At 52.0% G+C, this 115,343-nt stretch carries 108 protein-coding genes and 1 pseudogene (1 of these 109 only partly in view); 93 read left to right on the top strand and 16 right to left on the bottom strand.

What is annotated here, in order from left to right; translation table 11 throughout:
• The first annotated feature begins 11 nt into the window (after nt 1–11).
• The 9 genes from EDD67_RS02300 (at nt 12) to EDD67_RS02260 (ending at nt 11,583) form a co-directional block, all read left to right on the top strand.
• On the top strand, nt 12–1,190 hold the full coding sequence (locus EDD67_RS02300; protein WP_121440405.1) for an acetyl-CoA C-acetyltransferase: 1,179 nt from the start codon (nt 12–14) through the stop codon (nt 1,188–1,190).
• A gap of 50 nt (nt 1,191–1,240) precedes the next feature.
• Entirely contained in the window at nt 1,241–2,095 is an 855-nt protein-coding gene (locus EDD67_RS02295) for a 3-hydroxybutyryl-CoA dehydrogenase (protein WP_121440404.1), read from the top strand.
• 15 nt (nt 2,096–2,110) lie between these two features.
• Nucleotides 2,111–3,253: an acyl-CoA dehydrogenase gene (locus tag EDD67_RS02290; protein WP_121440403.1), complete on the top strand. Its 1,143-nt coding sequence runs from the start codon at nt 2,111–2,113 to the stop codon at nt 3,251–3,253.
• A gap of 36 nt (nt 3,254–3,289) precedes the next feature.
• On the top strand, nt 3,290–4,435 hold the full coding sequence (locus EDD67_RS02285; RefSeq protein ID WP_121440402.1) for an acyl-CoA dehydrogenase: 1,146 nt from the start codon (nt 3,290–3,292) through the stop codon (nt 4,433–4,435).
• A 23-nt stretch (nt 4,436–4,458) separates the two neighbouring features.
• On the top strand, nt 4,459–5,433 hold the full coding sequence (gene meaB, locus EDD67_RS02280; protein WP_121440401.1) for a methylmalonyl Co-A mutase-associated GTPase MeaB: 975 nt from the start codon (nt 4,459–4,461) through the stop codon (nt 5,431–5,433).
• Entirely contained in the window at nt 5,430–8,675 is a 3,246-nt protein-coding gene (gene icmF / locus EDD67_RS02275; protein ID WP_121440400.1) for a fused isobutyryl-CoA mutase/GTPase IcmF, read from the top strand. Before meaB ends, icmF begins: the two co-directional genes overlap by 4 nt.
• 161 nt (nt 8,676–8,836) lie before the next feature.
• Nucleotides 8,837–9,403 (top strand): DNA-directed RNA polymerase subunit delta, encoded by a 567-nt coding sequence (gene rpoE / locus EDD67_RS02270; RefSeq protein WP_121440399.1) that lies wholly within the window; start codon nt 8,837–8,839, stop codon nt 9,401–9,403.
• A 161-nt stretch (nt 9,404–9,564) separates the two neighbouring features.
• Nucleotides 9,565–11,166 carry a CTP synthase gene (locus tag EDD67_RS02265; RefSeq protein ID WP_121440398.1) on the top strand — a complete coding sequence of 534 codons (1,602 nt, stop codon included), beginning with the start codon at nt 9,565–9,567 and terminating at the stop codon, nt 11,164–11,166.
• 48 nt (nt 11,167–11,214) lie between these two features.
• Complete coding sequence (locus EDD67_RS02260; RefSeq protein ID WP_123875793.1) at nt 11,215–11,583, top strand: hypothetical protein; 369 nt, start codon at nt 11,215–11,217, stop codon at nt 11,581–11,583.
• A 124-nt stretch (nt 11,584–11,707) separates the two neighbouring features.
• On the opposite strand, the gene EDD67_RS02255 is transcribed toward EDD67_RS02260, so the two are convergent.
• Nucleotides 11,708–12,247, bottom strand: coding sequence for a DUF2529 family protein (locus EDD67_RS02255; RefSeq protein ID WP_121439521.1), 540 nt, complete (start codon nt 12,245–12,247; stop codon nt 11,708–11,710).
• A gap of 98 nt (nt 12,248–12,345) precedes the next feature.
• On the opposite strand from EDD67_RS02255, the gene EDD67_RS02250 reads away from it, so the two are divergent.
• From EDD67_RS02250 to EDD67_RS02215, 8 genes are all read left to right on the top strand, one after another.
• Complete coding sequence (locus EDD67_RS02250; RefSeq protein WP_121439520.1) at nt 12,346–12,717, top strand: response regulator; 372 nt, start codon at nt 12,346–12,348, stop codon at nt 12,715–12,717.
• A 247-nt stretch (nt 12,718–12,964) separates the two neighbouring features.
• On the top strand, nt 12,965–13,828 hold the full coding sequence (fba, locus tag EDD67_RS02245; RefSeq protein WP_093071991.1) for a class II fructose-1,6-bisphosphate aldolase: 864 nt from the start codon (nt 12,965–12,967) through the stop codon (nt 13,826–13,828).
• A 134-nt stretch (nt 13,829–13,962) separates the two neighbouring features.
• A complete protein-coding gene (gene fsa / locus EDD67_RS02240) occupies nt 13,963–14,610 on the top strand; it encodes a fructose-6-phosphate aldolase (protein WP_093071990.1) in 648 nt (215 codons plus the stop codon).
• Nucleotides 14,611–14,708: 98 nt separating this feature from the next.
• Entirely contained in the window at nt 14,709–16,004 is a 1,296-nt protein-coding gene (locus tag EDD67_RS02235) for a UDP-N-acetylglucosamine 1-carboxyvinyltransferase (protein ID WP_121439519.1), read from the top strand.
• An 82-nt stretch (nt 16,005–16,086) separates the two neighbouring features.
• Complete coding sequence (gene glpX, locus EDD67_RS02230) at nt 16,087–17,055, top strand: class II fructose-bisphosphatase (protein WP_093071988.1); 969 nt, start codon at nt 16,087–16,089, stop codon at nt 17,053–17,055.
• 262 nt (nt 17,056–17,317) lie between these two features.
• Nucleotides 17,318–18,595, top strand: a complete 1,278-nt coding sequence (gene rho, locus EDD67_RS02225; protein WP_093071987.1) for a transcription termination factor Rho — start codon at nt 17,318–17,320, stop codon at nt 18,593–18,595.
• 119 nt (nt 18,596–18,714) lie between these two features.
• On the top strand, nt 18,715–18,960 hold the full coding sequence (locus EDD67_RS02220) for a type B 50S ribosomal protein L31 (protein ID WP_093071986.1): 246 nt from the start codon (nt 18,715–18,717) through the stop codon (nt 18,958–18,960).
• Between the two features lie 265 nt (nt 18,961–19,225).
• The gene (locus EDD67_RS02215; RefSeq protein WP_121439518.1) at nt 19,226–19,855 is read left to right on the top strand and encodes a thymidine kinase; all 630 of its coding nucleotides are present in this window, start codon (nt 19,226–19,228) and stop codon (nt 19,853–19,855) included.
• Between the two features lie 57 nt (nt 19,856–19,912).
• Here EDD67_RS02215 and EDD67_RS02210 read toward each other — a convergent pair whose 3' ends face one another.
• On the bottom strand, nt 19,913–21,244 hold the full coding sequence (locus EDD67_RS02210; RefSeq protein WP_121439517.1) for an FAD-dependent oxidoreductase: 1,332 nt from the start codon (nt 21,242–21,244) through the stop codon (nt 19,913–19,915).
• A 194-nt stretch (nt 21,245–21,438) separates the two neighbouring features.
• Between EDD67_RS02210 and prfA the strand changes: the two genes are divergently transcribed.
• The 7 genes from prfA (at nt 21,439) to EDD67_RS02175 (ending at nt 28,163) form a co-directional block, all read left to right on the top strand.
• Nucleotides 21,439–22,512, top strand: coding sequence for a peptide chain release factor 1 (gene prfA / locus EDD67_RS02205; protein ID WP_121439516.1), 1,074 nt, complete (start codon nt 21,439–21,441; stop codon nt 22,510–22,512).
• Nucleotides 22,509–23,408, top strand: coding sequence for a peptide chain release factor N(5)-glutamine methyltransferase (gene prmC / locus EDD67_RS02200; RefSeq protein ID WP_121439515.1), 900 nt, complete (start codon nt 22,509–22,511; stop codon nt 23,406–23,408). Before prfA ends, prmC begins: the two co-directional genes overlap by 4 nt.
• A 400-nt stretch (nt 23,409–23,808) precedes the next feature.
• On the top strand, nt 23,809–24,873 hold the full coding sequence (locus EDD67_RS02195) for an L-threonylcarbamoyladenylate synthase (protein ID WP_121439514.1): 1,065 nt from the start codon (nt 23,809–23,811) through the stop codon (nt 24,871–24,873).
• 154 nt (nt 24,874–25,027) lie between these two features.
• Nucleotides 25,028–25,699: an arsenate reductase/protein-tyrosine-phosphatase family protein gene (locus EDD67_RS02190; RefSeq protein WP_121439513.1), complete on the top strand. Its 672-nt coding sequence runs from the start codon at nt 25,028–25,030 to the stop codon at nt 25,697–25,699.
• An 80-nt stretch (nt 25,700–25,779) separates the two neighbouring features.
• The gene (locus tag EDD67_RS02185) at nt 25,780–27,069 is read left to right on the top strand and encodes a methyl-accepting chemotaxis protein (protein WP_121439512.1); all 1,290 of its coding nucleotides are present in this window, start codon (nt 25,780–25,782) and stop codon (nt 27,067–27,069) included.
• 27 nt (nt 27,070–27,096) lie between these two features.
• On the top strand, nt 27,097–27,543 hold the full coding sequence (rpiB, locus tag EDD67_RS02180) for a ribose 5-phosphate isomerase B (protein ID WP_121439511.1): 447 nt from the start codon (nt 27,097–27,099) through the stop codon (nt 27,541–27,543).
• A 68-nt stretch (nt 27,544–27,611) separates the two neighbouring features.
• Nucleotides 27,612–28,163, top strand: coding sequence for a TIGR01440 family protein (locus EDD67_RS02175; protein WP_121439510.1), 552 nt, complete (start codon nt 27,612–27,614; stop codon nt 28,161–28,163).
• Here EDD67_RS02175 and EDD67_RS02170 read toward each other — a convergent pair.
• Complete coding sequence (locus tag EDD67_RS02170; protein WP_121439509.1) at nt 28,160–29,611, bottom strand: alanine/glycine:cation symporter family protein; 1,452 nt, start codon at nt 29,609–29,611, stop codon at nt 28,160–28,162. The two genes, EDD67_RS02175 and EDD67_RS02170, sit on opposite strands and share 4 nt — an antisense overlap.
• A 260-nt stretch (nt 29,612–29,871) precedes the next feature.
• On the opposite strand from EDD67_RS02170, the gene glyA reads away from it, so the two are divergent.
• The gene (glyA, locus tag EDD67_RS02165) at nt 29,872–31,137 is read left to right on the top strand and encodes a serine hydroxymethyltransferase (RefSeq protein ID WP_318272017.1); all 1,266 of its coding nucleotides are present in this window, start codon (nt 29,872–29,874) and stop codon (nt 31,135–31,137) included.
• Nucleotides 31,138–31,736: 599 nt separating this feature from the next.
• Here the strand turns inward: glyA and EDD67_RS02160 are convergent.
• The gene (locus tag EDD67_RS02160; RefSeq protein WP_093071975.1) at nt 31,737–33,050 is read right to left on the bottom strand and encodes an acetamidase/formamidase family protein; all 1,314 of its coding nucleotides are present in this window, start codon (nt 33,048–33,050) and stop codon (nt 31,737–31,739) included.
• Between the two features lie 221 nt (nt 33,051–33,271).
• Between EDD67_RS02160 and upp the strand changes: the two genes are divergently transcribed.
• The 30 genes and pseudogenes from upp to fabZ all read left to right on the top strand — a co-directional run bounded on the left by upp (nt 33,272) and on the right by fabZ (nt 58,711).
• Nucleotides 33,272–33,901 carry a uracil phosphoribosyltransferase gene (upp, locus tag EDD67_RS02155; RefSeq protein WP_093071974.1) on the top strand — a complete coding sequence of 210 codons (630 nt, stop codon included), beginning with the start codon at nt 33,272–33,274 and terminating at the stop codon, nt 33,899–33,901.
• A 452-nt stretch (nt 33,902–34,353) separates the two neighbouring features.
• A complete protein-coding gene (locus tag EDD67_RS02150; RefSeq protein WP_121439508.1) occupies nt 34,354–34,593 on the top strand; it encodes an AtpZ/AtpI family protein in 240 nt (79 codons plus the stop codon).
• Nucleotides 34,590–34,994: an ATP synthase subunit I gene (locus tag EDD67_RS02145; protein WP_121439507.1), complete on the top strand. Its 405-nt coding sequence runs from the start codon at nt 34,590–34,592 to the stop codon at nt 34,992–34,994. The genes EDD67_RS02150 and EDD67_RS02145 overlap by 4 nt, the downstream gene beginning before the upstream one ends.
• Nucleotides 34,995–35,034: 40 nt before the next feature.
• Nucleotides 35,035–35,757, top strand: coding sequence for a F0F1 ATP synthase subunit A (atpB, locus tag EDD67_RS02140; RefSeq protein WP_121439506.1), 723 nt, complete (start codon nt 35,035–35,037; stop codon nt 35,755–35,757).
• A gap of 72 nt (nt 35,758–35,829) precedes the next feature.
• A complete protein-coding gene (atpE, locus tag EDD67_RS02135; RefSeq protein ID WP_093071970.1) occupies nt 35,830–36,045 on the top strand; it encodes a F0F1 ATP synthase subunit C in 216 nt (71 codons plus the stop codon).
• Nucleotides 36,046–36,206: 161 nt separating this feature from the next.
• Entirely contained in the window at nt 36,207–36,704 is a 498-nt protein-coding gene (gene atpF, locus EDD67_RS02130) for a F0F1 ATP synthase subunit B (protein ID WP_121439505.1), read from the top strand.
• On the top strand, nt 36,701–37,246 hold the full coding sequence (locus EDD67_RS02125; RefSeq protein ID WP_121439504.1) for a F0F1 ATP synthase subunit delta: 546 nt from the start codon (nt 36,701–36,703) through the stop codon (nt 37,244–37,246). Before atpF ends, EDD67_RS02125 begins: the two co-directional genes overlap by 4 nt.
• Nucleotides 37,247–37,267: 21 nt before the next feature.
• Nucleotides 37,268–38,773, top strand: coding sequence for a F0F1 ATP synthase subunit alpha (gene atpA, locus EDD67_RS02120; protein ID WP_093071967.1), 1,506 nt, complete (start codon nt 37,268–37,270; stop codon nt 38,771–38,773).
• Between the two features lie 40 nt (nt 38,774–38,813).
• A complete protein-coding gene (gene atpG, locus EDD67_RS02115; RefSeq protein ID WP_093071966.1) occupies nt 38,814–39,695 on the top strand; it encodes an ATP synthase F1 subunit gamma in 882 nt (293 codons plus the stop codon).
• Nucleotides 39,696–39,761: 66 nt separating this feature from the next.
• On the top strand, nt 39,762–41,171 hold the full coding sequence (atpD, locus tag EDD67_RS02110; RefSeq protein WP_121439503.1) for a F0F1 ATP synthase subunit beta: 1,410 nt from the start codon (nt 39,762–39,764) through the stop codon (nt 41,169–41,171).
• 65 nt (nt 41,172–41,236) lie between these two features.
• Nucleotides 41,237–41,641, top strand: a complete 405-nt coding sequence (locus EDD67_RS02105; protein ID WP_121439502.1) for a F0F1 ATP synthase subunit epsilon — start codon at nt 41,237–41,239, stop codon at nt 41,639–41,641.
• Between the two features lie 60 nt (nt 41,642–41,701).
• Nucleotides 41,702–41,890 (top strand): hypothetical protein, encoded by a 189-nt coding sequence (locus EDD67_RS02100; protein ID WP_093071963.1) that lies wholly within the window; start codon nt 41,702–41,704, stop codon nt 41,888–41,890.
• A gap of 761 nt (nt 41,891–42,651) precedes the next feature.
• Nucleotides 42,652–43,023, top strand: a complete 372-nt coding sequence (locus EDD67_RS02095; RefSeq protein WP_093071962.1) for an NADH-quinone oxidoreductase subunit A — start codon at nt 42,652–42,654, stop codon at nt 43,021–43,023.
• On the top strand, nt 43,014–43,541 hold the full coding sequence (locus EDD67_RS02090; RefSeq protein ID WP_093071961.1) for a NuoB/complex I 20 kDa subunit family protein: 528 nt from the start codon (nt 43,014–43,016) through the stop codon (nt 43,539–43,541). The genes EDD67_RS02095 and EDD67_RS02090 overlap by 10 nt, the downstream gene beginning before the upstream one ends.
• Entirely contained in the window at nt 43,538–44,017 is a 480-nt protein-coding gene (locus EDD67_RS02085) for an NADH-quinone oxidoreductase subunit C (RefSeq protein ID WP_093071960.1), read from the top strand. Before EDD67_RS02090 ends, EDD67_RS02085 begins: the two co-directional genes overlap by 4 nt.
• A gap of 18 nt (nt 44,018–44,035) precedes the next feature.
• Nucleotides 44,036–45,148, top strand: coding sequence for an NADH-quinone oxidoreductase subunit D (locus tag EDD67_RS02080; protein ID WP_093071959.1), 1,113 nt, complete (start codon nt 44,036–44,038; stop codon nt 45,146–45,148).
• Nucleotides 45,148–46,107, top strand: a complete 960-nt coding sequence (nuoH, locus tag EDD67_RS02075; protein ID WP_121439501.1) for an NADH-quinone oxidoreductase subunit NuoH — start codon at nt 45,148–45,150, stop codon at nt 46,105–46,107. The genes EDD67_RS02080 and nuoH overlap by 1 nt, the downstream gene beginning before the upstream one ends.
• Before the next feature lie 4 nt (nt 46,108–46,111).
• Nucleotides 46,112–46,498: pseudogene (locus EDD67_RS14080) on the top strand (NuoI/complex I 23 kDa subunit family protein); the annotation flags it as partial.
• A 335-nt stretch (nt 46,499–46,833) separates the two neighbouring features.
• The gene (locus EDD67_RS02065; RefSeq protein ID WP_121439500.1) at nt 46,834–47,328 is read left to right on the top strand and encodes an NADH-quinone oxidoreductase subunit J; all 495 of its coding nucleotides are present in this window, start codon (nt 46,834–46,836) and stop codon (nt 47,326–47,328) included.
• 1 nt (nt 47,329) lies between these two features.
• Nucleotides 47,330–47,671, top strand: a complete 342-nt coding sequence (gene nuoK, locus EDD67_RS02060) for an NADH-quinone oxidoreductase subunit NuoK (protein ID WP_093071955.1) — start codon at nt 47,330–47,332, stop codon at nt 47,669–47,671.
• A 28-nt stretch (nt 47,672–47,699) separates the two neighbouring features.
• A complete protein-coding gene (gene nuoL / locus EDD67_RS02055; RefSeq protein ID WP_162843774.1) occupies nt 47,700–49,610 on the top strand; it encodes an NADH-quinone oxidoreductase subunit L in 1,911 nt (636 codons plus the stop codon).
• On the top strand, nt 49,610–51,139 hold the full coding sequence (locus tag EDD67_RS02050; RefSeq protein ID WP_121439544.1) for a complex I subunit 4 family protein: 1,530 nt from the start codon (nt 49,610–49,612) through the stop codon (nt 51,137–51,139). Before nuoL ends, EDD67_RS02050 begins: the two co-directional genes overlap by 1 nt.
• Nucleotides 51,140–51,143: 4 nt before the next feature.
• On the top strand, nt 51,144–52,595 hold the full coding sequence (locus tag EDD67_RS02045) for an NADH-quinone oxidoreductase subunit N (protein ID WP_121439498.1): 1,452 nt from the start codon (nt 51,144–51,146) through the stop codon (nt 52,593–52,595).
• A gap of 409 nt (nt 52,596–53,004) precedes the next feature.
• Complete coding sequence (locus tag EDD67_RS02040) at nt 53,005–53,238, top strand: DUF1146 family protein (RefSeq protein ID WP_093071952.1); 234 nt, start codon at nt 53,005–53,007, stop codon at nt 53,236–53,238.
• A gap of 244 nt (nt 53,239–53,482) precedes the next feature.
• Nucleotides 53,483–54,838 (top strand): UDP-N-acetylglucosamine 1-carboxyvinyltransferase, encoded by a 1,356-nt coding sequence (gene murA / locus EDD67_RS02035; RefSeq protein WP_121439497.1) that lies wholly within the window; start codon nt 53,483–53,485, stop codon nt 54,836–54,838.
• A 187-nt stretch (nt 54,839–55,025) separates the two neighbouring features.
• The gene (mreB, locus tag EDD67_RS02030; protein WP_121439496.1) at nt 55,026–56,030 is read left to right on the top strand and encodes a rod shape-determining protein; all 1,005 of its coding nucleotides are present in this window, start codon (nt 55,026–55,028) and stop codon (nt 56,028–56,030) included.
• A 30-nt stretch (nt 56,031–56,060) separates the two neighbouring features.
• The gene (locus EDD67_RS02025; protein ID WP_121439495.1) at nt 56,061–56,885 is read left to right on the top strand and encodes a flagellar hook-basal body protein; all 825 of its coding nucleotides are present in this window, start codon (nt 56,061–56,063) and stop codon (nt 56,883–56,885) included.
• A gap of 41 nt (nt 56,886–56,926) precedes the next feature.
• The gene (locus tag EDD67_RS02020) at nt 56,927–57,757 is read left to right on the top strand and encodes a flagellar hook-basal body protein (RefSeq protein WP_093071948.1); all 831 of its coding nucleotides are present in this window, start codon (nt 56,927–56,929) and stop codon (nt 57,755–57,757) included.
• Nucleotides 57,758–57,840: 83 nt separating this feature from the next.
• On the top strand, nt 57,841–58,167 hold the full coding sequence (locus EDD67_RS02015) for a DNA-directed RNA polymerase subunit beta (RefSeq protein WP_093071947.1): 327 nt from the start codon (nt 57,841–57,843) through the stop codon (nt 58,165–58,167).
• Between the two features lie 109 nt (nt 58,168–58,276).
• Nucleotides 58,277–58,711, top strand: coding sequence for a 3-hydroxyacyl-ACP dehydratase FabZ (fabZ, locus tag EDD67_RS02010; RefSeq protein ID WP_093071946.1), 435 nt, complete (start codon nt 58,277–58,279; stop codon nt 58,709–58,711).
• A gap of 37 nt (nt 58,712–58,748) precedes the next feature.
• On the opposite strand, the gene EDD67_RS02005 is transcribed toward fabZ, so the two are convergent.
• From EDD67_RS02005 to EDD67_RS01995, 3 genes are all read right to left on the bottom strand, one after another.
• Nucleotides 58,749–59,315, bottom strand: a complete 567-nt coding sequence (locus EDD67_RS02005; protein ID WP_244922832.1) for a class I SAM-dependent methyltransferase — start codon at nt 59,313–59,315, stop codon at nt 58,749–58,751.
• 176 nt (nt 59,316–59,491) lie between these two features.
• On the bottom strand, nt 59,492–60,799 hold the full coding sequence (gene melA, locus EDD67_RS02000) for an alpha-glucosidase/alpha-galactosidase (protein ID WP_121439494.1): 1,308 nt from the start codon (nt 60,797–60,799) through the stop codon (nt 59,492–59,494).
• Nucleotides 60,800–60,832: 33 nt separating this feature from the next.
• A complete protein-coding gene (locus EDD67_RS01995; RefSeq protein WP_121439493.1) occupies nt 60,833–61,894 on the bottom strand; it encodes a LacI family DNA-binding transcriptional regulator in 1,062 nt (353 codons plus the stop codon).
• A gap of 271 nt (nt 61,895–62,165) precedes the next feature.
• Here EDD67_RS01995 and EDD67_RS01990 point away from each other — a divergent pair, with 271 nt between their 5' ends.
• From EDD67_RS01990 to EDD67_RS01975, 4 genes are all read left to right on the top strand, one after another.
• Complete coding sequence (locus tag EDD67_RS01990; protein WP_121439492.1) at nt 62,166–63,551, top strand: ABC transporter substrate-binding protein; 1,386 nt, start codon at nt 62,166–62,168, stop codon at nt 63,549–63,551.
• A 131-nt stretch (nt 63,552–63,682) separates the two neighbouring features.
• Nucleotides 63,683–64,600 carry a carbohydrate ABC transporter permease gene (locus EDD67_RS01985; RefSeq protein WP_093071942.1) on the top strand — a complete coding sequence of 306 codons (918 nt, stop codon included), beginning with the start codon at nt 63,683–63,685 and terminating at the stop codon, nt 64,598–64,600.
• Nucleotides 64,600–65,424, top strand: a complete 825-nt coding sequence (locus EDD67_RS01980) for a carbohydrate ABC transporter permease (protein WP_093071941.1) — start codon at nt 64,600–64,602, stop codon at nt 65,422–65,424. The genes EDD67_RS01985 and EDD67_RS01980 overlap by 1 nt, the downstream gene beginning before the upstream one ends.
• Before the next feature lie 40 nt (nt 65,425–65,464).
• Entirely contained in the window at nt 65,465–67,699 is a 2,235-nt protein-coding gene (locus tag EDD67_RS01975) for an alpha-galactosidase (RefSeq protein WP_121439491.1), read from the top strand.
• Between the two features lie 41 nt (nt 67,700–67,740).
• Here the strand turns inward: EDD67_RS01975 and EDD67_RS01970 are convergent, their stop codons facing one another.
• Nucleotides 67,741–68,754, bottom strand: coding sequence for a LacI family DNA-binding transcriptional regulator (locus tag EDD67_RS01970; protein WP_121439490.1), 1,014 nt, complete (start codon nt 68,752–68,754; stop codon nt 67,741–67,743).
• A 228-nt stretch (nt 68,755–68,982) separates the two neighbouring features.
• Here EDD67_RS01970 and EDD67_RS01965 point away from each other — a divergent pair, with 228 nt between their 5' ends.
• The 8 genes from EDD67_RS01965 to EDD67_RS01930 all read left to right on the top strand — a co-directional run bounded on the left by EDD67_RS01965 (nt 68,983) and on the right by EDD67_RS01930 (nt 81,692).
• The gene (locus tag EDD67_RS01965; protein WP_121439489.1) at nt 68,983–70,155 is read left to right on the top strand and encodes a galactokinase; all 1,173 of its coding nucleotides are present in this window, start codon (nt 68,983–68,985) and stop codon (nt 70,153–70,155) included.
• Nucleotides 70,156–70,168: 13 nt separating this feature from the next.
• Complete coding sequence (galE, locus tag EDD67_RS01960) at nt 70,169–71,185, top strand: UDP-glucose 4-epimerase GalE (RefSeq protein ID WP_121439488.1); 1,017 nt, start codon at nt 70,169–70,171, stop codon at nt 71,183–71,185.
• A complete protein-coding gene (locus EDD67_RS01955; RefSeq protein ID WP_121439487.1) occupies nt 71,185–72,714 on the top strand; it encodes a UDP-glucose--hexose-1-phosphate uridylyltransferase in 1,530 nt (509 codons plus the stop codon). Before galE ends, EDD67_RS01955 begins: the two co-directional genes overlap by 1 nt.
• Before the next feature lie 76 nt (nt 72,715–72,790).
• The gene (locus EDD67_RS01950) at nt 72,791–74,011 is read left to right on the top strand and encodes an ROK family transcriptional regulator (protein ID WP_121439486.1); all 1,221 of its coding nucleotides are present in this window, start codon (nt 72,791–72,793) and stop codon (nt 74,009–74,011) included.
• A 64-nt stretch (nt 74,012–74,075) separates the two neighbouring features.
• Nucleotides 74,076–77,198, top strand: coding sequence for a glycoside hydrolase family 2 TIM barrel-domain containing protein (locus tag EDD67_RS01945; protein WP_121439485.1), 3,123 nt, complete (start codon nt 74,076–74,078; stop codon nt 77,196–77,198).
• Between the two features lie 24 nt (nt 77,199–77,222).
• Complete coding sequence (locus EDD67_RS01940; protein ID WP_121439484.1) at nt 77,223–78,251, top strand: aldose epimerase family protein; 1,029 nt, start codon at nt 77,223–77,225, stop codon at nt 78,249–78,251.
• Between the two features lie 958 nt (nt 78,252–79,209).
• Nucleotides 79,210–80,652 carry an N-acetylglucosamine-specific PTS transporter subunit IIBC gene (gene nagE, locus EDD67_RS01935; RefSeq protein WP_121439482.1) on the top strand — a complete coding sequence of 481 codons (1,443 nt, stop codon included), beginning with the start codon at nt 79,210–79,212 and terminating at the stop codon, nt 80,650–80,652.
• A 110-nt stretch (nt 80,653–80,762) separates the two neighbouring features.
• The gene (locus EDD67_RS01930; protein WP_121439481.1) at nt 80,763–81,692 is read left to right on the top strand and encodes a DUF7916 family protein; all 930 of its coding nucleotides are present in this window, start codon (nt 80,763–80,765) and stop codon (nt 81,690–81,692) included.
• A gap of 31 nt (nt 81,693–81,723) precedes the next feature.
• Here EDD67_RS01930 and EDD67_RS13775 read toward each other — a convergent pair whose 3' ends face one another.
• The gene (locus EDD67_RS13775; protein WP_154718749.1) at nt 81,724–81,894 is read right to left on the bottom strand and encodes a hypothetical protein; all 171 of its coding nucleotides are present in this window, start codon (nt 81,892–81,894) and stop codon (nt 81,724–81,726) included.
• Between the two features lie 468 nt (nt 81,895–82,362).
• On the opposite strand from EDD67_RS13775, the gene EDD67_RS01925 reads away from it, so the two are divergent.
• The 10 genes from EDD67_RS01925 to EDD67_RS01880 all read left to right on the top strand — a co-directional run bounded on the left by EDD67_RS01925 (nt 82,363) and on the right by EDD67_RS01880 (nt 93,678).
• Nucleotides 82,363–83,484, top strand: a complete 1,122-nt coding sequence (locus EDD67_RS01925; protein WP_242005963.1) for a TRAP transporter substrate-binding protein — start codon at nt 82,363–82,365, stop codon at nt 83,482–83,484.
• Between the two features lie 115 nt (nt 83,485–83,599).
• Complete coding sequence (locus EDD67_RS01920; protein ID WP_093071928.1) at nt 83,600–84,115, top strand: TRAP transporter small permease; 516 nt, start codon at nt 83,600–83,602, stop codon at nt 84,113–84,115.
• 28 nt (nt 84,116–84,143) lie between these two features.
• Complete coding sequence (locus EDD67_RS01915; RefSeq protein ID WP_121439480.1) at nt 84,144–85,421, top strand: TRAP transporter large permease; 1,278 nt, start codon at nt 84,144–84,146, stop codon at nt 85,419–85,421.
• Between the two features lie 50 nt (nt 85,422–85,471).
• Complete coding sequence (locus EDD67_RS01910) at nt 85,472–87,076, top strand: PucR family transcriptional regulator (RefSeq protein ID WP_121439479.1); 1,605 nt, start codon at nt 85,472–85,474, stop codon at nt 87,074–87,076.
• Nucleotides 87,077–87,191: 115 nt separating this feature from the next.
• The gene (locus tag EDD67_RS01905) at nt 87,192–88,451 is read left to right on the top strand and encodes a Zn-dependent hydrolase (RefSeq protein WP_158638187.1); all 1,260 of its coding nucleotides are present in this window, start codon (nt 87,192–87,194) and stop codon (nt 88,449–88,451) included.
• A complete protein-coding gene (locus EDD67_RS01900) occupies nt 88,451–89,236 on the top strand; it encodes a dihydroorotate dehydrogenase electron transfer subunit (RefSeq protein ID WP_121439477.1) in 786 nt (261 codons plus the stop codon). Before EDD67_RS01905 ends, EDD67_RS01900 begins: the two co-directional genes overlap by 1 nt.
• Complete coding sequence (locus tag EDD67_RS01895) at nt 89,233–90,189, top strand: dihydroorotate dehydrogenase (protein ID WP_199739586.1); 957 nt, start codon at nt 89,233–89,235, stop codon at nt 90,187–90,189. Before EDD67_RS01900 ends, EDD67_RS01895 begins: the two co-directional genes overlap by 4 nt.
• Nucleotides 90,168–91,586, top strand: a complete 1,419-nt coding sequence (allB, locus tag EDD67_RS01890) for an allantoinase AllB (protein WP_121439476.1) — start codon at nt 90,168–90,170, stop codon at nt 91,584–91,586. Before EDD67_RS01895 ends, allB begins: the two co-directional genes overlap by 22 nt.
• Nucleotides 91,576–92,325 carry an oxygen-insensitive NADPH nitroreductase gene (gene nfsA / locus EDD67_RS01885; RefSeq protein ID WP_121439475.1) on the top strand — a complete coding sequence of 250 codons (750 nt, stop codon included), beginning with the start codon at nt 91,576–91,578 and terminating at the stop codon, nt 92,323–92,325. Before allB ends, nfsA begins: the two co-directional genes overlap by 11 nt.
• Before the next feature lie 51 nt (nt 92,326–92,376).
• On the top strand, nt 92,377–93,678 hold the full coding sequence (locus EDD67_RS01880; RefSeq protein ID WP_121439474.1) for a CapA family protein: 1,302 nt from the start codon (nt 92,377–92,379) through the stop codon (nt 93,676–93,678).
• A 404-nt stretch (nt 93,679–94,082) separates the two neighbouring features.
• Here EDD67_RS01880 and EDD67_RS01875 read toward each other — a convergent pair whose 3' ends face one another.
• Both EDD67_RS01875 and EDD67_RS01870 read right to left on the bottom strand, forming a co-directional pair.
• Complete coding sequence (locus EDD67_RS01875; protein ID WP_093071920.1) at nt 94,083–94,274, bottom strand: hypothetical protein; 192 nt, start codon at nt 94,272–94,274, stop codon at nt 94,083–94,085.
• A gap of 98 nt (nt 94,275–94,372) precedes the next feature.
• Entirely contained in the window at nt 94,373–94,708 is a 336-nt protein-coding gene (locus EDD67_RS01870; RefSeq protein WP_093071919.1) for a helix-turn-helix domain-containing protein, read from the bottom strand.
• Nucleotides 94,709–94,985: 277 nt separating this feature from the next.
• Here EDD67_RS01870 and EDD67_RS13770 point away from each other — a divergent pair, with 277 nt between their 5' ends.
• From EDD67_RS13770 to EDD67_RS01860, 4 genes are all read left to right on the top strand, one after another.
• A complete protein-coding gene (locus EDD67_RS13770; RefSeq protein ID WP_162843773.1) occupies nt 94,986–95,129 on the top strand; it encodes a hypothetical protein in 144 nt (47 codons plus the stop codon).
• Between the two features lie 48 nt (nt 95,130–95,177).
• A complete protein-coding gene (locus tag EDD67_RS13765) occupies nt 95,178–95,321 on the top strand; it encodes a hypothetical protein (protein ID WP_162843772.1) in 144 nt (47 codons plus the stop codon).
• Between the two features lie 218 nt (nt 95,322–95,539).
• The gene (locus tag EDD67_RS01865; protein ID WP_121439472.1) at nt 95,540–95,890 is read left to right on the top strand and encodes a hypothetical protein; all 351 of its coding nucleotides are present in this window, start codon (nt 95,540–95,542) and stop codon (nt 95,888–95,890) included.
• A 210-nt stretch (nt 95,891–96,100) separates the two neighbouring features.
• Entirely contained in the window at nt 96,101–98,245 is a 2,145-nt protein-coding gene (locus EDD67_RS01860) for a glycoside hydrolase family 3 protein (RefSeq protein WP_242005961.1), read from the top strand.
• A gap of 337 nt (nt 98,246–98,582) precedes the next feature.
• Here the strand turns inward: EDD67_RS01860 and EDD67_RS01855 are convergent, their stop codons facing one another.
• Entirely contained in the window at nt 98,583–99,569 is a 987-nt protein-coding gene (locus EDD67_RS01855; protein WP_158638186.1) for a nuclease-related domain-containing protein, read from the bottom strand.
• 425 nt (nt 99,570–99,994) lie between these two features.
• Here EDD67_RS01855 and rpiA point away from each other — a divergent pair, with 425 nt between their 5' ends.
• Both rpiA and EDD67_RS01845 read left to right on the top strand, forming a co-directional pair.
• Nucleotides 99,995–100,702 (top strand): ribose-5-phosphate isomerase RpiA, encoded by a 708-nt coding sequence (gene rpiA, locus EDD67_RS01850; RefSeq protein WP_121439470.1) that lies wholly within the window; start codon nt 99,995–99,997, stop codon nt 100,700–100,702.
• A gap of 52 nt (nt 100,703–100,754) precedes the next feature.
• Nucleotides 100,755–100,937, top strand: a complete 183-nt coding sequence (locus EDD67_RS01845) for a hypothetical protein (protein ID WP_121439469.1) — start codon at nt 100,755–100,757, stop codon at nt 100,935–100,937.
• Nucleotides 100,938–101,125: 188 nt separating this feature from the next.
• Here EDD67_RS01845 and EDD67_RS01840 read toward each other — a convergent pair whose 3' ends face one another.
• Both EDD67_RS01840 and EDD67_RS01835 read right to left on the bottom strand, forming a co-directional pair.
• Entirely contained in the window at nt 101,126–101,659 is a 534-nt protein-coding gene (locus tag EDD67_RS01840; RefSeq protein ID WP_121439468.1) for a permease, read from the bottom strand.
• Complete coding sequence (locus tag EDD67_RS01835) at nt 101,660–102,127, bottom strand: hypothetical protein (RefSeq protein WP_242005970.1); 468 nt, start codon at nt 102,125–102,127, stop codon at nt 101,660–101,662.
• 256 nt (nt 102,128–102,383) lie between these two features.
• On the opposite strand from EDD67_RS01835, the gene EDD67_RS01830 reads away from it, so the two are divergent.
• From EDD67_RS01830 to EDD67_RS01820, 3 genes are read left to right on the top strand one after another with little or no spacing between them, the layout of a single operon-like run.
• A complete protein-coding gene (locus EDD67_RS01830; RefSeq protein ID WP_121439467.1) occupies nt 102,384–103,580 on the top strand; it encodes a PucR family transcriptional regulator in 1,197 nt (398 codons plus the stop codon).
• 27 nt (nt 103,581–103,607) lie between these two features.
• Nucleotides 103,608–105,626, top strand: a complete 2,019-nt coding sequence (locus tag EDD67_RS01825; protein ID WP_121439466.1) for a molybdopterin-dependent oxidoreductase — start codon at nt 103,608–103,610, stop codon at nt 105,624–105,626.
• On the top strand, nt 105,623–106,186 hold the full coding sequence (locus EDD67_RS01820) for a 4Fe-4S dicluster domain-containing protein (protein ID WP_121439465.1): 564 nt from the start codon (nt 105,623–105,625) through the stop codon (nt 106,184–106,186). Before EDD67_RS01825 ends, EDD67_RS01820 begins: the two co-directional genes overlap by 4 nt.
• Nucleotides 106,187–106,480: 294 nt before the next feature.
• Here the strand turns inward: EDD67_RS01820 and EDD67_RS14135 are convergent, their stop codons facing one another.
• On the bottom strand, nt 106,481–106,612 hold the full coding sequence (locus tag EDD67_RS14135) for a hypothetical protein (RefSeq protein ID WP_277872119.1): 132 nt from the start codon (nt 106,610–106,612) through the stop codon (nt 106,481–106,483).
• A gap of 205 nt (nt 106,613–106,817) precedes the next feature.
• On the opposite strand from EDD67_RS14135, the gene EDD67_RS01815 reads away from it, so the two are divergent.
• Genes EDD67_RS01815 through EDD67_RS01800 form a run of 4 tightly spaced genes read left to right on the top strand, consistent with a single transcriptional unit; the run spans nt 106,818 to nt 111,628 of the window.
• A complete protein-coding gene (locus EDD67_RS01815; RefSeq protein WP_121439464.1) occupies nt 106,818–107,582 on the top strand; it encodes a TorD/DmsD family molecular chaperone in 765 nt (254 codons plus the stop codon).
• Nucleotides 107,575–110,151: a molybdopterin-dependent oxidoreductase gene (locus EDD67_RS01810; RefSeq protein WP_121439463.1), complete on the top strand. Its 2,577-nt coding sequence runs from the start codon at nt 107,575–107,577 to the stop codon at nt 110,149–110,151. The genes EDD67_RS01815 and EDD67_RS01810 overlap by 8 nt, the downstream gene beginning before the upstream one ends.
• A gap of 25 nt (nt 110,152–110,176) precedes the next feature.
• Entirely contained in the window at nt 110,177–110,719 is a 543-nt protein-coding gene (locus tag EDD67_RS01805) for a DMSO/selenate family reductase complex B subunit (protein WP_121439462.1), read from the top strand.
• Between the two features lie 30 nt (nt 110,720–110,749).
• On the top strand, nt 110,750–111,628 hold the full coding sequence (locus EDD67_RS01800) for a dimethyl sulfoxide reductase anchor subunit family protein (protein ID WP_121439461.1): 879 nt from the start codon (nt 110,750–110,752) through the stop codon (nt 111,626–111,628).
• A gap of 275 nt (nt 111,629–111,903) precedes the next feature.
• Here EDD67_RS01800 and EDD67_RS01795 read toward each other — a convergent pair whose 3' ends face one another.
• Complete coding sequence (locus EDD67_RS01795) at nt 111,904–112,809, bottom strand: LCP family glycopolymer transferase (RefSeq protein WP_121439460.1); 906 nt, start codon at nt 112,807–112,809, stop codon at nt 111,904–111,906.
• 137 nt (nt 112,810–112,946) lie between these two features.
• On the opposite strand from EDD67_RS01795, the gene EDD67_RS01790 reads away from it, so the two are divergent.
• The 3 genes from EDD67_RS01790 to EDD67_RS01780 all read left to right on the top strand — a co-directional run.
• A complete protein-coding gene (locus EDD67_RS01790) occupies nt 112,947–113,699 on the top strand; it encodes a YveK family protein (protein ID WP_121439459.1) in 753 nt (250 codons plus the stop codon).
• Entirely contained in the window at nt 113,689–114,399 is a 711-nt protein-coding gene (locus EDD67_RS01785) for a CpsD/CapB family tyrosine-protein kinase (protein ID WP_121439458.1), read from the top strand. Before EDD67_RS01790 ends, EDD67_RS01785 begins: the two co-directional genes overlap by 11 nt.
• Before the next feature lie 210 nt (nt 114,400–114,609).
• Nucleotides 114,610–115,343, top strand: partial view of a tyrosine-protein phosphatase gene (locus EDD67_RS01780; RefSeq protein WP_186805956.1) — the 5' portion only. 55 nt of this gene lie beyond the right edge of the window; only the first 734 of its 789 coding nucleotides appear in the window; it begins with the start codon at nt 114,610–114,612; the stop codon falls past the right edge of the window.

Raw genomic sequence — 115,343 nt, 5'->3', positions numbered from 1 at the left:
GGAGGGGTACAATGAGTCGGACAGTTATCGTAAGCGGTGCACGGACACCGTTCGGCAAGCTCGGCGGCGTCTTGTCGGACTTTACCGCGGCACAGCTTGGCGGCAAGGTAATCCGCGCGGCCTTGGAGCGCGGAAAAACAGATCCGGGAGAAATCGGTCACGTACTGATGGGCAGTGTCCTGCAAGGCGGACAAGGCCAGCTTCCGTCCCGGCAGGCGATGCATGAAGCCGGGTTGCCGTGGCAGGTGGAAACAGAAACGGTGAATAAAGTGTGCGCTTCCGGGATGAGAAGTGTGACGCTAGGCGACTTGTTGATTCGCAGCGGTGAACAAAATGCAGTCATAGCCGGGGGGATGGAATCGATGAGCCAAGCTCCCTTTTTCGTTAACGGCGCCCGCTTCGGTTTTAAGATGGGGGAACAAAAATTTCATGACATGATGATTCACGACGGACTGACGTGTACATTTACGGGCGTTCATATGGGCAATTACGGCAATAACGTTGCGGAGGAACTGGCGATCTCTCGGCACAGGCAGGACGAATGGGCGCTGCGCAGTCATGAACGTGCCGGAGAGGCGGCGGAAAACGGGATCTTTTTCGAAGAAATTGTTCCGATCGACAGTCCTCAGCATAAAGGCGAACCGAAAGTCATCAGTCAAGATGAGACGCCGCGAAAAGACACGTCGCTTGAGAAGCTGAAAAGCTTAAAGCCGGTTTTCGGCAGCGGCGGAACGATTACTGCCGGCAATGCGCCCGGCGTTAATGACGGCGCGGCGGCGATGCTCTTAATGAGCGAAGATTATGCAGCGGAACGCGACATCGTCCCGCTCGCTGCTGTCATCGGCCATGCTGAACTGGCGATGGAACCGGAAAACTTCCCGAAAACGCCGGGATTTGTGATCGAAAAGCTCCTTAAAAAAACCGGAAAAAAAGCCGGCGATATCGATTTATTTGAAATAAATGAAGCGTTTGCGGCTGTGTCATTAGCAAGCGGTCAAATCGCCGGCATTGCTGAAGAGAGAATAAACGTCAACGGCGGCGCGGTAGCGCTCGGCCATCCGATCGGCGCGAGCGGAACGCGGATTATCTTGACGCTTGCTTACGAATTAAAACGCCGCGGCGGCGGACTCGGGATCGCAGCCATATGCAGCGGCGGCGGCCAAGGCGATGCTGTCATGATCGAGGTGTGATTCGTCCGGCCGATAGCTGACGTTCGATACCGGAAAGAAAGGGTGAGAAGATGAAGATCAAACAAATCATGGTCGTCGGAGCAGGACAAATGGGCGCAGGTATAGCACAAGTGTGTGCGTATTCCGGCTATGAAGTGATCTTGCATGATACGAAAGAAAAAGTTGTTGAAGACGGGATTCAAACGATCCGCAAACGGCTGAAGCGCGACGTAGAAAAAGACCGGCTGTCTGATTCGGACGTAGACCGGATTCTCCGCAGAGTCTATGCCTCGTCAACGATCAGCAATGCCGAACATGCCGATTTGATTATTGAAGCAGCGGTGGAAAATCTCGACGTGAAAAAGACGATCTTTTCGCAGCTGGACAGTTTTGCCCCGGAGCACGCCGTTCTTGCTACGAACACCTCGTCGCTGCCGATTACCGAAATCGCCGCCGAAACAAGCCGGGCGGAAAAAGTAATCGGCATGCACTTTATGAACCCGGTTCCGGTGATGACATTGATTGAAATCATCCGCGGGCTGCAGACAGACGACAGCACGTTTGAAACCGTCAAAAACGTTTCTGAATCATTAGGAAAAACGCCTGTGGAAGTCAACGACTTTCCCGGATTTGTCTCCAACCGGGTGCTGATGCCGATGATCAACGAAGCGATATTCACCGTTTATGAAGGTGTCGCCACACCGAAAGATATCGATGAAGTCATGAAACTCGGGATGAATCACCCGATGGGGCCGTTAACGCTCGCTGATTTCATCGGTCTCGACACGTGTTTGTATATTATGGAAGTACTTCACGACGGCTTCGGCGATGATAAATACCGGCCTTGTCCGCTATTGCGCCAGTATGTGCAGGCAGGCTGGCTCGGCAAAAAAACGGGCCGCGGATTTTATACCTATAACAGCTGACCCGGGAGGGGTGTTATGAATCTTAATTGGAGCGACGAACAGGATATGATGCGGCGGATGGTCCGCCAGTTTGCCGAAGAACAAGTGCGGCCGGCAACAGAACATATGGAAACGACAGATGAGTTCCCGGAAGACCTGATCCGGCAGATGGGATCGCTCGGCTTGATGGGGATTCCGCTTCCGGAAGAATACAGCGGAGCGGGGATGGATTTTCCTTCTTATATCGCAGCAATTCATGAACTGTCCAAAGTGAACGCTTCGGTCGGGCTGATTTTGTCTGTGCACACCTCTGTCGGAACGAACCCGATTTGGCTTTTCGGCACAGATGAACAGAAGCAGCGGTTTATCCCGCGCCTCGCTTCCGGCGGGATGATCGGCGCGTTCGCTTTGTCAGAACCGGGAGCAGGCAGCGATGCGGCAGCGATGAAAACAACCGCTGTCCGTGACGGAGACGACTATGTTTTAAACGGTTCGAAAGCGTGGGTGACAAACGGCGGACAGGCGGGAACGTACATCGTGTTTGCCAAAACGGATCCTGAAGCCGGCTATAAAGGAGTGAGCGCGTTTATAGTCGAAGACGGAACGCCGGGATTTTCCGTCTTGGCGAAAGAGAACAAAATGGGGATGCGCGGCTCGAATACGACGGGGCTGGCGTTTGAAGACTGCCGGGTTGCGGCGGCGAATCGGCTCGGAACTGAAGGCGAAGGGTTCCGTATTGCGATGGCAAACTTGAATGCCGGCCGGATCGGAATTGCAGCGCAAGCTTTGGGCATCGCCGAAGGAGCATTGCACGAGGCGCAAACGTACGCAAAACAGCGCCGCCAGTTCGACAAACCGATCGGCATGCACCAAGGTGTCGGCTTCAAGCTCGCGGAAATGGCGACGGCGGTTGAAGCCGCAAAACTGTTAACGTATCAGGCGGCGGACTTATATGAGCGAGGAGTGCACGTCGGACAGCAAGCGGCGATGGCGAAAATGTATGCGTCCGATACGGCGATGAATACAGCGATTGACGCGGTGCAAATTTTCGGCGGATACGGCTACACGAAAGATTATCCTGTCGAGCGGTTTTTCCGCGATGCAAAGGTGACCCAAATTTACGAAGGCACAAACGAAATCCAGCGCATCGTGATCAGCAACGCGCTGTTACGATCATAAAGGTGCAAGGCTTATTCAACGGAAGGAGTGGGTGTCATGCAATTTCAATTAACCGATGAACAGGAAATGATCCGTAAAATGGTGCGGGACTTTGCGAAAAACGAGGTGGAACCGACGGCTGCTGAACGCGATGAAGAAGAGCGGTTTGACCGGGAGATTTTCGATCAGATGGCCGAGCTCGGTTTGACCGGAATTCCCTGGCCGGAAGAATACGGCGGAATCGGTGCCGACTACTTAAGTTATGTGATCGCGGTAGAAGAACTATCCCGCGTATGCGGCTCGACCGGGGTGACGCTATCCGCGCACATTTCACTGGCGGGCTGGCCGCTGTATACATTCGGAACAGAAGAACAGAAGCAAACGTACTTAACCCCGCTCGCACAAGGCACAAAAATGGGCGCTTACGGTCTGACCGAACCCGGTTCCGGCAGTGACGCAGCCTCGATGAAGACGACAGCGAAAAAAGACGGCGACGATTACATTTTGGACGGTTCAAAAATATACATCACAAACGGCGGCGAAGCGGACATTTACATCGTGTTTGCGATGACCGCGCCGGAAGAAAAACATAAAGGAGCAACGGCGTTCATCGTCGAAAAAGGCATGCCCGGGTTTTCAATGGGCAAAAAAGAAAAAAAGCTCGGCATCCGCTCGTCGCCGACGCTAGAGATCATCTTCGACGGTGTCCGGGTGCCGAAAGAAAATCGGCTCGGCGAAGAGGGAGAAGGGTTTAAAATCGCGATGATGACGCTCGACGGCGGCCGCAACGGTATTGCCGCGCAAGCGGTCGGAATTGCCCAAGGCGCGCTCGATGCGGCGGCGGACTATGCAAAAGAACGTAAACAGTTCGGCAAGCCGATCGGCTCGCAGCAAGGCGTGGCGTTTAAGCTCGCCGATATGGCAACGAAAATCGAAGCGTCGCGTCTCTTGACATATCAAGCGGCTTGGCTTGAAAGCGAAGGCAAACCTTACGGCAAAGCGTCAGCGATGTCAAAATTAATGGCGGGCGATTCGGCGATGGAAGTAACAACGGAAGCTGTGCAAGTCTTTGGCGGTTACGGGTATACGAAAGATTACCCCGTCGAGCGTTATATGCGCGATGCAAAAATCACGCAGATTTATGAAGGGACCAATGAGATTCAGCGCCTCGTTATTTCGAAAATGCTGATGCAGGAAAGCTGAAGTCAAGAAAGGACGGAGCGGCGATGAAACCAACAGAGGTTCAAGCGCTGTTAAACGGCGAACAGCGCCCCCTCGCCCGGGCGATTTCCGCCGCGGAAAACCGGACAGCGGAACACCGCGCTTGGATGAAGGCGGTTTATTCGTCGACGGGCCGGGCGCACATTACCGGAATGACCGGCTCGCCGGGATCCGGCAAAAGTTCGCTCGTGAGCGGACTGGTCAAACAGTTCCGCGCTGCCGACAAAACGGTCGGCGTGATCGCGATTGACCCGACGAGTCCGTTTTCCGGCGGGGCGCTGCTTGGCGACCGAGTACGTTTGCGCGATCACGAAGGCGACAGCGGAGTGTTTGTCCGAAGTATGGGCACGCGCGGAAGTTTAGGGGGATTGAGCGAAGCGTGTCTGGATGCCGTCCGGCTCATGGACGCGGCGGGCTACGATGAAATTGTGATCGAAACCGTCGGCGTCGGTCAATCCGAACTGGATATTATGCAGGCAGCCGACACGATTGCGCTCGTGTTATACCCCTCGGGAGGCGATGTCATTCAGGCGTTTAAAGCCGGGATTATGGAGATCGCCGATTTATTTGTGATTAATAAAGCTGACCTTCCCGGTGTGCCGCAGCTGAAAAGCGAGCTGGAAGATCTCCTTCATTTGACGAAATCAAACAGCCCGTGGCAGCCGCCGGTCATTGAAGCGGTGGCAACCGAGCAAAAAGGAATCGAAGCATTAGCCGAAGCGATCGGCCGTCACCGCCTGCATCTGGCAGAGAGCGGTGAAAAACAGACCCGCCGCAAAGGCCGGCTCGAAGCAGAAGTCACCCGGCGAGTGACGGAACGGGCAGAAGCCGAATGGCGGCCGTTCATTGCCGAAGCTGTCAAAGGCAGCGAAGAGAACGAAGCGGATCCGTATGACTTGGCCGATGAAATTTACCGTTCTTGGCGAAAGAAGATCACCGCGACATCAGATCATCACGAGGAAACGGAGGGGACTCGATGAGTGTATATAAAGCCGCTCACCCGGTACGGTTTGTGACGGCGTCGAGTTTATTTGACGGTCACGATGCATCGATCAATATTATGCGCAGAATGCTCCAGGCATCAGGAGCTGAAGTGATTCATTTAGGCCATAACCGCTCAGTTGAAGAAGTTGTCCGCGCAGCGCTGCAGGAAGATGTTCAAGGCATTGCGATTTCGTCTTATCAAGGCGGACATATGGAATACTTCAAATATTTGTACGATGAACTGCAAAAAAAGGGGGCCGGTCACATTCATATTTTTGGCGGCGGAGGCGGCGTGATCATCCCGAAAGAAATTGCCGAACTGCATAATTACGGCATCAGCTGGATTTTTTCGCCGGAAGACGGGCGAACTTACGGCTTGCAAGGGATGATTGACAAGATGGTGCAAACGTGTGATTTCGACCCGGCGGAAAAAGCGGGGCGTCTGCCGGAGTTAGCGGATGCCGATGCTTATACTGTCGCGCGTTACGTGACACTCGCTGAAAAGAACGCTTTTGGCGAAAAACTCGCAAAAGAACATCGCAGCCGGCTCGATCAAGCATTGGAACAAGCGTCGGCAGCTGATAAAGAGCCGCCCGTTTTAGGCATTACCGGCACGGGAGGAGCGGGGAAGAGTTCGTTGACCGACGAACTTGTCCGCCGCTTTCTCATCGAGTTTCCCGAGAAAAAAACGGCGATTTTGTCTGTTGATCCGACAAAGAAAAAAACCGGCGGCGCTTTGCTGGGAGACCGGATTCGCATGAATGCGATCGCGACAGACAGCGTGTACATGCGCTCGATGGCGACGCGCGACAGCCGCCAGGAGCTGTCAAAAGCGATTGAAGAAGCGCTTCCGGTTGTGAAACGGGCGGGCTACGATTTGATCATCGTCGAAACGAGCGGCATCGGCCAAGGCGATGCCGCGATTGCCGATGTTGCCGACGTGTCGCTCTATGTAATGACGAGCGAGTTTGGCGCGCCGTCGCAGCTGGAAAAAATCGATATGATCGACTTTGCCGATCTCATTGCGATCAACAAGTTTGACCGAAAGGGATCGGAAGATGCGCTCAGGGAAGTACGTAAACAGTTTCAGCGCAGTCGTTTGCGTTTTTCGGAAAAGCCGGAAGACATGCCGGTATTCGGCACGATGGCCAGCCAATTTCATGATTCCGGGACGAACCGGCTGTTCTATGAGCTGGTCAGAACGATCAATGAGACGGCGGGCACAAGCTGGGAATCAGCGCTCGGCAAAGGCGAACACATTGCCGAGCGAAATGCGGTGATTCCGCCGGAGCAAATTCAATATTTGCGGGAAATTGCGAGAACGGTCCGTTCGTATCACAGCCGGACAGAAGCATTAGCGGAACTGGCGAGGCGCTGGTATCAGCTGGACGGCGCAGCAGAAGTGCTGGCAGATGCGCCGGAACAAGAAGCGCTCTTAAGCTGGCGCGATTATTATCGCGATCAATTGGACGCTGAAGCGATCACGGCGCTCGCAGACTGGGAGGATAAAAAAGCGCGCTATCAACAAGATACCTACACAGTAACCGTCCGGGACGAAGAGGTCGTCACCGAACTGAATACCGTTACCCTGTCAGGCACGGTGATTCCTAAAGTCGCGCTTCCTTCGTACAAAGATTACGGCGAGGTTTTAGCTTGGATTCGCAAGGAAAACGTGCCCGGGGAATTTCCCTATACAGCAGGTGTATTTCCGTTTAAGCGAAAAGGCGAAGATCCGAAACGCCAATTTGCCGGTGAAGGCGGTCCGGCCAAAACGAATCGGCGCTTTCATTATTTATCGAAAGATGATAACGCCAAGCGGCTGTCAACAGCGTTTGATTCCGTGACGCTTTACGGCGAAGATCCCGGCCGCCGTCCTGATATTTACGGCAAAGTCGGCGAAAGCGGTGTGAGCATCTGCACGCTCGATGATATGAAAGTGCTCTATGACGGGTTTGATTTAACGTCGCCGCTGACGTCGGTGTCGATGACAATTAACGGGCCGGCGCCGATGATTTTGGCGATGTTTATGAATACTGCGATTGATCAGCAGCTGGAAACATTCCAAACTGAACACGAACGCGAACCGACAGCTGACGAAGCGGCGCAAATCGCCGGCGAGACAATGTCTGTTGTGCGCGGAACGGTACAGGCGGATATTTTAAAAGAAGACCAAGGTCAAAACACGTGCATCTTTTCCACCGAGTTCGCGCTCAGGATGATGGGCGATATTCAGCAGTTTTTTATCGACAATAAGGTAAGAAATTACTATTCTGTTTCAATCAGCGGTTATCATATCGCCGAAGCGGGCGCGAATCCGATCAGTCAATTGGCATTTACGCTCGCAAACGGTTTTACGTACGTCGAGTATTATTTAAGCCGGGGAATGGACATCGATGAGTTTGCCGGCAATCTTTCTTATTTTTTCTCCAACGGACTCGACCCGGAATATTCGGTGATTGGACGCGTGGCGCGGCGTATTTGGGCGGTCACAATGAAGGATAAATACGGCGCGAACGATCGCAGTCAAAAACTGAAATATCATATTCAGACATCGGGCCGGTCGCTGCATGCGATGGAAGTGGATTTCAATGATATCCGCACAACACTCCAGGCGCTGATGGCGATCTATGACAATTGCAACTCGCTTCATACGAACGCTTACGACGAGGCGGTGACAACGCCGACGGAAGAGAGCGTCCGCCGGGCAATGGCGATTCAGATGATTATTACAAAAGAAATGGGCCTTGCGAAAAATGAAAACCCTTTGCAAGGGGCGTTCATTATCGAAGAGCTGACCGATTTAGTCGAAGAGGCAGTGCTTGCTGAACTTGAGCGGATTTCTGATCGCGGCGGGGTTCTCGGTGCAATGGAGACACAATATCAGCGGGGAAAAATTCAGCAAGAATCGCACTTGTATGAAACGAAAAAACACAGCGGCGAGCTTCCGATCATCGGTGTCAACACGTATTTGAACCCGCGCGAAGACCCGGATGTGAATGCCGGCATGGAGCTGGCGCGTGCTTCGATTGAAGAAAAGGAAAATCAGATTAAAAGACTGCGTGATTTTCAAGAACGTCATGCAGAAGAAGCGCCGCAAGCGCTGGCGCAGCTGCAGCAGACCGCTTTAACCGGCGGAAATGTTTTTGCCGAACTGTTAAACACTGTCCGGGTTGCGAGTCTCGGTCAAATCACCTCAGCGCTGTATGAAGTCGGCGGGCAATATCGGCGCAATATTTAATGTTTACGGCGGAAGAGAAATTCTCTTTCCGCCGTAATTTTTTGCTGGAAAACGATCCGGTTTTGTGTTTATAATGGAGGGTATGAAAAACAGGAAGCGTAGCCAAGGTGCTGCTGACCTTGATGATAAAGCAGGATGAATGAGAGAAAGGAAGTGGAACGATGAAATACGCCGATTACACGGACGAACAACTACGTGAAGTCGCGATGCTCGACATCGCGCACGAAACGCTCCGCGAGCAGGGGAGCACATTGAACTATCACGATTTGTTAAAAAAGGTTGCAGAAGTGAAGGGTTTGACAGAAGAACAAACGACGAAGCGGATCGCGCATTTATACACGGAGATGTCGCTCGACGGCCGCTTTGTAAACCTCGGGAACAGCAACTGGGGGCTTCGCACGTGGTATCCGATTGACCAGACCGAAGAAGATATGTCCCACGACGCGATGAAAGAACGCAAGCAGCGTGCGAAAGATAAAGCTGAGGACGAAGATGTTTTTGAAGATGATGACCTCGGCGATTTTGATGAATTCGAAAATCTCGAAGATGAACTCGACAGTCTTGCTACTGAAGAAGATACCGATTTCGACGAACTCGATGACGAGACAGAATCATTCCCGGATGAAGTTTCTGAGGAAGACGACGAAGCGGACAGCGGTGAAGAAACCGAGGAAACTGCTGAATCGGATTCGCAAGATCCGGTAAATAATGAAGACGACGAATTATAATGTTTGCTTGACTTTTAGCACCGTCCGGGCTAGAATCGTTTTTGGGCTAAACTGAACGAAGAAAGAACACGCGCCCCCTCTATGTAAGATGATGGAGGGGGCGCGTTTTTTATTTTTATGTGTTTAACAGGCAAGCAAATTTTATAAAGCGAGGGATTAAGATGAAGAACACGAAATTTATCTTTGTTACCGGCGGCGTTGTGTCGTCGCTCGGAAAAGGGATTACGGCGGCATCGCTGGGACGGCTGTTGAAAAACCGCGGGCTGAAAGTAACGATTCAGAAATTCGATCCGTATTTAAACGTCGATCCGGGGACGATGAGCCCGTATCAGCACGGCGAAGTCTTCGTTACCGACGACGGGGCGGAGACCGACCTGGACCTTGGACACTACGAACGGTTCATCGACATTAACTTAAGCCGGTTCAGCAATATCACAACCGGAAAAGTGTATTCGTCCGTCATTAAAAAAGAGCGCCGCGGCGATTACTTAGGCGGGACGGTGCAAGTCATCCCGCACATTACAAACGAAATTAAAGACCGTGTCTTTCAGGCGGCGAAAGAAGGCGAGCCGGACGTGGTGATTACTGAAATCGGCGGGACTGTAGGCGATATTGAGAGTTTGCCGTTTTTAGAAGCGATCCGGCAAATTAAAAGCGATGTCGGCGGCGACAATGTCATGTACATTCACTGCACATTGATCCCGTTTTTAGGCGCTGCCGCCGAAATGAAATCGAAACCGACACAGCACAGCGTCAAAGAGCTGAGAAGCCTCGGCATTCAGCCGAATGTGATTGTGGTAAGGACTGAACGGGACGTTCCGGAAGATATGAAAGATAAGATCGCGCTCTTTTGCGACATCGATAAAAATGCTGTGATCGAGGCGCGCGACGCGGATACGCTCTATGAAGTGCCGCTGCACTTGCAAGAGCAAAAACTCGACCGTTACGTCTGCGATTACTTGAACATGCAGTGTAACGAAGCCGATATGACTGAATGGCTCGGGCTCGTAGACAGAGTCAAAAACCTCTCAAAATCGATTACCATCGGCCTCGTCGGCAAATACGTCGCGCTTCCGGATGCTTATCTTTCCGTTGCCGAAGCTTTGAAACACGCCGGCTTTGAGTTTGATGCGGATGTGTCGATAGAGTGGATTAACTCCGAAGAGCTCAGCGACGAAAATGCGGCAGAGCGGCTCGCCGATGTCGACGGCGTCCTTGTGCCGGGCGGATTCGGCGACCGGGGCATTGAAGGGAAAATCAGCGCGATTCGCTATGCACGTGAAAACAGCGTTCCTTACCTCGGCATCTGCCTCGGAATGCAATTAGCATCCGTCGAGTTTGCCCGCAACGTGCTCGGTTTAACCGATGCTCATTCGGCCGAATTGCATCCTGACACGCCTTATCCGGTAATCGATTTGCTTCCGGAACAAAAAGAGGTCGAAGATATGGGCGGCACGCTGCGGCTCGGTTTGTATCCGTGTAAGCTGAAACCCGGCACGCATGCGTATGACGCTTATACAGAACCGGTTATTTACGAACGCCACCGCCACCGGTATGAATTCAACAATGAATACCGCGAGCGGATGGAAGATAACGGGTTTGTCTTCTCCGGGGTAAGCCCGGACGGCCGTCTCGTTGAAGTTATTGAGCTGACGGATCATCCGTTTTTCATGGCTTCGCAATTTCATCCGGAATTTGCTTCGCGTCCGACACGCCCGCAGCCGCTGTTCCGTGAATTCATTCGCGCAGCATCCGAAAAATAACGACCAGCCCGCCCGGATAAGGCGGGCTGTTAGAGTATAGACAAAGTCATGACATCGTTAGATGTCCTATTAAAAGGAACGGATGACTACGCATCGTCCGGCTTCTTTCACCTGAAGGTATCACTGCGACATCGGCTCAATAAGACTTCGCCGTGTCTTACTAGTCCGCGGGCGAGCGCCGAGCCGCTTCGGGCTGACGCCCTGCAGGGTCTCGTCTATCTCGCTATCTACCACAGGCACCTGAGCAACATCGGCTCGACAAGACCTCGCCGTGTTTCCATCGCCGCTTGGAGAAAGCCGGGATGCTGGGTCATCCTCTTTTTTGAAGCGAGTGTATTGATAAAAAAGAAGCCATGCATCCACTCCTCCGACGCCTCCGGGAAAGCAAGAGACGAAGATCCGGATTCGGCGGTCTGAGGCCGCCGAATACTAGCTGAGTCCTTGCCCGGGGCAAGCGGAGGGTAGTGGATTCATGGCTGACACCAAAATAATCGTTTGTCGACAGATTAGAACAGCCCGCCCGGATAAGGCAGGCTGTTTTTTAATCGGTCTCGTCAATGTCTTCGAGAATTTCTGTCACGGCGAAATAAAGCGGATAGTAGAGATAGAGAGCGGCTAAAAGATGCGGCGTTCCGATCCGGCTTCCGTCGTCTTGCGGAATCAGCCCTTGTTTCACACCGTTGGATAATATAACATCCGCCTTATCCGTCCACGGAGCGCCGTGGTTTTCATCGAGCGGCGAGTCCGACGTGATCCCGATCAGGCGGGTTCCGGCATGATTCGCTGCCTGTACGAGGTTTTTCCCGGCCGGGCTTTGGCGGTCTGCACTGGCAAGGATGAGGGTGTCGAGCGGGCTGAGATGCGGGAGGTGATCGCTTGTCAGTTCCCGGCAATCTTTTAACGGATCGCTCCCGGATAGGGCTTGGACGCTCAGTCCGGCGAGATCGCCTTCGCTCCAAATATACAGGTCTCCATCGCTTGTGATCGCCTGGCAGATGATGCGGGCGGCGTCTTCAAGCGTGTCTTCGTCCGGTTCATTTTTCGCAAGCAGTCCTTGGAGTTGGGTGGTGAATATCTTCATGCTTTTCCCCCTTTCAAGTGAGTTGTTTTCGATTGTATTTGTTTCGGAAATTGTTTACAATGGTAAAAAATAGGTAAATAAAGGAGCGTTTGACTGCCATGAGTAAAACAGTGTTGGTTGTCGATGATCAGTTCGGGATCAGAGCGCTGTTGCGCCGGGTGTTTGAAAGTGAAGGCTATACGGTCCTCGAAGCTGCAAACGGCAACGAGACACTTCGCCTTCTGAATAATCAAACGATTGACCTTGTGATGCTGGACTTAAAGATACCCGGGATGAACGGCGTGGAAATTCTCCGGGAGATGCGTGAAGGCAAGCTGATGACGGATGTATTAATGATGACGGCATACGGCGAGCACGAGCTTATTCAAGAAGCGATGGCGCTCGGGGCGCGGACGTATTTAGCGAAACCGTTTGATATCAATGATGTGCGCGAACAAGTGCGCGAGCTGTTCGGCAAACATCCGCAATGATGAAACGACGGCAACTGTTTGAATTTTGTCGCCAAATCTACACGAAATTCTCATAATTCTCCGTGAAAAATCTGTTCAATATGCTATAATATTTTTGTGAGTCTGTGCGGCCGATGTTTTCTGCGTAAACGTCCGATGCATACGAAGTGCCGGATCCTGCGGGATTTGCCGTTTCGTATGCGTTTTTCGCGGGCCATTGACGTACAGATACATTCAGTTCGATAATTTTGAAGGAGGATTTTACACAATGCCTTTAGTATCCATGAGAGAGATGCTTAACACAGCAAAAGAACAGAGCTATGCAGTAGGTCAGTTCAACTTAAACAACCTGGAGTTTACGCAAGCAATTTTGCAAGCTGCCGAAGAAGAAAAGTCACCGGTTATTCTCGGTGTTTCCGAAGGCGCAGCAAAATACATGGGCGGCTTCTATGCCGTTGTTGACCTTGTAAAATCTTTGATGAACGCGTACAAAGTCACGGTTCCTGTTGCGATTCACCTTGACCACGGTTCTTCATTTGAAAAGTGTGTTGAAGCGATCCATGCCGGTTTTACATCCGTGATGATTGACGGTTCGCATCACCCGCTCGAAGAAAATATCGCGTTGACGAAAAAAGTTGTCGACGTTGCTCATACAGTCGGCGTTTCTGTCGAAGCAGAGCTTGGCCGCATCGGCGGACAGGAAGACGACATCGTTGTTGAAGACGCTGAAGCTGCTTATGCAATCCCGTCCGAGTGCGATGAGCTCGTGCGCGAAACAAAAGTTGACTGCTTTGCACCGGCGCTCGGTTCCGTACACGGCGCGTATAAAGGCGAGCCGAACCTCGGTTTCGACCGCATGGAAGAAGTGTCTCACTTGACAGGTGTACCGCTCGTTCTTCACGGCGGAACAGGCATCCCGACGCATGACATTAAGCGTGCGATCAGCCTCGGGACAGCTAAAATCAACGTTAACACGGAAAACCAATTTTCCGCTGCCAACACAGTGCGTAAAGTATTGGACGAAAATCCGGATCTTTATGACCCGCGTAAATACCTCGGGCCGGCGCGCGAAGCGATTAAAGCAACAGTGGTTGACAAGATGCGTGAATTCGGTTCTTCCAATAAAGCGTAACGCCGTAACAGCTGAAACACGGCAAAACAGTGTTTCACCGCCGTTTCGCTATGAAACACCGGTCTCCCCGGTGTTTCATTCTTAAAAAACTAGAAAGCGCTGTCACGTAATTTGAATCAAAGTGGAGGGGTAAGATGAAATTTTTCATTGATACGGCAAATATAGCGGAGATTAAAGAAGCACACGCACTCGGTGTGCTCGACGGTGTGACAACGAACCCTTCTCTTGTCAGCAAAGAAGGCGTTGACTTTCACGACCGGCTGAAAGAAATTACTTCGCAAGTCAGTGTTGAGTCGGTCAGCGCGGAAGTCATTGCCGCCGATGCAGAAGGGATGATCCGTGAAGGAAAAGAACTCGCTGCGATTGCGCCGAATATTACGGTGAAAGTTCCGCTTACGATGGATGGATTGAAAGCTGTTCGGACGTTCAGTGAATCAGGCATCAAAACGAACGTGACGCTGATTTTTTCCGCGAATCAGGCGCTCTTGGCCGCCCGCGCAGGCGCGACGTACGTCTCGCCGTTTGTCGGCCGGCTCGATGATATCGGCCACGATGGCATGGAAGTCGTTGAAACGATTTCGCAAATGTTTATCACTCACGGGATTGAGACAGAAATCATCGCTGCCTCTGTCCGCCACCCGCAGCATGTAACAGACGCCGCTCTCCGCGGCGCGCATATTGCTACGGTGCCGTTTAAAGTAATTGAGCAATTAACGAAACACCCGCTTACAGATATCGGCATCGAAAAATTCCTCGCGGACTGGAATAAGACGAACAGCTGATCAACACAGAAATAACGGGAGCGTGAAGACACCTTTTGTGATGCAAAGAGGTGTCTTATCGCGTTTTATAAATGCTAAAGGATGAGGATGGGAATGCAATGAATACATTAGTGATTGAAGGCGGGCGCCGTCTTGAGGGGACAGTCGAAATCAGCGGCGCGAAAAACAGTGCGGTCGCACTGATTCCCGCGACGATTCTTGCCGACGGGCCGGTGACGATTGATAATTTGCCGGAAATATCCGATGTCGGTATTCTCGCTGAACTCCTGCGTGATATCGGCGGCGGCGTAAGTCTCGGAGACGATACGTTGGCCGTTGACCCGAGAGAAATGTTTGCCATGCCGCTTCCGAACGGCCGGGTCAAACAATTGCGCGCTTCGTATTATTTTATGGGCGCGATGCTCGGTAAATTCGGCAAAGCGGTGATCGGCCTGCCTGGCGGGTGCGATCTCGGGCCGCGCCCGATCGATCAGCACATTAAAGGTTTTGAAGCGATGGGGGCGAAAGTCACCAATGAGCACGGCGCGATGTATTTACAGGCCGATGAACTGACCGGCGCGAAAATCTATCTCGATGTTGCCAGCGTCGGAGCAACGATCAATATTATGCTTGCCGCCTCAAAGGCAAAAGGCCAGACAACTATTGAAAATGCGGCGAAAGAACCGGAAATCATTGATGTGGCGACGCTGTTAAACAGCATGGGAGCGAAAATTAAAGGCGCCGGTACGAATGAAATCCGTATCGAAGGCCGAGAGGTGTTGAGCGGCTGCCGGCATTCAATCATTCCCGACCGGATCGAAGCGGGTACATACATGATTGCCGGCGCCGCTGCCGGCGGACGTGTGAAGGTAGATAACGTCATTCCGCTTCACTTAGAAGCCTTGAGTTCGAAGCTTCGCGAGATGGGCGTCACTGTGACAGAGTACGATGACGCTGTCGTCGTTGAAAAAAACAACGCCCTGTCGCCTGTCGATATAAAGACGCTTGTGCATCCAGGTTTTCCGACTGATCTCCAGCAGCCGGCAACCGCGCTGTTAACACAGGCAGCCGGTCCGAGTATGGTGACAGATACGGTGTACGGCGCGCGGTTTAAGCACATTGACGAACTTCGGCGGATGGGGGCAAAAATCAAAGTCGACGGCCGTACCGCGATGATAAATGGCGCCTCAACTTTACAGGGGGTCGCCGTCCGTGCAACCGATTTGCGCGCAGGAGCTGCGCTCGTCGTAGCCGGGCTGATTGCTGAAGGGAAAACGATTATTCACGATACGTATCATATTGATCGCGGCTACATGTATATGGAAGAAAAACTGCGAAAACTCGGGGCGTTCGTTTGGCGTGAAGAAACAGAAGCTCAATCTGAACAAACGGAAGCGACAGACAGAAAATCCTAATGATTCTTTAAGTAAATAAAAGGCTTTCAGCTGCAGGGGTCACTGCTTTTTCGTACAGATATCATAAAAGGGGGATTTTACGATGGAAAGAAGTTTATCCATGGAACTCGTTCGAGTGACAGAAGCGGCAGCGCTTGCTTGCGGCCGCTGGATGGGCCGCGGGCAAAAAGAAGAAGCCGACCAGGCGGCGACCGAAGCAATGCGCGATGTGTTCGATACGATCCCGATGAAGGGAACGGTCGTGATCGGCGAGGGCGAAATGGACGAAGCACCGATGCTATATATCGGCGAGACACTCGGCAACGGTTTCGGCCCGCGTGTCGATGTCGCTGTCGATCCGGTCGAAGGAACGAACATTGTCGCAAAAGGAACGTGGAATGCGCTTGCTGTTCTCGGTGTGGCGGATAACGGCCACTTGCTCCACGCGCCGGATATGTATATGGATAAAATTGCTGTCGGTCCGGAATCCGTCGGACTGGTCGATATCGATGCCCCCGTGAAAGCGAATATTGCCGCTGTGGCAAAAGCGCGCGGTAAAGATCCGGAAGATATCGTCGTTGCGATCTTGAACCGCCAGCGGCATGAAAAATTGATTGACGATGTCCGCGAGGCCGGCTCGCGAATCAAGCTGATGGATGACGGCGATGTTGCAGCAGCGATCAACACAGCGTTTGAAGATACCGGTATTGATATGATGATCGGCTCAGGCGGCGCTCCGGAAGGTGTGCTGGCCGCGATCGGTCTGAAATGCCTCGGCGGAGACTTTCAAGGCAAGCTGCTCCCGGAAGATGACGCACAGCTTAAGCGCTGTCAAGAGATGGGTATTGAAGATGTGAATAACGTTTTGCGGATGTCTGATCTCGTCAGCGGCGATGACGCAATTTTTGCTGCGACCGGGATTACAGACGGGGAACTGTTGCGCGGCATTCAATATAAAGGGACGAGCGGAACGACGCAATCGCTCGTTATGCGCGCCAAATCCGGCACCGTCCGGTTTGTTGACGGCAAACACGAACTAAAGAAAAAACCCGATTTTGTCATTCGCCCCTGATCTTTTCTGCATAACAGCGTCCGCCTGACATCAATGATCTTGGGCGGACGCTTGTGTTTCGCTGAAAAATATGCTTAGATGGAGGATGCAACCGCAGGATGCCGCAAATGCGTCCGTTTCTTCGCGGCTGGATCCGCCGTCATCACCACGCGTCTCTTCCGGAACCTCAACGTCTGATATTTCAATCAAACATGGTAAAATCGATAAGTAACGCGCGCTGCTGGATGGATCTGAATTTATTAATAAAAGGTGGTCTTACGCTATGGGTGTCTCGCTGCAGGAGATGGAGAAACTCACGCTTAAAGAATTATACAAACTCGCAAGCGAACACAAAGTTTCTTACTACAGCCAGCTCTCCAAAAAAGAGCTGATGTTTGCGATTTTTAAAAAGCAGGCGGAAAACGAAGATTTAATGTTTATGGAAGGTATTTTAGATATCGTATCGAGCGAAGGGTTCGGGTTTTTACGGTCGAATACGTATAAACCGAGTTCGCAGGATATTTATATTTCCGCTTCGCAAATCCGCCGTTTTCAGCTGAGAAACGGCGATAAAGTTTCCGGTAAAGTCCGCAAACCGAAAGAAAACGAACGGTATTACGGCCTTTTGCAAGTGGCGGCTGTCAACGGCGAAGATCCGGAAAACGCAAAACTTCGCCCGCACTTTCCTCAGCTGACACCGCTGTATCCCGATCAAAAACTGACGCTCGAACATTCGCCGAACATGGTCGCATCAAGAGTCGTCGATATGATTTCACCGATCGGTTACGGTCAGCGCGGACTTGTCGTTGCGCCGCCGAAAGCAGGCAAGACGCTATTGTTAAAAGAAATGGCAAACAGCATTTCGAAAAATCATCCGGAAATGGAGATTATCGTTCTGCTCATTGATGAACGGCCGGAAGAAGTGACCGATATGGAACGGTCTGTTGACGGAGAAGTCGTCAGCTCAACGTTCGATGAAGTGCCGGAAAACCATGTTAAGACGGCTGAGCTCGTATTGGACCGTGCGATGCGTCTCGTTGAAGCAAACAAAGACGTCGTCATTTTATTGGACTCGATTACGAGACTTGCCCGCGCTTATAACCTCGTGATTCCGCCGAGCGGACGAACGCTCTCCGGCGGGATCGATCCGGCAAGTTTTCACCGCCCGAAGCGCTTTTTCGGAGCGGCGCGAAACATCGAAGAAGGCGGAAGCATGACGATTTTAGCGACTGCGCTCGTTGAAACCGGTTCGCGCATGGATGATGTGATTTATGAAGAGTTTAAAGGAACCGGCAACATGGAGCTTCACCTCGACCGCAAATTGGCCGAACGGCGCATTTATCCGGCGATCGATATCCGCCGCTCGTCAACCCGGCGCGAAGAGCTCCTGCTTCCAGACGAGCAGATCGAAAACCTTTGGTCAATTCGCCGGACGATGAACGATCAGCCTGACTTTCTTGAACGTTTCTTGAAAAAAGTGCGCGATACAAAAACGAACGCCGAATTTTTTGCGGAATTCGCCAAGGAAAAGTCAGGAAAAGCCGGTCCGCGGCAAAAGTAACCGGGTCCGACAGAAAAAAGCTTGCAATCATCCGCGTCTGTTGATATAATTCTGCTATGTGTGAAAGGACACGACTATACTCTGTTTCGAAAGATTCAGGGCGGAAGGAGATGAAAGACATGAAAGAAGCAATTCACCCAACGTATCATTCCGTTGTATTCCGTGACACAAGCACGGGTTTCATGTTCTTGTCCGGCTCCACAAAAAGCTCCAACGAAACTGTTGAATGGGAAGACGGCAATACTTATCCTGTCCTCAATGTTGAGGTCAGCTCTGATTCCCACCCATTCTACACAGGCAAGCAAAAGTTTGCCGACGCTGGCGGCCGTGTGGACAAGTTCAAGAAGAAATACGGCATGGAATAAAACGATGTCAAAAGCAGGCGGAGATCTCTCCGGCTGCTTTTTTATGTTCTGTCTTAAGAAGAGCAAGCGTTCTGATTAAAAAATTTTGCCTCCCTTCTGTGAACGTCATAACACGCGTCACTCGCGTGATAACGCGTTTTTTCAGCCGGTTTGCACGATCGGAGAGAGGTGGCATCCGGCGATTGTTCGCACTATAATAGACAAGCGGCAATAAAATTTTTACCGGCCTGCGGGCTGATCAAATACAGATACGGGAGAGTCGTCTATGCAATTGACACGGAAAGAAGGATGGATCGAAGTTGTTTGCGGAAGTATGTTTTCAGGTAAATCAGAAGAACTGATCCGCCGGGTGAGACGGGCGAGTTTCGGCCGGCAGAAAATTCAAGTGTTCAAGCCGGAAATAGACAACCGTTATGCCAATGAAGAAATCGTCTCGCATAACGGCGCGAAAGTGTACGCTGAACCGGTAGCAGATGCTGTGGCGGTGCTGGAACGGGTGGAAAGCAACACGCAAGTTGTCGCAATCGATGAGGTGCAGTTTTTCGACCCGAACGTTATTGATTTGGCGACAAAGCTTGCCGATGACGGGGTGCGTGTCATCGTTGCCGGGCTCGACCAGGATTTTCGCGGCGAACCGTTCGGCGTCGTGCCTCATTTAATGGCTTTGGCGGAAACGATCACGAAGCTGCAGGCGATTTGTCTGTCGTGCGGATCGCCGGCAAGCCGGACCCAGCGTCTGATCGACGGCCGGCCCGCTTCGTATGATGATCCGATTATTCTCGTCGGCGCTTCCGAAGCTTACGAACCGCGGTGCCGTCATTGTCACGAAGTGCCGAACAAGCCGGATAACGAAGCGATTCGCAATGTCGGTTACACAACGAAGCCGCTGATATGACAGAAAACCCCGCCCTGAAAAATGTTCAGCGGCGGGGTTTTGCGGTTCGAGCGACGGCTAAAGCCGGCGCGCGCCTTGCTGGATCGGATCCCACGCTGTGTTGTACGGGGGAGCGTAACTGATGTCGAGGTTTTCCATGTCGTGCGTTGTCATGCCGTGATAAAGAGCGGTTGCGGCGACATCGACCCGTTTGTCGACGCCCGTTTCCCCGGCTCCTTGTACACCGAGCAGCTTGTCCGTTTCCTTTTCTTTAATCATGCGCAAAAAGATCGGCCGGCTGTCCGGCATATAATGGGCAATCGGCGCCGTTTCAAAGCCGATCGCGCGATAATCGATTCCGAGATTTTTCGCCTCGTTTTCAGATAATCCAGTTTTGCCGATCGTCAAATCAAAGAACTGCATGATCGAAGAACCGACGATGCCGTGGAACGTTTTCGAGCCGCCGGCAATATTGACGCCGGCAATCCGCCCTTGCTTGTTGGCGTGAGTGCCGAGCGGAACGAAGTCATCCTTTTGTTTGATCCGGTGGTATTGGGTTGCGCAATCACCTGCGGCGTAAACATGATCGATATTCGTCTGCATATACGGGTCAACGCGGATCGCGCCGGACTCGTGAAGATGGATGCCGGTGCCGGCTAAAAAAGCGGTGTTCGGCTTGACGCCGATCGCAACGATCACCATATCGGCATTGTAATCGCCTTTGTCCGTCGACACCCCTGTTACCCGGCCGTTTTCACCGCGGAACGCTTCAACAGCTTCCCCTAAAACGAGGTCGACGCCTTGTTTTTCCGCCTCGGCAGCGATTTTTTCGCTGATTTCCGCGTCGTACACGTTGCCGACCCGCTCCGCCAAGTCAATCAGCCGGACGTTGCGCCCGTCGTGCACGAGGTTTTCAGCTACTTCGAGTCCGATATATCCGCCGCCGATGACGGTGACATTCAAGACATCTTCTTCTAAATCTTTTGCGATCGTCTCTGCGTCGGGGATCGTTTTTAAGACATGAATGCCTGCTAAGTCCCGGCCTTCAAACGGCGGGAAAATAGGAGCTGCACCGCTGGCGATAAGCAGTTTGTCATACGGCTCGGTAAACGTTTCGCCGCTGTCGAGAACCGTACCGGATACGGTTTGATGCTCTGTGTCGACCGATTGCACTTGATGGTAAATGCGCGCGTCGATGCCGTGCTTGTCCCGGAAAAAATCGATCGGGCGTGCGATTAACTCATGCGCATCATCAACAATTCCGCCAAGATAGTACGGCAGTCCGCACTGCGCATACGAATAGACGGCTCCCTGCTCGAGCACGGTTACGTCTGCTTTTGTCTCGCTTCGGACAATCTGCATGGCCGCGCTCATGCCTGCAGCGTCTCCTCCGATAATTACGACTTTCATAGTGTCATCTCCTCCTGTCAAAATAACTTCTAGTTCCCCGTTCCACAAACGGCTGAACGGGAAACATATACATATGAGGGTATCCACTGTTTATTGTACACGATACAGACAGCGACGCAACAATAATTGATTTCTGCGCTTTTTACACCTATACTGGGAAGAGAGTGCTACGAAAAAGGATGAGGTGAACAACTTTGTTTGACCGGTTAGAATCTGTCGAAGACCGTTATGAGCAATTAACTGAACTGTTAATGGACCCTGATGTGATCGGAGACAATAAAAAATTACGCGAATATTCGAAAGAACAGTCGGATATTCAAGAAACCGTTGAGACGTATCGCAAGTATAAAGAAATTAAAGATCAAATTGCGGAAACGAAAGAGATGCTCGCAGATAACTTGGACGATGAGATGAAGGAAATGGCTAAAGCAGAGCTGGCTGAATTGGAAAATGAAATTCCTGAACTCGAGGATAAACTGCGCCGGCTGTTAATTCCGAAAGACCCGAATGATGACAAAAACGTCATTGTTGAAATACGCGGCGCGGCCGGCGGTGAAGAGGCAGCTCTGTTTGCTGGCGACTTGTACCGGATGTACAGCCGCTATGCCGAAGAGAACGGCTGGAAACCGGAAGTGATTGAAGCGAGCGAAACTGGTCTCGGCGGCTACAAAGAAATCATCTTCGCAATCAGCGGTAAAGGCGCGTATTCGCGGATGAAGTATGAGAACGGGGCGCACCGAGTGCAGCGCGTACCTTCGACCGAATCGGGCGGAAGGATCCATACATCGACAGCAACCGTCGCGGTATTGCCGGAAGCTGAAGAAGTCGAAGTGGATATTCACGAAAAGGATATTCGTGTAGATACGTTTGCTGCGAGCGGTCCCGGCGGTCAGAGCGTCAACACCACGATGTCAGCAGTCCGGCTGACGCACGTGCCGACAGGTGTGGTTGTATCGTGCCAAGACGGCAAATCGCAGATTAAAAACAAAGAAAAAGCGATGACCGTTCTTCGGGCACGAGTGTACGATATGTTTGAAAAAGAAGCGCAGGCAGAATACGACGAGTCGCGCAAATCTGCTGTCGGTTCCGGCGACCGTTCCGAACGGATCCGCACGTACAATTTCCCGCAAAGCCGGGTGACTGATCACCGGATCGGTTTGACACTGCAAAAGCTCGATCAGATTCTCGAAGGCAAGCTGGATCTGATTATTGAACCGCTCGTCGTCGAAGAGCAGTCGAAAATGATGGAAAGCGGCCAGGCGCAATGAACCGCGCCGTAACCGTTTATGAAGCCCTTAACCGGGCTTCTTCTTCTTTGCAGGAGCACGGCTGGGAAGAAGAAATAGCCCGCCGTCTTTTGCAGCACCATACCGGCTGGAGCCGGACGCGCCTGTTTGCTGAAATGCGCACGGAACTGGACGACGAGCAGCTGCTGGCGTTTGAGGCCGATGTCCGGCGCGCCTGTTCGGGTGTCCCGGTGCAGCACATCACCGGAACGGAAGTGTTTTGGGACCGGGATTATGCTGTTTCCAACGATGTGCTCATTCCGCGTCAGGAAACAGAAGAGCTCGTCGACGCGGTATTTTGCGCAATGAAAACGATGTCCCCTCCGCCCCGCCATCTTGTCGATATCGGCACAGGAAGCGGGATCATTGCTGTTACGCTTTATCATCTCTGGCATGAATATAAGTTAACCTCCGGGGATTCGAGGCCGTTTAACGTGACGGCAACGGATGTGAGCGACAAAGCGTTAGCAAAAGCCGAGGAAAATGCGTCCAGGCACGGCGCAGACGGCATAACGTTTTTGCGCGGCGATGCGCTTCAACCGCTGATTGAAGCGGAGTGTGCGGCGGATGTTATAATCAGCAATCCGCCCTATATCCCGGAAGCCGAGCGGACAGCGATGAAAACGAATGTGACTGATCATGAACCGGCCGGCGCGCTCTTTGCCGGAGCGGACGGGTTAAGCATTTACCGGCGGCTGATAGCTCAGCTGCCGGAAGTGCTGTCTCGTCCCGGGCTGGCCGCGTTTGAGATCGGCTGGAATCAAGGTGAAAGCGTGCGTGAACTGCTGTTGGCTGAATTTCCCGAAGCAGACGTCACGGTGCAGCTCGATATAAACGGCAAAGAACGGATTGTTCTCTGTCATGTTCCGAATACTTGAGGATAACTCCCCGCCGGCTGTGGATGATTGTGCACAGCGGCGGGATTTTTTTGCCGTTCGAACCTGCTTATCCACAAACAAGGTCGATTTATCCCCAAATTCACAGCAAAAAAATTTTTTCATCCCCAACCTCCACAAACCCCTTGCGTATGAAAGGGATTTCTTCGTTCGGCATTAAGAATTCAAACGGACTTATGAACAAAAACATTCGATTTATCCACAAGTTAGCAAATTTACACACAAGTTATCCCCGGGCTTTTCAGCGAGAATGTGGATAACGTTGGGGAGGAGCGTACGTTCCCCGGTTGACAAACAAGAAAAAAGTGCTTGTGCTGTCAAGAATGAAACATTGACAAGAAGCCCGCTGTTGCGCACAATATAGCCGTGAGGAGGCGACGTGATGCAAGGATATAAAACAGTGCTTCGGCAAGTGGATACAAGTGTGGATAACCTTGTTGATGACCCGGCGGTCGAGGAAGCGGCGCAGCTATTGAAAAGCGGTGAAGTCGTCGCGTTTCCGACAGAAACGGTGTACGGTTTAGGCGGAGATGCGACGTTAGATGAAGCGATCGCGCGAATCTATGAAGCGAAAGGGCGCCCGTCCGATAATCCGCTCATCGTTCATATTGCCGGGATCGAACAGGCAAAACGCTATGCAGACGACATTCCCCCGGGAGCGGAACAATTAATGAACGCTTTTTGGCCCGGGCCGCTGACAATTGTACTTCGGCATAACGGCAGCTTGTCGCCGAAAGTGACGGCCGGGCTGGACACTGTCGGGATGCGGATGCCGGCTGATCCGGCGGCGCTCGCGCTAATTACAGCTGCTGATCTGCCGCTTGCGGCTCCGAGTGCTAACCGATCGGGCCGCCCGAGTCCGACATCGGCGAGGCATGTGTATGACGATTTGAACGGGAGAATTCCGGTTGTGCTTGACGGCGGGGAAACAGGAGTAGGGGTGGAATCCACCGTGGTGGATGCGACCCAGACGCCGGTGATGATCTTAAGGCCGGGCGGTATTTCGAAAGAAGAATTAGAGGCGGTTGTCGGCCCGGTTGCGGTCGATCCGTCGCTCGCTTTTGATCAGAGCGCAAAGCCGAAGTCTCCGGGAATGAAGTACGCTCATTATGCTCCGGACGCTCCGCTAGTGCTTGTTGACGGCGACGCGGCTTTTTTAGCCGCCGTAGTGCATGATGCAAAAGCTGCCGGAAAACGTGCCGGCGCGCTCGTTTTTGAGGAGCAGATCGGCACAACAGGAGCCGAGCAGGAAGTTTCTCTCGGTCCGCAAGCTGACCCCGCGGAAGCGGCGAGACGGCTGTACGATGCGTTGAGAGTGTTCAAACGTTCAGAGGTCGATATCATTTATGCCGTAACGTTTGCCGACAGCGGGATTGGCGGAGCGGTGATGAACCGGCTGTTAAAAGCCGCCGGCGGCCGGCGGGTTTCAGCAGAAGACAGCAATTAAACCGGCAATCGGGCCGGAAACGGAGTTTGTCCGCTGACGTCAGCGGGAAAACCTAGGATGCATATAACATCGAGGGTTTTTCGCAGGAAAAAATATGCTAAACTAGACTCGAATAGACCTATCTGTTCGAAATCAGCAAAGGAAGTGACCGAAAATGACAAGAGTTTTGTTTGTCTGTACCGGCAATACATGCCGCAGCCCGCTGGCAGAAGCGATTTTTGAGCATAAAAAAACCAACGGCGACTTGGAAGCCGCTTCAGCAGGTATTCACGGATCCGAAGGAATGCCGATGTCGGAAGGCGCCAAGCGGCAGCTGGAAAAGCGGGGAATCATGGAAAGTCATCAAGGCAAACCGCTCGAACAGCACATGATTACGTCGGCGGATTTGATATTAACGATGACAGAAAACCATAAAGACGGCGTTCGCGAACTTTACCCGGAGGCGGAAGACCGGCTTTTTACGGTGAAAGAATACGCAATAGAAGATGAAGAAACGCAGCAAAAAATTGCTGAATTGAAAGAAGAATACCGCAAACTGGAAGAAACGCGGAAGGCAATTTTGCAAGAGCATCAGGCCGAGGTCGAGGATTATAATCAAAAGAAAGAAAAAACAAAGCAGCAGGAAAAACTCGAAGAGAAACTGCTCGATGCACTCCAGCCTCATCAATCACGGATTGACCGTCTCGCTTGGGATATTCCCGCCCTTGATATTCGCGATCCGTTCGGAGCAGGCGACGAAGTTTACAATGAAACGTACGAAGAGCTTGAAGCGGCGATCGAACGGATTTTACCTAAGCTGGGCGAGGATGATTCGTCAGAGTCCTAATCCGTCTGCCCCGCTATTCAACACGCTATTCAATACAGTCATTCAACCAAACATCCAATACAGCAGCCGGAGGGATCGTCATGCAGGGGGGTTACCGTTTCAGCATTAAGCGGAAAATGGTGTTGGGGATTTGTACAGTGGCAGCCGTCACCTATTCAATGAGCGCCTTTTTTATTTTTGTCGTCAGCGATTATGTAGAAGCGTCGTTAGGAATGAGCGCGAACGGATTCATCGTATTAACGTTTGTTTTAGGGATCATTTGGACCGGTATTCTCGGCTACTTAGGCGCGCGGGCAATTGTCAGGCCGCTCGAACGCCTTGAAAAAGGGGCTGCGAAAGTTGCCTCGGGAGATTTAAAAAACGGTGTCGATGTCCCTAAATCCGACGATGAATTGCGCTCGCTCGCGCAAACTTATAATCAAATGATTGCGAGTCTGCAAACAATGTTTCAAGATGTGAACAGCCATTTTTCAACTACGAATGAACAGGTGAAGATGATGCGATCGGCATCGGATCAAGCAGCAAAGCAAGCAGAGACGATTAATCGTTCCGTCGAAGAAATCTCCGGCGGTTCTCAGCAATCCGCCCAGTCGATTCAAAACGCCTCAGAAAGCATCGACGATGTCCGCGATACAGCAGCTGAAGTGCAGGCGTATGCGGAAAAAACCGATCGGCTTTCTTCCGATATGGTGCGCTCGCTGCAGGAGAGCCGGGAAGTGATCGAGGCTCTCGTTGCCGGTGTTGAGCAGCTCGCGCGTGAAAATGAGGGATCGCTGACATGGGTGCAAAGACTCGAGGAAAACGCGGCCCAAGTCGAAGAAATTATCTCACTTGTCGGAAATATTGCCGGGCAGACGAATTTACTCGCCTTGAACGCATCGATCGAAGCAGCGCGAGCGGGAGAACACGGCAAAGGTTTTGCCGTTGTTGCCGATGAGGTGCGAAAATTGGCCGACCAGAGCACGAATGCGGCCGCAAATATCAGCGATCTAATCACGACGATGCAAAAAGATGTCCGAAGTGTTGTCCAGATTGTCTCTGCCCAAGTGGAGCAAGCGAACAGCGAAGCAAAACGAGGGATTGCGGCGAACAAGACGATGGCCGGGATGGCCGAAACGATTAATGAAGCAGCCGAATCGGTGCGGACCATTTATCAATTGGCTGATCAGCAGCTGGCAGCTGCGGAAAAAACCGCACAAGAGTCACAAAACGTTGCGGCTGTCGCCGAAGAAACCGCAGCCGGAACGGCTGATGCGGCGGAAGCGGTCGCCGAACAGACGTCGATGATGCAAGAAATCGCCGCATCATCTGAAGCTCTTCTGCAGCAGGCAGAGTCGTTGAAACAAACCATTTCTCGGTTTAAAGTATAAAAAAAAGAAGCAGGAGCGTGAATAGCGATGAAAATAGCGATCGGTTCAGATCATGCAGGATACAATTTGAAAGGCGACATTATCAAAGTAATTGAAGAACTCGGTCATGAAGCGGTCGATGTCGGCTGCAACAGCAGTGAATCCGTCGATTACGCGGACTACGGCATTCCCGCTGCGGAAAAAGTAGCCGGCGGCGAAGCAGACCGCGGCATTGTCATTTGCGGCACCGGAATCGGCATGTCGATTTCGGCTAATAAAGTGCCGGGAATCCGGTGCGCGCTCGTTCATGATTTGTTTTCCGCACAGGCGACCCGTGCGCATAACGATTCAAACGTGCTTGCGATGGGCGAGCGCGTGATCGGCCCGGGCCTTGCCGAAGAAATCGCACGAACGTGGCTGACAACCGAGTTTGAAGGCGGCAGACACGAAAAACGCGTGCAAAAAGTCATGATGTATGAAAAAGCGAATCGCTGAGTTGTTGACGCCCTCTCCGTTACCGTTCGGGGAGGGTTTTCTGCAATCATTTGAAAGGAGGAGCTCTGATGACAGATGCAATTTATGAGGAAATTACGCTGAAACTGAGCCGGGCACTTGATGAACTGCAAGAGCAGGCGGCGATACCGGCAGGCGGGGTGTTGGCCGTCGGGACGAGCACAAGCGAGGTGAAAGGAGAAAAAATCGGCAGCGCCGGATCGACAGAGATCGCAGCGGCGATTTGGCAAGCGCTTAAGCGTTTTGCGGAAAAAAACGACGTTTACCTTGCCTTTCAAGGATGTGAGCATATTAACCGGGCGCTCACCGTTTCGCGCGAATACACGGAACGGGAGCGGCTGTCTCCGGTTACCGTTGTTCCTGTGCCTCAAGCGGGCGGATCAATGGCTGCTTACGCGTACCGGCAAATGGACGAACCGGCTGTCGTAGAAGAAATTCAAGCCGATGCCGGCATTGATATCGGCGACACATTCATCGGCATGCAATTAAAACCCGTCGCTGTTCCGGTGCGAACCTCCGTTGAAACAATCGGCAATGCCCATGTAACGTATGCACGGACGCGGCCGAAACTGATCGGCGGCGCCCGCGCGGAATATCGTTAACGTTTTTTGCGGTCGCGCCGGTCGCGTCCGCGTTCCCAGCACTCTGCGCCGCGGAGGCCGCTGACATGATCGGCGTAAAAGACCGGATTTTCCCCGGCATCACGCTGCTGCATGTAGTCTTTTAGCACTTTATAGGCTGTGCCACCCAGAAAGAAGATGACAATCAAGTTGATTACGGCCATCGATCCCATGAAGATATCAGCCAAGTTCCAGACGAGCACGACTTCAGCAAGAGCGCCGAAAACAACCATGCTGAGAACGGCAAGCCGGTACAGTGTCAGCCAGGATTTGCTGTTGCCGATAAATTCAATGTTTGTCTCACCGTAGTAATAGTTTCCGATAATCGAACTGAAGGAGAAAAACAAAATAGCAATCGCGACAAACACCGTCGCCCACTCGCCGACGTGAACCTGCAGCGAAGCCTGCGTCAGCTGTATGCCGTCAACATCCGGTCCGCCTGTCTGATACAGATCGGTCATTAAAATAAGAAACGCGGTCGCAGAACAAATAATGATCGTATCAAAGAAGACACCGAGGCTTTGCACGAGCCCTTGCTTGGCCGGGTGGCTGACATTGGCGGTCGCCGCGGCGTTCGGAACGCTGCCCATTCCGGCCTCATTGGAAAACAGGCCGCGCCGGACACCTTGCATAATCGCAGCGCCTGCGCCGCCTCCGACAATTTCTGTCACCCCGAACGCTTCGGAGACGATCAAAGCAAATACATCGGGAATGAGCGTGAAGTTCGTGACGACAACAAAGAAAGCTACGAGCAAGTATACTGTTGCCATCACAGGTACGACGACTTGCGTCACCCGTGCAATCCGGCGGACGCCGCCGAAAATAACGAGCCCGGCGACAGCGGCGATGATTAAACCGAGAACGAGACGGTTCACACCGAATGCCCCGTCAAACGCTTCTGTGATCGTGTTTGCCTGGACAGAATTGAAGATCAGCCCAAAGCAAAGCGTCAAGAGGATCGCGAAGATAATACCGAGAGTGCGGCTGCCGATCGCTTTTTCCATATAATACGCCGGTCCGCCGCGAAAATTTTCGCCGTCGCGGACTTTATATACCTGGGCAAGCGTACTTTCGATAAAGGCGGTAGCCATGCCGATAATCGCAACCATCCACATCCAAAATACGGCTCCGGGACCGCCGATGGCAATCGCAAGCGCGACGCCGGTTAAATTTCCCGTTCCGACGCGGGAGGCGGTGCTGATCGTAAACGCCTGAAAAGCAGAAATCCCTTTATCGCTGTCTTTTTTCTCCGCGATGACGCGGAACATCTCGCCAAAAAGCCGAAATTGAACAAAGCGCGTTCGAATCGTGAAGAATACCCCGAGACCTAAAAGCAATCCGATTAATATGTATGTCCACAATAAGTCGTTCAGCCAGTTGACGAGCTGATCGACCCCGTCTAAAAATGATGCAATGACAATTAATTCCATCGCCAATCCTCCTCGTCCTTTGTGATGTACTGATCATACGGTTTTTCCTCGCGAGCGTCAATATGAATAGAAAAAAATGTTAAGGGTGGGAATAAATTTCTGAATCAAAAAAATTATCTGAAAATGTATCCGCATACATTGATTCGACTTCTATTTAGACCTTTTACAAACGCAGGTGAAAGGAGTAGAATATACGTTGAGTGAACACACGTAATCTCAAATGAAGCGCATCGTGCGTAAATCGTTCAGGAGGAATGGCAATGAAGACGATTGAACAGAGGGATTTGGCTCATGTTAAAGAACAGGACGCGGAGATTTTTCAAGCGATCGAAGCCGAACGGAAGCGGCAGCAAACCAACATTGAGCTGATCGCCTCGGAAAATTTTGTTTCAGAAGCTGTTATGGAAGCACAAGGGTCCGTTTTGACGAACAAATATGCGGAAGGGTACCCGGCTAAGCGTTACTACGGCGGATGTGAACACGTTGACGTCGCGGAAAACATTGCCCGCGACCGCGCAAAAGAGCTCTTCGGCGCTGAACATGTCAACGTGCAGCCGCATTCCGGCGCACAGGCAAATATGGCTGTTTATTATGCCATGCTGGAACAAGGCGATACCGTACTCGGCATGAACCTCTCGCACGGCGGACACTTAACGCACGGAAGCAAAGTCAATTTCAGCGGGAAACAGTATAACTTTATCGAATACGGCGTTGACCAAGACAGCGGCATGCTCGATTATAACGACGTGCGCCAAAAAGCGCTCGAGCATAAACCGAAAATGATTGTTGCCGGGGCAAGCGCCTATCCGCGCGAAATCGACTTCAGCATTTTCCGTGATATTGCCGATGATGTCGGGGCGTATTTAATGGTTGATATGGCTCACATCGCCGGTCTGGCAGCTGTCGGCGAGCACCAGAGCCCTGTGCCGCACGCTGATTTTGTTACGACAACAACGCATAAAACCTTGCGCGGACCGCGGGGCGGGATGATTCTTTGCCGCGAAGAATACGCGAAAAAAATCGATAAAGCGATCTTCCCGGGGATCCAAGGCGGCCCGCTTATGCACGTCATCGCCGCGAAAGCAGTTGCCTTCGGTGAAGCGCTGACGACAGAATTCACCGAATACGCTAAACAGGTCAAAGCCAATGCCGCGGCGCTGGCAGATTCGCTGGAAGAAGAGGGCGTGAACCTCGTTTCCGGCGGCACAGACAACCACCTTGTGCTCCTTGACTTGCGTTCTCTCGGCATTACCGGAAAAACGGCCGAAGAAGCTTTGGACCGAACAGGAATCACGACCAACAAAAACACGATTCCGTTTGATCCGGAGAGCCCGTTTGTGACGAGCGGCCTTCGCATCGGCACGGCTGCGGTTACTTCCCGCGGGTTTACGGAAAACGACTTGCGAAATGTCGGTAAAATCATCTCGCTCGTATTAAAAAATCCGGACGACGAATCGGCGATCGACGAAGCTGCCGGCGCTGTTTCGCAGCTGACAGCACAATTCCCGATGTACGAACGGATGTAAGCATTAAACATGCCCCGCATTGAGCGGGGCATTTCAGACTGTAGACAAAGTCTCGATTACCCCGAGACAAGTCTGCAGTCTTTTTTTATAATAGAGATAAAATGAACCTCGAAGAGGTTCCATTGAGTCAATGTCCGGATAGAGAAAACAATGGGCGTGATCGGCTGCTGGTCGACAACCATCGCTCGCGTCCTGCGGAAGGACCGCCTGCCTCCTCGAGCTATCGCTCTGCGGGGTCAGGCCTGGCCCTTTTTTTTCCGCGGGAGTCTCGCGGGTTTTTCGCCAGCAGCCTTCCGAAGTCATCATCTATGAATTCAGGGGTGAAAGGAATGCTCTCGAAGAACTTAGCTGCTAAACGTATGGACATGGAAATGGTTTGGATGGATGACTTAGTCCCATCCGAGCAAAAAGAAGCCGTGCATCCACTCCTCCGACGCCTCCGGGAAAGCAAGAGACGAAGATCCGTATTCGGCGGTCTGAGACCGCCGAATACTAGCTGAGTCCTTGCCCGGGGCAAGCGGAGGGTAGTGGATTCATGGCTGACACCAAAATAATCGTTTGTCTGCAGTCTAAATACCCCGCACTGAGAAGGGCATGTTTTATTCAATCGAACCGTATTGTTCGAAAGCGAGTTTATCAAATGCGAGCCGTTCGAGATGTTCAAGCGGAACGAGAAAGGTGACCGTTACCACTCCGGGGTTGCGGCCGATCTCAATCGCCCCGGTCACTGTCGCGCGGTTCATCACTTCAGGCACGGTAATGTTAAGCAGTTTCGCCGCCCGTTCCATTCCGTTTGACGTGGCTTCATTCAGCGTGGCGCCGGTTCCGACAAACTGGAGCGGCAAACTTTTTTCCAGCGGTTTGCTGATTCCCCAGGCAGCCTGAAGCTGTTCAGCTTTGCGCCGCTCTTCAGCTGAGACAGGTTTTGCCAAGTGCGGCAAGTCTTCTTCGGTCGGGAGCAAAATCGGTCCTTCGACGGTTTTATCAGCGCCCCCTTTAATTACGGAGACTTGCAGTGTGACGATTCCTGATACATCCGTCGTGTGGCCGGCAATTTCACCGTCGCCCTGCATCGCGTGCATGTCGCCGAGATAAATGCCTCCGCCGGGCACTTTTACCGGTGCGATCACAACTGCGCCTTCACGGGCTCGGTTAATGTCCATATGACCGTCGGTGCGATGTTCCAACTGCTCTTTCGTTAAGGCGTATTCATGCGGCGCATCGATCAAAAACTGCGCAAAGTCACCGGCGTTATGAGAATCCGGAAACGGAATCGCTGGTGTTGTGCCAAGCTGGCCGAGAAACGGACGCATCCGGGCAATCGTGCCGACAAGATCGTGCGGTGCGAAGGCGACGACCGGGTTTTGCACTGAATGTTCCGGCGTGGCCATGTAATGTTTTCCGTCTTTGCCGATTGTTTCGGCTGTCTGATCATCGACTGTCAGGCCGACGGTTTTCGTATCATCAAACGCCATCGTATAGGCATTTGTGAAGCGAAACGGCGTGACGTCCGCCCCGCAGGTCGCACAGCGGATCGCTTCTTGTCCGGTTCCCTGTACAACAGTTTCCGGGTACATCGTACCGCATTCAGGACACTTGACGGCGACAAATGGGTCGCCGAGAAACCGTCCTTCGACCGTCGTATCATTGCCGGATGCTGTTGCCATCGACGTGACGCGAATCGACTTAATCCGAATGGCAATCGCATCGCCGACTTCAGCTCCTTCGACGTAAACCGGCTTGGTCACTTCATGGCCGCCGCGCAAACATGGAGTAATCATCGGCCCCCAGCAGCCCGGCGATGTATTCGCAATGATGTGTCCGCCGTCTTTAACAGGCCCGAGCATTTCTTCGTCCGGATCTAAAATCCCGTTAACAAACCGATTAACAAACACTGTTTCGTTCGCCTGCATTCAAACCCCTCCTCGAGAATTTGTAAGCCCTTTCATATTTGGTGATTCCCGTTCTGTTAAAAGTTAAAGCCTGTGAAAAAAAGATTCATAGACCAGCCGGATGCCGGATGAAATTGTCGACGTTAAAACGGCGAAACAGCTTGATTACAGCAGGGATTTCCGATAGAATACGCAAAGGATACACTGCGTGAATTCATAAATGAAAAAAGGAGCGGGTATGATTGGGGAAAGTATACGTATTTGATCATCCATTAATTCAGCACAAACTGACATTTATTCGCAAGAAAGACACGGGTACGAAAGAATTTCGTGAAATCACGAATGAAATCGCCGGTTTGATGATGTTTGAAATCACCCGACATCTTCCGCTTCGGGAAGTTGAAGTCGAAACGCCTGTCGAGACAGCTACGTGTAAAACGATTGCCGGCAAGAAGCTCGGTATCGTACCGATTTTACGCGCGGGTCTTGGGATGGTAGACGGCATTCTCGATATGATCCCGGCTGCGAAAGTCGGCCATGTCGGACTTTACCGCGACCCTCAAACGTTAATGCCGGTCGAATATTATGTGAAGCTTCCCAAAGACGTTTCCGAACGGGAGATGATCGTCGTTGATCCGATGCTTGCAACAGGCGGATCCGCGATTGAAGCGATCAACGTGCTGAAACGCGACGGTGCGAAAAATATTAAGCTTATGTGTCTCGTGGCAGCGCCTGAAGGGGTTGAAAAGATGCAGGAAGCTCATCCGGACATCGATATTTATTTGGCCGCTTTGGATGAAAAGCTGAATGAAAAAGGCTACATCATCCCGGGATTGGGCGATGCTGGCGACCGTCTGTTCGGTACGAAATAACATGCCTGTTCCGCTCGGGCCGCGCCCGGGCGGAACTTTTTTTGGTTTAATAACATATCTACAGTGAAAACAGAAAATTCTAACATCAATTTTTGCAAAAATTTCGCACACAAACTTCATATATTTATGTATAATGTGGGACATGAAAAATGATCATTTTTAACAATTTGTAAAATGCAATGGAAGCGTTTTAATGATCTGCGGACAAACGTCCGCGGGCGCTTTCGGTGAAGGTGGTGTTATTGACAGGGCATACTGGCTGTTGTACGATGGCAAAGTACGCGACTCAAGGTGAATCACCTGTCACAGCAAGGGTGAGAGCCGTCCGAATACAGTGTTAAAGACGATGCGGACAGGCAGGCTGTCGAAGGGACGTTATACGTACATACCTCTTCGGCGGCACCGTTTGTCAACCGTCTTGATCAAGATGAGAAGGTGCGGGTGACGGATACATGTCTGAACCGTCAAAATACCGGTCGTTAATGAAAGCTTTTGCGCTTATGTCAACGATCAGCGCTTATTTCATCGGTTCAGTTGTCATCGGAGTGATCGTCGGAAATTGGCTGGAAAACCGTTACGAAACAGGCGGCCTTTTTCTTGTCGGCGGGATGCTTCTCGGACTCGCAACGGCTGTTTTCGGGATTTACAGGGCGATTCGACAGTATATGGAAGACGGAGACGATTCATCATGATGGACATGCGGCGGGTTTTTTTGCGTTATGTGATATATACAGCAGTGATCATTGCCGGGCTTTTGATTGCAGCTGTGTTTACGGTTAACCGGCCGTTTCTTTTCGGGATGGCTTTTGGCGCCGTTTTCAGTTTATTCAGTTTATGGACGACCTACATGCAAGTGAGCCGATTCGCAAAAATGACGGCAGACAAGAAACCGCGTTTTACATTCGGGACGGTCTCGCGCATTTTGATCGTGCTTGCAGCTGTCTGGATTGCGCTGAACTATCCGTCACTTCTCGACGTCACCGGTGTTATCATCGGCTTGGCTGTCACGTATGCCCTGCTGTTGATCGAACCGCTTTTTCATGTGCGCCGTCTTAACAAGGAAGTCGATACCCCGCCTTCAAAAGAGAATTGATCTGCTGTACGGCACCACCAGAGAAATGAGGTGAGAAAGATTGGACAGTGAATTTTTAAAAGTGGACCTGTTCGGTATACCTTGGATGACACTGAACGTCCCGACGATGATTATGTCGACCGTTGCGATGGTGATCGTGTTTTTTGTCACATTTTTCATGTCGCGAAAAATCCAGATGTATCCGACCGGTGCGCAAAATGCTCTCGAGTACCTTGTGCAGTTTATTAAGAACGTCATCAGTTCGACGATGGAGTGGAAGCAAGGGAAAAATTTCGTCATGCTCGGGATCACGCTTATTTTGTACGTTTTTGTAGCCAATATGCTCGGTGTTCCATTTGAATTGGCGACCGCCGATCATGAAGTTTGGTGGAATTCACCGACATCCAATCCGGTCCTGACCATCTCTTTAGCACTTTTTGTCATTTTGTTAACGCACTATTATGGATGGAAGATGAGAGGACCGAAGGAATACGGAAAAGATTATTTCCGTCCGGTGTTTTTCTTAGCACCCTTTAAGGTAGTAGAAGATTTTTCGAACACGTTAACGCTTGGCATGCGTCTTTATGCCAACATTTACGCAAAAGAAGTCATTATGGTCATGCTTGTCGGTCTCGGCGCATCCGGAGCATTCTGGGCGTTCGGCGCATTTATTCCGCTCGTCGTGTTCCAAGCATTCAGCGTCTTTATCGGCACATTGCAGGCATTTATCTTTACGATGCTGACGATGGTTTACATGTCGCATAAAGTCAGTGAAGAACATTAAGCAACACCAGCTCTTTATAGAGTGATCAAAGATAAAAATTCAGTGTGAAGATATTAAAGGAGGATATTTATTATGGGTACAGTCGCAATTGCAGTCGCAATTACAGCAGGGTTAGCAGCAGTCGCAGGAGCATTCGGAGTGGCAATCGTCGTTCGCAGCACACTTCAAGGAATCACACGTCAACCGGAAATTCGCGGACCGCTTCAAACAGTCATGTTTATCGGTATCCCGCTCGTTGAAGCCCTTCCGATTTTCGCGATCGTTATAGCCTTCTTACTGTTGCCGTAGGCAATCGCATAACAGTCAGCAGAAGAACATAAATGGCGAAGAAAAGTATGCTCATTCTTCGCCATTCCTTTTGTAAGGCCGATTTCGGCAGATGGCAGGAGTTCCTGTCGATCTTTTTGCAGCGTGCCTTATGAACGATTGAAAAAAAGGAGGCGACAGCGTTGTTTGATATTTATGAAATTGAATGGGTCAATGCTGTTTACCAAATTCTCGGCTTCCTCGTCCTATTATTTCTGTTGAAAAAGTTCGCCTTCGGTCCGATTATGGACATGATGGAAAAACGCGAGGCGCACATAGCTGAACAAATTCAATCAGCGGAAAAGAACCGTGACGAAGCAGAGAAACATCTGAAAGAACAGCGTGAGGCGATTCAAGAAGCCCGTCAGGAAGCACGGGAAATCGTTGAAAATTCGCGTAAACAAAGTGAACAACAAGCTAATGAAATCATCGAAGAAGCGCGCAAAAAAGCCGAACGCGAACAGCGTGAGCGGTTAGCGGAAATTGAGCGGGAAAAAGAAGAAGCTGTCAATGCTATTCGTGAACAAGTTTCCAGCCTGTCTGTCCTCGTCGCTTCGAAAGTGATTGAGAAAGAATTGGATGAAAAAGAACAAGAAAAACTGATTGAAGACACGCTTAAAGAAGTAGGCGGAGACTTATGAGAAGACATCCTGTAGGTTACCGTTATGCTCACGCATTGTTTGAAATCGCTCAGCGCGAAGGGCAGCTTGGGCAATTCAGCAACGAACTGCAATTGGTTGCCGAAGCAGCAGGGAAAACAGAAAAGATGAAAAAAGTCTTTCATCACCCGAAAATGACCGCAGATGATAAGAAAAAAGTCTTTCGGGAAGCGTTTGAAGACAGTGTTCATCCGCAAGTATTGAACCTGTTGTTTTTACTCGTTGACAATAAACGCGAAGATATCATTACTGAAGTGTCGGATAATTACCGGCAGCTTGCCAACGAAGCCCAAGGTGTGGCGGAAGCCGTCGTATTCTCAGCCAAACCGCTCTCAGAAAGCGAAAAAACTGCCGTCGCCGAAGCGTTTGCCAAACGCGCCGGCAAAGCGGAATTGATGATTGAAAATGTCGTCGATGAAGGGATTATCGGCGGGATTAAGGTCCATATTGGGGACACCGTCTTCGATGCCAGTGTTGCCAACCAGCTGAACCGCATCCAGCAACGGATGATCCAGGGAACGTAAGCAGATAGGGGTGAACGATAAATGAGTATCAGAGCCGATGAAATCAGCTCGCTGTTAAAAAAACAGATCGAGAATTACGAATCGGAAATCGAAGTGAATGATGTCGGCACCGTCATCCATATCGGGGACGGCATCGCTGTAGCCCATGGTCTGGAAAACGCCATGGCCGGAGAATTGCTAGAGTTTTCCAACGGCGTGATGGGAATGGCGCAAAACTTAGAAGAAAGCACCGTCGGGATTATTATTCTCGGCCCGTTTACAGACATTCGCGAAGGTGATGAAGTCAGACGCACCGGCCGGATTATGGAAGTACCTGTCGGCGAAGAAATGCTCGGACGGGTTGTTGATCCGCTCGGCCAGCCGCTTGACGGCCAAGGAAAAATTGAAACAGAACGAACGCGCCCAATTGAAAGCCCCGCACCGGGAGTTATGGACCGTAAATCGGTTCACGAGCCGGTCCAAACAGGGATTAAAGCGATTGACTCGCTCATCCCGGTCGGGCGGGGGCAGCGCGAGCTCGTCATCGGTGACCGTCAAACCGGAAAAACCGCGATTGCGATTGACACGATTTTGAACCAAAAACACGAAGATATGATTTGTATTTATGTCGCGATCGGTCAGAAAGAATCGACAGTCGCGGGCGTTGTGGAAACACTGCGGCAAAACGATGCGCTCGATTATACGATCGTTGTCACAGCGAGTGCTTCACAGCCGGCGCCGCTCTTGTATTTAGCACCGTATGCCGGCGTTTCGATGGGTGAAGATTTTATGTATGACGGCAAGCACGTGCTCGTCATTTACGATGACTTAACCAAACAGGCAGCAGCTTACCGTGAACTTTCCTTGCTCCTTCGCCGTCCGCCGGGCCGTGAAGCGTTCCCGGGTGATGTGTTCTACGTCCACTCCCGTCTGTTGGAGCGGGCAGCGAAACTGAGCGACGATAAAGGCGCCGGCTCATTAACCGCCCTGCCGTTTATCGAAACCCAGGCAGGCGACATTTCAGCGTATATTCCGACGAACGTTATTTCGATTACGGACGGTCAAATATTCTTGCAATCGGATTTATTTTTCTCCGGTGTACGTCCGGCGATCGATGCAGGTCTTTCCGTATCCCGTGTCGGCGGTTCCGCGCAAATTAAGGCGATGAAGAAAGTTGCCGGGACACTGCGTCTCGACTTGGCTTCGTACCGTGAGCTGGAAGCTTTTGCTCAATTCGGTTCTGATTTGGATGAGTCGACGCAAGCGAAACTTGCCCGCGGTAAACGGACGGTGGAAGTACTTAAACAAGGGCAGTATTTACCGATTCCGGTTGAGAAACAAGTATTTATCTTGTTTGCCTTAACACGGGGATATCTCGACGATATTGAAATCGAGGATGTCTCCCGATTTGAAAATGAATTGTATCAGCATCTTGATGCCAACAATAAAGACTTGCTGAAAGAAATCCGTGAAACCGGCGGACTGCCGGATGAAGAAGCCATGAAAGGCGCAATCGAAGAATTCAAGAAAAGCTTTCAGGCCAGCTGATCCGCGTACAGCTGTTTTCCGATAAAGGTGGTGAACGACAATGTCCTCGTTGAAAGAAATTAAAACGAGAATTGGGTCGACGAAGAAAACGAAGCAAATCACCAAAGCGATGGAAATGGTTTCTGCCGCTAAGCTGAACAAAGCTCAGGCGAATGCAGAAGCGTTTCAGCCGTACACGGATAAAATCCGCGAAGTGGTCACAAGTATTGCAATGGGCAGTGAGACAGCGTCACACCCTATGCTTGAAGACCGCGAAGAAGTCCGCCGGACAGGGTATATTGTCATTACTTCCGATCGCGGGTTGTGCGGAGCTTACAACAGCGGTTTGCTTCGTGAGACGATGAAACGTATCAATGAACGCCACAGCTCCCCGGATGAGTACGGATTGATCGTCATGGGGCGCGTCGGCATGGAATTTTTTCAAAAGCGGGATATGCCGGTTATGCAAGAGATAACGGCGGTACCCGATCAGCCGGAGTATAACGATATTAAAAAACTCGCTTCGACGACTGTAAAAATGTTCGAAGATGAAATCTTCGACGAAGTATATATTCACTACAACCATTTCATCAGTGCGATCAGCCAGCGGGTCACAGAGACAAAGCTGCTCCCGCTTACAGCCGTGCAAGGCGATGCTGAAGCAGCAGAAGAAAGCCCTGAGACGCTCGATTACATCTACGAGCCAAGTGCGGATGTGATCTTGGAACAGCTGCTGCCGCATTATGCCGAAAGTTTGATTTTCGGTGCGCTTCTCGACGGCAAAGCGAGTGAATTCGGTGCGCGCATGTCGGCGATGCGCTCAGCAACAGATAATGCTGACAGCATGATTGACGACCTGACGCTCAGTTACAACCGTGCCCGACAAGCGGAAATCACGCAGGAAATCAATGAAATCGTCGGCGGTGCAAAAGCCCAGCAGTAAAAAGATGAAACAGGTTGTTAGTATCCCCGGATAACCGGGTGAGCTTCGACAGAAGGAGGAAAGATGATGAATAAAGGACGCGTCACTCAGGTAACCGGTCCGGTCGTTGACGTTCAGTTCGACCGCGGCCATTTACCGAAAATAAACAGCGCAGTTCGAATCGATCAAGACAGCAGTGACGGCGGGGTCGAGCTGCACTTAACATTGGAAGTAGCTCTTCACCTTGGCGGCGATACGGTTCGAACCGTTGCAATGTCCTCAACCGACGGCCTCGTCCGCGGCACAGAAGCGGTTGATACCGGTGGACCGATTGCCGTGCCGGTCGGCGAAGAAACACTCAGCCGCGTATTTAACGTGCTTGGAGAAGAAATTGACCTCGACGAACCGGTGAATAAAGATGTCCGCCGCGACCCGATTCACCGGGAAGCGCCTTCTTATGAAGAACTGTCGACCGGAACAGAGATCCTTGAAACGGGTATCAAAGTTGTCGATTTGCTCGCTCCTTACGTTAAGGGCGGTAAAATCGGTCTCTTTGGCGGTGCCGGTGTCGGTAAAACCGTTCTTATTCAGGAGCTGATCAACAACATTGCCCAGGAACACGGCGGGATTTCCGTGTTTGCCGGCGTCGGTGAACGCACGCGCGAAGGTAATGACCTTTATTATGAAATGAAAGACTCCGGTGTTATTGAAAAAACCGCGATGGTGTTCGGACAGATGAATGAACCGCCTGGAGCGCGCATGCGCGTCGCTTTAACGGGTCTGACGATGGCCGAACATTTCCGTGATGAAAAAGGGGCAGACGTGCTGCTCTTTATCGATAACATTTTCCGTTTCACTCAAGCGGGGATGGAAGTATCAGCATTGCTCGGCCGTATGCCGTCTGCCGTCGGTTATCAGCCGACGCTGTCAACCGAGATGGGACAGCTGCAAGAGCGGATTACGTCAACGAAAAAAGGCTCTGTTACATCGATTCAAGCGATCTACGTTCCGGCGGACGACTATACCGACCCGGCTCCGGCAACGACGTTTGCGCACTTGGATGCGACGACGAACCTTGAACGAAAGCTTTCAGAAATGGGAATCTATCCGGCCGTTGACCCGCTTGCCTCGACATCCCGCGCATTGATGCCGGATGTCGTCGGCGACGATCATTATGAAGTCGCCCGTGAAGTCCAGGTAACGCTGCAAAAGTATAAAGAATTGCAAGATATCATTGCGATTCTCGGGATGGATGAGCTTTCAGAAGACGATAAATTGACCGTATCGCGTGCGCGGCGGATTCAAAACTTCTTATCGCAAAACTTCCACGTCGCCGAGCAGTTTACCGGACAGCCGGGATCTTACGTGCCGGTACAAGAGACGATCAAAGGATTCCGCGAAATCCTCGACGGAAAACACGATGATATTCCGGAAGATGCGTTTCGTTTAGTCGGACCGATCGAAGATGTTGTTGAAAAAGCGAAACAAATGCAGTAAGGAAAAGAAAGCAGGATACGCCGTTTTAACCGCGTATCCTCCCTTTCTTAAGGAGGGTGAATCGTATGAATACGATTGAAGCAAATGTTGTCACCCCGGATGGCAGTGTCTTTAATGGCCAGGTAGAAATGGTCAGTGTGAAAACGCCTGAAGGCGGACTCGGCATCCTGCCGGGGCACTTACCTCTCGTATCGCTTTTGACGATCGGACCGGTCCGTCTGAAATCCGCCGGCAATATACAGCCAGTTGCTGTCAGCGGCGGATTTGTCGAAGTTCGCAAAGACGAAGTAAACGTTCTGGCGGAATCGGCAGAGCTGCCATCGGATATCGACATTACACGGGCGCGCGCAGCAAAAGAACGAGCTGAACGGCGTCTTGCTGAAGCAAAAAAAGAAAACCTCGACTTTGCCCGGGCAGAACTGGCGCTTAAGCGCGCCGTTAACCGTCTGGAAGTCGCGGAAAATAAATAGCTCTGATAAAACCCTTGTGCGGCTTTTCGCGCAAGGGTTTTTTAGAGTGTTGACAAAGTCATGACATCGATCGAAGTCATATTAAAAGGAACGGATGACGACGCATCGTCCGGCTTCTTTCCGCGGGCGCCGCGGGCGAGCGCCGAGCCGCTTCGGGCTGACGCCCTGCAGGGTCTCGTCTATCCCGCTATCCCGCAGGAGAAAGCCGGGATGCTGGGTCATCCTCCTTTTTTGAAGCGAGTGTATTGATAAAAAAGAAGCCATGCATCCACTCCTCCGACGCCTCCGGGAAAGCAAGAGACGAAGATCCGTATTCGGCGGCCTGAGGCCGCCGAATCCTAGCTGAGTCCTTGCCCGGGGCAAGCGGAGGTTAGTGGCTGCGTGGCTTACGTCAAAATAATAATTTGTCTACAAGCTGTAAAACCCTTGTGCGGCTTACGCGCAAGGGTTTTTAATTGTTTTTGCTGAAAATAAAAAAGTTCGGAAAACCGACAAACTTTAGCAACAAAATAAACACATATATATGATTAGCCGGCTGTTATAATCAAAATACTGATCTGTATTATTGTGAAATTGATCGTTATAATTTCCGGCGGAGAAGCTTTAAACCTTTATTTACCGCATTACATAAGAATTCTAAAGTTTTTCACAAATGCAAAGCTGCAAACAAAATAATGGAATAAAATGGATCTTAATTCAAACAGTTGCAGGAGAAGAGAATAACACGTGTATAATAGGAAAATAATACAATAATTACTTTTTAATAATTATTATCAACAAATTGACATTGCTGTTTTTTGTAGATAAAAAACAAAAAAGCCTTTAGAACAGCCTTTAATCTATACAAAATATGGTTTATTTTATAAAGATATGTTCCTAGATTTAAGTTAACACTATAGCCATGTTAGTAATCTGAGAATTCTGAATAATATAGACATTATTTTCACGACTTTGATATAATTTAAGTCGAGTAAGGCAAATAGAATACGATGATGGAGGGGAGTGAATGTATGGGGCTGAGTGCTTATTATGATAATTATATCATTGTCCTGATTTTTTTGATCTTGGGGATTTTGCTTCCAGTAGTTGCGCTGACATTTGGGCGTTTTGTGAGACCGAAGAACCCTTATGCGGAGAAGGTTACAACATATGAAAGCGGTATTCAACCGAAAGGAGACGCACAAGTACGTTATCACGTAGCTTATTATTTAGTTGCGCTTGAATTTATTATATTCGATGTTGAAACCGTTTTCTTATTTCCGTGGGCGGTTGCACTTGACCAGCTCGGCTGGTACGGACTGAATATTATGTTGATCTTCCTCACAATATTGGTGCTGGGTCTCGCCTATTCTTGGAAAAAGAGGGTGCTTGAATGGAATTAAAAGGATTTAAAGACACAGAGCAGTACGATCCGCGGGTGCTTGAGGATATTGAAAAAAATGTATTCTTTACGAAAGTGGATCAATTGAAAGCGTGGTCGCGGACGCGATCGTTTTGGCCGCTGACATTCGGTTTGGCATGCTGTGCGATTGAAATGATGGGGACTGGGGGAGCCCGTTACGATTTCGACCGTTTCGGCGTGATTTTCCGTGCATCGCCGCGTCATGCCGATGTGATGATCGTAGCCGGCACGGTAACAGCGAAAATGGCGCCGGTTCTCCGGACGCTGTATGATCAAATGCCGGAACCGAAATGGGTGATTGCCATGGGGTCATGCGCGACATGCGGCGGTCCTTACAAAGAAGCGTACAGCGTATTAAACGGTGTTGACCGGATCGTTCCGGTGGATGTTTATGTCTCCGGCTGTCCGCCGACCCCGCCTGCCTTGATTGACGGCGTGGATAAACTTCGCCAGAAAATCCGTGCAGAAGCTAAAGGTGAGAGGGTGACAAACGGATGAATGAAGAGCTTCTCGACATGATTACGAATAAAATCAATCAATTAACAGACGAAGAAACAGTGACAGAAGCAAAAATGAATTTTCACAAGCCGATGATCATTCTCCCCGCAGACAAATGGACGCTGACAGCCGCGAAGATGCTCCGCGATGATGAGGATTTGCGCTTTGATTTTCTCACCTGCATAACCGGAGTTGATTACGAAGAGCATATGGAAGTGGTCTACAACTTCTATTCAACCGTACACGACCACTACCTGTATGTGAAGGTGACAACGCCCCGCGAAGAACCGTCCGTGCAATCGCTCGATCCGCTGTTTAAAAGCGCGGATTATATGGAGCGGGAAATCTACGATCTGCTCGGCATCGACTTTCCGGGGCACTGGAATTTGCGGCGGATTATGCTCGATGATGATTGGGAAGGTCACCCGCTTAGAAAAGATTATATTACAGACAAAAAAGCAATGGGCTTAGACTAGAGGGGGGTGCCGAAACAAATGTCGGACTTGAAGACAGAAACGATGACGCTCAATATGGGGCCGCAGCACCCGAGTACGCATGGAGTCTTCCGCCTGCAGCTGGAAGTTGACGGCGAAACAATCGTCCGCGCAACACCGGTGATGGGCTATCTCCACCGCGGTTCGGAAAAACTCGCAGAAGGCTTTTTATATTCACAGTTTATCCCTTATACAGACCGTCTTGATTACATGAACGCGATGACGAACAATTACGTCTACTGTGCTGCCATCGAAGAATTGTTCGATTGGGAAATCCCGGAGCGGGCGGAATACCTTCGTGTCATTACAATGGAGCTGAACCGAGTGGCCAGTCACTTAGTTTGGTGGGGGACCTATTTACTTGATATCGGAGCGATGAGCCCGTTTCTTTACGCATTTCGCGATCGGGAAACGATTCTTGACCGCTTAAATGAAATCAGCGGCGCCCGGATGACGTTTAACTATCACCGGATCGGCGGTGTGAAGTGGGATGCTCCGGAAGGCTGGATTGAACAAGTGTTGGAAACAGTCAAAGAACTTCGGGAAAACATTCAGGAATTTCACACGCTTGTTACCGGCAATGAAATTTTTCAGTCCCGTACGATCGGCGTCGGAAAATTAACGAAAGAGCAAGTGATTAATTGGGGTCTTTCCGGACCCATCGCCCGCGCCAGCGGGGTAGACATCGATGTTCGCAAGACAGAGCCTTACTCGGTTTACGATCAGTTCGATTTTAATGTCCCGACGCGAGAAGAAGGAGATGTGTACGCGCGTTACCTCGTTCGAATCGATGAGATGTTTGAATCGCTGAAAATTGTTGAACAGGCATGCAACAACATTCCAGACGGCGAGATTATTCATAAAAAAGGCAAGAAGTTAATGATGCTCAAACCGCCGGAAGGCGAAGTTTATACACGCGCGGAAGCTTCGAAAGGCGAAATCGGCGTATACGCAGTCAGCAACGGCAAAAATAAACCGCACCGAATCAAACTGCGCCGTCCGTCGTTTGTTAACGTTGCGATTTTACAAGACTTGCTCGAAGGAGATTCAATCCAAAACCTTGTATCAATATTCGGCAGTCTTGATGTCGTGCTCGGGGAGGTTGATGGCTGATGGATCTCCTTTTATGGACAGCATACGCCGTGATTATCTTGATGCTCATGCTCGGCGGCGTAACGTTTGCGATTTTATTTGAACGAAAAGTGATCGGTGCGATGCAGCTGCGGCCCGGCCCGAACCGGCACGGCCCATGGGGGCTGTTTCAGACGATCGCCGATGTTTTGAAACTGCTGTTAAAAGAAGATATTATCCCGGCTGCTGCCGATAAAAAAATCTTCCTGATCGCCCCGGTTATCGCCTTCGCTCCGGCGTTTGCGATTTACGCCGCGCTCGCGTTTGACGAAAATATTTACGGCGCGGATTTAAATATCGGCATTCTTTATTTGCTCGGCGTGGCCTCGATCACGATGCTCGGTGTGTTAATGGGCGGGTGGAGTTCAAACAACAAATATTCTCTGCTCGGTTCGATCCGCGGGGTTGCGCAGATGGTCAGTTATGAACTGCCGCTCGTGTTGTCTGTTGTCGGAATTGTCATTCTCGTCGGCTCATTGAACATGCGTGAAATCGTGTTTTTCCAGGAAAGTGCGGGGATATGGTTCATTATTCCGCAGTTCCTCGCTTTTGTGGTGTACATCATCTCCTCAATTGCCGAACTGAACCGAGCCCCGTTTGATTTGCCGGAAGCCGAATCGGAACTCGTCTCCGGTTTTCACACCGAATATTCCGGTTTTCGGTTCGCATTCTTTATGTTGGCAGAGTACACGTACGCGATTGCAATTGCAGCGATTGCGACGATGCTGTTTCTCGGCGGCTGGCTCGGCCCGGCATTTTTGCCCGGCTTCGTCTGGTTCGCATTGAAGATGGTACTTTTTATGTTCCTCTGGTTCTGGCTGACAGCGACCCTGCCGCGGGCGCGTGTCGGTGATCTGATGAACTACAGCTGGAAAGTGCTCATCCCGCTCGCGATTTTGAACATCGTTGCAACTGCGTTTATAAAAGTGTGGATGGGGTGATAAAATGTTTCGATTATTAAAAGGATTCGGCGTAACGTTGAATTACTTCCGCAAAAAAAATATAACCATCCAATACCCGGAAGAAAAACAGGTTATGCCCGAACGGTTCCGCGGAATTCATCGTTTTTTCCCGGAAAAATGTATTGTCTGCAACTTATGTGTCCAGGCATGTCCGACCGACGTCATTACGCTGACGGGAAAACCGAGTGAGGAAAATCCGAAGAAAAAGGTGATCGATACGTACAATATCGATTTCCAAGGCTGTATTCTTTGCGATTTTTGTACGGAAGTCTGTCCGACGAGCGCGATTGTCATGACGGCGCGTTATGACAACTTGAGCGAGTTTAACCGCGCGGATCATTTCAAAGATATTGAATGGCTGACAAACAACACGGTTTACGGCAACTATATGGACCCAGAAGAAGAAGAACGCTTGAAAAAAGAAAAAGAAGAACAAAAACGCAAAGCCGCTGAAGAGCGGAAGAAAAAAGAAGAAGCGGAAGCCAGTGAACAAGCCGGAAGCAGTGAAGGAGGCGGAACAGCCACAGCTGCAGCGGTTAAAACAGAACAAGAAACAAAGACGGCCGCGAAAACGGAAACGGCCGAAAAGACAGATGAATCGAAGGCCGAGGCGTCTGAAGAACCATCAGCTTCGAAGTCCGAAGAGAAAACGGAGAAGAAGCCTGATTCAGACGAAGACAACACGTCGCAAAGGGGTGACAACCAGTGACCGCACAAGAAATCTTTTTTATCATTTTGGCACTCATCGCTGTAACAGGGGCACTCCTTCTTGTACTTTTGAAGCCGATTTCCCACCGGGTTGTCTCGATGGCCTTTGCATTTATGGCTATCTCAGGCCTTTACTTCTTGCTCGGTGCAGAATTTATCGGTATCGTCCAAATTATGGTGTATGTCGGCGCGATTACGATTCTGTTTGTTTTCGGTATGATGATGACCGAACACCGCACGATCGTCTTCGAACGGGATCCGCGTCTTTCTCACCAAGCGATTGGACTTATCAGCAGTGTTTCGTTGCTGGGGCTCCTGATTTTCGGGATCCTCAGCATGGACCTGCCGCAGACGGAAGGATACGTCGGCTCGGCTGAAGCGATCGGCCTGGAGCTGTACGGCTACTTTTTCGTCGCCTTTATCGGTTCGGCCTTTTTATTAACGGCCGCGCTTATCGGCGCGATCGTCGTAGCAAGAAAGGAGGCCGACTGACATGACTGTCCCGATTAGTTATTTTTTAGTTTTAGCAGCGGTATTATTTTGTATTGGCCTGTACGGAGTGCTCACGCGCCGGCACTTGGTCATTGTGCTCGCGAGCATTGAATTGATGCTCAATTCCGTCAACATAAACTTGGTGGCCTTTTCAGCGATCGGACCGTACGCCGATATTACCGGTCAGGTATTCAGTTTATTCGTTATCACGGTGGCTGCAGCAGAAGCCGCAGTAGGACTGGCGATCTTGATTGCCCTGTACCGCAACCGAGATTCCATTGATGTGATTAAACACGATCTGTTAGGCACAGACAAGGAAAAATCAGTGTCAACGTTACAATAAGAGACTAACTACAAGAAAAGGTGATAGTATGATGCAACTTGCCTGGTTAATCCCGGTTTTTCCGCTGATCGCCTTCCTAATTCTGCTTTTTTTCGGCAGGCTGCTGCAAGAAAAAAGCGCCTATGTCGGGATCGCAGCATTAGCCCTGTCGTTCATCTATTCAGTGTTGGCACTGTTTGAACGGGTAGGCGGAGAAACTTACACATACGTGTTTGAATGGATGACCTTCGGTGAAACTTCGCTGACAATGGGCTATGAAGTGACGGCGCTCAACGCGATGATGCTGATCGTTGTAACGGTCGTCAGCTTGCTTGTCCATGTTTTTTCGCGTGAATATATGCACGAAGATCACCGCATACACGTGTTTTATTCGTACTTAGGGCTGTTTTCATTTTCGATGCTTGGACTCGTATTAGCACCGAATATTTTACAGCTGTTTATTTTTTGGGAGCTTGTCGGGCTCTGCTCGTTTTTGCTCGTCGGCTTTTGGTATTTTAAACCCGAAGCAGCTTCAGCTGCGAAAAAAGCGTTTCTCACTACGCGCATCGGCGATGTCGGTTTACTGATCGGGCTTGTGCTCCTTTTCAATGAAGTCGGAAGCTTTGCCTATGCCGACATTTATGCCGCTGTTGAAAACGGCATGGTCGAACAGCCGATGGTGACCGCGATCGCGCTGCTTGTCTTTCTCGGCGCGGTCGGAAAATCGGCCCAATTTCCGCTCCACGTCTGGCTTCCGGACGCGATGGAAGGCCCGACGCCGGTCAGTGCGCTTATCCACGCAGCGACGATGGTTGCTGCCGGGGTTTACTTAGTCGGTGTGATGTACCCGGTCTTTCTCGCATCTGAAACGGCATTAACGGTCGTCGCCTATACCGGAGCAATTACGGCGTTCTTCGCAGCGACGATGGCGCTTGTGATGACGGATATTAAACGGGTGTTGGCGTATTCGACGATCAGCCAGCTCGGCTTTATGATTTTAGCGCTCGGAACCGCGGGCTATGTTGCCGGGTTGTTCCACTTAATGACGCATGCCTTTTTTAAGGCGCTGCTCTTTCTCGGCGCGGGAAGCGTCATTGTCGCGGTTCATCACCGGCAGGATATCAGTGTAATGGGCGGCCTGTGGAGCAAGATGAAAATCACCTCGGTCACGTTTTTAATCGGAGCCTTGGCGATTGCCGGCATCTTCCCGCTCGCAGGATTTTGGAGCAAAGAAGAGATTCTCGCTTCCGCGCTCTTGAACGGCAACGGCTTTTTGTTTGGTCTTGCGTTAGTGACGGCATTTATGACCGCGTTTTATATGTTCCGGCTCTTCTTTAAAACCTTCACGGGTGACTATCGCGGTGCCCATGATGACGAAGATGAAGCAGACGGTCACGGCGAAGATGATCATCACGGCGAACCGCACGAGAATACCGGCTTTATGACGATGCCGCTTGTCGTTTTAGCTGTATTGGCTGTCACAGCCGGTTTTGTCAATCTGCCGTTTATCGGCTATCCGCTCGAAGGCTTTTTGACGGCAGGATTAAATCTCGGCGATCAGCCGCACGGCGAACTGTGGCTAGCGTTTCTATCGCTGGCAGTCGCTGCCGGAGGAATCTTGCTCGCCTGGGCGATGTATTACAAAGGATCGATCTCGGAAGATTTCTTTGCCGCCAAAGCGCCTGCCGTTCACAAACTGCTGCTCAACAAATATTACCTGGATGAATTGTACACGGCTGTGTTTGTCAAACCGACAGTCGCGGTCGGAAGGTTCTTCTGGGAAATGGATAAAGGCATCGTTGACGGGATGGTTAACCTCATCGGACGATTTACCAGCACGTCAGGCCGGACGTTCGGAAAAACACACAACGGCCAGCTCCAAACTTACGGAGTTGTTTCCGTCCTCGGGGGAATCGTTGTCATCGCAATTGCCTTCGTGCTAAGGGGGTATTTCGGATGATGGGAAATATTTTGTTATGGTTAATCGTTGTGCCGCTCGTCGGTGCACTGCTCATCTTAACGATTCCGCGTGAATACACGAATGTCATTCGCTCACTTGCCGGTCTGACTGCAGCGGTTGCGCTTGTCCTCTCGCTTGTATTATGGGGGATGTTCGACCGGGGAGCTGCCGGCATGCAGTTTTATGAACAGCTCGAGTGGTTTACGCTCGGATTTATGCAAGTGAATTTTGAAATCGGCGCCGACGGACTTTCCGTTCCGTTGATCGCCTTGACGACGATTGTCACGCTGTTCTCGATCGTCGCATCGTTTACCATTGAACACCGCGTAAAGGAATTTTACGTCTGGACGCTTGTGTTGCTGACAGGTATGCTCGGTGTATTTGTCGCACTCGATATGTTCTTGTTTTTCCTCTTTTTTGAATTAACGCTCATTCCGATGTTCTTTTTAATCGGAATATGGGGCGGGAAAATGCGCGAGTACGCTTCGTTTAAGTTCTTGATTTACACAGGGCTCGGAAGCGGGATTATGTTTATTACCTTTATCGTCATTTACGTGCAAGCGGCGCTTGTCAGCTTTCCCGATCCGATGTCGTTTAGCATTGTCGAACTGACAGAAGCTTACACGGAAGGCGCAGCGGCCGGCGCGGTCGGCGGAGCGATGAAAGGCGGCATGTTCCTTGCCTTGTTTACGGCGTTTGCGATTAAGCTTCCGGTCTTTCCGTTTCATACATGGCTTCCGAACGCCCACGTCGAAGCACCGACAGCTGCAAGTATGATTCTTGCCGGCGTGCTGTTGAAAATGGGCGGTTACGGATTGATCCGTGTCGGTTTCGGGATTATGCCGGATCAGGCGGCAAGGTTTGCCACGCTGATTGCCGTTCTCGGTGTGATTAATATCATTTACGGCGCGCTCTTGGCGCTTGTACAGACAGATTTAAAAGCGTTGGTGGCTTACTCAAGTATCAGTCACATGGGGATTGTCCTGCTCGGAATTGCCTCGATTACCGAAGCGGGCATGCAGGGGGCGATTTTTCAGCTCGTCTCCCACGGATTTATCTCCGCGCTCCTCTTCTTTATGGTCGGAGCGATCTATTCGCGGACGAAAACCCGAACGATTTCGGAAATGGGCGGTCTTTCGCATTCCGTGCCGGTGCTGGCAGGTTTTATGCTTGCCGCTGCGATGGCGTCGCTCGGTTTGCCGGGCATGTCCGGTTTTGTCAGTGAATTAATGGCGTTTATCGGCATTTTCGGTGCACCGGCAGAAATCTTGCCGCAAGCGGTGACGCTCGGTGTCATTGCCGTTGTCGGGATTATCTTTACTGCCGCTTACTTGCTTTGGGCGATGCAGCGGACAACGTTCGGCCCGCCGAAAGAGAAATATGCCGGGCTCGTTGATGCAAAGCCGATGGAGTACGTTCCGATGGTCGGGCTGCTCGCGTTCACGATTTTGATCGGGGTCTATCCATTTATTCTAAGCGACGTGATAAACACTACAGTTATCGACCTTGTGTCGAAGATAGGGGGTTAAAGACATGCTAGCATTTGAAGCGACTTGGTCTTTAATGACTCCGGAAATCGTCCTGGGCGCACTGGCAATGCTTGTATTTACAATCGACTTCATGACAGGCATCCATGAGAAAAAGCCGTTTATCGGCCGGTTATCGATTTTCTCTCTGCTTGTAACAGCCGTGCTGGTTTTAGTCATGAACCCGCAAGGCGGGCAGATTGGCGATACATTTCTTGTCGATCCATTCGCAATGGTCTTTAAATTGATCATTCTTGTCGGGGTCGCGCTCGTTATCATGATGAGCATGAACTATCTGGACCGAAACGAGGACATTTATCAGGGCGAGTACTACTCGATTTTGCTGTTCACAGCGCTCGGTGCGATGATTATGGTGTCATCGGCTGACTTGATTACATTGTTTATCGGTCTGGAAATTGTCAGTATTTCGTCTTACGCATTAGCCGGATTTAAAAAACACAATATCGATTCGACGGAAGCATCGATTAAATACATCGTTCTCGGCGGTACAGCGTCGGCATTCATTTTGTTTGGCATGAGTTACCTGTACGGTTTAACCGGGACGACCAGCTTGTATGAAATCGGCGCTGCGATGCCGGAACTGTTCGCGGATTACACCGTCATGATCATGATCAGCTTGTTGTTTATGCTCGGCGGTTTCGGCTTTAAAGTCTCGATGGTCCCGTTTCATATGTGGGCGCCGGACGTTTATTACGGCGCTCCGACTCCGGTTACCGCCTTTTTAGCAACCGTTTCAAAACTGGCGGCTTTCGGGATTATTATTCGCGTATTTACGCTCGGATTTGAGAGCATCTACGCCGAGTGGGCGTTTATTGTGGCGACGATTGCAGCGATTACGATGATCGTCGGAAACTTCATCGCCTTGACACAACAAGACGTCAAACGCCTGATGGCCTACTCAGGCATTGCGCAAGCCGGGTATATTCTCGTACCGATTGCGACGGTGTTAAACAACTTCTCGATCACGGTGATCATCTTTTACAGCGTTGCCTATATTATGATGACGCTGGGCGCATTTTCGATCATTACGCTCGTCAGCGAGCAGAGCGGGAGAAAAACCGGGATGGACACGTTCGCCGGGCTGTATCAGCGCTCGCCTTATATGGCGGTGGCGATGGCGATCTTCCTGCTCTCGCTTGCAGGGCTGCCGTTTACAGCCGGATTTATCGGCAAAGCGAATATATTCTTGCTCGCGATTAACGGAAACATGCTCTGGCTGGCGATTATTATGATTGTCACAAGCATTATCAGCTTTTACTACTACTTCGGTGTCATTAAGCAAATGTTTATGGCCGAACCGAAGCCGAACGCAGAAGAAATCAAGGTACCCGGCGGCATTCAGGCCGTTGTCACGGTTACTTTGGCCGGAACGGTCCTGCTCGGTATTTTGCCGAACTTGCTGCTCGATCTGTTCACCGGATTTAATTGGATGATTTAACCGCAGCCAACAGCCCTGAAGGGTTTCCTTCAGGGCTGTTTTTTTATCATTCATTTAGAAGGAAAAAGGAAATAATTCGGGTTTGAATTGAACTACGAAAGAATAAAAAGAGGGAAGCGCGTCCTTATTTGGCAATTATAGGTTTGAGATGTGAATAAAATGTAAATAAGAATAATATCACCAGCTGATAATGGCTGTTTCTGCATGAATGTCACATGTTGCAAATTACGCGAAAATAAGTCCTCCGACCCATGTAAATCCTATTGATAATGACGAAATTACGGTATCATTCATTATTGAAATGATTTATGATTAAGATTGCGCCCGTTTGCTCGGGATTTCCCTTTTTCGGGGAGTCTTGGAGTATTTGGGTAAGATTAACGGTTTGCAGTGTTGGAGGATGAAACAGATGATCGAGGAAATGGGACAGCAATCACTCTTTAATATTTTAATCAGCTTAATGGTACTCATTGCTGTATGGTGGTCCGTTCAATCAATCCGCTTCGATTTATTTTTAAAAGATCCAGAAGGAATCAAAGCAAAAGGATTTATGGTTGTGCTGACATTGGCGCTGACTTATCTCGTCACAAGTTTCATCTTGAATTATTTGAACTGGTCGCAGACTTTGAGGTTTTTGTTCTAATAATCGTTTATTTGCAAGATGCTGACTCAAAGCGGAATGTTACCGTATGAATAACGGCCAGACGAAGATGCTTAATGAACAATTAAAAAATTTTTTTAAACGACTGTAACAAAATCGATGATAACAACGTACTAATATACGCAGGACATGATTAAGCAAAATACGAGCAATTGAAGCGAAAGATTAAAAATTTGAAAACACGACAAAGAATTTCATAATTCTTTACGACACGGAGGGAAACACTATGGAAAAAATCATTGTCCAAGGCGGGCAGCGTTTAAACGGAACAGTGCGTATTGAAGGCGCAAAGAATGCAGTCCTTCCGGTGATCACGGCATCACTTTTGGGCGAAAAAGGGAAAAGTAAAATCATGGATGTTCCGGCTTTGGCCGACGTTCATACAATTAATGAAGTTTTGCGCAATTTAAATACCGACGTTGTTTATGATGAAAAAGAGGGCACGATCGAAGTGGACGCCGAAGGCATCCTCGATGTCGAAGCACCGGTTGAATTCGTCCGCAAGATGCGCGCTTCTTTTTTAGTTATGGGCCCCTTGTTGGCGCGTAAAGGCCATGCACGAATTGCCCTTCCCGGCGGATGCGCCATCGGCTCCCGGCCGATTGACCAGCATTTAAAAGGCTTTGAGGCGATGGGAGCTGAAGTCGAGATCGGGAGCGGCTATATTGAAGCGAAAGCGCCGGAAGGCGGGCTTTACGGCAGTAAGATATATTTAGACTTTCCGAGTGTCGGAGCGACAGAAAACATTATGATGGCTGCGACGATGGCAAAAGGAACAACAACGATTGAAAACGTCGCACAAGAGCCGGAAATCGTCGACTTGGCCAATTACTTAAATGCGATGGGAGCGAAAGTGCGCGGTGCGGGCACCGGCACGATCAAAATCGAAGGTGTCGAGCAGCTTCACGGTGCAGAACACACGATTATTCCTGACCGGATCGAAGCAGGAACATTTATGGTCGCTGCTGCCATTACCGGCGGCAACGTGTTGATTGAAAATGTATTGACCGACCATTTAAACCCGCTGATTGCAAAAATGACCGAGATGGGCGTCATGATCATGGAAGAATCCTCCGGGGTGCGCGTGATCGGCCCGGAAACATTAAAAGCAGTAGATATTAAAACGATGCCGCATCCAGGCTTTCCGACCGACATGCAGGCGCAAATGATGGCGCTTATGCTCCGGGCAGAAGGGACGAGCGTGATTTCGGAGACGGTATTTGAAAACCGCTTTATGCACGTTGAAGAATTCCGCCGTATGAACGGGAACATTAAAATTGAAGGGCGTTCGGCCATTATGAACGGACCTGTGAATCTGCAAGGATCCGAAGTCATGTCAACCGACCTTCGCGCCGGCGCTGCCTTGGTCTTAGCCGGTCTTGTAGCAGACGGGTATACCCGTGTAACCGAACTGCGTCATATCGACCGCGGCTACGTCGATTTTGCCGGAAAAATGGCTCAAATCGGGGCCGATATCGAACGGATTGATGAAGAAGCAGAAACGGAAAAAGCTGCAGAACTGAATCCTGAGCTTCTTGAAAAAGAAGCGGTACGCTCAACGAAGGATTCAGCGATCAGCTGACAGCCGGCAACAAAGATATAAACAAATCCCTCCGAGCAAGTTCCGGAGGGATCTTTAACATGGGATTTTTTATTCGCTCTACCCTTAGCGTGTCGAATTATGATAAAATGAGACGGTGTAGAATGACGGTTAAAAGGCTCAAAGAAGGAAAAGATTGCTTACTGTATAGCACGTCAGGAGGAAAAATATGTTAGGTCGAGATATCGGGATTGATTTAGGTACGGCGAATGTATTGATTCATGTAAAAGGACGCGGAATTGTATTGAATGAACCGTCGGTCGTTGCGATGGATGCGCAGACGAAGGAAGTGCTGGCTGTCGGCGATGAAGCTTTTCAGATGGTCGGACGCACCCCCGGCAATATCGTTGCGACACGGCCCTTGAAAGACGGCGTCATCGCTGACTTTGACACAACAGAGCAAATGCTTAAACACTTTTTAAATAAAATTCAAGTTAAAGGCTGGTTCACGAAGCCGCGCATGCTGATCTGCTGCCCGACAAATATTACATCTGTAGAGCAAAAAGCGATCCGCGAAGCCGCTGAAAAGAGCGGCAGCAAGCAAGTATACATTGAAGAAGAACCGAAAGTCGCCGCAGTCGGCGCCGGAATGGATATTTATCAGCCGAGCGGAAATATGATTGTTGACATCGGCGGCGGAACGGCGGATGTCGCGGTACTGTCGATGGGCGGTGTCGTCACCGCAGAATCAATCAAAGTTGCCGGCGATACGTTTGATCACGATATTTTACAGCACGTGAAAAAAGAATATAAATTGCTGATCGGCGACCGGTCGGCAGAGGACATTAAGAAACAAGTCGGCACGGCTTTTCCGGGCGCGCGTAAAGAGGAAATTGAAATTCGCGGCCGTGACCTCGTCAGCGGATTGCCGCGGACGATTTCAGTCGGTTCCGAAGAAGTCCGCGGAGCGATGGCGGAATCGGTCGACCAAATCGTCCAAGCTGCCAAAAATGTCTTGGAAAATACCCCGCCCGAGCTTTCGGCGGATATTATTGATCGCGGTATTATTATTACCGGAGGCGGCGCCTATTTGCACGGGATCGACCAGCTGCTGTCAGATGAATTGAAAGTGCCTGTTTTCTTGGCGGAAGAGCCGATGGATTCAGTCGTTAACGGCACAGGTATGATGCTTGAAAATCTCGACCGTCTGGAACGCAAAAAAATCTCTGTTTAATGAGAAGAGACAAACAAAAGAGGTGAGCGCATGCTCAGAGGAATGTACGGCGCCGGCGCCGGAATGATAGCCCAGCAGCGCCGACAAGAAATGCTGTCAAACAACGTAGCGAATGCCAATACACCGGGGTATAAAGCAGACCAAGGTTCGTTGCGGACGTTTCCGCAGCAGCTGATCCAGGCAGTCGGAACGGATCACCCGGAGACGCACGGATCGCGTGATGTCGGAACGTTAGCGACCGGCGTATATATGCAGGAACGCACACCGAATTTTACACAAGGTGATATGCGCGAAACGGGCAACTCGACTGATGCTGCGCTTCTCCAAGGAGGAGTGCCGGAAGATCCGGAAACAGGCAATCCGGCAATGCTCGCTTTTGAAGCTGTGAACGATGACGGCGACGTCCGTTATACGCGCAACGGCAACTTCGCGATTGACGGCGAAGGGTTTTTAACCACACCGGACGGCTACTATGTTCGCGGTGAGGACGGCGAAGCGATCAACGTTGCAACGGAAAACATTGATATCAGTGAGGACGGCGTCATCACCGATGCAGATGAAGATGTGCTCGGGCAATTAAACGTCGTCGTCATTCCTGATGCCGAGAACTTGGTGAAAGAAGGATCCGGCTTGCTGAATTACGAAGGCGAGGAAGAGATCGTCACAGCGATCGGAAATGACGAGACGGAATATCAAATTCAGCAAGGCGCGTTGGAAGGCTCAAACGTCGATGTCAATCGGACGATGTCGGAAATGATGGCAACGATGCGGTCGTTTGAAGCGAACCAACAAGTTCTCCAAGCTTATGATCAAAGCATGGAGCGGGCAGCGAATGATATCGGCCGCCTGCAGTAAATGATTCAAGCGATAAAGATACAGAGAGCAGGTGAAGCCGTATGAACCAGGCAATGATCAACTCGGCCGTCACGATGGGCCAGCTGCAGCAACAATTGGATACGATCGGCGATAACTTGGCGAACGCGAATACGACAGGATTTAAACGCCGCGATACATCCTTTAATGATTTGCTTTTCCAGCAAGTCGATAACCTGTCGCGGGACGAGTTTGAAATGGGCCGCGACACCCCGAACGGCATCCGCCGCGGCTCCGGAGCCGGTGTCTCACAGACGGCGGTCCGGTTTGAGCAGGGGAGCATTAATGAAACCGGGCGTGAATTAGATATCGCTTTGACGGAACCGGGCTATTTTTTTGAGCTTGAGCCCGGGGACGACGGCGACCGGCGATTTACGCGGGACGGCGCGTTTTATTTCAGTCCGAACCCGGAGGATGAGACGGAAAACTTCGTTGTTAATCATCAAGGCGATTATCTCCTTGATGAGGCCGGCGATCCCGTCGTGATGTCGTCTGAGTATAGCGATTTTACGATTTATGAAGACGGCACGATTGAAGGCGTGCTTGAAGACGGTGAAACGGAAGACGTCGCCCAGCTTCAGCTTGTCAACATCACTCATCCGCAGCATTTGGAATCGCAAGGCGAAAATAATTTCGTCTTCGGCGATCTCGATGCCGTCGGCCTTGAGATCGATGATGTACTCGATGAAGCTGCCGGAACCGAGGTTTTTCAGCAAGGCGCACTGGAATCATCCAATGTTGATATGGGCCGCGAAATGACGAGCATGCTCGAAGCACAAAGGTCGTATCAAATGAATTCCCGCGCGGCTGACATTTCCAATCAAATGCAGGAAATGGTTTCGAATCTCCGCTAAGCGGCAAGGGTTGAAAAGTTGACGGACGCGGCGTCAGCTACTAAAGTGAAAAGTTACGACAAGCAAGGATAACGGAGGAAATCATGGCGAAAAAGAGCAGTGCGGAAAACGGGAGTTCGCAGTATCAGCATTCTGAAGATGCCGCTCAAACCGGCTCAAACGGACAGCATAGCGCTGACAATGAAGGCAAAAAGAAGCGCCGGGAGAAGCCGGGACGGATTCGGTTAATCCCTGTTTGGCTTCGCCTCGTGTTAATTTTGCTGCTCGCGGGAGCTGCTTTGATCGTCGGGGCGATGGCCGGGTATGCGATCGTCGGCGATGGAACGAACCCGTTTGACGTCTTTAACCCCGATACGTGGTATCATATTCACGATATCATTTTTGAAGGAACCGAATACGAACGCGATTAAAACCTCCGTTAGCGGAGGTTTTTTGTTTTTAAATGCCGCCTTGCATGGCTCGGGGAAAACCTCTAAACTGAACCGTAAGGAAAAAATCAGACAGGGGGCAGATTAAACTATGTTGAATATTGATGAAATTAAAGAAATTATTCCGCACCGTTATCCGTTTTTGTTAATCGACCGGGTCGATGAAGTCGAAGAAGGCAAGCGCGCGGTGGCGACGAAAAATGTCAGTGCGAACGAAGAGTTTTTCAACGGTCATTTTCCTGATTATCCGGTGATGCCGGGGGTATTGATTATCGAAGCGCTCGCCCAAACGGGAGCGGTGGCGATTTTGAAAAAAGAGGAAAACCGCGGGAAACTGGCGTTTTTTGCCGGGATTAATGACTGCCGCTTTAAAGGGCAAGTAAAACCGGGGGATCAGCTCACGTTGGATGTTGAAATTACCCGTCTGCGCGGAACGATCGGCAAGGGCAAGGCGACAGCTTATGTCGATAACAACATTGTCGCTGAAGCCGAGCTGATGTTTGCCTTAGGCGATAAAGAATCGTGATCGAAAAAAGCTGCCGTTCGGCAGCTTTTTTATTCGCTTATTTTTCGAGATGGTACATAACTTGTTTATAAAACAGTAAAAGACGCTGCTCTGTCACAGCGCGCACACGTAAGCCGAGGCGGTCAAACGTAAGCAGCCACTCGAGATGCGTCCGGTTCGTGTGCGGGTGGCCGCGAAATTCGCAATTGAACAAACTGTCGGTGACATACGTTAATTGCTTTTGCGCCGGGTTTTCATAAACATCTTCAATCACGATGATCCGCTTCGCTGTACGGAGAGCTTCGTTTAACACGGTGTCAGGGTCCGGGGTGTGATGCAAGACCGTGAGCAAAAGCGCGACGTCAAATGTATCCTCTTCAAACGGCAAGGTAGTGCCGTTGTAAATGACAGGCTTTATGTCAGGATTAAAGCTATTGTCAGACACATCAACAGGCGTTACATCAAAGCCGTTTTCCATGAGCATACCGCTAAGCGCGCATTTGCCGGCGCCTAAATCGATTATTTTGTCACCCGGGTTAAGGTGCGGCCGGATCCGCTCGTATTTTCCTTGTGCCCATGAACGGCTGAGCGTTCGGTAAATCGTCTTTTGCAGAGGATAAATCATCATACGGCCGCCTTTCATAACTGTTGATGGATTATACTTTATCATCTTTTCCGCCGTTGTGGAACGTGTTTTCGATTTCGTCAAAATTTTCCTCAAAATTGAAAACCGGCAAGAGACATGGAGGGGGAAGCATGTCTTTGCCGGTTTCATTATCGGAATAAGTTCCGTCAATTCGTTCAGTTAAGGGGCGGGAGCCAATCGCCGTGAGCTTCAATCAAGGCGTCGCAAAGTTTGACTGTATCGGCAATCGAAAGCTCGCTCGATGTGTGCGGATCGAGTAACGCCGCCTGATAAACGGCGTCTTTTGAGTTTCGCACGACAGCTTCAACTGTCATGATTTGTGTGTTGATGTTCGTCCGATTTAAGGCAGCGAGCTGTTCGGGCAAGGCGCCGACATGGGTCGGCGCAATACCGCTGCGGTCGGCGACACACGGCACTTCAACGCAGGCATTTTCCGGGAGGTTGCTGATCAGACCGCCGCGGTTGACCAAGTTTCCGCCGAATTTAAACGGAACATCGGTTTCGATCGCTTCAATAATCCGCGAGCCGTACTCGTTTGAGCGTTCGTGCGTGATCGAGCTGTCTTGGACAATGTCGTCGCGCATTTGTTCCCATTCTTCGATTTGATTGACGCAGCGGCGCGGGTACTCATCGAGCGGAATGTTATAGGCATCGATCAGCTCCGGGTAACGGCTTTTAATAAAATACGGGTGGTATTCAGCATTGTGCTCGGATGATTCGGTCACATAATAGCCGAATTGTTCCATCAATTCAAACCGGACCATATCATCGTGTTGTTCGTTTTGCTTTTCGCGCGCCTTTTGTTTGATTTCCGGGTATAAATCTTTGCCGTCTTTTTTAATTTTCAAGAGCCAAGCCATATGGTTGATGCCGGCAATTTCCTGCTCGGTGTCAGCCGGATTCACGTCGATGTCAAGCTTCTCAAACAGTTCCGGCACGCATACTTGGACACTGTGGCAAAGGCCGATCGTTTTAACGTTTGTATGCTGCTGGATGGCGGCTGTCAATGTTGACATCGGATTCGTGTAATTTAAGAGCCAGGCATCCGGGCAAACCTTTTCAATATCGCGGGCAATATCAAACATAACCGGCAGTGTTCTCAATGTGCGAAACAGACCGCCGATCCCGATTGTGTCGCCGATCGTCTGCTCCAAACCGAATGATTTCGGGATCTCAAAATCAATCACGGTGCTCGGTTTATAACCGCCGACTTGAATCGCATTGATGACATAAGCGGCATTAGACAGCGCTTCACGCCGGTTGGTATACGCGTTGATTGTGATCGACGGATTGTAATTGTCGCGCAAGTTTTTGAGCATTTGTTCTGATTCTTTCAGCCGCGTTTCATCAATATCAAACAGCGCGAACTCAAAGTTTTCCAAAGCAGGGACAAACATGCAGTCGCCGAGAATGTTTTTCGCGAAAATGGTGCTCCCAGCACCGATAAAAGTGATCTTATTCATTTCCTGTCATCCTCTCATCGTTTTGAAGTGTGTTTATTGCACAGCCGTTTGTTTGGCAGACGGCGTCATAACGGAAGATTCCCGGTATTGAATACAGCACGGATGGATAACCTTCGCCGGGATCTCCCGTCCTTCACAGCGCTCTTTGAAGAGTTTGACCGCTGATTTGCCCATTTGATCCGAATGGATTTTTGCTGAGGTCAGCGACGGGCTGAAGTACTCCGCGAGTTCAATATCATTGTAAGAAGCAACCGCCATATCGCCGGGCACGGTTAAAGCGCTTTCATGCAAGGCTCTGATCGCTCCCAAGGCCAGCGGGTCGCTGGCGATTATCATCGCCGTCGGAAGGTCTCCTTTCGCGATCATTGATTTCATCAGTTGGTATCCGGCGTTTGAGGACCATTCTCCGATCGCGACGTACTTTTCGTTGTATAAGCCGAGCGATTCGAGCTTTTGCTTATAATGGACGAATCGCAACTTTTCCGCATTAGCGATCACATTCATATCCCGATCGGGCGTCGGACTGTGAACATATTCGTCTCCTCCGATAAATCCGATCGTTTGATGTCCTTGTGCGAGAAAATGATCGATCAGTTCAACGGTCGCGTAGAAAAAATTTGACGTGACGCTGTCAAAAACGGCTGAGTTCGGCGATTCATCAACGAAAATAATCAGCGGTTGAATCGCGGATATTTGATCGATGATCGAAGGAGGGACGTGGCCGACTACGATGACGCCGTCTGTATCCTTTACTTCCTTCAATCGTGCTGTCACCTCTCCGCCGCGTATGACCGAAGCGATCGCGACTCTTGAGAGACGGCATTCTGTTTCAATGCCGCGTCGAATCGACATGAAGTACTCATCTTCGTATTCATGATCTTTCGAGCAGAACATAATTAATGATAAAGTCAGTTTTTTATGAGGGTGTGCAGCGGTTGTTGAAGGTTTCTTTGCGTAATTCAGAGTTTCGGCAGCCAGTCGGACCCGCTCTTTCGTCTCCTCTGTAACAGACAATGAAGGATCCTCATTAAGGATGCGGGAGACAGTAGATACAGAAACGCGGGCCATTGCGGCAACATCTTTTAATCCCGCCATCTTGCCCCTCCTTTGTTTACTTAAAAACATCGTATCATTTTATTTTGGGTAGATCAACGAATTTATGGAAAAACCTTATATAAAGGGGGTTTTTATGATTGTTTGAAATTAATAAAATTTTCTAAAAAAGTGTTGAAAGCGCTTGCTTAATCTGTTATATTGCAAGTAGTTAATAAATTTTAGTAAAACATGGAGGTGTTTTACCTACTTTTTTACTTTTAAGCGGAAACGCTGTCTGGTGAAGTACGAATCCAATTAAGGGGGAAATGAAATGAAGAAATCTGCTTATTTAAAAGTAATGCTCGGAGCCGGGGCTTTAGCTGTGATCACAGCGTGCGGCGGCGAGGAAAATCTCAATGATGACAATAATGCCGGAGCGGAAAATAACAATGATAACAATAATACCGAAGAAGCTTCAGGTGATGACGTGACGCTCGAACTTTATTCATCGATGACAGCAGAAGGGGAACGGGGCGAATTTGAGGATCTCATTGCCGAATTTGAAGAGGAAAATCCCAATATTTCGATTGAAGCGAACTTTCCCGGCGGAAGTTATGAAGATCAGCTCCGGGTTATGATGGCTGCCGATGATGTGCCGGATTTGTTTGATACGCACGGCTGGTCGCAGCTGCGTTACGGTGAGTATGTCCGTGATTTGAGCGGAATGGATTGGGTCGATGACTTAGATGAGCAAATGGAAGACATTGTTACAGACGAAGACGGCAAGGTGTACACGTATCCGATGAACCAGGCGCAAGACGGGGTCATTTACAATGAAGACGTCCTGGATGAACACGGTATCGAGCCGCCGACAAACTGGGATGACTTCCGTGAGGCACTCGAAACGATTCGCGATGAGAGCGGCGGTCAAGTAGCGCCGCTGTGGATCCCGGGCGGTGATGACTGGACGTTGGCGCAAATGGTTGACCAAATGATGACGCCGATGTTTGAAACGCATCCCGATCATGATTACACGGACGAATTTCAAGACGGTTCGTTTGATTGGAGCAACTATGAACCGATGGCGGAACTGATGCTTGGCTTGCACGAAGACGACCTGTTGAACCAAGACGTGTTAACGGCCCAATTCGCCCAAGCGCCTGAAATCATGGCGAGCGGCCAAGCCGGATTTATGTTCATCGTCGGTTCGATCGGACCGGATGCCCAAGAAGTGAATCCGGATGCGAATATCGGGTTAGTGCCGACGCCGGCTTATCATGACGGCGACGACCCGTCATGGATCGGCGGAGAGCGCAACACGATTTCGATATCTGAAGACGCTGACCATCCGGAAGAAGCGGAAAAGTTTATTGAATTTATGACAGAAGACGAACCGGCAACGCGCATTGCGGAAGCGACCAATGTCGACTCTGCTCTCGAACACATTGAACCGGACGCGTTTTATTCTGAATACTATGATCGTTATTCCGATGTCGAAGTCATTCCGTACTTTGACCGTGTCCACCTCCCGAGCGGTATGTGGGATGTGATGGCGACGACGACTGCGGAGCTCCTGTCGGACGGCGATGTTGAAGGAGCTGCACAGACGATGGGTTCCGAGTACGAACGCCTCCGTGAAGAAGATGACGGTGAGGATGATCTTGACGATATCGACGAAGAAGATATCGAAGACTTTGAAGACGAAGATAACGAATAAATGGTTGAAGGGGCAGGTCTCTACTGCCCCTTTTCGATCAAGATATCAACTAAACAATCTGAATGAATCAGCGGCGCTCTTTATGTGTGCCGCTGTAAAAATAAGGGCGGAATCGTGAGGAGTGGAGAAAGATGGCGGAACTAACGAGCGAGTCTCAAAGCCAAAAACCGAAAAATTATAAGGTTGCCAAAGAAAAATCATTATGGTGGATGTATTTGCCGGCGATTATTTTGGTGACGACTTTCATTGTTTACCCGTTTTTTAACGGGGTGCGGATTTCATTTACAGATTGGGACGGTTTTTCGCAAACGAGCAATTTTGTCGGTCTCGATCAGTACGTCCGGATGTTTTCGGACCCGACAACGTGGACGGTTGTCCGCAATACACTGCTGTACGGTATTGGAAGCACCATTTTGCAAAATGCGATCGGATTGGGTTATGCATTGCTTCTTAATAGCAGCATTAAGATGCGGACGCTGACGCGAACAATTATTTATCTTCCTGTTATTATCAGTCCGCTGATCATGGGGTATATTTTCTACCTTGTATTCGCTTTTCAAAATGGTGCTTTGAATGATGCGTTGATGTTTTTCGGATTTGACCCGGTAAATGCACTCGGGAACCCGACGGCGAATCCGTTTATCATCATGCTCGTCAACGTGTATCAGTTTGTCGGTATTGCGATGATTATTTACTTAGCCGGTTTGCAGAGCATATCAAAAGATTATTATGAAGCGGCGGATATTGACGGCGCTTCGAAATGGGATCAATTCAAATCGATCACCCTTCCGCTTTTGGCGCCATCGATTACGATCAACGTTGTCTTAAACGTTATCGGCGGTTTGAAATTGTTTGATGTGATCGTCGCTTTAACAGGCGGCGGACCTGGGGATGCGTCGCAGTCGAGTTCGACATTTATGTATTCCTTATACTTCAGCAGGCAGGATGCCGGCTATGCAGCGACCCAAGGGGTGCTGATCGCCTTTATCATTTTGATCATCAGCTTGCTGGCTCTGTGGTACTTCAAACGGAAGGAGATTGAAGCGTGATGGAAAACAAACGAATGAAACTCGGACTGACGATACTGGCGTTTATCATAACGGTTTTGCATGCGATTCCGTTTTACATTTTAATCACAACCTCGTTAAAGGAGCAGGGAGATTTCAGTTCACGCTGGGTGTTTCCGGATTACTTCTCGCTCGAGAATTTCACAACCGCCTGGCAAGAAGCGAATCTCGGCAATGCGATGATCAACTCGCTCTTGATTACGACCGGGGCGGCGATCATTTTGATTTTGTTAGGCTCAATGGCGGCTTATCCGCTGGCACGCAAAAATACAAAACTGAATAAAGGCGTGCTCGTTCTGTTTGTCGCGATTATGGTTGTACCGCCGTTAACTGCGCTCGTACCGCTTTATCAAATGGTTGTGGATTTCGGCATGATCAACACACGGACGATTGCGGTTCTCGTCAATGCCGCTGCATTTATGCCGTTAACGATTTTTCTCTACTCCGGTTTTATCCGCTCGACGATTCCAAAAGAATTGGAAGAAGCAGCCCGAATTGACGGCGCCAATACATTAGGGATCTTTTTCAGAATTGTCTTTCCGCTGTTAAAACCGGTAACAGCATCGGTTTTGATTGTCGCGTGTGTATTCATTTGGAACGATTACCAGTTCGCGATCTTCTTCCTGCAAAGCAGTGATGTTCATACGTTGACGGTAACGATGGACAGCTATTTCGCAGAAAATCAGCATAATCTCGGTCTTGTAGCTGCCGGGGCATTTATCGCAATGCTGCCGATGGCCTTGATGTTCTTATTCCTGCAAAAGTATTTCATTGCCGGCCTCTCCTCAGGAGCTGTTAAAGGCTGACGCGATGTTAAACGTTATATGAGAGAAGGAGCGAAACGATATGACCATCCATTTCAATGAAAAAACGCAAGAGTTTCATTTAACAAACGGAAACATCAGTTATATCATGGCGGTTTTGCAAAACGGGCAGCTCGGTCATCTGTATTACGGCCGGGCGCTCCATCATCGCGATTCATTTCAGCACCTTGTTCGGATGCAGCCGCGGGCGGGACAATCGTGTGTGTATGAAGGCGACCTCGCTTTCTCGCTCGACATCATCAGACAGGAATATCCGTCGTACGGAACGACAGATTACCGCGAGCCCGCTTTTCAACTGTTACAGGAAGACGGCAGCCGAACAGCTGATTTCAGCTACCGCACCCATCGTATGTCAGCGGGAAAACCTGAACTTGACGGGCTTCCGGCGACGTATACAGAAGATGAAGCAGAAGCGGATACGCTCGAAATCGTCTTGGAAGATGACCATATCGGCGCGGAGCTGATTCTTACGTATACGATTTACGCAGAGCGCGATGTGATTACGCGCAGTGCGCGGTTTATCAATCACGGCAGCGCGGATTTGTCATTAACGCGGGCGTTGAGCGCGAGCATTGATTTTTTTGATTCATCGTACGAGATGATCCAGCTTTCCGGTTCGTGGTCGCGCGAGCGCCACGTTGTGACCCGGCCGCTTATGAACGGGATCCAGAAGATTACGAGCACGCGCGGAACGAGCAGTGCGCAGCAAAATCCGTTTATCGCGCTGAAGCGACCGAATGCGGACGAGAGCCAAGGGGAAGTGTTCGGATTTAATTTTGTGTACAGCGGCAATTTTTTGGCGCAGGTAGAAGTCGATCACTACGATGTTGCCCGTGTATCGATGGGGATTAACCCGTTCGATTTTCGCTGGCTGTTAAAATCGGGTGAATCGTTTCAAGCGCCGGAAGTGGTCATGGTGTATTCGAATGAAGGTTTGAACGGTATGAGCCAAACGTATCACAGCCTTTACCGTGAGCGGCTCGTGCGCGGACAGTGGCGGGATCAACAGCGTCCGGTGCTGTTGAACAACTGGGAAGCAACCTATTTTGATTTTGACGAAGATAAATTGACGGCGATCGCGGAAGAAGCGAATCAGCTCGGGGTGGAACTGTTTGTTTTAGATGACGGCTGGTTCGGCAGACGCGATGATGACACGACGTCGCTCGGCGACTGGTATGCGGACGAAAAGAAGCTGCCGAACGGTGTTTACGGCGCAGCAGAAAAAATCACCGGACTCGGGATGAAGTTCGGGCTGTGGTTTGAACCGGAAATGGTCAATAAAGAGAGCGAGCTCTATCAGGAGCACCCCGACTGGATTATCCAAGTAAACGGACGTGCTGCTTCACACGGACGCAATCAGTACGTGCTTGATTTTTCCCGCCAGGAAGTCGTCGATCATTTATATGAAAAGATGGCTGCGGTTCTCAGCGGGGCGGACGTGTCTTACGTCAAGTGGGATATGAACCGCTACATGACAGAAATCGGCTCGTTGGCTTTGCCGGCGGAGCGTCAAAGTGAAGTCGCGCACCGTTACATTCTCGGCGTGTATCAGCTGTATGAGCGGTTAACGGCTGCGTTTCCGCACGTGTTATTTGAATCGTGTGCGAGCGGCGGGGCGCGGTTTGATCCGGCGATGCTCTATTATGCGCCGCAAGCTTGGACGAGCGATAACACCGATGCGGTGGAACGTTTGAAGATTCAGTACGGGACGAGCATCGCTTATCCGCTGAGCGCGATCGGTGCGCATGTTTCTGCGGTGCCGAATCATCAAGTTCACCGCGAGACGAGTTTAGAAATGCGCGGCCATGTTTCGTACTTCGGCACGTTCGGCTACGAATTGGACATTCGCGAGATGTCTCCTGCTGAGAAAGATCTGGTGCGTGAACAAATCCGCTTTTACAAACATCACCGCGAGCTGATTCAAAAAGGCGTCTTTTACCGGCTGGAAAGCCCGTTTGAAAAAGACGGCAACCGGGTGGCGTGGATGGTCGTTTCGCAAGATCAGAAAGAAGCGCTCGTCGGCTATTATAAAGTGTTGTCTGAGCCGAATCCCGGGTTTTACCGGCTGTTTTTGCAAGGGTTGGACCCGGACACGCGTTACCGATTGAACGGCGGGGCGTCTCATTACGGCGATGAACTGATGGAAGCCGGGCTGATGCTGGAAAATGAATATTCCGGGTCAGTGCCGCCGCTTCCGGATGAAAAAATCGGTGATTTTGTCTCGTACTTGTACCATTTACAGGCGGAAACAAAATAAAAAAGGCTTGCTCACGGATATGTGAGCAGGCCGTCTTTCGCTTATTCCGGCGGATAGGACGTGCTTTCCCGCACAATCAGCTCGGTCGGGATCACGGTTTTGCGCGGGATCGTTCGCGATGAACGAATCCGTTCCATTAAAATCTCTACCGCGGTTTCGCCCATAAATTCGGTATGCACTTTCACCGTCGTTAACGACGGCTGTAAATACCTCGAAGCGGCAATGTCGTTGAAGCCGACGATCGATACATCCTGCGGGACGCGGTAGTTTTGTTCGTGCAGCGCCCGCAGTGCGCCGATCGCCATCGAGTCGCTGGCAACGACGAAAGCCGTCGGCAGCGGGGACTTCATCAGCGCCTTTTGCATCAGGCGGTAGCCTTCTTCGGTGGAGAATTTGCCAATATGGATATCGTTTTCAGAGTAGCCGGCGTGCTGTGACAGATAGGTGCGAAAGGCGATTTCGCGAAAATCCATCACGTTTTTGCCCGGGCGGATGAACTGGTCGCCGCCGATGTAGCCGATGCGGCGGTGGTTAAACGCCATCAGGTGATCGAGGGTGCGGTGGACGGCTTCTTGAAAATCGATGACGACAGAATCGAACATCGAATCGAGCGGCGAATAATCAACAAAAATGATATTTTCTGTTAACAAAACGAGCTCATCGACTTCTTCAGGTCTGATTCGGCCGACGACGATGAGACCGTCCGCTTTCTGCAGTTTATTAAGCCGGAGAGTTTCATGATTGCGGTACACTTTTTCAAGCTGGATATTGTTTTCGGCGCAAAATTTTTCGATTCCTAAGCGGATCGCAAGAAAATAAGGATCGTTGACTTCTTGTTTTTCCGAATTGAAATACACCATCCCGAACGTCAGCGAGGCAGTCTTTTTTTTCGTGCTTCTTGATTTCGGGGTCTGATAATTCATCTCCGCCGCGATTTTAAAAATCTTTTCTCTCGCGGCGTCAGATACTGACAGCGTATCGTCTTGGTTCAACACGCGGGATACGGTCGCAATTGAATATCCTGCGTTTTTTGCGATATCTCGAATCGTGGCCATGGCTATGACTCCTTTATCGCTATAACGAAAAATGTTTAGTAAACAATTACCATTATACCTGTTTAGTGCGTCAGCCGTAAAGAAAACAGGCATGCAGGCTGAAGACGCAAAAACTTATTTAATTAATTTAATTAAGTTATTCACAAGAGAGCGTTTTCAATGTATAATGGAGCTGTAGAAACGTTGCTGAAGTGAACTGACTGATTATTTTAAAAAAAGGGTGATTGGATGAAACAACAACTATTGACGGCATTTGACGAGAAGTTCGGCAGTACAGACGGGGTGCGGTTCTTTTTTGCTCCCGGCAGGGTCAATTTGATCGGCGAACACACGGATTACAACGGCGGTTATGTGTTTCCGTGCGCGTTGAGCGTCGGTACGTACGTCGCTGTTAGACCGAGAAGCGACCGGCAAGTCCGGCTGTATTCGATGAATTTTCCCGATATGGAAGAGGTGTCATTTTCGCTCGATCAATTAGTCTACCGCGAAGAGGATGACTGGGCGAACTACCCGAAAGGCGTGATGGCCGTGATGGCAAACCACGGTTATGAGGGGAAAACCGGCTTCGAAGCGGTGTTTTACGGCAATATACCAAACGGCGCCGGCTTGTCTTCTTCGGCATCGATTGAAGTCGTGACGGGCGTTTTTTGGGACAGTCTGGAAAACTTCAACCTCGACCGCGTCCGTCTTGTGCAAATCGCGCAGGAAGCGGAAAACGAGTTTATCGGCGTCAATTGCGGGATTATGGACCAATTTGCTGTCGGGATGGGAAAGAAAGATCACGCGATGCTGCTTGACTGCGCGACGCTCGAGATGGAGTACCGCCCGACGCAGCTCGGCGATTACGTCCTGCTGATTGCGAATACGAATAAGCGCCGCGGCTTGATGGATTCGGAGTACAACAGCCGGCGCGAAGAATGCGAATTAGCGCTCAAAGGTTTGCAGCAGGCGCTTTCGATCGATCATTTATGTGAAATTACCCTCAGCACCTTTGAAAAATATCAGCATCTGATTCCTGATGAGACAGCAAGACGCCGGGCGCGTCATGCGATTTCTGAAAACGAACGGACGATCGAAGCGGGACAGAGCTTGCTTGAAGGCGATCTCACCCGGTTCGGCAAATTGATGAACGCTTCGCATGTATCGCTGCGCGATGATTATGAAGTAACCGGGCTCGAACTCGATACCTTGGCGGAAGCGGCCTGGGCGGAAGAAACGGTGATCGGCGCGCGCATGACCGGCGCGGGATTCGGCGGCTGTACGGTCAATATCGTTCATAAAGACGGCATCGACGGTGTGAAAGACCGGATCGCCGCTGTTTACCAAGAGAAAACCGGGCTGAGTCCGTCGTTTTATGTTGCGGATGTCGGCGAAGGCGCACACGAATGGACGAATCAATAAAGGAGAGATGACAATGGCAGTATTAGTATGCGGCGGAGCCGGCTATATCGGCAGTCACGCCACGGTGCAACTGTTGGAACAAGGGAAAGACGTCGTTGTATTTGATAACCTCGAGACAGGCAATCAAGCTTCAATTCACGCGGATGCTGTTTTTTATCACGGCGATTTGCGCAACAAAGACGATGTCAGCAAGGTGTTTGCGGAACAGCCGATCGATGCGGTCATGCACTTTGCGGCGAATTCGCTCGTCGGCGAGAGCGTGGAAAAACCGTTGAAATATTATCAAAACAACGTCGGCGGCGCGGCCGTGCTGCTTGAAGTGATGGCTGAATACGGCGTGGACAAAATCGTTTTCTCCTCGACTGCAGCAACGTACGGCAACCCGGTCAATGTACCGATCCGCGAGACGGATCCGACCGTGCCGACGAATCCGTACGGCGAGACGAAGCTCGCTGTCGAGAAAATGCTCAAATGGTCGGAAGATGCTTACGGGATCCGCAACGTCTGCCTGCGCTATTTCAATGTGGCCGGCGCGCATCCAACCGAAGATATCGGCGAGGACCACAAGCCGGAAACGCATTTAATTCCGATTATTTTGCAAGTGCCGCTAAAACAACGGGAGCACGTCTATATTTTCGGCGACGATTATCCGACGGCCGACGGGACGTGCATTCGCGACTACATTCATGTCAACGATCTGATCGACGCCCACTTGCTCGCGCTCGATTATTTGCATAACGGACATGACAGCGACGTGTTTAACCTCGGCAACGGCGACGGGTTCAGCGTGAAAGAAGTGATTGATACGGCGCGGCGCGTCACCGGTGATCCGATCCCGGCAAAAACGGCGGAAAGACGGGCCGGCGACCCGGCTGAACTCGTCGCCTCGTCCGACAAGGCGCAATCTGTTTTAGGCTGGAAGCCGAAACACGCCGACTTGACAACGATTATTGAAACAGCGTGGCAGTGGCATCAACGTCACCCCGGCGGCTACGAAACAGCCAGTCAAAGCAGAACGGAGGATTCGTAATGGAGACGATCTACCAGCAGCTGGAGCTGCTTGTCCGCTACGGCGTGCAGAAAAATCTGATCAGCGAATTGGACACAGTCTACGTCCGCAACCTTTTACTTGATGTACTTGATCTCGACGAACCCGGCGAAGCATATACGCCAGACGCGGCAGCGATCCCGGATCAGCCGGCGCCGATTTTGGAACCGATGCTCGACTGGGCGTATGAAAACGGACGCTTCGCGGAAAACACCGTGACCGAACGCGATCTTTACGATACGAAACTGATGAGCTGCCTGACCGTCCGGCCGGCAGAAGTAACGAGGCATTTCAAGCAAATTTATCACGAGCGCGGCGCGGAAGAAGCGACGGCTGATTTTTATCAGTTCAGTCAAGACACGCACTACATCCGCCAAGACCGCGTTGCGAAAAATGAGAGCTGGGCGGTGCCGACCGAGTTTGGCGAACTGGAAGTAACGATTAACCTGTCAAAGCCGGAAAAAGACCCGAAAGAAATCGAAAAAGCGAAACAAACCGCCGCTGTCGATTACCCGCAATGTCCGCTCTGCATCGAAAATGTCGGCTACCGGGGACGGAGCAATCATCCGGCCCGGCAAACGCTGCGGACCGTGCCGCTTACGCTTTTAGATGAACAGTGGCACCTGCAGTTTTCGCCGTACGTTTATTATCACGAGCATGCGATCGTCTTAAAAGATGAACACGTTCCGATGAAAATCACCGCGGAAACGTTCGAGCGGCTCCTGCAGTTTACCGATGCCTATCCGCACTATTTTATCGGCTCCAACGCGGACTTGCCGATCGTCGGCGGTTCGATTTTAAGCCACGACCATTTCCAAGCGGGCAAACACGAATTTCCGATGGCAAAAGCCGCGGAGGTGACGGAATTTACCGTCAGCGGGTTTGAAGATGTGCGGGCGTGTTCGCTTAAATGGCCGATGTCGGCAATCCGTCTGCAAGGCGCGGACCGCGAAAGTGTTCGCGAGGCGGCCGTAAAAGTGTTTGAAGCCTGGAAAGCGTATTCCGATCGGTCTGTCGGCATTTACGCTTTTACCGGCGACACGCCGCACAACACGGTCACGCCGATTGCCCGCACGCGGGACGGCCGTTACGAACTCGATTTGATTTTGCGCAACAACCGCACTGATGACACGCATCCGGCGGGGATTTTTCATCCGCACGCCGATGTGCACCATATTAAAAAAGAAAACATCGGCTTAATTGAAGCGATGGGACTGGCGATTTTACCGGGCCGTCTGAAAGAAGAGCTCGCGCTGTTAGCTGAGGCGCTTACAGCAAACGATCCGGCGCAAGCGGTCGCTAATGACGAACGGATCGAAAAGCACGCAGACTGGGCGAAAAAGCTCGTCAGCGACTATCCGGATGTCGACTGGCAACAAGACGGCATGCCGATCTTCGAAAAGGAAATCGGCTTGATCTTCGCGCGAATCCTCACAGATGCCGGTGTGTTCAAGCAGGATGATACCGGACAACACGCGTTTAAGCAATTTTTGCATTCTCTGTCGGAGTGAAGCGCCCTGCCGTGAACGGGATAATGATGAGAATGTTAAGCTTGATGTAAGGATCAGACGTATAGGAGAGATTGCAATGTCAAACGTGACCGGCAGTTTTCAGTTAATGAAATCACTCAACCGTTCGCTCGTATTAAATAAAATCCGCTCAGCGGGGGCGGTTTCCCGGGCTGCGATCGCGAAGGAAACGAAGCTCACCCCGCCGACGGTGACAAATATCGTCAACGAACTGATTGAATCGAACCTCGTTCGCGAAAGTGAGATGGGGACATCGAAAGGCGGAAGAAAACCGGTGTTGTTAACGATTAACGACCAAGAGTTTTTCATCATCGGGCTCGATGTCGGCGCGAGAAAAATCCGCGGCGTGTTAACGGACTTAAACGCGAAGGAATTGGTCGCGGATCACGCCGCTTTGTATCAGGATATTTCCGCTGATCAGTTAACGGAGCGGATGACACAAATGATTGAAGATCTCATTCAGAGCGCAGGCGTTGAACGAACACAGGTTGTCGGCGTCGGCGTCGGCATGCACGGCATCGTCGATCATGAACAAGGCGTTGCCCGTTTTGCCCCGACGTATCATTTAAAAGAGATTCCGATTAAGGAACAGTTGGAGACAGCGGTGAAACTGCCTGTTTTTGTGGAAAATGACGCGAAAGCGATGGCCTTAGGCGAACTTTGGTTTGGCGCGGGGCGCGGGTGTGATAATTTGATCGCTGTCAATATCGGCGTCGGGATCGGCGCCGGAATCATTTTTAATAACCGTCTCTACCACGGCCATAATGCGGTTGCCGGTGAACTCGGCCATACGATTATTGATATTAACGGGAGCCCGTGTTCTTGCGGCAGCTTTGGCTGTTTGCAAACGGTCGCCGGCGGCGATTCGATTGCGGAGCGGGCTGCCCGGGAAATCGCGTCAGGCAGAGAATCGCTTTTACGCGAAAAAATTGCCGGCAAAGACGAGATTAACGGCGAAATCGTCTATGAATGTGCGCTCGCCGGCGATCAATTATGTATCGACATTTTGCAGGAGACGGGCCGGTATCTCGGTGTCGGGATGACGAATGTGATTAATTTAATGAACCCCGCGAAACTGATTATCGGCGGAGGTGTGTCGAAAGCGGGCGATTTTATTCTCGGTCCGTTGCAAGATGTTGTTTCGCAGCGTGCGCTGACCGATGAAGTGAAACAGACAAATATTTCAACCGCCGAATTGCAAGAGCACGCAACCGTCATCGGCGCTGTGACGATCGTCTTGGCCGATCTGTTTACACCGGACTTGTTAAACGCCAAATGACCTTTAAGAACGGTTGCAGACGAAGCGCCGTATACGAATAATCCCAAGCTTGGAGTGTGAGACGATGAAAGAGATGACTGATCTTGAAAACCCGGATGTTCAAGCACGTAACCGGCTGGACGGAAATGCTCATTTTTACCGCTACCAAACGAAAGAGGGGGCATATAACGAAGACATAGCTGCGTTAAAGCCGTCCATCTCGCTGAACGGCGCATGGAAGTTTTCCTGCGCGGACAATGCCGCCGTCATCCCGGACGGGCTGCTTGATCCCGGCGCCCGTCTTAATGACTGGGAGACGATTGAGGTGCCCGGTCACTGGCAGCTGCAAGGCTGGGGGCATCCGCACTATACGAACGTGCAGTACCCGTTTTCCGTCAACCCGCCGGAAATTCCCAGCATCAATCCGACCGGCAGCTACCGAAAAGATATTTACTTAGCAGAGGTCCCGGCAGATCAGCAGTTCATCCTCCATTTTGAAGGCGTCGACAGCGCCTTTCACCTTTGGGTCAACGGCGAACTGGCCGGTTACAGTCAAGGCCCGCGGATGCCGGCTGCGTTTAACGTCACCGGTTACTTGCGAAAGGGAACGAATGCGATCGCTCTTCAAGTGTATAAATTCTCCGACGGCAGCTACATTGAAGACCAAGATATGTGGTGGTTAAGCGGGATCTTCCGCGACGTTTCTTTATATCAGCAGCCGGCCGTGTCGTTAACAGATATCAATATCGATGCCGGACTGGACGCGTCGTACAAAAACGGCAAACTGTCTGCAACGGTGCATCTGCAGAGCTTAGCGGAAAAAAACGAAGCGGCCGCCGCCCAAGTCGAGTTATTTTCACAGGCGGGCGAGCGATTGTATAACGAAGTGCGCACAGTTCCGCTCGCACAAACTGAAAAGACTCAACTGACGTTTTCTCATCACGAACCGAATGTTTCGCCGTGGTCGGCAGAAGAACCGGTGTTGTATCAAGTGCTTGTGACGCTGTATAACGGGCAAAACGACGTGATTGAATCCGTTCCGGTTAAAACCGGCTTTCGTACCGTCGAGTTAAAAGACGGCTGCATGCTTGTCAACGGACGGGCGATCACGCTTCGCGGGGTGAACCGGCACGATCATCATCCCGAAACCGGCCGGGCCGTCTCGTATGAGCGGATGAAAGAAGACGTTCTTTTAATGAAGCAGCACAACATCAACGCGGTACGGACGGCGCATTATCCGAACGATCCGGCTTTTTACCGTCTTTGTGATTGTTACGGTCTGTACGTGATCGATGAAGCCGATTTAGAATGTCACGGTTTTGAACTGATCGGTGCGCCCGACCAGTTAAGCGATGATCCTGCTTGGGAAAAGGCGTATCTCGACCGGATTAAGCGGATGGTCAAACGAGATAAAAATCATCCGTCGATTTTGATGTGGTCGCTCGGCAATGAATCCGGCTACGGCCGCAACCACGATGCGATGTATCGCTGGGTGAAAGCGTACGATCCGTCCAGGCTTGTTCATTATGAAGGCGAATGCCGCAAAATTATGGACGCGGGCGCCGAATCGCCGCAATCGGAGCCGAATTCGTCCGATGTGTTTACGACGATGTATTCGACGCAGGAAGTGATGGCCTCATTAGGCGAACGGACCGACTTGACGAAACCGCACATATTGTGTGAATACGCGCATGCGATGGGGAACGGCCCCGGCGGCTTACAAGAATATTGGGACATCATTGAGTCGTATCCGCGGCTGCAGGGCGGGTTCGTCTGGGAATGGATGGATCACGGCATAGCGGCGAAAACCGGGGACGGCACGCCGTACTATGCTTACGGCGGCGATTTTGGCGACACCCCGAACGACGGCAATTTTGTCATCGACGGGCTCGTCATGCCTGACCGGAGCCTGTCGCCGGCTCTTAAAGAATACAAGAAAGTGATCGAACCGGTCGCCGTTTTCGATGACGGCGTGACAGCCGGTACGATCAGCTTGCATAATCGTTACGATTTTCGCTCCTTGGATCATTTAACCCTTTCGTGGAGTCTGAAAACAGAAAGCGGCACCGCCCAAGGCGGCGCGGTCGCGCTCCCGGCGATAGCCGCCGGTGAAACAGAACAAGTGACGATTCCGTTTGACCAAGCGGCCGTGACGCCGGGGATGTGGCTGGACGTTTCGCTTCGGCTCGCGTTCGATCACGACTGGGCGGAAGCCGGCTATGAACTGGCTTGGGCGCAATTTGACCTCGCAGAAAAGAACGATTCGGACAAACGCAAGCGCGCGCCGGCGCTTACCGCTCAACCGCTTGAGGCGAACGAAACCGGCGGTAAGATCGTCATTTGCGGCCAGCAGTTTGAAGCCGAATTTGACCGCGCGACCGGCCGGTGGCTTTCCTGGGTTCACGACGGCCGCGACGTCTTTTTATCCGCGCCGGAGCTTGATTTTTGGCGGGCGCCGATCGATAACGACCGGTTTTTAAATATCAGCTTGAAAGACAAGCCGTCGGTTGATGAGTGGAGCAGTTACGGGCTGAATATGCTCAGCGAAACGGTTCGAAACGTGAGCTTAGAAGAAAGCGGCGGTCAAATCAGCGTGAAAAAAAGGCTGCGGATCGCGCCGCCTGTTTATCAGTGGGGCATCGTTACAGACGTGACGCATACGTTTTCCCCTGATGGAACGGTGACGACGGCTGTCACTGGTTCGTTTGAAGGCAATGCCCCGCCGACGCTGCCGAAAATCGGCATGCGGATGATCCTTCCGGACGATCGGACCGACGTCAGCTGGTTCGGCTTAGGTCCGGATGAAGCTTACGCCGACAGCTTGCAGGCGGCAAAAAAAGGCGTCTGGAAAAAGACCGTCGACGAGATGTATACGCCGTACGAGTTTCCGCAAGAAAACGGCAACCGTCATCAAGTCGAGTGGGCCGCGGTAAAAAATGTCCTCGGCAGAGGTGTCAAGCTGGACTTTCCGGAAAAGATGGATTTCAGCGCGCTGCCGTATTCGCGTGAGCAGCTGGAAGAAAAGGATCATGCATATCAATTAGAAAAAGAGGCAGGTATCCACGTGCACGTAAATGCAAAACAGCACGGGTTAGGCTCAGCAAGCTGCGGCCCGGACGTGTTAGCTGAACACCGGTTAACGTCAGGACCGTTCGCTTTTCAATTCACGCTGACGCCGACCTTGCCGGGCACGGGCTATTTACGCTAGAGCAGCCAAAGGAGGCAATGTCAGATGACAACTACAGAAGCGGAACGCTTTGAAACATGGACGATCAAAAACGGGAACGGCATGCGGGTGACCGCGATGAACCAAGGGGCGACGTTATTGGAAGTCGCCGTGCCGGACCGTACAGGCGAGCTGGAAAACGTCGTGCTCGCGTTTGACGACCGCGCCGTGTATAAAGAAAATCCCGGATTTTTAGGCGCGGTTGTCGGCCGGACCGCCGGCCGGATTAAAGACGGGCGGGTGACGCTGGGTGAAGAGGAGATCAGCTTGGCAAAGAGCGAAGGCGACAACCATTTGCACGGCGGAGAACACGGTTTTTCCCACCGGGTATTCAGCGGCAAGAAAACGGAAATCGAGGGCGATCAGGCGCTGGTTTTCTCGTATCTGTCCGCGGACGGCGAAGAAGGCTATCCCGGCAATCTTGAGCTGACGGTCGTTTACCGGCTGACAGAAGACAACGCGCTCGCGGTCGAATACAGCGGCAAGACCGATGCCGATACGTTTGTTAATGTGACCAACCACAGCTATTTCAATTTAAGCGGCAATGCGCGCCGGACGATCGGCGGACATACGCTGATGATCGGCAGCAGCCGCGTGCTGGAACTCGGCGAGGCGTCGATTCCGACCGGCGATTACTTGCTCGCTGAGCAGCACGCGCCGTTTGACTTTACGGAGCCGAAGCCGGTGCAGCCGGCGCTCGATGCCGATCATCCGCAAATCGAGCTCGTCGGCGGCGGGGTGGACCATCCGTACCTGCTGGATCAGGAAAAGATGCCGCAGATCGAACTCGCCGATCCTGAGAGCGGGCGGAAAATGTCGATTGCGACCGACGATCCCGCCGTTGTCTGCTACACAGGCAACCAGCTCGAAGGCTCGCCGTCGATTCACGGCCAAGTGCCGCCAAAGCATATGGGCATTTGCCTGGAAACGCAGAGCTATCCGGATTTCGAGCAGCACGAGCACTTCCCGAAACCGCTCTTAAAAGCGGGCGAATCGTTTACGAAAAAAACCGTGTTTACTTTCAGCGTGATCTAACCGCGCTCTAGAGTGTTGACAAAGTCATGCCATCGTCAGATGTTAACTTGATTAAAGACCGGATGACGACGCATCGTCCGGCTTATTTCCTGCGGGCGAGCGCCGAGCCGCTTCGGGCTTGGCCCTGCAGGGTCTCGTCTGCCTCGCTTTCCCGCGGGAAAAAGCCGGGATGCTGGGTCATCCTCCTTTTTTGAAGCGAGTGTATTTATAAAAAAGAAGCCATGCATCCACTCCTCCGACGCTTCCGGGAAAGCAAGGAGGCTGCTGAAAAAGTAAATGATCAATTGGATGCCTGCATATTTATTTTCTCTTATAGATTGAGAAGTTTTATGAGACTGGAGCAAACTCGACGCCTGCGGGAAAAGCAACGGCTGAAGACCCCACAAGAAGCGATTTCGCTTCTGAGGAGGCTGAGGCGTTGCCCGCGGCAAGCGAGTTTGCGGAGGGCTCATAATATTCTGTATTCTATGCGGCTCATAAATAAACGTCAACTTTGTTTATCCAGCACTTTTTCAGCAGCCTCGAAAGCAAGCGACGAAGATCCGGATTCGGCGGTCTGAGGCCGCCGAATACTAGCTGAGTCCTTGCCCGGGGCAAGCGGAGGGTAGTGGATTCATGGCTGACAAAAAAATAGTTTGTCTACAGTCTAAAGCGCCCTTCTTTATTTACAGAAGGGCGCTTTTTTACGTCAGTTGTGCTTTTGACAGGCAGGTGGGTGCGCTGAAGGGAGAATAATTTCCATCAAACTGATAGTAATGGATAAAAAAATAATTTTTTCCATATCCCCGCAGGTATAGACCACCATAAAACTCTGTGGTATAGTAGGATTTGAGGAGTCAGTTAGGCTCTTGTTCCTATGACGTGTATAGACAGGGGGGATGTTTGTCGTCGTTCGGCTCGAATTCATTTCTTTGCAAGCGCAATCATTTCTAAATCTTTACTTAAAGGAGGAACGACTATGAAGTTTATTCAAAATCTCGGACGCTCATTGATGCTTCCGGTTGCCGTGCTACCGGCCGCGGCGATTTTGATCGGGATCGGGAACATGATTACCGGTTTTATCGCTGAAGATAACGTCGTCGGGATTTTCCTCACAACCGCCGGCCTTGCGATTATTGGCCATATCGCTGTACTGTTTGCTGTCGGTGTCGCGATCGGCATGTCGAGGGAAAAGGACGGGGCTGCCGCTTTAAGCGGACTCGTCGGGTTTCTCGTTATTACAGAGTTGTTAGGACCGGATGCGATTGAAGCGATGATGGGCGTTGAAGAAGCGCCCGCCGCTTTTGCGCAGATTGAAAACGTCTTTATCGGTATTATTTCCGGTTTAGTTGCTGCATGGATGTATAACCGTTATGCACAAGTGCAGCTGCCAAACGCGCTCGCGTTCTTTAGCGGTAAACGGCTAGTGCCGATCATGACAGCCGCTGCGATGGTTGTGTTGTCAGGTGTTTTTTGGATCATCTGGCCGATTTTCTACGACGGACTCGTCGCCTTTGGTACAGCGATCTCCGGACTCGGTGCGACAGGCGCGGGACTGTACGGCTTCTTTAACCGGCTGTTGATTCCGACCGGGCTGCACCACGCGTTAAATGCGGTATTCTGGTTTGACACTGTCGGCATTGATGACCTCGGTAAATTCTGGGCCGGCGAAGGCGAACTCGGTGTCACCGGACGCTACATGGCCGGATTCTTCCCGATCATGATGTTCGGTCTTCCAGCCGCCGGTTTGGCAATGTATCATACCGCCAAAACCGGGCAAGAAAAAGATGCTGCCGGTCTCGTTTTGGCTGCCGGATTTGCATCGTTTTTCACCGGCGTCACTGAGCCGCTTGAGTTCTCGTTTATGTTCTTGGCGCCAGTGCTCTACGTCGTCCACGCTGCTTTGACCGGGCTGTCGCTCTTTATCGCTGCCGCGTTCCAATGGACGGCGGGATTCACCTTCAGCGCCGGATTTGTTGACTACACGCTCAGTTTCTTTACGCCGATGGCCAACCAGCCGTACATGCTCCTGTTGCAAGGGCTGTTCTTTGCGGTGCTGTACTACTTCTTGTTCCGTTTCCTCATTCTTAAAATGAACTTGAAGACACCGGGCCGTGAAGATGAAGAAAACTTAGCCGCTGCAACAGCGGGGGCTTCCGGCGGCACAAAAGATGAAAAAACCGCCAATCAGGCTGCCGGCATCATCGAAGGCCTCGGCGGCAAAGACAACATTTCATCACTCGACAGCTGCGCAACCCGCCTGCGCGTCGAAGTGAAAGACATGGAACAAGTCAATGAAGCGAAAATCAAACAAGCCGGCGCTGCCGGAACGAACGTCGTCGGCACGCACAACATTCACGTTGTCGTCGGCACGAACGTACAATTCGTTGAAACAGAAGTGCGCAACCAAATTAACGAATAAACCGCACGAATGACTGCTACAGTGTCACGCAAAGCAGCGGAGAAGTTTCTCCGCTGCTTTGTTATCGCATCGAATGAAACGCGGCTGTATTTATAAAGGAGGAAAACGCGATGAAACGGATTTTAGACTGCGCAGCGAGTGATTTTGCTAAAATGAAACCGCGCGAACTGAAAGAATCGATCCGCGCCGCAGAAGGCCGCACGGTTCTTGCGGAGACGATCGCCGGCGCGCCGCCGCTTGTCAATCACACAACGAACAGTGAAATTGCCAAAGCGTACGGGGCGGATATGAACATTTTAAATATGTACGACGTTTTTCACCCGTCAATCGCGGGGATCGATGAACTGCTCGAAGCGCACGGCGAAACGAATCCAATCCGGCTGTTGAAGAAACTGACCGGCATTCCGGTCGGGATCAACCTCGAACCGGTCGATGTCGACGCCCGTCCGCTGGAAGAACTGGAACATTTGCCTGTTGGACGGACCGCCGCAGATGAAACTGTCGACAAAGCCGTTGCTGACGGGATCGATATGATATGCTTAACCGGCAACCCGAAAACTGGCGTGACCAATGACGAAATCGCCCGCGCGATTGAACGGATCCGCGCTCGCCATGGCGACAACGTCTTCATCATCGCCGGGAAAATGCATTCCGCCGGCGCGGCCGGTGAAGCGGGCGCCGGGATCATCACCCCGGATGACACCGCCCGCTTCGCCGAAGCCGGCGCCGACGTCCTTTTGCTCCCCGCGCCCGGCACCGTTCCCGGGATCACGGTCGACACCGTGCGCCCGCTGATCGACGCGGCGCACCGCGCCGGCCTGTTAACGATGGCCGCAATCGGCACGAGCCAAGAAGGCGCCGCCGCGGACACCGTCCGCGACATCGCCCTCATGAACAAAATGGCCGGCTTCGACATTCACCACATCGGCGACGCCGGCCATACCGGCATCGCCGTCCCGGAGAATATCGAATCGCTCTCCGTCGCGGTCCGCGGCCGCCGCCATACGCTCGCGCGCATGGCCGCCTCCGCGCTCCGCTGACTCGAAAAAAAGCAGTCCCTTTGGACTGCTTTTAGAGTGTTGACAACGTCATGACATCGATAGATGTCATATTAAAAGGAACGGATGACTGCGCATCGTCCGGCTTCTTTCCGCGGGCGAGCGCCGAACCGCTTCGGGCTTGGCCCTGCAGGGTCTCGTCTGTCTCGCTATCCCGCAGGAAAAAGCCGGGATGCTGGGTCATCCTCCTTCTTTGAATCGAGTGTATTCATCATAAAGGAAGCCACGCATCCACTCCTCCGACGCCTCCGGGAAAAGCAACTTCCGAAGACCCCACAAGAAGCGGTTACGCTTCTGAGGAGGCTGAGGTGTTGCCCGGGGCAAGCGGAGGTTAGTGGCTGCGTGGCTTACGCCAAAATAATAATTTGTCAACACTCTGAAGCAGTCCCTCTGGACTGCTTTTTTGTCTTTCTTCCATTCCCCTCTCGTCTTTTCAAACACGCTGTTATATAATATGACAAGATTCGACGCGCATTATTTGTCTGTTTGACCGAAGCAAAGACACTTGCGCAGGAAGATAATTGTTTAAAAAGACATAGTCGTATGTATAATTATGTCTAAACAGACAAAGACAGCGAAATGTCTAAATTGTATGATAAATTGTATAACCTGATAAGGCACACTGTTTTACTAATTTTAAGGGGGAATTGTTGTGAGATCGTTAAAGATGTATGCGGGATTGTCGTCAGCACTGGTATTAGCGCTGGCAGGATGTGGTGATGGTGACAATGGCAATGAAGCGGACGGGAACAATGACGCGAATAACGTAAACAACGAAGCAGACAATAACGATGCTGCAAACAACAATGACACAGCGGCAGAAGATTATCAAGAACTCGAGATAACCTTCAGCCACAACCAGCCGGAAGGCAGCCCGGAGTATGTCGGCGCGCGGGCGTTTGAAGAATTTGTCGAAGAAGAATCGGGCGGCGCCGTTACGGTTGATATGTACCCGGATTCGCAAATGGGCAGCTTGCGCGAGCAAGTGGAAAGCACACAAATCGGCGAAATTGATATTACGATGCAGCCGTCAGCTGTTGTATCCCCGTTTGTTGATGATGTAAAACTCGTTGACTTGCCTTATCTCTGGCCGGAAGATATCGATCAGAAATACGAAGTGCAAGACTCTGAAGCCGGCGAAGAACTGCTCGGCGCGTTGGATGAAGGCGGTTTTTCCGGGCTCGGCTATTGGCCGGGCGGATTTAAGCTCTTTACGACAAACGGACAGGAAATTCACGAGCCGTCTGATTTTGAAGGCTTAACGATGCGGACGATGGAATCGCCGACATTGATCAACCAGTATGAATCATGGGGCGGAAATGCAGAGCCGGTTCCGTACGCAGAAGTGTATAACGCCCTGCAGCAAGGCGTTGTCGACGGGCAGGAAAATCCGCTGCAGACGATTTATTTAAATGATTTTCATGAAGTGCAGGATTACGTGATTGAAAGTTATCACGGCACGATGACGTATTTGCTTATGGCCAATCAGGGCTGGTTTGACGGTTTGGACGAAGCGACACAAAACTTGATCCGTGAAGCTGAAGAAGTCGGGGTCGAAGCAGCCCGGGAAAACTTGGCTGAAACGGAAGATGAATTCCGCACGAACATTCAGGAATCCGATGCAGAATATTACGAGCTGACCGAAGAAGAGCGCGATGCGTTCCGTGAAGCAAGTCAGGATATGCATCAAGACGAAGTCGAAGGTTCCGAACAGCAGCAAGAACTGCTCGACGGTCTCTATGACGAAATAGAGTCCGTCACCGGCGGCGAATAAACGAACGAGCGGAACAGGCAGCTTACAGGGAATCAGCTTCGACGCTTTTTCCCTGTTTCGCGCTGTTCTTGTTTATTTCACGGCGACGCTTGACAAAGAAGAGAGGGAGTCGGATATGACCGTATTGCGCAACGGAGTGAAAGTGTTATACAAAATCGAAGAGATCGTGATCGCCGCGTTAATTATGATTGCGACGGTGGTGCTGTTTTCCAATGTCGTCTTACGCTACGGCTTTGCGGCGAATACGAGCTGGGCGGCCGAACTGATCCGCTATTTAATGATTTGGATCACGTTTATCGGCATGGGGCTTTGCTACCGGCGCGGCATCCACGTCGGGATCGACTTTATGCTCAACTACTTGCCGAAAAAAACGAAAAAAGCTTTGCAGCTTACGGTCAACGCCTTGTCCGTAGTCTTCCTCGGGTTTCTCGGTTATTACGGTTGGGAGCTCGTGCAGTTTTCGTACGGGACGAATCAAATCACCCCGTCGTTAGAAATCGGCATTTACTGGGTGTATGCAATTATTCCGATCGGCTCGGCGCTGTCGATTTTTCATATCATCGTCTTGTCGATCGAAATGATTAAATCCGGTGAAGAGCTGGAACTGAACCGGATGAGTGAAGAACCATGAACCGCGCGCGGAAAAAAGGAGTGGTACGATGACAACCTTGCTGTTTATTCTCATTATTATCTTTTTATTTACCAGTGCTCCGATCTTCGTCGCGCTCGGTCTCGGTTCGTTTCTCAGTGTCGTCTTTATGAGCGATACCGATCCGATGATTCTCGTTCAGCGCATGTTCGGCGGGCTTGATCAGTTTGCCTTGATGGCGCTGCCGTTTTTTATTTTCGCAGCGAATATTATGGAAGGCGGCGGGCTTTCCGACCGGATTCTCCGCTGGGCGCGGGCGCTGGTCGGTCACATGGCCGGCGGCGTGGCGATGACAACGCAAGTATCGAGCATGTTTTTCGGCGCGCTTTCCGGTTCGAGTCCGGCAACAGTGATTGCGATCGGTAAAATTATGTACCCCGAGCTGTTGCGCCGCGAGTACAGTCCATCGTTTTCTGCCGGGCTTTTGGCTTCGGCCGGTTCGATCTCGCTGATTATTCCGCCGAGCATCACGCTGATCGTTTTGGGTTCTGTCATCACGACGCTGTCGGTAAGCGATTTGTTTACTGCCGGGATCGGCGCCGGCTTGATCATCGGGCTCGTCACGATTGCCTACATTTATTGGTTTTCGAAAAAGCACAATATGCCGCGCGACACCAAAGCTACGAAGCGCGAGCTGTTCGCATCAACGAGAAGCGCGTTTTGGGCGCTGTTGATTCCGGTGATTATTCTCGGCGGAATTTACGGCGGAATCTTTACCCCGACCGAAGCGGCCGGGATCGCCGCCGTTTACGCGCTCGCGATCAGCGTCTTCGTTTACCGGGAGATGTCGTGGCAAAACTTTTACAGAGTGTGCGTCGATTCGGCGATTACATCAGCTCAGGTGCTCGTCCTCGTTGCCGCTGCGCAAATTCTCGGCTGGCTGTTAACGCGCGGCGGCTTGCCGCAGCAAATCGCCACGTTTATGACAGAAAACATCGAATCGGTGCTGCTCTTCTTCCTCGTTTTAAACGTCGCGCTTTTGTTTATGGGCATGTTTATGGAAGGGATTGCCGCGATCATTATCGTCGCGCCGCTGATCTTCCCGGCGGCGATGCAAATGGGCATCGACCCGGTTCACTTAGGGATTGTGATGATTGTCAACTTGGCGATCGGCATGTACACCCCGCCGTTTGGGATCAATATTTTTGTCACGCAGACGATCTCGGACCTCGATATGGTCGAAATGATCCCGGGCTTGCGGAAATTTTTGTTTGTACAAGTTATCGCGCTGCTGATCATTACGTATATCCCGGCATCATCGCTGTTTTTACTGTATTTATTTAACTGACACGAACGTACGATGCAACGCTGGAGGATTCATGACTGGGGAGTGAGAGGATGTCGATTACGGTTAAAACCGCGCTTAGAATCGGCGGATTAAAGGAGTGCCGTGTCGTCGCCGGCCAGGACGGGCTCGACGGCGAACTGAACTATGTGACGATTATGGAAGTGCCGGATATCACCCGCTGGCTGAAGGGCAACGAGCTGTTGTTAACGAGCATGTATCCGATTAAAGAGGATCTCGAAGCGCAGCGCCGGCTGATCCGCAGCCTGCACGAAAAAGGAACCGCGGCGCTCGCGATTAAGCCGAACCGGTTTATTCGCGAAATCCCCGCGGTCGTTTTGGAAGAAGCGGATAAGTACGGTTTTCCGGTCATTGAAATTCCCGAGCATATCAGCTATCTCGACATTCTCTCGCCGGTGATGAACAAAATCTTCGATAAAAAAACGGTGCTGCAAGAAGATATTGAAGCGGCGTATCATTTATTAAACGAAATTTCGCTGAATAAAACCGGTTTGCGCCACTTTGTCGACGTTTTGAAAAACTTGACGAAGCATAAAATTGCAATCGAGTCGCTCGTCTCGTTTATGGATGAAGTGATGACCGCGCCGGCGCTCGTGCCGCTCAGTTACCGGCAAGTGCAAGAACTCGAGCACGCGCGCCGGCCGATTCGGCTCGCGCGGCAAACCGCCGACGGCGCTGACGTCAGCTGCATTACCGCTCCGATCATTCTCGACGGGACGCTGTACGGGGTGATTTCCAGCTGGGATCACGCGAACGATCATCAGGAAACGGACCTGGCGATTTTCGAACGGGCGGCGGCGATTTTATCGCTTGAGTTTATGCGCCGCAAAGTCAAACACGAAGTCGAATTTCAATACAAGCGCGAATTTCTCCGCTCGCTTTTGCACGGCGAATTTGTCCATACCGCTGAGCTTGTCGAACAGGCGCGCTCGTACAACATTTTTCCGGAAAAACGCTACGTCTGCTGCGCGATTCATTTTGATCAAGCCGCAGAAAACGACTCGCTTTATTCCAAGCATATGGCGCAGTTTGAGAACAAGCTGAAAACGATTGAACCGGAAGCGGTACTCGGGACGATGCATCATATTTTATACTTGCTGTTTCCGACTGATAAACGAAGCGACGAGACGGTTACTGCCAACTTAAAGCAAGTGATCCGTGAGTTTTCCCGGATGGTCGGCCGGACCGCTTACGCCGGCGTCGGACGGAAGGCGGACCAAGAAATCGAAGGGTTAAAAGCGGTGTTTGATGAAGCGAAACTCGCGCTCTCGATCGGACGCACGCTCGATATGCACGGCGAGTCGTTTGTCCACTACGACGAACTCGGCGTCTTCCGGCTGTTGGCAAATGTCGAAAGGACGGAAGATTTGCAAAAGTTTTACGATGAAACGATCGGCCTGTTAGCCGTTTACGACGCAAAGCACAACCTCGATCTTGTCCGGAGCGTGGAGGCGTATTTTCAGCATAACGAATCGGTCTCACAGGCGGCGAACGCGCTTTTCATCCACGTCAATACGCTGAAGTACCGGCTGCAAAAAGTCAGCGCGCTGACCGGACAAAACATCCAGACGTCTGAAGGAAAGCTGAATTTACAGATCGGCTTGAAAATCAGCTACTTCATTCGCCACGCACGGTAAGGGCACTGAAAAAACGGCAATGGATTCGTCTTATCGGCCAAAGAAAAACGGCTTTATCTCATATTATAATGTTCATACAGACAATTTTCTGATTTATACGACGGGGAGTGACATCATGGCAATCGAACGGCTGACGCAATGGCTGACGGAAATCAACGCGATCGGCGCCCTGGAAAGCGGCGGTGCCGAGCGGTTGGCGTACACGTATAAGGAAACGGCGGCGATCGAGCTCATCCGCAAATGGTGCGAACAAGAAGGGCTGACGTGCCGCGAAGACGCTGCCGGCAACTTGATTTGCCGGCGCGAAGGCCGGCAAGCAGGAGCAGCTGTCGCGTTCGGCTCACACGTCGATACCGTTTATGACGGCGGCCGCTATGACGGCACGCTCGGCGTGATCGCCGGGCTGGAGGTTATCAGGCGCTTAAATGAGCGCAATGAAACGACAGAAGCGCCGCTCGAATTGATTGTTTTCCGCGCGGAGGAATCGTCGCGCTTCGGCATGGCGACGATCGGAAGCAAGCTGATGGCCGGCGCAGCGCTTCCTGAGCATCTCGCCGCTTTGACCGACCGCGACGGAATCACGTTTGAAAGCGCGGTAACAGACGCCGGCTACGCGTTCGAGCGCTTGCACAAAGCCGCCCGCCTGCCGGAAGAACTGAAAGCTTTTTTTGAACTGCACATTGAGCAAGGCTCCGTGCTGGAAGAGCACTGTGAAGCGGTCGGCTTAGTCGACGCGATCGCGGCACCGGAGCGGCTGCGCGTCACGCTCGAAGGAAAAGCGTCTCATTCGGGGACGACGCCGATGGATATGCGCCGCGACGCGCTTGCCGGCGCCTCGGAACTCGTGCTGTTCATTGAAGAAGCGGCGCGCGACGAGAAACGCTTTCGCTCGGTTGCAACGGTCGGGAAAATCGACATTAAACCGGGAGCGATGAACACCGTGCCGGGAAAAACGGTGCTTGATATTGATATCCGCGGCACCAACACCGCTTCGCGCGGCCGGATTGCCGAAAGCGTCCGCGCCTATACGAAGCAGCTTGCCGACAAGCGCGGTTTACAAGCCGCGGTTGAAACGCTCGCGGAAGAAGAGCCGACGGCGCTGAATACCGACTTGCAGCGCTCGCTCGCCGATGCGTGCGGCCAGCTGCGAATCCCCGGCCGCGTGATGATGAGCGGCGCCGGACACGACGTGATGAATATGGCGAAACGCTGGCCTTCCGCGCTCATTTTTGTGCCGTCAACGGACGGCCTCAGCCACCACCCGGAGGAATACACGCCGATGCACGAATTTCTTGACGGCGTCAACGTCTTGGAGCGGACCGTGATCGCATGGGCGAATACGGCCGTTCAGCCGGAAAAGGAGGTATCGTCCTGATGAAACAGCATCATTTGCCGATTTTGTCGAACGTGCAAATTTCATCCCGTTACTGGCACATGACGCTCGATATGACAGAAATCGAAGAAACGATTGACCCGGGGCAATTTTTCCACATTCGCACAACGGCGGAGTTGAGCCCGTTTTTACGCCGGCCGCTCAGCATTTATCGCATCAACGAAGACAATGACACCCTCGAATTTCTCTATCTCGTCAAAGGGATGGGCACAATCGAAATGACAAAAATGAAACCGGGCGAAACGGCCGATCTGCTCGGCCCGCTCGGCCACGGCTTCAACCTCTCGGCTGAGACCAACGAAATTCTCTTAACCGCCCGCGGTGTCGGTGTGGCGACACTCGCTGCCCTCGCGCAAGATGCGGCCGAAAAAGGTGTCGGCTGCACGGCGATATTGAGCGCCCGTTCCCGCGACGATTTATTATCCGCCGAGATGCTCACCGAACTCGGCGTGACTGTCTACAAAGTGACTGAAGAAGACGGCACGAGCGATGTCGCCGACGTGGAACGGATGATGCGCCGGCTGATCGAGGAAAACGGCGTCGAACAGCTGTATACCTGCGGTTCGCGCCGGCTGTCGCGCTTAAACCAGCGGCTGCTCGACGAGTACGGATTATCCGGCGAAATTGCCCTTGAAGAACAAATGGGCTGTGCAATGGGCGCCTGTTTTTCTTGTGTCTCGCCAATTATTGAAAACGGCGAAGAACAATCGGTCCGCGTTTGTTATGAAGGGCCGGTCTTCCCGTTGGAAAAGGTAGTGATTTCATGACAAACGCAGACGGAATGGCCGTATCGATCGGTTCGCTGACGCTGAAAACACCGGTAATGCCGGCATCGGGCGCGTTCGGCCCGGAAATGGAAGCGGCTGTTGATTTTAACCAGATCGGCGCGCTCGTCCCGAAAAGCATCACGAAAAAACCGCAGCCGGGCAACTCGACGCCGCGCGTTTGTGAAACGTACGGCGGGATGATCAATTCAATCGGCATTCAGTCGAAGGGTGTTGACGTTTTTATTGAAAAAATCATTCCGCAGTTCGCCCGCTACGAGACGCCGCTGATCGCAAGCATCTCCGCGGAGGATATTGACGAATTTATCGAAATGACCGAGAAACTCGCGGCGCAGCCCGAAATCGACGCGCTCGAATTAAACATTTCCTGCCCGAACTTAAAAGCGAACGGGCTCGCATTCGGGATGGATAAAGATGTAACGTACGAACTGATTTCCCGCGCCCGCGCGGTGACAGACATTCCGCTGATCGCGAAACTGACGCCGAACGTGACGAGCATCCAAGAAATCGCCCGCGCGGCAGAAAACGCCGGCGCCGACGGATTGACCGTCGCGAATACGTTTCTCGCGATGGCGATCGACCCGGAAACGCGCGAACCGCTGATCGGCAACAATATGGGCGGGCTGTCCGGCCCGGCAGTAAAACCGATTATCGTCCGGATGGTTTACCAAACTGCGCAAGTGACGACGATTCCGATTATCGGCTGCGGCGGCGTGATGAACGGGCGCGACGCGATCGAAATGATCCTCGCCGGCGCAACGTGCGTGCAAGTCGGCACCGCGAGTTTTCTCAACCCGACCGCTCTGACTGATATTACGGAAGAAATCCGCGATTACATGACGCGGCACGGAGTGAACGATATTCATGAACTGATCGGCGGCGTGAAGATGAAGCCGCAGGAAGGCGGGGTATTATGGCATGGCAAAAGCGGATAAAAAACGGCACGGTCGTGACTGCGAAGGATACGTTTTTAGCGGATATTTACGTGAGCGACGGGAAAATTGCTGCGGTGACAACGGAAGAACTTGCCGGCGAGATTGACGAAGACGTCGATGCGACGGGGAAGTTTGTCTTCCCCGGTTTTATCGACACGCACATTCATTCGCGCGATCCCGGACCGACGTATAAAGAAGATTTCACCCACTCGACACAGGCGGCGGCTGCCGGGGGCATTACGACGGTGTTTGAAATGCCGAATACGAATCCGCCCGTCAACAACGCGGCGAATTTCGAGCGCCAGCACGCGCATCTTGAGGCGCAGGCGTCGGTTGATTTTGCGCTCTGGGGCATTTGCCTCGGCCATTTAAATGAAACGGATATCGCTCCGCTCGATGATAAAGGCGTCGCGGCGTTTAAGTTTTTTTGGGGCTACGCGGTGCACGAAGAGACGTATCAGCTGATGTACAACTACAAGCCCGGGATGGAAAAGGTGATTCCGCCGTTTCATGACGGCGAAGTGTACAAAATGATGCAAAACGTCGCCGACACCGGCCGGGTCTTTGCCGTTCATGCGGAAAACAACGATTTGATCCAAACGCTGACCGGCGAGGTCGAGGCGCGCGGCGGCACGACGTACGACGATCTCATCGCGGGCCGTCCGCAGCTCGCCGAAGTGCTGACCGTGCAGGCGGGAATTGATATGGCCCGCGCGACGGGCGTGCGCTTGCACATTTTGCACGTCAGCGCCGGCGAATCGCTGAAACGGATCCGCGCCGCCCAACAGGAAGGGCTTCCGGTCACGGTGGAAACGTGTCCGCACTATTTATTTTTAGCGGCGGAAGATTATGACACGATCGGAGCGAAAATGAAAGTGTATCCGCCGGTGAAAACAGCGGCGGACCGTGAAGAGATTTGGCAGCACGTCGCGGACGGGACGATTTCGCACATTTGTTCCGATCACGCGCCGCACACCGAAGAGGAAAAAGACGGGAGCCTCTGGGAAATTCCCGCCGGCATGTGCGGGGTGGAAACGCTCGCGCCGCTCGTGTTAAATGCGGCGAGCGAAGGGAAGATATCCTTAAACGATGTCGCCCGGCTGCTGGCGGAAAATCCGGCGCGCCTGTTCGGCTTTGAAGACCGGAAAGGAACGCTCGTCCCGGGGACAGATGCCGATATAACGATCGTCGATATGCTGAAAGAAGCGCCGATCCAGCGGAAAAACTTGCACAGCAAAAGCAAGGTGACCGCCTACGACGGGTTTCACGTCAAAGGCTGGCCGGTCATGACGATCGTCCGCGGCAACACCGTTATGCAAGACGGAGAACTGAAAGAAACCGGCACAGGAGAGCTTGTGACGCCGGGAAACAAAGGAGCAAAGATTTATGGCACATGAATTACCTCAAACCGTTCAGCTGATGAAAAATCACCGTTCGATCCGCCAGTTTACCGATCAGCCGGTCGATGACGCGACGTTTCGAGAAATAATTTTCGCCGCGCAGCGGGCGCCGAGTTCGCATCACGTCCAGGCGTACAGCATCGTCCATGTCACCGATCCGGACAAACGCGCAACGCTCGCACGCGTCGCCGGCGGACAGCAGTACGTTAACGAAGCGCCGGTTTTCCTCGTGTTCGTCGCCGACTTTTGGAAGCACGAGCACGTCTGCATTGAAGAAGACAGCGATTTTCAGATCGACGAAACGGAAAATGTCCTCGTCGGCACAGTCGACGCCGCACTTGCGGCGCAAAACGCGCTGACGGCCGCAGAAAGCTTCGGCCTCGGCGGCGTGATGATCGGCGGCATACGCAATCATCCCCGCGACGTGCGCGACTGCCTTGACTTGCCGCGCTACACGTTTCCCGTCATGGGTCTGTGCCTCGGTTATGCGGCTGAAGTGCCGGAACAAAAACCGCGCCTGCCGCTCGAGATGATTTTGCATACGAACACATATTGCGAAAAACCGTTTATTGACGGGCGGAAAAACTACGACGAAGAAATGGCGCATTATTATCAGACGCGAAGCGCGAACCAAAAAGAGATCAGCTGGTCAAAGCAAATGAGCGATTATTTTGCGAAAGTACGCCGCCCGGAAGTGACAACCTTTTTAACGGAACAAGGATTTGCCCTGAAATAAATCGCTGCAAGCCGACGTGTTACGGCGGCTTGCGCTCAAAGGAGGAGCCGTATGGACAAGCGCATCACTTTCGCGGCCGCGGGCGACTGTTTTATCACCCGGCGTCTGCCGGACAAAGACCCGCGCGTCCGTGAAATCGCCCGGCTGTTAAATACCGCCGACGTCCGTTTTGCCAACCTTGAGACGACCGTGCACGACCGCGAAGGCATACCGTCCGCCTACAGCGGGGGGACGTGGGCGATGAGCGAACCCGGCGTGCTCGACGATTTAACGAGCTACGGCTTTAACTTGTTTAACGCCGCGACGAATCACACCCTCGATTATTCAATCGCGGGCCTCGCCGCGACCGAGCGCCACATGAAGGCGCGCGCCATCCGCTACACCGGCGCCGGCGAAAATTTGCGCGCTGCCGCTGCCCCGGTCTTTCACGAAAGCGCCGGCGGACGCACCGCGCTGATCGCCTGCACCTCGACCTTTCACCCGTCCTGGCGCGCCGGCGATCCGACCGCCACGGTGCCCGGGCGCCCCGGCGTCCATCCGCTCCGTTATCAAACCGTCCATCGCGTCACACCGGAAACCGCCGAGCATCTCGCCAACGCCGCAGCCGAAACCGACATTAACGCCGATCGCAACCTGCTGAAAAAAGAAGGGTTCATCGCCGCTGATGACGGGCCGGGCGAACGCATTTACATCGGCGATGCCGTCTTCGAAGCGGCAAAGACCCCCGGCACGGCCCGCCGCGTCCTGCCTGAAGACCGCGAGCGGCTGGAGAAGCTCGTCGCCGGGGCGAAAGGCGAAGCGGATGCGGTGCTCGTAAGCATTCACTCGCACGAAATGGCCGGCGAAGACAAAGCGGCGCCGGCCGACTTTTTCACAGAAGCCGCCCGCGCCGTGATCGATGCCGGCGCTGATGCCGTTATCGGCCACGGTCCGCACATTTTGCGCGGGATCGAACTGTACGCCGGCAAACCGATCTTTTACAGCCTCGGCAATTTTATTTTTCAAAACGAGACGGTCCCGGACTTGCCGGCGGATTTTTTCCAGCAGTACGGGCTGCCGGTTGATACGCCGGTTTCTGCCGCGTTTGACGCGAGGAGTACCGGCGGCAAAGGCCTTGCTTACAACCCGGACGTATGGGAGTCGGTGATCCCGGTGTGGGAAATGACCGCCGGCGCCGTCACGGCGATCCGCCTCTACCCGATCGCGCTCGGCTACGGCGAACCGCGCTCACAGCGCGGATGGCCGAAGCGGACGCATGACGCGGGGCCGGTCGAAAAACTCAAGGAGCTGTCCGCGCCGTTTGGCACCGAGATCACCGTCCACGCCGACGGCACCGGCGAGGTTCTGCTCTGACCGCAAAAAACGCGCAGCCGGAATCCGGCCGCGCGTTATTGTGTTGACGGACGATTATAATGACGCAAGCCGCGCAGCCACGTACCTCCGCTTGCCCCGGGCAAGGACTCAGCTAGTATTCGGCGGCCTCAGACCGCCGAATCCGGATCTTCGTCTCTTGCTTTCCCGGAGGCGTCGGAGGAGTGGATGCGCGGCTTGCTAATTTCGCTAAAGAAAATGACATCAAGAAAAAAACGCTTGGATGAGACCGGAGCTAACTCGACGCCTGCGGGAAAAGCAACGGCTGAAGACCCCACAAGAAGCGTTTTCGCTTCTGAGGAGGCTGAGGCGTTGCCCGCGGCAAGCGAGTTTGCAGAGGGCTCATCCAAGCGCTGGTCTTTTGAAAAGTGTGATGTCAACGTTGATTACGAAGACTTAAAATCGAGGTCGAATTCGTCAATCAGGTCGTCGGCGTCGAGGTTCAGTTCGTCGCAACAGCGGCGGAGCTCGGCGTAAAAGTCGAATCCTTCCGGCGCCGGCTGATCGCGCTGTTCAGCATAAAATAAAATCAGTTCATACAGCTCGCGAAAAGCGCGAACGTTGTCAGTTTTAGCCATTGTCAATCCCCTCCATATTTTCCATTATCACGCTTTTGTAAAACAGAAAAGGAGCTTTCCCGCGGGCGGGTGAACTCCTTTGTGAGCGGTTCCTCGTTTTACTGTTTCATCTTCCATTTATTATACTCAAGAAAGTCCTTAAACTCATCTTTGGAAACTCCGGAGTGCATCGCTTCTTTCACAAGGTTCGCCCATTCCGGATCGAGCGATGCGCCCATTTCATCGGTGACATCATCAGGATTTTCTTTAATTAAATAGTCGACTTTAATGTTCAGCTCGGCTGCGAGTTTTTCCAAAAAGGCAATCGACGGGTTTTGCTGCAGGTTGCGTTCCAATGCGCTTAAATACGATTTTGCAACACCGGCCCGTTCAGCGAGCTGCGTGATCGTGAGTCCTGCTTCTTTGCGGTATTTTTTTACGCGTTCGCCAATCATAAGGCCACTCCTTTTTCCTAACGTTTCGTCTGTGCTATATATAGTATATCATGATATAAACCGGAGTCCAGCTAGGAAGCAGCGAAAAAAAATGCACATTTTTAATTGTGAACATCCGCGCAGACCGATTCCAATAAAAGGAAATTTTGAAATTCTGTGTGAGGATTGTGGTAGATTGTCGGAAATGGCCACAAAAGGTTTTGAAGTATGTTAAAAGTGAAATAGAAACACCGAGTCAGATAAATCTATCAGCAAGCACAAAAGAGGAGGGATGGAGATGAAAAACAAACTGATGTTAACTTTCCTGTCGAGCGTACTCGCGATCGGCTTTCTCGGAGCGTGCGGCGAAGTGGATAACGAAGAGCTGAACGACGGTATGAACGATGGTATGGAAAACAACATGGAAGACAACGACTTGTAAGTTGAACGTGTAATCATTAATTAAATTAATTTGAGGAGGCGTTTAAAAATGAAAAAGAAAATGATGCTTACAGTATTATCGAGTGTGCTCGCGGTCGGCTTTCTCGGCGCCTGCGGCGAAGTGGATAACGAAGAATTGAACGACGGTATGAACGATGGTATGGAAAACAACATGGAAGACAACGACTTATAAGCGTTGACCTTTGTTCCCTTCGGCTCTTAGCCGGAGGGATTTTTCTTTTAAGTCATTATTATGTGAAACTGTGAAATACTGCATAAAATCCGTGGATATTATTGTAAACCAGCGTATGCCGGGTTATGATATTAACAGTTGATCAAAAGCAATCAACAAACCAGTTTTAAACAAAACGCGCTCCTAGGCGCGAACTTATTTTACAGGAGGAATTTTAAATGAAAAAGAAAATGGGACTTACAGTACTTTCAAGCGTGATGGCACTCGGCGTGCTCGCAGCGTGCGGTGATGCAGAAGAAACAAACATCGAAAACGACGGCATGAACAACAACGTTGAAGAAAACAACGATCTCGACATGGAAAATGAAGAAAACAACATGAACGACGACATGAACAACGACATGGAAGATGAGAACAACGATCTTAACATGGAAGAAGAAAACAACGAGATGAACAATGACATGAACGATGACATGGACGACGAAGAGAACGACATGAACGACGACATGAACGACGACATGGACAACGACATGGATGAAGACGAAGACGAAAATAACAACGACTACTAAGTTAAAAGTCGTTGCATGAAAAAGAGGCCCGCGGGCCTCTTTTTTTCGTTTTCAAGAAAAGACCTAGATCAAACAACTACGAATAAATCTTTTGTGGTATAGACCTCTAGATTGAAAGCCGTTACAATGTGGTTGAGATTGGACGCGGAAAGAGGTGACCGGCCAACAGAACAAAGCGTTTAACATCGAATTTTTCCAGGAGGGATGAAGATGACAGCAACAAACAGACAGATGAGACGGATCGGCTTGACCGCGCTTGCGGCGACGCTGGCCGTGCCGTATTCAGCGGGCGGATTCAGTCCGGTGCAGGCGGAAGACGGAGCAGGCGGCAATCTGGACGATGTGATTTTGTTGGAGAATGTCCCGGAAGCGAGTGCAGAAGTTGACGCGGATGGATTAACGTTGAATGCTTTAAATGTTTACGGCGACGGTTACTTTACAGCGGCAGCGGACGACGGTCTGACGTGGGAATCGTCGAATACGAACGTCGCCGAAGTTGAGGATGACGGGACGGTCACAGCGACAGGCCAGCCGGGGCGCACGTTTATCAGCGTGACCGACGGCGAGCATGAAGACCGGATCGCGATTGATGCCCGACCGGATAACAGCGGCGGCAATCAAGGCGGCGGACCGCCGGATACCGAGCTGACGGTCAGTGAAGAATCCGGCGAGCGTTACGATATGGTCGGCCACGCACTTGAGAACTTAACGGTCGAAGAAAAAGTCGGCCAGATGCTGATGCCGGATTACCGCAATTGGGACGGCAAGAACGTGACGGAAATGCTCCCGGAAATCGAAGCGCAGATTGAAGAGTATCATCTCGGCGGCGTGATTTTATTTGCCGAAAATACCCAGTCGACCGAGCAAACGGCTGCTTTGATGCATGAATACCAGGAAGCGGCGGAAAAATTCGGCTTGCTCACTTCGATTGATCAGGAAGGCGGGATCGTCACGCGCCTGAATGAAGGAACAGATTTCCCGGGAAATATGGCGCTCGGCGCAGCCGATGACGTGGAGTTAACCTATCAAGTCGGCGAAGCGATCGGCAACGAGTTGAATTCGCTCGGGCTGAACATGAACTTCGCGCCCGTCGTTGACGTGAATAATAACGCCGACAATCCGGTGATCGGCGTACGTTCGTTCGGTGAAGAACCGTCGCTTGTCGGCGACCACGGCGCGGCTTATACCGCCGGTTTGCAGAGCACCGGTGTATCCGCAACAGCGAAACACTTCCCGGGCCACGGCGATACCGATGTCGACTCGCACTTAGGTCTTCCGGAAGTTCCGCATGATATCGACCGCCTGCGCGAGGTGGAACTCGCGCCGTTTCAAGAGGCGATTGACGAAGGGATTGACGTGATTATGACCGCGCACGTTACCTTCCCGGAAATTGACGACACGACGGTTATTTCCGAAAAAACCGGCGAAGAAATCGCCCTGCCGGCCACGCTGTCGGAAGAAGCGCTCACCGGACTGATGCGCGAGGAGCTCGGCTATGACGGCGTCGTCGTCACCGACGCGCTGAACATGCAAGCGATCAGCGACCACTTCGATCCGGTGGATGCGGTTGTACGCGCGGTTGAAGCCGGGACCGACATCGCGCTCATGCCGGAAGACTTGCCGGGCGCTGCCGAAGCGCTCTATGACGCAGTAGAGCAAGGCGATATCAGCGAAAGCCGCATCGACGCGTCGGCCGAACGGATTCTCTCGCTGAAGATTCGCCGCGGTATTATTAAAGAAGAAGACCCTGCGCCAGTTGAGGAAAAAATCGCCAACGCGGAAGATGTGATTGAATCGGACGAACATCAAGCGCTCGAACGCAGTGTCGCCGACCAAGCGACAACGGTGGTGAAAAACGACGACGCGCTTCCTCTTGATGCTGACGCCAATGAAGAGATTGCCGTTGTCGGCGGTTCTTACAGCAGCACACTCGCCGACGCTGTCCGCGAACACGCGCCGGACGCTGAACACATTGATGCCGGTTCGGCTGATGAGATCAGCGACAGCGAGTGGACGACGATCGAAGAAGCCGACCGCGTTATCGTCGGTACAACGACGTTCAACGCCGGCCAGCGCGCTGAAACTGCACCGCAAATGGCGCTCGTCCGCGACTTGGCTGACGCGACCGACGGCGACGTCATCGGCATCGGCATCCGCAACCCGTATGACGTTTCCGGCTACGACGACGCGGTCGATGCCTACGTTGCGCAGTACAGCTTCCAAAACGTCAGCTTCACCGCCGCAGCCGACACACTGTTCGGCGCGAACGAACCGAGCGGCACGCTGCCGGTCACAATTCCGGACGCAGACGGCAACCCGCTCTATGACTTCGGCCACGGCCTACAATACGATTAAAGATTTGTTCGGTAAAAAGAGGCCCGCGGGCCTCTTTTTTCGTTCTAAGCCGAGGGAGTTAACACTATATTGAAGCCTAAAACTTAATTATTGACGCCATTTCCCTGAATATCGAAGCGATCGACTTCATTATTGAAGCCCTCCTCCAAAATATCGAAGCGATCAATCCCATTATTGAAGCGTTCAGCCCTTTTCGCAACGATAAAAACCGTCGGCAGACGGTTTTTTGCTTATTGCGTCAGCACGGATAAGACCAGCAGCTTAAAAAAAGAAGCTGCTGGTCTGAATTTTGATTTTATTAATACAGAAGCTTCCGTTCTGGCAGACATTAACCGTCCTAGAGCAACAGACGGATCGCTTCCGAAGCGAGGAGATCGTAATGCGTCTGACGGTCCGCCCCGATTTTTTCAGCGCCGGATCGATGTAAAAGTCGTCTCGCTTGCTGGGTTGCAGAAAGTGTTAGAAAATCGCGGGCTTCGCGGGCGGTGATGCGGCGGCCGAATGCGCGGGTCCAGTCTGTGAGGGCCGACAGGTGCGCTTCGGCGCATACGTGGCAGCAGCGGCGGCAGCGCCAATATTTGCGCCCGCGGTTCATTGCGAGGGCGCCGCAGTTTGGGCATATGACGCCGGGTGAGATGTCTGCGCGGGAGATGTGATAGTCGTGTGCGAATCCAGAGGCGGGCAGGCGGGGAGTGTTCGCCTCGGCGAGCAGGTCGGCCGCGGCTTTCAGTTCAGTAATTGTTGCCGGCGCCGGGCAAGCGCGGCGGCGCCATTCGAGCAGGCGTTCAAGCATCGCCGGCCGGCAAACGACATTGGCGGGAATCCGTTCGGGCGGCTCAAGTGTCACTTGGGAGTTAGCGAGAACGACGAGCGTCTCCGGGGAACGAACTTTCACACCGCGCTCCTCGAGCCAGTCCACGAGCAGGCGGAGCTGATTTTTCGCTTGCTGGACAGGGTCCGGAAATACGCGCGCTTCGGCGTGCGCCGTTGCATCGCGAACCATTTCACCCGCACCGCCGATTCGCAGCGCCCCGGCCCAGTTCTTCACCTCGATCACCGCGGTAAATTTCGGGTGAAGCAAAAGCGTATCAATTTGAAACCGCATCCCGCGCAGCTCAAGCGCTAATCCGTGCAGCATCACACATTCATCCTCGCGAAAATAACGGAGCTCATACGCGAGCGACCGCTCACCGCGAAACCCCGACGCACGGCGGCCGTACTCATCAGCCAACGCCGAATAGCGCGGGTGCGACGCCGGCATTCGCTGCGTCATACTATGTAAAAACCGGTTTACCGCCGGCTCATAAAAATCCAGCCTGATCATGATGGCCACCTCCATCTTTTATACTAAGCTTTATTGCAGTAAAAACGACCATTATAAATGCCAATTTTGTGACAAAATGTAAGCGCGCGCGGCGAACAATGGAAAAAGCACTGCATGCAGACGATATGTCCCGCATTAATGATACATTTCCTCGAATAGAAGGACTGTTGTTCCGCATTTACGAGGAAGATTCTGGCTTTTGGGTGCAGGTAAACACTATATTGAAGCCTAAAACGCAATTATTGACGCCTTATGCCTTCGTATCGAAGCGTTCGCTCTTATTATTGAGGCTATCTCAATGAATATCGAAGCGATCAACCCCACTATTGAAGCGTTCAGCCCTTTTCGTAACGATAAAAACCGTCAGCGGACGGTTTTTGCCCGCGCGTTTTCGGGAATAGGCCTGCATCAGAGGAGGAATGACGATGAATCAAGACACGCACAAGCAGGCCGCGGCGAGAAAAGCCGCGGCGTACGTAACAGAAGGGATGACCGTCGGCCTCGGTTCGGGGAGCACGGTGTATTACTTTATCGAAGCGCTCGCAGAAAACGATGCGGTGCGACAGACGATCAAGGCGGCCGCCTCGTCCGAACAGACAGCTGCCTGGGCAGCGGAAGCCGGAATCGCGACCGCGCCGTTTGACGAGTTCGACGAGCTCGACATCTCCGTTGACGGCGCCGATGAAGTCGACGCGGCCTATCAGATGACGAAAGGGGGCGGCGGCGCGCTGTTACGAGAAAAATTCGTCAACGACGCGGCAAAACACCGGATCACGATCATTGACGAAACGAAACGCGTCAGCGAGCTCGGCGCGTATCCGCTCCCGATCGAAATCGTTCCCTACGCGCCGAAGTACACCGCGGCGCTGATCGAAGCGCTCGGCTCGACCGCCCGGCTGCGCTATAACGATACCGATGTCGATTCCGGCAGCGTACCGTACGTGACCGATAACGGCAACTACATTCTCGATTGCGCGTTCACCGAACCGATTAAGGACCCGGCAAAGCTCGACGAGAAGCTGCAACAAACGCTCGGCGTCGTCGAAACCGGGCTGTTTATTAACCGGATCGACACGCTCATTATCGGCACATCCGCCGGCGTCCAAACAGAGACCGCCGCGCGCCCGCGATAAAAAAAGCGCCTGACCCTCTCCGGTCAGGCGCTTTCAGAGTGTTGACAAAGTCATGACATCGATCGATGTCCTATTAAAAGGAACGGATGATGACGCATCGTCCGGCTTCTTTCCGCGGGCGAGCGTCGAGCCGCTTCGGCCTGATGCCCTGCAGGGTCTCGTCTGTCTCGCTATCCCGCAGGAGAAAGCCGGGATGCTGGGTCATCCTCCTTCTTTGAATCAAGTGTTTTCATAATAAAGGAAGCCACGCATCCACTCCTCCGACGCCTCCGGGAAAGCAAGAGACGAAGATCCGGATTCGGCGGTCTTAGACCGCCGAATACTAGCTGAGTCCTTGCCCGGGGCAAGCGGAGGGTAGTGGTTGCGTGGCTTGCGTCAAAATAATATTTTGTCTACACCTTGAAAGCGCCCGACCTTCTCCGGTCAGGCGCTTTCTGCTGTTATATCGTACTTCAACAGCGTTTTTTCATCAAACTGCCGTTCGAACCAAAGGCCGAGCACGTAAAAGAAGATGAGTCCGAAGCCGACGTGAATCGCCGTGAACAGCGCGCCGAGCGCAGCGAGCTCGTAAATCAAAACCGGCAGTTTCGCGACCGTCCAGACACCTAAAAAGAAGACGACGTGGCGGATGAGCGCGCCTTTTTTAATGAGCATCGCCGCGATCGGAAACGCCAAATACAGCGGCCCGGCCGAGATCGCCCCGAGCAAAAACGCAATCACAACGCCCAAAACGCCGGAGCCCGCGCCCATATATTTGATCATCGTCTCTTTCGGAACCCAGACGTCAAGCAAGCCGACAAAGACGAGAATCGGCGGCAAAAGCATCAGCATATCGACGAGCGTGTTGCCCGTAATCGCGACCGCATCCGCACCGAGCGCCGGCGACACCGCCGTCAGCACAGCGAGCGCGAGCAGCATCACAGCAAACCAGCGGTAGCGTTTTACCAAACCCTGCATTTAAAACACCCCCCAAATCACCGCGGCGAATAAGAGCGCAAACGCCGCCGCATACAAATTCCGCTTCACCGCGAACTGCCGGCCGAACACCTTGCTCTCCATCGGCAGCGACGCCAGCCCGATACTCATCAAACTCGCAACAAACGCCGCCACTTGCGGATAACCCGCACCCGCATCAATCAGCGTGCCCCCTAACGGAAAGACGATGAAACTTGGAATCAGCGCAAACGCCCCGACGACCGTCGCCGCGAGCACACCGAAGACCCCCGATTCCTCACCGATCAAAGCCGAAATCACATCCGGCGTCAGCACCGCAAGCGACAAGCCGACAAACAGCATAATCGCCAAAATCTCCGGCAATAAATTCCAAAAAATCATCCCCGCCTTTTTCACCGCCGCCGCCGTCTTGCCCCGGTCGCGCACAACCGAGACCGCAAGCAGCAGCGCCGCCAGCGAATACAACACCACACCAATCACAACCAACACCCCTTTCGGAAAAACCTCGTAAATACCCCTGCATGTATGTAAGTGAACGACATCATCATACCCGCTGCGAACCAATATGTCAAAACCACCGCTTGCACGGTTGTCCGAAGCAACAACAAAACGCCGAAATGTGACTAAAAAGTTAAAATGTTGTCGCAGATCGTTCACGGACAAAAGATAGATGACCTATCAAAAAGTGATAAAATCGAACTAGAGAATACATACGGAGGAATGTGTGATGATCGAGCTGGAACTGATGGAATGTTTGAGCGAAAACGGCGGCTATCGCGGCGTGATGCAGCTTTTTTCCCGGTATGTCGGCACAAGGATGGTATTAACCGATGAGATCGGCCTGACGCTCGCATCAGCGGATAACGGCCGGGACATGGGCTCGCCGCAGCTTACCGGGGTGATCGATTTAGGCGATCATGCCGAAGTGACCGAAGAGCGGGGCGCATATTGCTGGATGGGGGACAAGTATGCGCTCACCCGCGCGGGGAGAACCGTCGGCGCGCTGTATATCGATGCCCTGACAGACACCCCGCCGTCTGAAGCCGACCTCGAACGGTTTACCTTGGCTGTCCTGACCGAAAAACAAAAACAACAGCTGATCGATCAAGAACGCTCCCGTCACTTAGACGCCTTTTTGTTTGATTTGCTCTACGGCAACGTAAAAGACAGCGGCGATGCGATCGCTCAAGGCGAACTGTGGAACCTGCAGTTAACGTCCCGCTACACGATCGTCGCACTCAACATCGAAGGCGGGTGCATCGACACAGCTGACGAAGAAAACGTCGACCGTCTTTACCGGAAGTTTTCCGCCGATTTAGCTAAACATCGCGAACAGCCGCTGCTATTGCGCAAAGGCGCAGAAATCATTTGGTTCAAACGCGAAGAATATCCGGCGGTAAACGAAGCGTCCGCCGACGAAGCGATCCGCCGGACAGGCGAGCGGCTGTTGGCCAAAGCCGACCAGCTCTTCCCGGATAAAAAAGTTTTAATCGGCGCCGGGCGTCCGCGCGAAAATTGCACCGAACTTTTCCGTTCGTACCAAGAAGCAAAAATGGCCCGGGAGCTCGGCGATACCTCGCCGAGCGGCCGAATCATTTTTTATAAAGACGTCGGTGTGCTCAAACTTATGAACAACTTAGATGTCCGCGAACTGACAGAGTTTTATCAAGACGTTTTCAAGCCGCTCTTTGAAGCCGAAGAACAGACTAAAGAAGTGCTGCAAACGCTCAAGACGTATATCGATTGCGACTTAGACATCCGAACGACCGCAGAAACGATGTATCTGCACCCAAATTCAGTCCGCTACCGAATTAACCGGACCGAAGAACTTCTCGGAAGAAACCTCGGCAAATTCTCCAACTTAAAAGACATCGCGCTCGCATTCGATATCGCGTCCTTGTACAAAATGAAAGGCCGGCTGTAGTTTATTTACGAAAGGAGAGGCGAACCGATGAGCACAACACACACGGTACGCAATGTTTGTCCGCGCAACTGCTTTTCAACTTGTTCGCTGCTGACAGAAGTAAAAGACGGCCGGCCGGTCCGGGTCAAAGGCGATCCGCGGCACGGCTTTAACCGCGGCAAGCTGTGCGCGAAAGGGTACGCCTATCCGGCTTATGATGCGGATGAGAACCGGCTGTTGTATCCATTGCGGCAGTATCCGCGACACAGCGGGCGGTTTCACCGGATTACCTGGGAGGAAGCTTTTGCCGACATCGCGGCGCAACTGTTCGCTTCGTTCGACCGCTGGGGGACGAATAAAGCGGCCGCTTATCACGCGTTTTCCGGCAACTTAGGAATTTTACAAAACAATGCTTTAAAAGGATTGTTCCGCGGGCTCGGTGCGCACACGGCTGTAACGGGCAATCCGTGTCTTGGCACCGGCCGCGAAGCGCTCCGTAAGCAACAGGGCGGCGAAGTGACCGAACCGCCGGAACGGATGGCCGAAGCGCGTGCCGTTGTGATTTGGGGCGCGAATCCGGCGGTGACAAATATTCATCAAATGAAGTTCATTCATGCCGCGCGCGATCGCGGCGGGGAGTTGGCGGTGATCGATCCGGTCTTTACCGAAAGCGCCAAAGCAGCCGACGTGTACGTACAGCTCGCTCCGGACGGAGACGGCTGGGCTGCGGCGGCGGTAATTAAATTATTAATCGAACAAGGCGCTGTCGACGAAGCGGCGATTGAAGCCGGGATTGACGGCGGGGACGAGTTCGTCCGCGATTTGCGCGCGCTGAGCTGGCAGACGCTCATGCACCGTTCCGGCGCAGAAGCGGGCGCGATCGCTCATTTAGCCAAACTGTATCATCCCGCAGAACAGCCGGTGATGACATGGATCGGTTACGGGCTGCAGCGAAGCCGGGCAGGCGCGTTTGCTGTCCGGGCGATTGATGCGCTCGCGGTAGTCACCGGGCACCGGCATATGCCGGGCGGGACGGTGTACTATTTTCACCCGGAACAGCTGAACGTCCCGAATCAGCCGGCCTCGCTCCACCCGCTCGCTGACGGTGTCCGCGAAATCGACTTTCGCACGTTTGCCAAAGAAGCCGCTGCATTGGCTGATCCGCCGGTTGAAATGCTCTGGCTCTTTTCCCGCAATCCGCTCGCGCAAGACGGCGACCGGACAGTCTGGAAAGAATGGCTCCGCTCGTTAAACTTAGTTGTGACAAGCGACTTGATGATGACGGAAACAGCCGCCTGTTCCGATATTATTTTGCCCGCGACAACGATGTTTGAGCATCACGATTTGCATGTCAGCTACTGGAACCACTGGCTGTCATTGAACGAGACGGCCGCTTCGCCGCGCGGAGAAGCCAGAAGCGAACTGGCGACGGCGGCATCGTTCAGCCGATATTTAAATGCTGCGCGCCCGGGGTTTTCACGTTTTCGCGACGATTTGAGCGAAACGGATTGGCTGGAATTAGAAATCGACGCCGAGATGCAGCGGTGTTACGGGATTCGGTCGTGGCAAGACTTGCGCCGCGGTCCGGTGCAGCGCCAAGAACCTCATGCCGGTGAGCGGCTGTTTCGCCGCCCTGACTTCAGCGGCAAAAACGGGAGTTTTCTCGCTGAGCGGCCGAGCCGGACCACGAATCAGGATCGGAGCCGGAATTTCCGGCTGTTGTCGCCGCAATCACTTTTGCGGATTCATTCGCAGTTTGCCGGGCTTAAAGGGGTGAGTGATTTGGCGGAAGCGAGAGCATATGTGTACATCCACCCGGCGGATGCCGCTGATCACGGTGTAAATGCCGGCGATACAGTGCTTTTGTACAATTCAAGCGGCGAGATTGAGCGGACGGCGGCGTTGAATGCTGCGTTGATCCGCGGGGTGCTTGTCACATCGCAACGGACAGAAGACGCGGTCAATCAGCTGGCTAACACAGCCGACGAAGAAGCGGCTCCCGCGGGAACGAGCTCGGATTTTTTTGAAATCCGCTGCGATCTCTGCGCCAAGGAGGGGTCCCGATGATTGAGCAAAAAGGGTTTTTCTTTCGGACCGACCGCTGTGCAGCTTGTTATGCCTGTGTCAGCGCCTGCCGCAGTGAACACGGGCTGCCCGGGTACAGACGTGTCGAGACAAGCGGTTATGAGCACTCCGTTTCGTTGTCGTGCGGACACTGCGAAGCGCCGGAGTGCATGCGTGTTTGTCCGCGCAACGCGTTTTCAAAGCGCCGCGACGGGATCATCGTCATCGATGAGGATCGCTGCGACGGCTGCGGCGATTGCCGGCAAGCGTGTCCTTACGCGGCTGTGCAGCTCGTGTTTAATCCGCAAACGCAGGAGCATAAAGCGATGAAATGTGAATTTTGCCTGAGGACGCGTCCGCAAGAAAGTGCGCCGGCTTGTGTCGAGGCGTGCTGCACGGGGGCGCTCGATTGGGGTCCGGTCGGGACGCCGCCGGGGTTGGATCGCTGGGAGATGCGCTTAGACGGGATGTTCACGCCGGATTTCACCAAGCCGGCTCTGCGCTTTCAAGTGCCCAAAGCGAAAGAACGTTACTGGGCGGCAGACAACAGCCGCTTAATTTGACGCAAGCCGGGCAGCCACTAACCTCGCTTGCCGCGGGCAACGCCTCAGCCTCCTCAGAAGCGAAACCGCTTCTTGTGGGGTCTTCGGCCGTTGCTTTTCCCGCAGGCGTCGAGTTTGCTCCGGTCTCATAACACCTCTTAATCTATAAGAAAAAATAAACATGCAGGCATCCAATTGATCATCAACTTTTTCAGCAGCCCCCTTTCCTGCAGGAGTCGGAGGAGCGGATGCATGGTTTCTTTTTTTATGAATACACTCGCTTCAAAAAAGAGGATGACCCAGCATCCCGGCTTTCTACTGCGGGATAGCGAGACAGGCGAGACCCTGCAGGGCATAAGCCCGAAGCGGCTCGGCGCTCGCCCGCGGAAAGAAGCCGGACGATGCGTAGTCATCCGTTCCTTTTAATATGACATCGACCGATGTCATGACTTTGTCTCCACTCTGAAGCAGCCGTGATTGCGGCTGCTTTTTTGTGCGCGTAGCCGCCGCGTCACAGTTTTCACATTTTGGTCATAATCTTTTGTAAAACAAGACAAATCAGCCGGCAACCTTTGTTTTTCCCGTCTAAAGCTGCCGGCTGTTTCAGAGCGTACAATAGAGGCAGAGACAGTGGAAAAAGGGAGGGAGATAGATGAAGATGACAGCGGATCAGCTTCAAAAGATGGAAGAGCTTCTTCATATCAGAGTTCAACAGTACGACTTTTTGCGCCAGGCCCTTTTGGCCGAACCGACCGAGGAGTGGCTCTATTTGCTGCGAAAAAGCGGCTATTTCAACGACGTCCCGTTTGCTGACGAAGAGCCGTTTTTAAAGCGGGGGGCGGATTTGATCACGAACACGCTCGCTGCGCATCCGGATGAAGACAAACGGCTGTTTAATCAGCTCCATTGGGATTTCACCCGGCTGTTTATCGGCCCGTTTCAGCTGCCGGCGCCGCCGTGGGCTTCGGCGTATAAAAGCGAAGAGCGGATGCTCTTTCAAGAAGAGGCGGTGCAAGTCCGCAAAGCTTACAGCAAATACGGCTATGCATCCTCGCGCTATCAAGCCGGCGATGAGAGCACCGGGCGCCCGAGCCGCGAACCGGAAGATCACATCGGTTATGAGCTCGATTTTATGTACCGGCTCGCGGTACGCGCGAAAGATGCGTGGAAGCGTAATGAAAAGAGCGAATTTGCCGAATTGATTCGCGACCAATCGTTTTTTCTGCACCAGCATCTATTAACGTGGAGCGCAGCGTTTGCCGGCGATCTCCGGGAGCAGGCAGCGACCGAATTTTACCAAGGGCTCGCCGATGTCCTGGAACAGACGCTTCATCTGGATGAAATGCTGTTAGCGGATGCGAAAGCAGCTGCGGCTCATCTCAGCTCAACGAATCCAAAGGAGGGGGAGCATGTTTAAATTATTAGACAAACTGGAAAACTTTACGTTCAGCCGCCGCGCCTTTCTCGGCAGCAGTGCAGCGGTGACAGCCGGCGCGCTGCTGCCGTCAGCAAAATCGGGCTTGCGCCGATTGAGCGCTGCCGAAGCGGCTGAAGAAAAAGAGCAAAACGGCGAATGGATTCCGGCTGCGTGCTGGCATAACTGCGGCGGACGCTGTTTATTAAAGGCGTATGTCGAAGACGGGGTCGTGAAACGGCAAAAAACCGATGATACGGTTGAAGATACCGCCGACAACCCGCAGCAGCGTTCGTGCGTCCGCGGCCAATCGCAGCGCCAGCAAGTGTACGGCGTTGACCGCTTGAAATACCCGATGAAACGAAAACATTGGCAGCCGGGCGGCGGGGATAAATCCTTGCGCGGTCATGACGAATGGGAACGCATTTCCTGGGATGAAGCGCTGGATACGATTGCCGGCGAAATTGAGCGGATTAAAAACGACTACGGCAACCGCTCGATTATGGTTACCGGCGGCGATGTCGGCCGCGCCTTAAACCTTGCCGGCGGCCACACGACCACGTGGGGGACGACATCGTGGGGCTCGTGGCGCTGGGGACCGGAATATTTCGGCTTGCAGGAAGGCTATTTTGAGCACAGCATCAACGACCGGATGGATTTGCGCAACTCACAGCTGATCGTCCTTTGGGGGATGAACCCGGCGTGGAGCTCACCGGGATCGCCGTCGTATCATTTCTTGCAGGCGAAAAAAGAAGGCGCGCGTGTACTCGTGATTGATCCGATGTATTCAGAGACGGCGGAACTGATGGGCGATGAGTGGATTCCGGTTCATCCCGGCACCGATCACGCGCTGATGCTCGGCATGGCTCATACGCTCGTTGACGAAGACGATCCCGAGACGAATCCGCTGATCGATTGGGAGTTCCTCCAATCCTGCACCGTCGGCTTTGACGAAGAAACGATGCCGGAAGACGCCGATAAAAAGGAAAACTTTAAAGCGTATTTAACCGGCGAACATGACGGCGAAGCAAAAGACGCCGAATGGGCGAGCAAAATCTCCGGCGTCGACGCGGACAAAATCCGTGAAATTGCCCGCGAAATCGGGACAACGAACCGTGTCGCCTTATTGACCGGCTGGGCGCCGGCGCGGATTAAAAATTCCGACTCGTGGCCGCAAATGTTTATGACGTTCGGCGCGATGACTGGCAATATGGCTGAACCCGGCAAAATGACCGGTGTCAGCTGCCACTTCGGTACAGGCAACGGCGGCCCGCGCTTAGTTTATGCCGGCGCGAGCGGCGTACCGGCCGGCGCGGAAAATCCGGTGGAGGACAGCCTCGCCCATGCCGAGATGTGGGATGCGATTTTACAAGGGAAATACACCGCCGGCGAAGACGATGTCCGCGATATTGATATTAAGATGATCTATCACGGCAACAACGCCGCGCTGCAAACGCGTGACGGGCAGACGAAAGGCATCGATGCCCACCGGGAAATGGAGTTTGTCGTCACAAACGGCCATTTCATTACGACGAATGCGAAATATTCCGATATTGTTCTGCCTGCAACAACGCATTGGGAGCGGTTCGGCGGCTTTAACGTCGGTAACCGCGACGCGCTGTTTTACTACCGCAACGTGATCGAGCCGATGTACGAGGCGCGCGATGATGCGTGGATCACGACAGAAATCGGCAAACGCTTAGGATTCACAGCAGAAGAAGTTTACGGCGACTTATCAAAAGAACAAGAGCTGTTCAATCAAATCGCCGGCGCGGAAGTGATGAAAGAAGACGGGAGCGAATTCGAACCGCTCGTTACAATCACTGAAGAAGACATCAAAGAATGGGGCGTGGACGGCGAACCGCAAGAAGGAAGGATGACGATTGCGGAATTAGAAGAAAAAGGCGTCTATACCGTCAAGCGCTCCCCGGGCGATAACTTAGGCTACATCGCCCAGGAAGAATTCCGCAAAGATCCGGATAACAACCCGCTTGACACCGAGAGCGGCAAGCTGGAAATTCATTCGAAAGCTTTAGCAGATTACGTCCGCAGCAACGGTTTTACAACGATCGATCCGATTCCGACGTACAACCCGGCGACTGAAGGATACGAAGAGACGTACAAAGATTTTGACGCAGGCAAAAAAGGCGATTACCCGCTGCAAGTCGTCAATCCCCATTATTTGCGGCGCGCGCACACGATTTTTGACAACAATCCGTGGCTGCGCGAAGCATGGCCGAACGACGTCTACGTAAGCCGCGAAGACGCCGATAAGCGCGGCGTTGCCGACGGCGATCCGGTGCTGATTACGAGCAAGCACGGCAAAACGCTGCGCACCGCGCACGTGACAGAACGTCTCATGCCGGGCGTTGTCGGGCTGATGCACGGCGCTTGGGTTGAAAAAGATGCAGCCGACGAAGTGGACCGCGCAGGCTCGGATAACATCTTAACCGGCGCGATCCCGACCGGCCAAGGGATTTCCGGCTGGAACTCGACCGTCTGTGACTTTGAAAAATGGGACGGCGGGCCGTTGAAAGAAGACAAATATTGGGAGCCGCGGGTCGTCCTCTAACCCGCGGTGAAAGGAGGCATGCTGTGTGGGACAGCTCGGATTTTATTACAACTTGGCAGAGTGCATCGGCTGTAAGAAGTGTCAGGTGTCATGCAAAGACAAAAACGACTTGCAAACCGATGAACTGTTTCGCGAAGTGTATGACTTTGAGGGCGGCTCGTATCCGAAACCGTACATCGATCATGTGACGGTCAGCTGCAATCATTGTGAACAGCCGAAATGCGTGGAAAATTGCCCGACCGGCGCGATGCATAAACGCGAAGAAGACGGCGTCGTCGTCGTCGACCAAGAAAAGTGCGCCGGCTGTAAAATGTGCTTATGGTCGTGCCCGTACGGAGCGCCGACGTATTTAAAAGACGAAGGGCAAGTCGGCAAGTGCGACTTCTGTACAGACCTGATCGATCAGGGAGAAGACCCGGCCTGCGTGTCATCGTGCCCGATGCGCGCGATTGAATGGGGCGAGATCGAAGACCTTAGAGCGAAGCACGGCGCGGAAAAACCGCAGCGCTATTTCCCGAAATGGGACGAGAACAAGCCGAATGTCGTCGTTCATCAAAAAACGCGCTGATACGCTCGATTACGAAAGGAGGAAACACCGATGTTTTACGAAGAATGGCCGCTCATTTTTTTCACTTTGCTAGGCCAGCTGGCAGCCGGGACGTTTATCTTGTTAACCGCCGGCCGGCTGTATCTGGAAAAACACGCACCGAAAGCTGATCACAGCAGCTGGTTTCAAAAGAGCACGCTCAGCATTGCCGGGGTGATGGTATTGGCGATCGTGATGTCAGCATTTCATATCGGCACGTGGAGCAATATGCTTTATATGATTGCCAATGTCGGAAGCTCGTGGCTCGCGCGTGAAATCGTCTTCGCCGGACTGTTTTTAGCAATGGTCGTCGCCGTCTGGCTGACCGAACGCGCGGGACGATCGATGAAGGTGCTGCATTATCTTACTTCAGCTGTCGGAATCGCCTGCGTGTATGCGATGGCGAGTGTGTACGCAACGACGATCATCCCTGCCTGGTCGCACGTTAATACGTACTTCGCGCACTTCGGCACGATGTTCGTGTTGGGCGTGCTCGGCGCAGGACTTTGCTTCATCCTCTTTCGCCGTGACGAAGCGGGAAGCCCCGAGCAAGTCGGGCTGATGAAAAGATTGGCTTTTGCCGGCGCGGCGGCTGTCATCCTGCAGCTGGTCGTGCTGCCGGTCTATTTAACCGGCTTAGCCGACGGCGGCGCGGCCGGGACCGCGACGTTAAATATCTTGTTTGCCGGTCACACGTGGACGATGGTTCTCCGCTGGGGGCTGACGCTTGCCGGAGGAGTGCTGCTGTTATACAGCTTGTTCCGCTATTCCGAGCGGATTTATACCAAAGTGCCCGCGCAAATTTATACCGCTGTCATCTTTGTTATTGCCGGCGAGTTTGTCGGCCGCTACCTGTTTTATCTAACCGGCATCCCGACGCAAATCGGCTGACCAACTGAACGCCTGACCTTTCCGGTCAGGCGTTTTTGTTCTTTGATTTGAGCGAATTAACAAAAAGAAAGCCACGCATCCACTCCTCCGACGCCTCCGGGAAAGCAAGAGACGAAGATCCGGATTCGGCGGCTTCAGGCCGCCGAATACTAGCTGAGTCCTTGCCCGGGGCAAGCGGAGGTTAGCGGATGCGTGGCTTACGTCAAAATGATCGTTCGCCTCGAATAAAAAAACGCCCCCTAAAGGAGGCGTTTTTCAGCAGGCATGCTGTGCGGTCAGTCGATATTTAAGTGGCCGCGCAATTCGTTGGAAATCTCTTGGCGAAGCTGGTCCGGCACTTGCAAGTAGTAGACGCCGTCAATCATCGTACCGTCGCCGTTAATTTCGAGCGTTTCCTGGTTGTGGCGGGCGCTGTTGTATTTCTCGCCGACCTTGGTGAGCGTGTCAAAATCCAAATTCGTCTTCATGTTGTTGCCGAGCGAGTCGAGAATTTGCCCGGCGCGGGTGATCGAGGAAAAGCTCGCGCCTTCGTCGATCAAGCCGAAGACGATTTCGCGCTGCCGTTCATTACGGCCTAAGTCGCCTTGCGGGTCGTCGCCGCGCATGCGCGAATAAGCGAGCGCCTGGCTGCCGTCAAGTTCCTGTTGGCCTTCGTGGAATTGATAACCGCTTTGCGAGAAGGCAAACGAATTGTCGACTTCGACGCCGCCGACGGCGTCAACCATTTCTTCAAACCCGTCCATATTAATCGTGATATAATAATCAACCGGGATGTCTAAATAGTTTTCCACTGTTTCCATTGCGAGCTGCGGGCCGCCGAACGCGAACGCGTGGTTAATCTTGTCATCGCCGCGGCCGGGAATCGACACCATCGTGTCGCGCGGAATGCTGACGAGTTTCATCGATTCGTCCTGCGGATTGACGGTGACGACCATCATCGTATCGGTTCGGCCGCTGTCAGCGTCATCCTCATCGGTACCGAGAAGAAGAAATGAAAGCGGGTCTTCCTTGTCCGGGTCGGCTGCGACATCGCGCTTATCGGACTGTTCGCGGTCAATGTTTTCGTGCATTTGCGAATCAATCGTATCTTGGGCGCTCGAATACAAGTAATAACCGTAACCGCCGATAGCGAGCACAGCGACTAACAGTAAAGAACCAAAAATAACCAGAAACTTTTTCATTTTTTCATTTCTCCCTCTACAAATATTTGCTAAAATCTAGTATAGTGGTAAATACTGAGTTTGGCAATCCTCTTTACCGGGTAAAAATGGCTATTTTAGATACAAATTCGCACAGATGAGAAAGGAACGGACAATTTATGGAAGAAACCATCAGTTTAAGCGAGATTATGGAGACGCTGAAAAAGCGGATCGGCATGATTATTTTGATTACCGTCGGCGCCGTTGCCGCGGCGGGAATCATTAGTTATTTTTTCCTCACGCCGATGTATGAACAATCGACGCAAATCCTCATTAATGAAGGCCAGCAAGAAGGTGAAATCGTTCGAGCGAGCGACATAACGACGAACCAAGATTTAATCGAAACGTACAACGTCATCATGCAGTCGCCGCGGATTCTCGAACCGACTCTTGAAGAGCTCGGAATGGATCAATCGGTCAGCCAGCTGCGCGATCAAGTGACTGTTCAGGGCGAAGGCGAGTCGCAAGTTGTGACGGTGACAGTGGAAGACGAGAGCCCGGCCGATGCGGTCAATATCGCGAACACGCTTGCCGCGACGTTTCAAGAGGACGTCGTCGAGATTATGAACGTCGACAACGTCTCGATTCTCTCGGCCGCGGAACTGTCCGACGATCCGTCGCCGGCGAGCCCGAACCCGACGCTTAACATGGCAATCGCCTTTGTCGTCGGCTTAATGGCCGCTGTCGGACTCGCGTTTTTGCTCGATTTCCTCGACAAAACGGTCCGAACCGAAGAAGATATCGAAAAGCACTTAGGCGTGCCGATTCTCGCGAGCATTTCGACGATCGACGCTACAAGTGTCAACACCCAGGATCTAGAAAACAACGAATCCCGGTCCGTGAAAAGGGGGCGCAACCAGCATGGCGCGTAAAAATAAAACGAATCAGCCCGATATGTCGGAAAAGCAGCGCAGCCTGATCACCGAGTTTGACCAGCGCTCGCCGGTATCGGAACAATTTAAAACACTTCGAACAAATATTCAGTTCTCCTCGATCGACCGAAAACTGAAAACGATTATGGTCACCTCCTCGAACCCGGGGGAAGGGAAATCGACGACGGTTGCGAACCTCGCTGTTGTGATGGCGCAGCAGCACAACCGCGTGCTGCTTGTCGACACGGATTTACGCAAACCGACCGTGCACTTTACGTTTCAAGTGCCGAACCACGTCGGTCTCTCGAACGTTGTGACCGGGCAAAGCACACTGGACGAAGCCGCGTTGGAGACTTCGATCCCGCGGCTGGACGTCTTGCCGTCCGGCCCGGTGCCGCCGAATCCGAGTGAATTGCTCGCGTCCAAAGCGTTCGAACGCTTCGTCAAGAGCGTCAGCGATGCCTACGACTACGTGATTTTCGACGCGCCGCCCGTGAACGCGGTAACCGACCCGCAGATTATTGCGAGCTTAACCGACGGCACCGTGCTTGTGATCCGAAGCGGGGTCACGGAGATTGAAGACGCCCAGCACGCGGTGGCGAACTTGAAGAAGGTCGAAGCCCACCTGCTCGGCACGGTCTTAAACGACCGCGCTGTCGAAAAATCGAATTACTACTATTACTACACCGAGGGGAACTGACGCCCCTCGGTTCAACATGTCGACGCACGTATATGTTGACGTAAGCCACGCAGCCACTAACCACCGCTTGCACTTGCAAAGCATCAGTGCGACATCAGCTCGAAAGTACCTCGCTGTGTCTTACTGTCCGCAGGCAAGGGCGTCGGCGGAGTGGTTGCGTGGCTTTCTTTATTGATAATTTTTTACGATAGGGACGAAAGGATGATCCTGATGATTGATACGCACAGTCACATTTTGCCGGGCATCGATGACGGCGCGAAGACGCTCGACGACACGCTCGCGATGGCCGATGCTGCGATCGCGGAAGGCATTACGGAAATCGCTGCAACCCCGCACCACCAAAACGGACCGTATATCAACGAAAAAGCGGACGTTCGCCGGCTGGTTACAGAAGCGAACGAGCACTTGCAAAAAAACGGCCGTGATCTTAAGATCTTGCCGGGGCAAGAAGTCCGCCTTTACGGCGAATTGATTGCCGATTGGAAAAACGGCCTGATCCAGACGATCAACGATTCGAATTACGTCTTTGTCGAGTTCCCTTCTGCCGAGGTGCCGGCGTTTGCCGCGCGGGTGTTTTACGACATGCAAGTCGAAGGATTAACGCCCGTAATCGTGCACCCGGAGCGTAATCAAGGCTTGATCAAGCACCCGTCGCAGCTGTACGAATTCGTCCGCTCCGGCGTGTTGACGCAAGTGACAGCGGCCTCATTGACCGGGCGCTTCGGGAGCGCAATCGAGACGTTCAGCTGGCAGCTGATTGACCATAAGCTGACGCATATTATCGCATCAGACGCCCACAACACGGTGTCGCGCGGCTTCATGATGAAAGACGCGTTTGCCGCAATCGAAGCGGAGCGCGGCGCAGATCTCGCCGCAATGTTTCAGGCGAACGCCGAAGACCTCGTCGACGGCCGCCAAGTCATTCCGGAACCGCCGCAATCGAT

Source organism: Salisediminibacterium halotolerans (genome assembly GCF_003814815.1).
GTDB lineage: Bacteria > Bacillota > Bacilli > Bacillales > Salisediminibacteriaceae > Salisediminibacterium > Salisediminibacterium halotolerans.
The sequence above is the reverse complement of the archived record's forward strand: the minus strand, read 5'-3'. Positions and strand labels throughout refer to the sequence as shown.

Excerpts from the sequence above, each read along its gene's own strand:
- nagE (WP_121439482.1), top strand. The coding sequence starts at position 79,210 with ATGAAGTTTATTCAAAATCTCGGACGCTCATTGATGCTTCCGGTTGCC.
- EDD67_RS02045 (WP_121439498.1), top strand. The coding sequence starts at position 51,144 with ATGCTAGCATTTGAAGCGACTTGGTCTTTAATGACTCCGGAAATCGTC.
- EDD67_RS01860 (WP_242005961.1), top strand. The coding sequence starts at position 96,101 with ATGACAGCAACAAACAGACAGATGAGACGGATCGGCTTGACCGCGCTT.
- EDD67_RS01980 (WP_093071941.1), top strand. The coding sequence starts at position 64,600 with ATGGAAAACAAACGAATGAAACTCGGACTGACGATACTGGCGTTTATC.
- EDD67_RS01790 (WP_121439459.1), top strand. The coding sequence starts at position 112,947 with ATGGAAGAAACCATCAGTTTAAGCGAGATTATGGAGACGCTGAAAAAG.
- EDD67_RS02210 (WP_121439517.1), bottom strand. The coding sequence starts at position 21,244 with ATGAAAGTCGTAATTATCGGAGGAGACGCTGCAGGCATGAGCGCGGCC.
- nuoH (WP_121439501.1), top strand. The coding sequence starts at position 45,148 with ATGGATCTCCTTTTATGGACAGCATACGCCGTGATTATCTTGATGCTC.
- atpD (WP_121439503.1), top strand. The coding sequence starts at position 39,762 with ATGAATAAAGGACGCGTCACTCAGGTAACCGGTCCGGTCGTTGACGTT.
- fsa (WP_093071990.1), top strand. The coding sequence starts at position 13,963 with ATGAAATTTTTCATTGATACGGCAAATATAGCGGAGATTAAAGAAGCA.
- atpA (WP_093071967.1), top strand. The coding sequence starts at position 37,268 with ATGAGTATCAGAGCCGATGAAATCAGCTCGCTGTTAAAAAAACAGATC.
- nuoK (WP_093071955.1), top strand. The coding sequence starts at position 47,330 with ATGACTGTCCCGATTAGTTATTTTTTAGTTTTAGCAGCGGTATTATTT.
- EDD67_RS01905 (WP_158638187.1), top strand. The coding sequence starts at position 87,192 with ATGGCAATCGAACGGCTGACGCAATGGCTGACGGAAATCAACGCGATC.
- EDD67_RS13765 (WP_162843772.1), top strand. The coding sequence starts at position 95,178 with ATGAAAAAGAAAATGATGCTTACAGTATTATCGAGTGTGCTCGCGGTC.
- EDD67_RS01795 (WP_121439460.1), bottom strand. The coding sequence starts at position 112,809 with ATGAAAAAGTTTCTGGTTATTTTTGGTTCTTTACTGTTAGTCGCTGTG.
- EDD67_RS01810 (WP_121439463.1), top strand. The coding sequence starts at position 107,575 with ATGTTTAAATTATTAGACAAACTGGAAAACTTTACGTTCAGCCGCCGC.
- EDD67_RS01800 (WP_121439461.1), top strand. The coding sequence starts at position 110,750 with ATGTTTTACGAAGAATGGCCGCTCATTTTTTTCACTTTGCTAGGCCAG.
- EDD67_RS02185 (WP_121439512.1), top strand. The coding sequence starts at position 25,780 with ATGCAGGGGGGTTACCGTTTCAGCATTAAGCGGAAAATGGTGTTGGGG.
- fba (WP_093071991.1), top strand. The coding sequence starts at position 12,965 with ATGCCTTTAGTATCCATGAGAGAGATGCTTAACACAGCAAAAGAACAG.
- glyA (WP_318272017.1), top strand. The coding sequence starts at position 29,872 with ATGAAGACGATTGAACAGAGGGATTTGGCTCATGTTAAAGAACAGGAC.
- EDD67_RS01995 (WP_121439493.1), bottom strand. The coding sequence starts at position 61,894 with ATGGCGGGATTAAAAGATGTTGCCGCAATGGCCCGCGTTTCTGTATCT.
- EDD67_RS02195 (WP_121439514.1), top strand. The coding sequence starts at position 23,809 with ATGCAAGGATATAAAACAGTGCTTCGGCAAGTGGATACAAGTGTGGAT.
- atpG (WP_093071966.1), top strand. The coding sequence starts at position 38,814 with ATGTCCTCGTTGAAAGAAATTAAAACGAGAATTGGGTCGACGAAGAAA.
- murA (WP_121439497.1), top strand. The coding sequence starts at position 53,483 with ATGGAAAAAATCATTGTCCAAGGCGGGCAGCGTTTAAACGGAACAGTG.
- EDD67_RS01825 (WP_121439466.1), top strand. The coding sequence starts at position 103,608 with ATGAGCACAACACACACGGTACGCAATGTTTGTCCGCGCAACTGCTTT.
- melA (WP_121439494.1), bottom strand. The coding sequence starts at position 60,799 with ATGAATAAGATCACTTTTATCGGTGCTGGGAGCACCATTTTCGCGAAA.
- allB (WP_121439476.1), top strand. The coding sequence starts at position 90,168 with ATGGCATGGCAAAAGCGGATAAAAAACGGCACGGTCGTGACTGCGAAG.
- EDD67_RS02050 (WP_121439544.1), top strand. The coding sequence starts at position 49,610 with ATGGGAAATATTTTGTTATGGTTAATCGTTGTGCCGCTCGTCGGTGCA.
- EDD67_RS02190 (WP_121439513.1), top strand. The coding sequence starts at position 25,028 with ATGACAAGAGTTTTGTTTGTCTGTACCGGCAATACATGCCGCAGCCCG.
- EDD67_RS01945 (WP_121439485.1), top strand. The coding sequence starts at position 74,076 with ATGAAAGAGATGACTGATCTTGAAAACCCGGATGTTCAAGCACGTAAC.
- EDD67_RS01970 (WP_121439490.1), bottom strand. The coding sequence starts at position 68,754 with ATGGCCACGATTCGAGATATCGCAAAAAACGCAGGATATTCAATTGCG.
- EDD67_RS02220 (WP_093071986.1), top strand. The coding sequence starts at position 18,715 with ATGAAAGAAGCAATTCACCCAACGTATCATTCCGTTGTATTCCGTGAC.
- meaB (WP_121440401.1), top strand. The coding sequence starts at position 4,459 with ATGAAACCAACAGAGGTTCAAGCGCTGTTAAACGGCGAACAGCGCCCC.
- EDD67_RS02095 (WP_093071962.1), top strand. The coding sequence starts at position 42,652 with ATGGGGCTGAGTGCTTATTATGATAATTATATCATTGTCCTGATTTTT.
- EDD67_RS02215 (WP_121439518.1), top strand. The coding sequence starts at position 19,226 with ATGCAATTGACACGGAAAGAAGGATGGATCGAAGTTGTTTGCGGAAGT.
- EDD67_RS01880 (WP_121439474.1), top strand. The coding sequence starts at position 92,377 with ATGGACAAGCGCATCACTTTCGCGGCCGCGGGCGACTGTTTTATCACC.
- EDD67_RS14135 (WP_277872119.1), bottom strand. The coding sequence starts at position 106,612 with ATGACATCGGTCGATGTCATATTAAAAGGAACGGATGACTACGCATCG.
- EDD67_RS02125 (WP_121439504.1), top strand. The coding sequence starts at position 36,701 with ATGAGAAGACATCCTGTAGGTTACCGTTATGCTCACGCATTGTTTGAA.
- EDD67_RS01950 (WP_121439486.1), top strand. The coding sequence starts at position 72,791 with ATGTCAAACGTGACCGGCAGTTTTCAGTTAATGAAATCACTCAACCGT.
- EDD67_RS01975 (WP_121439491.1), top strand. The coding sequence starts at position 65,465 with ATGACCATCCATTTCAATGAAAAAACGCAAGAGTTTCATTTAACAAAC.
- glpX (WP_093071988.1), top strand. The coding sequence starts at position 16,087 with ATGGAAAGAAGTTTATCCATGGAACTCGTTCGAGTGACAGAAGCGGCA.
- EDD67_RS01990 (WP_121439492.1), top strand. The coding sequence starts at position 62,166 with ATGAAGAAATCTGCTTATTTAAAAGTAATGCTCGGAGCCGGGGCTTTA.
- EDD67_RS01845 (WP_121439469.1), top strand. The coding sequence starts at position 100,755 with ATGACATCGATCGATGTCCTATTAAAAGGAACGGATGATGACGCATCG.
- EDD67_RS02080 (WP_093071959.1), top strand. The coding sequence starts at position 44,036 with ATGTCGGACTTGAAGACAGAAACGATGACGCTCAATATGGGGCCGCAG.
- mreB (WP_121439496.1), top strand. The coding sequence starts at position 55,026 with ATGTTAGGTCGAGATATCGGGATTGATTTAGGTACGGCGAATGTATTG.
- EDD67_RS02145 (WP_121439507.1), top strand. The coding sequence starts at position 34,590 with ATGATGGACATGCGGCGGGTTTTTTTGCGTTATGTGATATATACAGCA.
- EDD67_RS02300 (WP_121440405.1), top strand. The coding sequence starts at position 12 with ATGAGTCGGACAGTTATCGTAAGCGGTGCACGGACACCGTTCGGCAAG.
- EDD67_RS02005 (WP_244922832.1), bottom strand. The coding sequence starts at position 59,315 with ATGATTTATCCTCTGCAAAAGACGATTTACCGAACGCTCAGCCGTTCA.
- icmF (WP_121440400.1), top strand. The coding sequence starts at position 5,430 with ATGAGTGTATATAAAGCCGCTCACCCGGTACGGTTTGTGACGGCGTCG.
- EDD67_RS02150 (WP_121439508.1), top strand. The coding sequence starts at position 34,354 with ATGTCTGAACCGTCAAAATACCGGTCGTTAATGAAAGCTTTTGCGCTT.
- EDD67_RS01920 (WP_093071928.1), top strand. The coding sequence starts at position 83,600 with ATGACCGTATTGCGCAACGGAGTGAAAGTGTTATACAAAATCGAAGAG.
- EDD67_RS01785 (WP_121439458.1), top strand. The coding sequence starts at position 113,689 with ATGGCGCGTAAAAATAAAACGAATCAGCCCGATATGTCGGAAAAGCAG.
- EDD67_RS01855 (WP_158638186.1), bottom strand. The coding sequence starts at position 99,569 with ATGATCAGGCTGGATTTTTATGAGCCGGCGGTAAACCGGTTTTTACAT.
- EDD67_RS02175 (WP_121439510.1), top strand. The coding sequence starts at position 27,612 with ATGACAGATGCAATTTATGAGGAAATTACGCTGAAACTGAGCCGGGCA.
- EDD67_RS02015 (WP_093071947.1), top strand. The coding sequence starts at position 57,841 with ATGGCGAAAAAGAGCAGTGCGGAAAACGGGAGTTCGCAGTATCAGCAT.
- EDD67_RS01965 (WP_121439489.1), top strand. The coding sequence starts at position 68,983 with ATGAAACAACAACTATTGACGGCATTTGACGAGAAGTTCGGCAGTACA.
- fabZ (WP_093071946.1), top strand. The coding sequence starts at position 58,277 with ATGTTGAATATTGATGAAATTAAAGAAATTATTCCGCACCGTTATCCG.
- EDD67_RS02170 (WP_121439509.1), bottom strand. The coding sequence starts at position 29,611 with ATGGAATTAATTGTCATTGCATCATTTTTAGACGGGGTCGATCAGCTC.
- rpiB (WP_121439511.1), top strand. The coding sequence starts at position 27,097 with ATGAAAATAGCGATCGGTTCAGATCATGCAGGATACAATTTGAAAGGC.
- EDD67_RS02025 (WP_121439495.1), top strand. The coding sequence starts at position 56,061 with ATGCTCAGAGGAATGTACGGCGCCGGCGCCGGAATGATAGCCCAGCAG.
- EDD67_RS02285 (WP_121440402.1), top strand. The coding sequence starts at position 3,290 with ATGCAATTTCAATTAACCGATGAACAGGAAATGATCCGTAAAATGGTG.
- EDD67_RS01875 (WP_093071920.1), bottom strand. The coding sequence starts at position 94,274 with ATGGCTAAAACTGACAACGTTCGCGCTTTTCGCGAGCTGTATGAACTG.
- rho (WP_093071987.1), top strand. The coding sequence starts at position 17,318 with ATGGGTGTCTCGCTGCAGGAGATGGAGAAACTCACGCTTAAAGAATTA.
- EDD67_RS01865 (WP_121439472.1), top strand. The coding sequence starts at position 95,540 with ATGAAAAAGAAAATGGGACTTACAGTACTTTCAAGCGTGATGGCACTC.
- galE (WP_121439488.1), top strand. The coding sequence starts at position 70,169 with ATGGCAGTATTAGTATGCGGCGGAGCCGGCTATATCGGCAGTCACGCC.
- EDD67_RS01955 (WP_121439487.1), top strand. The coding sequence starts at position 71,185 with ATGGAGACGATCTACCAGCAGCTGGAGCTGCTTGTCCGCTACGGCGTG.
- EDD67_RS02105 (WP_121439502.1), top strand. The coding sequence starts at position 41,237 with ATGAATACGATTGAAGCAAATGTTGTCACCCCGGATGGCAGTGTCTTT.
- EDD67_RS01940 (WP_121439484.1), top strand. The coding sequence starts at position 77,223 with ATGACAACTACAGAAGCGGAACGCTTTGAAACATGGACGATCAAAAAC.
- EDD67_RS02255 (WP_121439521.1), bottom strand. The coding sequence starts at position 12,247 with ATGAAGATATTCACCACCCAACTCCAAGGACTGCTTGCGAAAAATGAA.
- rpiA (WP_121439470.1), top strand. The coding sequence starts at position 99,995 with ATGAATCAAGACACGCACAAGCAGGCCGCGGCGAGAAAAGCCGCGGCG.
- EDD67_RS02020 (WP_093071948.1), top strand. The coding sequence starts at position 56,927 with ATGAACCAGGCAATGATCAACTCGGCCGTCACGATGGGCCAGCTGCAG.
- EDD67_RS02160 (WP_093071975.1), bottom strand. The coding sequence starts at position 33,050 with ATGCAGGCGAACGAAACAGTGTTTGTTAATCGGTTTGTTAACGGGATT.
- EDD67_RS02265 (WP_121440398.1), top strand. The coding sequence starts at position 9,565 with ATGAAGAACACGAAATTTATCTTTGTTACCGGCGGCGTTGTGTCGTCG.
- EDD67_RS02260 (WP_123875793.1), top strand. The coding sequence starts at position 11,215 with ATGACATCGTTAGATGTCCTATTAAAAGGAACGGATGACTACGCATCG.
- EDD67_RS01915 (WP_121439480.1), top strand. The coding sequence starts at position 84,144 with ATGACAACCTTGCTGTTTATTCTCATTATTATCTTTTTATTTACCAGT.
- nfsA (WP_121439475.1), top strand. The coding sequence starts at position 91,576 with ATGGCACATGAATTACCTCAAACCGTTCAGCTGATGAAAAATCACCGT.
- EDD67_RS02250 (WP_121439520.1), top strand. The coding sequence starts at position 12,346 with ATGAGTAAAACAGTGTTGGTTGTCGATGATCAGTTCGGGATCAGAGCG.
- EDD67_RS02235 (WP_121439519.1), top strand. The coding sequence starts at position 14,709 with ATGAATACATTAGTGATTGAAGGCGGGCGCCGTCTTGAGGGGACAGTC.
- prmC (WP_121439515.1), top strand. The coding sequence starts at position 22,509 with ATGAACCGCGCCGTAACCGTTTATGAAGCCCTTAACCGGGCTTCTTCT.
- EDD67_RS02295 (WP_121440404.1), top strand. The coding sequence starts at position 1,241 with ATGAAGATCAAACAAATCATGGTCGTCGGAGCAGGACAAATGGGCGCA.
- EDD67_RS01820 (WP_121439465.1), top strand. The coding sequence starts at position 105,623 with ATGATTGAGCAAAAAGGGTTTTTCTTTCGGACCGACCGCTGTGCAGCT.
- EDD67_RS01895 (WP_199739586.1), top strand. The coding sequence starts at position 89,233 with ATGACAAACGCAGACGGAATGGCCGTATCGATCGGTTCGCTGACGCTG.
- EDD67_RS02290 (WP_121440403.1), top strand. The coding sequence starts at position 2,111 with ATGAATCTTAATTGGAGCGACGAACAGGATATGATGCGGCGGATGGTC.
- atpE (WP_093071970.1), top strand. The coding sequence starts at position 35,830 with ATGGGTACAGTCGCAATTGCAGTCGCAATTACAGCAGGGTTAGCAGCA.
- EDD67_RS02040 (WP_093071952.1), top strand. The coding sequence starts at position 53,005 with ATGATCGAGGAAATGGGACAGCAATCACTCTTTAATATTTTAATCAGC.
- EDD67_RS13775 (WP_154718749.1), bottom strand. The coding sequence starts at position 81,894 with ATGACCCAGCATCCCGGCTTTTTCCTGCGGGATAGCGAGACAGACGAG.
- nuoL (WP_162843774.1), top strand. The coding sequence starts at position 47,700 with ATGATGCAACTTGCCTGGTTAATCCCGGTTTTTCCGCTGATCGCCTTC.
- EDD67_RS01985 (WP_093071942.1), top strand. The coding sequence starts at position 63,683 with ATGGCGGAACTAACGAGCGAGTCTCAAAGCCAAAAACCGAAAAATTAT.
- EDD67_RS01930 (WP_121439481.1), top strand. The coding sequence starts at position 80,763 with ATGAAACGGATTTTAGACTGCGCAGCGAGTGATTTTGCTAAAATGAAA.
- EDD67_RS01830 (WP_121439467.1), top strand. The coding sequence starts at position 102,384 with ATGATCGAGCTGGAACTGATGGAATGTTTGAGCGAAAACGGCGGCTAT.
- EDD67_RS13770 (WP_162843773.1), top strand. The coding sequence starts at position 94,986 with ATGAAAAACAAACTGATGTTAACTTTCCTGTCGAGCGTACTCGCGATC.
- EDD67_RS02085 (WP_093071960.1), top strand. The coding sequence starts at position 43,538 with ATGAATGAAGAGCTTCTCGACATGATTACGAATAAAATCAATCAATTA.
- EDD67_RS01840 (WP_121439468.1), bottom strand. The coding sequence starts at position 101,659 with ATGCAGGGTTTGGTAAAACGCTACCGCTGGTTTGCTGTGATGCTGCTC.
- EDD67_RS01900 (WP_121439477.1), top strand. The coding sequence starts at position 88,451 with ATGAAACAGCATCATTTGCCGATTTTGTCGAACGTGCAAATTTCATCC.
- rpoE (WP_121440399.1), top strand. The coding sequence starts at position 8,837 with ATGAAATACGCCGATTACACGGACGAACAACTACGTGAAGTCGCGATG.
- EDD67_RS01815 (WP_121439464.1), top strand. The coding sequence starts at position 106,818 with ATGAAGATGACAGCGGATCAGCTTCAAAAGATGGAAGAGCTTCTTCAT.
- EDD67_RS02090 (WP_093071961.1), top strand. The coding sequence starts at position 43,014 with ATGGAATTAAAAGGATTTAAAGACACAGAGCAGTACGATCCGCGGGTG.
- EDD67_RS01870 (WP_093071919.1), bottom strand. The coding sequence starts at position 94,708 with ATGATTGGCGAACGCGTAAAAAAATACCGCAAAGAAGCAGGACTCACG.
- EDD67_RS01910 (WP_121439479.1), top strand. The coding sequence starts at position 85,472 with ATGTCGATTACGGTTAAAACCGCGCTTAGAATCGGCGGATTAAAGGAG.
- EDD67_RS02100 (WP_093071963.1), top strand. The coding sequence starts at position 41,702 with ATGACATCGATCGAAGTCATATTAAAAGGAACGGATGACGACGCATCG.